Annotated in this window: 106 protein-coding genes, 2 pseudogenes and 1 riboswitch (1 of these 109 only partly in view); of the genes and pseudogenes, 59 read left to right on the top strand and 49 right to left on the bottom strand. The window is 67.1% G+C overall.

The genetic code is table 11. The features are described 5' to 3' along the window. Window positions 1-950, top strand: partial view of a hypothetical protein gene (locus FPP74_RS00525; RefSeq protein ID WP_144716785.1) — the 3' portion only. It extends 46 nt beyond the left edge of the window; the window shows 950 of its 996 coding nt (coding positions 47-996); the start codon falls outside the window, past its left edge; it ends in the stop codon at window positions 948-950. An 18-nt stretch (window positions 951-968) separates the two neighbouring features. Here FPP74_RS00525 and FPP74_RS00520 read toward each other — a convergent pair whose 3' ends face one another. Next, window positions 969-1340, bottom strand: a complete 372-nt coding sequence (locus tag FPP74_RS00520) for a DUF5319 domain-containing protein (protein WP_186439349.1) — start codon at window positions 1338-1340, stop codon at window positions 969-971. A gap of 124 nt (window positions 1341-1464) precedes the next feature. Between FPP74_RS00520 and guaB the strand changes: the two genes are divergently transcribed. From guaB to guaA, 5 genes are all read left to right on the top strand, one after another. After that, window positions 1465-2988, top strand: coding sequence for an IMP dehydrogenase (guaB, locus tag FPP74_RS00515; RefSeq protein ID WP_095277789.1), 1524 nt, complete (start codon window positions 1465-1467; stop codon window positions 2986-2988). Between the two features lie 20 nt (window positions 2989-3008). After that, a complete protein-coding gene (locus tag FPP74_RS00510; RefSeq protein WP_144716784.1) occupies window positions 3009-4154 on the top strand; it encodes a GuaB3 family IMP dehydrogenase-related protein in 1146 nt (381 codons plus the stop codon). Between the two features lie 41 nt (window positions 4155-4195). Then, entirely contained in the window at window positions 4196-5488 is a 1293-nt protein-coding gene (locus FPP74_RS00505; protein WP_144716783.1) for a PAS domain-containing protein, read from the top strand. A gap of 134 nt (window positions 5489-5622) precedes the next feature. Then, window positions 5623-9300, top strand: a complete 3678-nt coding sequence (locus tag FPP74_RS00500) for a Rib/alpha-like domain-containing protein (protein WP_144716782.1) — start codon at window positions 5623-5625, stop codon at window positions 9298-9300. 68 nt (window positions 9301-9368) lie between these two features. After that, the gene (gene guaA, locus FPP74_RS00495; protein ID WP_370511779.1) at window positions 9369-10934 is read left to right on the top strand and encodes a glutamine-hydrolyzing GMP synthase; all 1566 of its coding nucleotides are present in this window, start codon (window positions 9369-9371) and stop codon (window positions 10932-10934) included. A 77-nt stretch (window positions 10935-11011) separates the two neighbouring features. On the opposite strand, the gene FPP74_RS00490 is transcribed toward guaA, so the two are convergent. Continuing rightward, window positions 11012-12178, bottom strand: a complete 1167-nt coding sequence (locus FPP74_RS00490) for a PspC domain-containing protein (RefSeq protein ID WP_186439348.1) — start codon at window positions 12176-12178, stop codon at window positions 11012-11014. A gap of 132 nt (window positions 12179-12310) precedes the next feature. Here FPP74_RS00490 and FPP74_RS00485 point away from each other — a divergent pair, with 132 nt between their 5' ends. Beyond that, window positions 12311-13507, top strand: a complete 1197-nt coding sequence (locus FPP74_RS00485) for an ATP-binding protein (RefSeq protein WP_144716780.1) — start codon at window positions 12311-12313, stop codon at window positions 13505-13507. Between the two features lie 20 nt (window positions 13508-13527). Then, window positions 13528-14196, top strand: a complete 669-nt coding sequence (locus tag FPP74_RS00480; RefSeq protein WP_144716779.1) for a response regulator transcription factor — start codon at window positions 13528-13530, stop codon at window positions 14194-14196. Here FPP74_RS00480 and FPP74_RS00475 read toward each other — a convergent pair whose 3' ends face one another. Next, entirely contained in the window at window positions 14197-14604 is a 408-nt protein-coding gene (locus FPP74_RS00475; protein WP_144716778.1) for a hypothetical protein, read from the bottom strand. It abuts the gene before it with no gap. A 130-nt stretch (window positions 14605-14734) separates the two neighbouring features. On the opposite strand from FPP74_RS00475, the gene FPP74_RS00470 reads away from it, so the two are divergent. Genes FPP74_RS00470 through FPP74_RS00460 form a run of 3 tightly spaced genes read left to right on the top strand, consistent with a single transcriptional unit; the run spans window position 14735 to window position 18025 of the window. Continuing rightward, the gene (locus FPP74_RS00470; protein WP_186439347.1) at window positions 14735-15502 is read left to right on the top strand and encodes a hypothetical protein; all 768 of its coding nucleotides are present in this window, start codon (window positions 14735-14737) and stop codon (window positions 15500-15502) included. Continuing rightward, a complete protein-coding gene (locus FPP74_RS00465) occupies window positions 15503-17050 on the top strand; it encodes a DNA polymerase Y family protein (RefSeq protein WP_144716777.1) in 1548 nt (515 codons plus the stop codon). A 42-nt stretch (window positions 17051-17092) separates the two neighbouring features. Then, window positions 17093-18025 carry a sucrase ferredoxin gene (locus FPP74_RS00460; RefSeq protein ID WP_144716776.1) on the top strand — a complete coding sequence of 311 codons (933 nt, stop codon included), beginning with the start codon at window positions 17093-17095 and terminating at the stop codon, window positions 18023-18025. On the opposite strand, the gene FPP74_RS00455 is transcribed toward FPP74_RS00460, so the two are convergent. Beyond that, complete coding sequence (locus tag FPP74_RS00455; RefSeq protein ID WP_144716775.1) at window positions 17991-18767, bottom strand: HAD family hydrolase; 777 nt, start codon at window positions 18765-18767, stop codon at window positions 17991-17993. The genes FPP74_RS00460 and FPP74_RS00455 overlap by 35 nt on opposite strands. 79 nt (window positions 18768-18846) lie before the next feature. Between FPP74_RS00455 and FPP74_RS00450 the strand changes: the two genes are divergently transcribed. Beyond that, window positions 18847-20007 carry a hypothetical protein gene (locus tag FPP74_RS00450; RefSeq protein ID WP_144716774.1) on the top strand — a complete coding sequence of 387 codons (1161 nt, stop codon included), beginning with the start codon at window positions 18847-18849 and terminating at the stop codon, window positions 20005-20007. A gap of 157 nt (window positions 20008-20164) precedes the next feature. On the opposite strand, the gene FPP74_RS00445 is transcribed toward FPP74_RS00450, so the two are convergent. The 4 genes from FPP74_RS00445 to FPP74_RS00430 are packed head-to-tail and all read right to left on the bottom strand — an operon-like array spanning window position 20165 to window position 23669. Continuing rightward, window positions 20165-20845, bottom strand: coding sequence for a methionine ABC transporter permease (locus tag FPP74_RS00445; protein WP_144716773.1), 681 nt, complete (start codon window positions 20843-20845; stop codon window positions 20165-20167). Further along, on the bottom strand, window positions 20842-21873 hold the full coding sequence (locus FPP74_RS00440) for a methionine ABC transporter ATP-binding protein (RefSeq protein ID WP_144716772.1): 1032 nt from the start codon (window positions 21871-21873) through the stop codon (window positions 20842-20844). The genes FPP74_RS00445 and FPP74_RS00440 overlap by 4 nt, the downstream gene beginning before the upstream one ends. Further along, window positions 21873-22757, bottom strand: coding sequence for a MetQ/NlpA family ABC transporter substrate-binding protein (locus FPP74_RS00435; protein WP_095277744.1), 885 nt, complete (start codon window positions 22755-22757; stop codon window positions 21873-21875). Before FPP74_RS00435 ends, FPP74_RS00440 begins: the two co-directional genes overlap by 1 nt. A gap of 21 nt (window positions 22758-22778) precedes the next feature. Beyond that, the gene (locus tag FPP74_RS00430; protein WP_095536507.1) at window positions 22779-23669 is read right to left on the bottom strand and encodes a MetQ/NlpA family ABC transporter substrate-binding protein; all 891 of its coding nucleotides are present in this window, start codon (window positions 23667-23669) and stop codon (window positions 22779-22781) included. A 495-nt stretch (window positions 23670-24164) separates the two neighbouring features. Between FPP74_RS00430 and FPP74_RS00425 the strand changes: the two genes are divergently transcribed. Beyond that, window positions 24165-24395: a hypothetical protein gene (locus FPP74_RS00425; RefSeq protein ID WP_133064907.1), complete on the top strand. Its 231-nt coding sequence runs from the start codon at window positions 24165-24167 to the stop codon at window positions 24393-24395. A gap of 21 nt (window positions 24396-24416) precedes the next feature. Here the strand turns inward: FPP74_RS00425 and FPP74_RS00420 are convergent, their stop codons facing one another. Next, window positions 24417-24764: a helix-turn-helix transcriptional regulator gene (locus FPP74_RS00420; RefSeq protein WP_095553406.1), complete on the bottom strand. Its 348-nt coding sequence runs from the start codon at window positions 24762-24764 to the stop codon at window positions 24417-24419. A gap of 82 nt (window positions 24765-24846) precedes the next feature. Between FPP74_RS00420 and arsB the strand changes: the two genes are divergently transcribed. Further along, window positions 24847-25926, top strand: a complete 1080-nt coding sequence (arsB, locus tag FPP74_RS00415) for an ACR3 family arsenite efflux transporter (RefSeq protein WP_038589861.1) — start codon at window positions 24847-24849, stop codon at window positions 25924-25926. Between the two features lie 9 nt (window positions 25927-25935). Next, on the top strand, window positions 25936-26343 hold the full coding sequence (locus tag FPP74_RS00410; protein WP_038589864.1) for a low molecular weight phosphatase family protein: 408 nt from the start codon (window positions 25936-25938) through the stop codon (window positions 26341-26343). A gap of 183 nt (window positions 26344-26526) precedes the next feature. On the opposite strand, the gene FPP74_RS00405 is transcribed toward FPP74_RS00410, so the two are convergent. Next, window positions 26527-27129 (bottom strand): TetR/AcrR family transcriptional regulator, encoded by a 603-nt coding sequence (locus FPP74_RS00405; protein WP_095536510.1) that lies wholly within the window; start codon window positions 27127-27129, stop codon window positions 26527-26529. 89 nt (window positions 27130-27218) lie between these two features. Here FPP74_RS00405 and FPP74_RS00400 point away from each other — a divergent pair, with 89 nt between their 5' ends. Both FPP74_RS00400 and FPP74_RS12370 read left to right on the top strand, forming a co-directional pair. Then, complete coding sequence (locus FPP74_RS00400; RefSeq protein WP_231699057.1) at window positions 27219-28223, top strand: ABC transporter permease; 1005 nt, start codon at window positions 27219-27221, stop codon at window positions 28221-28223. Window positions 28224-28291: 68 nt separating this feature from the next. After that, window positions 28292-28642 carry a VOC family protein gene (locus tag FPP74_RS12370; RefSeq protein ID WP_233126926.1) on the top strand — a complete coding sequence of 117 codons (351 nt, stop codon included), beginning with the start codon at window positions 28292-28294 and terminating at the stop codon, window positions 28640-28642. A 54-nt stretch (window positions 28643-28696) separates the two neighbouring features. Here the strand turns inward: FPP74_RS12370 and FPP74_RS12500 are convergent. Then, window positions 28697-28927, bottom strand: a pseudogene (locus tag FPP74_RS12500) (WYL domain-containing protein); the annotation flags it as partial. A gap of 135 nt (window positions 28928-29062) precedes the next feature. Between FPP74_RS12500 and FPP74_RS12365 the strand changes: the two are divergent. Next, window positions 29063-29221, top strand: coding sequence for a hypothetical protein (locus FPP74_RS12365; protein ID WP_233126927.1), 159 nt, complete (start codon window positions 29063-29065; stop codon window positions 29219-29221). A 30-nt stretch (window positions 29222-29251) separates the two neighbouring features. On the opposite strand, the pseudogene FPP74_RS12495 reads toward FPP74_RS12365, so the two are convergent. Further along, a pseudogene (locus tag FPP74_RS12495) lies at window positions 29252-29425 on the bottom strand (HTH domain-containing protein); the annotation flags it as partial. A gap of 88 nt (window positions 29426-29513) precedes the next feature. On the opposite strand from FPP74_RS12495, the gene FPP74_RS00390 reads away from it, so the two are divergent. Genes FPP74_RS00390 through FPP74_RS00375 form a run of 4 tightly spaced genes read left to right on the top strand, consistent with a single transcriptional unit; the run spans window position 29514 to window position 35211 of the window. Next, window positions 29514-30071: a DUF664 domain-containing protein gene (locus tag FPP74_RS00390; protein WP_095277736.1), complete on the top strand. Its 558-nt coding sequence runs from the start codon at window positions 29514-29516 to the stop codon at window positions 30069-30071. Window positions 30072-30104: 33 nt separating this feature from the next. Further along, window positions 30105-33242 carry an error-prone DNA polymerase gene (locus FPP74_RS00385; protein WP_095277733.1) on the top strand — a complete coding sequence of 1046 codons (3138 nt, stop codon included), beginning with the start codon at window positions 30105-30107 and terminating at the stop codon, window positions 33240-33242. A gap of 32 nt (window positions 33243-33274) precedes the next feature. Further along, window positions 33275-33787 carry a PH domain-containing protein gene (locus FPP74_RS00380; RefSeq protein WP_233125502.1) on the top strand — a complete coding sequence of 171 codons (513 nt, stop codon included), beginning with the start codon at window positions 33275-33277 and terminating at the stop codon, window positions 33785-33787. Then, window positions 33784-35211, top strand: a complete 1428-nt coding sequence (locus tag FPP74_RS00375; protein WP_144716771.1) for a PH domain-containing protein — start codon at window positions 33784-33786, stop codon at window positions 35209-35211. The genes FPP74_RS00380 and FPP74_RS00375 overlap by 4 nt, the downstream gene beginning before the upstream one ends. Window positions 35212-35228: 17 nt before the next feature. On the opposite strand, the gene FPP74_RS00370 is transcribed toward FPP74_RS00375, so the two are convergent. Next, window positions 35229-36194, bottom strand: a complete 966-nt coding sequence (locus tag FPP74_RS00370) for a hypothetical protein (protein WP_095277728.1) — start codon at window positions 36192-36194, stop codon at window positions 35229-35231. An 80-nt stretch (window positions 36195-36274) separates the two neighbouring features. Between FPP74_RS00370 and FPP74_RS00365 the strand changes: the two genes are divergently transcribed. Next, complete coding sequence (locus tag FPP74_RS00365; RefSeq protein ID WP_095277725.1) at window positions 36275-36943, top strand: MOSC domain-containing protein; 669 nt, start codon at window positions 36275-36277, stop codon at window positions 36941-36943. A 9-nt stretch (window positions 36944-36952) separates the two neighbouring features. On the opposite strand, the gene FPP74_RS00360 is transcribed toward FPP74_RS00365, so the two are convergent. Continuing rightward, window positions 36953-37423: a tRNA (cytidine(34)-2'-O)-methyltransferase gene (locus FPP74_RS00360; protein WP_144716770.1), complete on the bottom strand. Its 471-nt coding sequence runs from the start codon at window positions 37421-37423 to the stop codon at window positions 36953-36955. Window positions 37424-37446: 23 nt separating this feature from the next. On the opposite strand from FPP74_RS00360, the gene FPP74_RS00355 reads away from it, so the two are divergent. The 7 genes from FPP74_RS00355 (at window position 37447) to FPP74_RS00325 (ending at window position 44154) form a co-directional block, all read left to right on the top strand. Continuing rightward, window positions 37447-38316, top strand: coding sequence for a bifunctional methylenetetrahydrofolate dehydrogenase/methenyltetrahydrofolate cyclohydrolase (locus FPP74_RS00355; RefSeq protein WP_186439346.1), 870 nt, complete (start codon window positions 37447-37449; stop codon window positions 38314-38316). A gap of 14 nt (window positions 38317-38330) precedes the next feature. Further along, window positions 38331-38648, top strand: coding sequence for a DUF3017 domain-containing protein (locus FPP74_RS00350; protein ID WP_095555307.1), 318 nt, complete (start codon window positions 38331-38333; stop codon window positions 38646-38648). 69 nt (window positions 38649-38717) lie between these two features. Further along, a complete protein-coding gene (locus FPP74_RS00345) occupies window positions 38718-39575 on the top strand; it encodes a hypothetical protein (protein ID WP_144716769.1) in 858 nt (285 codons plus the stop codon). After that, window positions 39563-40552: an ABC transporter ATP-binding protein gene (locus FPP74_RS00340; RefSeq protein WP_255456019.1), complete on the top strand. Its 990-nt coding sequence runs from the start codon at window positions 39563-39565 to the stop codon at window positions 40550-40552. The genes FPP74_RS00345 and FPP74_RS00340 overlap by 13 nt, the downstream gene beginning before the upstream one ends. A 71-nt stretch (window positions 40553-40623) precedes the next feature. Further along, window positions 40624-41694, top strand: a complete 1071-nt coding sequence (locus FPP74_RS00335) for an ABC transporter substrate-binding protein (protein ID WP_144716768.1) — start codon at window positions 40624-40626, stop codon at window positions 41692-41694. Window positions 41695-41745: 51 nt separating this feature from the next. Next, entirely contained in the window at window positions 41746-43491 is a 1746-nt protein-coding gene (locus FPP74_RS00330) for an iron ABC transporter permease (protein ID WP_255456018.1), read from the top strand. 9 nt (window positions 43492-43500) lie between these two features. After that, window positions 43501-44154 (top strand): metallophosphoesterase, encoded by a 654-nt coding sequence (locus tag FPP74_RS00325; RefSeq protein ID WP_144716767.1) that lies wholly within the window; start codon window positions 43501-43503, stop codon window positions 44152-44154. Window positions 44155-44162: 8 nt separating this feature from the next. Here FPP74_RS00325 and FPP74_RS00320 read toward each other — a convergent pair whose 3' ends face one another. Together FPP74_RS00320 and FPP74_RS00315 are read right to left on the bottom strand one after the other, a co-directional pair. Continuing rightward, the gene (locus FPP74_RS00320) at window positions 44163-45308 is read right to left on the bottom strand and encodes a homoserine O-acetyltransferase (RefSeq protein WP_144716766.1); all 1146 of its coding nucleotides are present in this window, start codon (window positions 45306-45308) and stop codon (window positions 44163-44165) included. Window positions 45309-45317: 9 nt separating this feature from the next. Further along, window positions 45318-46640, bottom strand: a complete 1323-nt coding sequence (locus FPP74_RS00315) for an O-acetylhomoserine/O-acetylserine sulfhydrylase (RefSeq protein ID WP_144716765.1) — start codon at window positions 46638-46640, stop codon at window positions 45318-45320. Between the two features lie 201 nt (window positions 46641-46841). Between FPP74_RS00315 and ppc the strand changes: the two genes are divergently transcribed. Then, complete coding sequence (ppc, locus tag FPP74_RS00310; RefSeq protein WP_144716764.1) at window positions 46842-49433, top strand: phosphoenolpyruvate carboxylase; 2592 nt, start codon at window positions 46842-46844, stop codon at window positions 49431-49433. A 51-nt stretch (window positions 49434-49484) separates the two neighbouring features. Next, entirely contained in the window at window positions 49485-50432 is a 948-nt protein-coding gene (locus FPP74_RS00305; RefSeq protein ID WP_144716763.1) for a hypothetical protein, read from the top strand. 250 nt (window positions 50433-50682) lie between these two features. On the opposite strand, the gene FPP74_RS00300 is transcribed toward FPP74_RS00305, so the two are convergent. Beyond that, window positions 50683-52860 (bottom strand): NADP-dependent isocitrate dehydrogenase, encoded by a 2178-nt coding sequence (locus tag FPP74_RS00300; RefSeq protein WP_144716762.1) that lies wholly within the window; start codon window positions 52858-52860, stop codon window positions 50683-50685. 91 nt (window positions 52861-52951) lie between these two features. Between FPP74_RS00300 and FPP74_RS00295 the strand changes: the two genes are divergently transcribed. From FPP74_RS00295 to FPP74_RS00280, 4 genes are all read left to right on the top strand, one after another. Further along, complete coding sequence (locus FPP74_RS00295) at window positions 52952-53878, top strand: exodeoxyribonuclease III (protein ID WP_144716761.1); 927 nt, start codon at window positions 52952-52954, stop codon at window positions 53876-53878. Then, the gene (locus FPP74_RS00290; protein ID WP_144716760.1) at window positions 53875-54669 is read left to right on the top strand and encodes a trimeric intracellular cation channel family protein; all 795 of its coding nucleotides are present in this window, start codon (window positions 53875-53877) and stop codon (window positions 54667-54669) included. Before FPP74_RS00295 ends, FPP74_RS00290 begins: the two co-directional genes overlap by 4 nt. Before the next feature lie 127 nt (window positions 54670-54796). After that, a complete protein-coding gene (gene bioB / locus FPP74_RS00285; protein ID WP_095553414.1) occupies window positions 54797-55843 on the top strand; it encodes a biotin synthase BioB in 1047 nt (348 codons plus the stop codon). Further along, a complete protein-coding gene (locus FPP74_RS00280; RefSeq protein ID WP_095555317.1) occupies window positions 55843-56046 on the top strand; it encodes a hypothetical protein in 204 nt (67 codons plus the stop codon). The genes bioB and FPP74_RS00280 overlap by 1 nt, the downstream gene beginning before the upstream one ends. 16 nt (window positions 56047-56062) lie before the next feature. On the opposite strand, the gene FPP74_RS00275 is transcribed toward FPP74_RS00280, so the two are convergent. The 4 genes from FPP74_RS00275 to FPP74_RS00260 all read right to left on the bottom strand — a co-directional run bounded on the left by FPP74_RS00275 (window position 56063) and on the right by FPP74_RS00260 (window position 58431). After that, entirely contained in the window at window positions 56063-56746 is a 684-nt protein-coding gene (locus FPP74_RS00275; protein WP_144716759.1) for a hypothetical protein, read from the bottom strand. Further along, complete coding sequence (locus FPP74_RS00270) at window positions 56743-57426, bottom strand: hypothetical protein (RefSeq protein ID WP_144716758.1); 684 nt, start codon at window positions 57424-57426, stop codon at window positions 56743-56745. Before FPP74_RS00270 ends, FPP74_RS00275 begins: the two co-directional genes overlap by 4 nt. After that, window positions 57423-57776: a GntR family transcriptional regulator gene (locus FPP74_RS00265; RefSeq protein WP_095536466.1), complete on the bottom strand. Its 354-nt coding sequence runs from the start codon at window positions 57774-57776 to the stop codon at window positions 57423-57425. The genes FPP74_RS00270 and FPP74_RS00265 overlap by 4 nt, the downstream gene beginning before the upstream one ends. A gap of 178 nt (window positions 57777-57954) precedes the next feature. Then, the gene (locus FPP74_RS00260; RefSeq protein WP_144716757.1) at window positions 57955-58431 is read right to left on the bottom strand and encodes a hypothetical protein; all 477 of its coding nucleotides are present in this window, start codon (window positions 58429-58431) and stop codon (window positions 57955-57957) included. Window positions 58432-58666: 235 nt separating this feature from the next. Between FPP74_RS00260 and trpS the strand changes: the two genes are divergently transcribed. Both trpS and FPP74_RS00250 read left to right on the top strand, forming a co-directional pair. Beyond that, a complete protein-coding gene (trpS, locus tag FPP74_RS00255) occupies window positions 58667-59674 on the top strand; it encodes a tryptophan--tRNA ligase (protein WP_095547581.1) in 1008 nt (335 codons plus the stop codon). A 91-nt stretch (window positions 59675-59765) separates the two neighbouring features. Continuing rightward, a complete protein-coding gene (locus FPP74_RS00250; protein WP_095547580.1) occupies window positions 59766-60851 on the top strand; it encodes a YhjD/YihY/BrkB family envelope integrity protein in 1086 nt (361 codons plus the stop codon). Here FPP74_RS00250 and FPP74_RS00245 read toward each other — a convergent pair. The 5 genes from FPP74_RS00245 to FPP74_RS00225 form a co-directional block, all read right to left on the bottom strand. Continuing rightward, window positions 60802-62097, bottom strand: coding sequence for a D-alanyl-D-alanine carboxypeptidase family protein (locus tag FPP74_RS00245; RefSeq protein ID WP_255456017.1), 1296 nt, complete (start codon window positions 62095-62097; stop codon window positions 60802-60804). The two genes, FPP74_RS00250 and FPP74_RS00245, sit on opposite strands and share 50 nt — an antisense overlap. Before the next feature lie 63 nt (window positions 62098-62160). Continuing rightward, entirely contained in the window at window positions 62161-63300 is a 1140-nt protein-coding gene (locus tag FPP74_RS00240; RefSeq protein WP_095277673.1) for a trimeric intracellular cation channel family protein, read from the bottom strand. Between the two features lie 22 nt (window positions 63301-63322). Next, a complete protein-coding gene (locus tag FPP74_RS00235; protein ID WP_144716756.1) occupies window positions 63323-64561 on the bottom strand; it encodes a hypothetical protein in 1239 nt (412 codons plus the stop codon). Window positions 64562-64621: 60 nt separating this feature from the next. After that, a complete protein-coding gene (locus FPP74_RS00230) occupies window positions 64622-65719 on the bottom strand; it encodes a C40 family peptidase (protein WP_255456016.1) in 1098 nt (365 codons plus the stop codon). Then, window positions 65716-65997, bottom strand: a complete 282-nt coding sequence (locus FPP74_RS00225) for a hypothetical protein (RefSeq protein WP_095546116.1) — start codon at window positions 65995-65997, stop codon at window positions 65716-65718. Before FPP74_RS00225 ends, FPP74_RS00230 begins: the two co-directional genes overlap by 4 nt. Window positions 65998-66126: 129 nt before the next feature. Between FPP74_RS00225 and upp the strand changes: the two genes are divergently transcribed. From upp to FPP74_RS00210, 3 genes are all read left to right on the top strand, one after another. Further along, window positions 66127-66762: a uracil phosphoribosyltransferase gene (gene upp / locus FPP74_RS00220; RefSeq protein WP_144716755.1), complete on the top strand. Its 636-nt coding sequence runs from the start codon at window positions 66127-66129 to the stop codon at window positions 66760-66762. A gap of 70 nt (window positions 66763-66832) precedes the next feature. Beyond that, window positions 66833-68017: an amidohydrolase gene (locus FPP74_RS00215; protein ID WP_144716754.1), complete on the top strand. Its 1185-nt coding sequence runs from the start codon at window positions 66833-66835 to the stop codon at window positions 68015-68017. A 61-nt stretch (window positions 68018-68078) separates the two neighbouring features. Continuing rightward, window positions 68079-69485 carry an NAD(P)H-quinone dehydrogenase gene (locus tag FPP74_RS00210; RefSeq protein WP_095546114.1) on the top strand — a complete coding sequence of 469 codons (1407 nt, stop codon included), beginning with the start codon at window positions 68079-68081 and terminating at the stop codon, window positions 69483-69485. 3 nt (window positions 69486-69488) lie between these two features. Here the strand turns inward: FPP74_RS00210 and FPP74_RS00205 are convergent, their stop codons facing one another. Next, window positions 69489-70751 (bottom strand): short-chain fatty acyl-CoA regulator family protein, encoded by a 1263-nt coding sequence (locus tag FPP74_RS00205; protein WP_144716753.1) that lies wholly within the window; start codon window positions 70749-70751, stop codon window positions 69489-69491. A gap of 190 nt (window positions 70752-70941) precedes the next feature. On the opposite strand from FPP74_RS00205, the gene prpD reads away from it, so the two are divergent. From prpD to FPP74_RS00180, 5 genes are all read left to right on the top strand, one after another. Beyond that, a complete protein-coding gene (gene prpD, locus FPP74_RS00200; protein ID WP_144716752.1) occupies window positions 70942-72453 on the top strand; it encodes a 2-methylcitrate dehydratase PrpD in 1512 nt (503 codons plus the stop codon). Then, a complete protein-coding gene (prpB, locus tag FPP74_RS00195; protein WP_095547572.1) occupies window positions 72454-73374 on the top strand; it encodes a methylisocitrate lyase in 921 nt (306 codons plus the stop codon). A gap of 32 nt (window positions 73375-73406) precedes the next feature. Then, window positions 73407-74546 (top strand): bifunctional 2-methylcitrate synthase/citrate synthase, encoded by a 1140-nt coding sequence (locus FPP74_RS00190; RefSeq protein WP_144716751.1) that lies wholly within the window; start codon window positions 73407-73409, stop codon window positions 74544-74546. Between the two features lie 184 nt (window positions 74547-74730). Continuing rightward, complete coding sequence (locus FPP74_RS00185; RefSeq protein ID WP_255456015.1) at window positions 74731-78159, top strand: pyruvate carboxylase; 3429 nt, start codon at window positions 74731-74733, stop codon at window positions 78157-78159. Between the two features lie 37 nt (window positions 78160-78196). Beyond that, window positions 78197-78994 carry a S1 family peptidase gene (locus FPP74_RS00180; RefSeq protein WP_144716749.1) on the top strand — a complete coding sequence of 266 codons (798 nt, stop codon included), beginning with the start codon at window positions 78197-78199 and terminating at the stop codon, window positions 78992-78994. On the opposite strand, the gene FPP74_RS00175 is transcribed toward FPP74_RS00180, so the two are convergent. Next, complete coding sequence (locus FPP74_RS00175) at window positions 78991-80091, bottom strand: HNH endonuclease signature motif containing protein (protein WP_144716748.1); 1101 nt, start codon at window positions 80089-80091, stop codon at window positions 78991-78993. The genes FPP74_RS00180 and FPP74_RS00175 overlap by 4 nt on opposite strands. 44 nt (window positions 80092-80135) lie before the next feature. Beyond that, window positions 80136-80624 carry a GNAT family N-acetyltransferase gene (locus FPP74_RS00170; RefSeq protein ID WP_144716747.1) on the bottom strand — a complete coding sequence of 163 codons (489 nt, stop codon included), beginning with the start codon at window positions 80622-80624 and terminating at the stop codon, window positions 80136-80138. A 55-nt stretch (window positions 80625-80679) separates the two neighbouring features. Here FPP74_RS00170 and FPP74_RS00165 point away from each other — a divergent pair, with 55 nt between their 5' ends. After that, the gene (locus tag FPP74_RS00165) at window positions 80680-81573 is read left to right on the top strand and encodes a S1 family peptidase (protein WP_144716746.1); all 894 of its coding nucleotides are present in this window, start codon (window positions 80680-80682) and stop codon (window positions 81571-81573) included. Window positions 81574-81577: 4 nt separating this feature from the next. Here the strand turns inward: FPP74_RS00165 and FPP74_RS00160 are convergent, their stop codons facing one another. Next, window positions 81578-83347: an acetyl/propionyl/methylcrotonyl-CoA carboxylase subunit alpha gene (locus tag FPP74_RS00160; RefSeq protein ID WP_144716745.1), complete on the bottom strand. Its 1770-nt coding sequence runs from the start codon at window positions 83345-83347 to the stop codon at window positions 81578-81580. A 115-nt stretch (window positions 83348-83462) separates the two neighbouring features. After that, window positions 83463-84350, bottom strand: coding sequence for a sulfurtransferase (locus FPP74_RS00155; protein WP_095537167.1), 888 nt, complete (start codon window positions 84348-84350; stop codon window positions 83463-83465). A gap of 280 nt (window positions 84351-84630) precedes the next feature. On the opposite strand from FPP74_RS00155, the gene FPP74_RS00150 reads away from it, so the two are divergent. Further along, window positions 84631-85692, top strand: a complete 1062-nt coding sequence (locus FPP74_RS00150) for a Cj0069 family protein (protein WP_144716744.1) — start codon at window positions 84631-84633, stop codon at window positions 85690-85692. A 90-nt stretch (window positions 85693-85782) separates the two neighbouring features. Further along, window positions 85783-86934: a nuclease-related domain-containing protein gene (locus FPP74_RS00145; protein WP_095277627.1), complete on the top strand. Its 1152-nt coding sequence runs from the start codon at window positions 85783-85785 to the stop codon at window positions 86932-86934. Between the two features lie 16 nt (window positions 86935-86950). On the opposite strand, the gene FPP74_RS00140 is transcribed toward FPP74_RS00145, so the two are convergent. Beyond that, window positions 86951-87589, bottom strand: coding sequence for a hypothetical protein (locus FPP74_RS00140; RefSeq protein ID WP_144716743.1), 639 nt, complete (start codon window positions 87587-87589; stop codon window positions 86951-86953). Window positions 87590-87607: 18 nt separating this feature from the next. Then, window positions 87608-88003, bottom strand: coding sequence for a DUF3151 domain-containing protein (locus tag FPP74_RS00135; RefSeq protein WP_095553433.1), 396 nt, complete (start codon window positions 88001-88003; stop codon window positions 87608-87610). A 90-nt stretch (window positions 88004-88093) separates the two neighbouring features. Between FPP74_RS00135 and FPP74_RS00130 the strand changes: the two genes are divergently transcribed. After that, window positions 88094-88621 carry a hypothetical protein gene (locus tag FPP74_RS00130; RefSeq protein ID WP_144716742.1) on the top strand — a complete coding sequence of 176 codons (528 nt, stop codon included), beginning with the start codon at window positions 88094-88096 and terminating at the stop codon, window positions 88619-88621. A gap of 15 nt (window positions 88622-88636) precedes the next feature. Next, on the top strand, window positions 88637-89158 hold the full coding sequence (locus FPP74_RS00125; protein ID WP_144716741.1) for a hypothetical protein: 522 nt from the start codon (window positions 88637-88639) through the stop codon (window positions 89156-89158). Here FPP74_RS00125 and FPP74_RS00120 read toward each other — a convergent pair. From FPP74_RS00120 to FPP74_RS00110, 3 genes are read right to left on the bottom strand one after another with little or no spacing between them, the layout of a single operon-like run. After that, the gene (locus FPP74_RS00120; protein WP_144716740.1) at window positions 89155-89745 is read right to left on the bottom strand and encodes a nucleoside triphosphate pyrophosphatase; all 591 of its coding nucleotides are present in this window, start codon (window positions 89743-89745) and stop codon (window positions 89155-89157) included. The genes FPP74_RS00125 and FPP74_RS00120 overlap by 4 nt on opposite strands. A gap of 4 nt (window positions 89746-89749) precedes the next feature. Next, window positions 89750-89959, bottom strand: coding sequence for an acyl-CoA carboxylase subunit epsilon (locus FPP74_RS00115; RefSeq protein ID WP_144716739.1), 210 nt, complete (start codon window positions 89957-89959; stop codon window positions 89750-89752). A 29-nt stretch (window positions 89960-89988) separates the two neighbouring features. After that, window positions 89989-91509, bottom strand: coding sequence for an acyl-CoA carboxylase subunit beta (locus FPP74_RS00110; RefSeq protein WP_144716738.1), 1521 nt, complete (start codon window positions 91507-91509; stop codon window positions 89989-89991). 137 nt (window positions 91510-91646) lie between these two features. Between FPP74_RS00110 and FPP74_RS00105 the strand changes: the two genes are divergently transcribed. Continuing rightward, window positions 91647-92141 carry a hypothetical protein gene (locus FPP74_RS00105; protein WP_144716737.1) on the top strand — a complete coding sequence of 165 codons (495 nt, stop codon included), beginning with the start codon at window positions 91647-91649 and terminating at the stop codon, window positions 92139-92141. A gap of 10 nt (window positions 92142-92151) precedes the next feature. Here the strand turns inward: FPP74_RS00105 and FPP74_RS00100 are convergent, their stop codons facing one another. Both FPP74_RS00100 and FPP74_RS00095 read right to left on the bottom strand, forming a co-directional pair. After that, complete coding sequence (locus FPP74_RS00100) at window positions 92152-95667, bottom strand: exodeoxyribonuclease V subunit beta (protein ID WP_144716736.1); 3516 nt, start codon at window positions 95665-95667, stop codon at window positions 92152-92154. A gap of 19 nt (window positions 95668-95686) precedes the next feature. After that, complete coding sequence (locus FPP74_RS00095; RefSeq protein ID WP_186439345.1) at window positions 95687-98548, bottom strand: PD-(D/E)XK nuclease family protein; 2862 nt, start codon at window positions 98546-98548, stop codon at window positions 95687-95689. Between the two features lie 90 nt (window positions 98549-98638). On the opposite strand from FPP74_RS00095, the gene FPP74_RS00090 reads away from it, so the two are divergent. Continuing rightward, complete coding sequence (locus FPP74_RS00090; protein WP_144716734.1) at window positions 98639-99304, top strand: Fic family protein; 666 nt, start codon at window positions 98639-98641, stop codon at window positions 99302-99304. Window positions 99305-99321: 17 nt separating this feature from the next. On the opposite strand, the gene FPP74_RS00085 is transcribed toward FPP74_RS00090, so the two are convergent. Then, complete coding sequence (locus FPP74_RS00085) at window positions 99322-99687, bottom strand: hypothetical protein (protein ID WP_095547554.1); 366 nt, start codon at window positions 99685-99687, stop codon at window positions 99322-99324. A gap of 40 nt (window positions 99688-99727) precedes the next feature. After that, window positions 99728-99898, bottom strand: a complete 171-nt coding sequence (locus FPP74_RS00080) for an RNA helicase (protein WP_095547553.1) — start codon at window positions 99896-99898, stop codon at window positions 99728-99730. Between the two features lie 127 nt (window positions 99899-100025). Here FPP74_RS00080 and FPP74_RS00075 point away from each other — a divergent pair, with 127 nt between their 5' ends. Both FPP74_RS00075 and FPP74_RS00070 read left to right on the top strand, forming a co-directional pair. Then, window positions 100026-100748, top strand: a complete 723-nt coding sequence (locus FPP74_RS00075) for a biotin--[acetyl-CoA-carboxylase] ligase (protein ID WP_144716733.1) — start codon at window positions 100026-100028, stop codon at window positions 100746-100748. Window positions 100749-100757: 9 nt separating this feature from the next. Next, complete coding sequence (locus tag FPP74_RS00070) at window positions 100758-101222, top strand: hypothetical protein (protein ID WP_144716732.1); 465 nt, start codon at window positions 100758-100760, stop codon at window positions 101220-101222. Here the strand turns inward: FPP74_RS00070 and FPP74_RS00065 are convergent. Both FPP74_RS00065 and budA read right to left on the bottom strand, forming a co-directional pair. Further along, window positions 101219-101428 carry a PLDc N-terminal domain-containing protein gene (locus FPP74_RS00065; protein ID WP_144716731.1) on the bottom strand — a complete coding sequence of 70 codons (210 nt, stop codon included), beginning with the start codon at window positions 101426-101428 and terminating at the stop codon, window positions 101219-101221. The two genes, FPP74_RS00070 and FPP74_RS00065, sit on opposite strands and share 4 nt — an antisense overlap. Further along, a complete protein-coding gene (gene budA, locus FPP74_RS00060) occupies window positions 101421-102173 on the bottom strand; it encodes an acetolactate decarboxylase (protein ID WP_144716730.1) in 753 nt (250 codons plus the stop codon). Before budA ends, FPP74_RS00065 begins: the two co-directional genes overlap by 8 nt. 41 nt (window positions 102174-102214) lie before the next feature. On the opposite strand from budA, the gene FPP74_RS00055 reads away from it, so the two are divergent. From FPP74_RS00055 to FPP74_RS00040, 4 genes are all read left to right on the top strand, one after another. Beyond that, entirely contained in the window at window positions 102215-103375 is a 1161-nt protein-coding gene (locus tag FPP74_RS00055; RefSeq protein WP_144716858.1) for a 5-(carboxyamino)imidazole ribonucleotide synthase, read from the top strand. Window positions 103376-103415: 40 nt separating this feature from the next. After that, on the top strand, window positions 103416-103925 hold the full coding sequence (purE, locus tag FPP74_RS00050; protein ID WP_144716729.1) for a 5-(carboxyamino)imidazole ribonucleotide mutase: 510 nt from the start codon (window positions 103416-103418) through the stop codon (window positions 103923-103925). Then, a complete protein-coding gene (locus tag FPP74_RS00045) occupies window positions 103918-104409 on the top strand; it encodes a YdcF family protein (protein WP_144716728.1) in 492 nt (163 codons plus the stop codon). Before purE ends, FPP74_RS00045 begins: the two co-directional genes overlap by 8 nt. 108 nt (window positions 104410-104517) lie before the next feature. Next, the gene (locus tag FPP74_RS00040) at window positions 104518-105144 is read left to right on the top strand and encodes a DUF305 domain-containing protein (protein ID WP_186439344.1); all 627 of its coding nucleotides are present in this window, start codon (window positions 104518-104520) and stop codon (window positions 105142-105144) included. Window positions 105145-105161: 17 nt separating this feature from the next. On the opposite strand, the gene FPP74_RS00035 is transcribed toward FPP74_RS00040, so the two are convergent. The 7 genes from FPP74_RS00035 to FPP74_RS00005 all read right to left on the bottom strand — a co-directional run bounded on the left by FPP74_RS00035 (window position 105162) and on the right by FPP74_RS00005 (window position 111048). Next, entirely contained in the window at window positions 105162-106268 is a 1107-nt protein-coding gene (locus tag FPP74_RS00035) for a ThiF family adenylyltransferase (protein ID WP_144716726.1), read from the bottom strand. Beyond that, entirely contained in the window at window positions 106265-107059 is a 795-nt protein-coding gene (locus tag FPP74_RS00030) for a thiazole synthase (protein WP_144716725.1), read from the bottom strand. The genes FPP74_RS00035 and FPP74_RS00030 overlap by 4 nt, the downstream gene beginning before the upstream one ends. 2 nt (window positions 107060-107061) lie before the next feature. After that, the gene (thiS, locus tag FPP74_RS00025; RefSeq protein WP_144716724.1) at window positions 107062-107259 is read right to left on the bottom strand and encodes a sulfur carrier protein ThiS; all 198 of its coding nucleotides are present in this window, start codon (window positions 107257-107259) and stop codon (window positions 107062-107064) included. A gap of 9 nt (window positions 107260-107268) precedes the next feature. Next, complete coding sequence (thiO, locus tag FPP74_RS00020; protein WP_144716723.1) at window positions 107269-108384, bottom strand: glycine oxidase ThiO; 1116 nt, start codon at window positions 108382-108384, stop codon at window positions 107269-107271. Then, window positions 108381-109046, bottom strand: a complete 666-nt coding sequence (locus FPP74_RS00015; protein WP_144716722.1) for a thiamine phosphate synthase — start codon at window positions 109044-109046, stop codon at window positions 108381-108383. Before FPP74_RS00015 ends, thiO begins: the two co-directional genes overlap by 4 nt. Then, a complete protein-coding gene (locus tag FPP74_RS00010; protein WP_144716721.1) occupies window positions 109039-110550 on the bottom strand; it encodes a bifunctional hydroxymethylpyrimidine kinase/phosphomethylpyrimidine kinase in 1512 nt (503 codons plus the stop codon). The genes FPP74_RS00015 and FPP74_RS00010 overlap by 8 nt, the downstream gene beginning before the upstream one ends. After that, window positions 110541-110638, bottom strand: a riboswitch (TPP riboswitch). It overlaps the preceding gene by 10 nt. Window positions 110639-110664: 26 nt before the next feature. Further along, a complete protein-coding gene (locus FPP74_RS00005) occupies window positions 110665-111048 on the bottom strand; it encodes a hypothetical protein (RefSeq protein WP_095547541.1) in 384 nt (127 codons plus the stop codon). Window positions 111049-111252: the final 204 nt, after the last annotated feature.

Below are 111252 nucleotides of genomic sequence, written 5' to 3'. Positions count from 1 at the left end.
CCGACGTAGACGCTTGGCTTGATGCGATCGCCGCAGGCGAGGACCCCTCCGGCGGCGAGGATGAGCTCGCGGCACTCTTCCTGGACTTGAAGGGCGAGGTGGATCGTCCCGCGTCGGAGCCGCTGCTTATCGACGCCACGTCGACCCCCTCCGATGACCCCGACGCCTCCGACGCCTCCGACGAGACCGGTACAGCAGGTTCCGTCATCCCGTTCCGCAGCGCGTCCCGGAAGCCGCGCCGGTCGCGCCGTGGTGTGAGCCCGTGGGTCTCCGGCCTGGTCGGCGCTGCCGCGGCGACCGCCGTTGTCACCGGCAGCGGGGCGGCGCTCTACAACGCAACCCCTGGTTCGCCCCTCTGGGGCCCGGCGACCGCAGTCTTTGGTGACCGCACCGCGGCCGTCGAGCTGGCCGCCACGCTCGACGAGCTCGAGGCGGCCAACGACTCCGGCGACAAGGACGCGGCGTCCGCGCTGTTCGAGCAGGCCAGGGCGCTGCTTGCATCCATGGAGCCGCGGGCAAATCAGGGCCGGGACGGCGAAGAGGGCCGGGCCCCGATCACCACGATGCGTACCAAGGTCTCCACGGTGACGGTCACCCCGCCGCCTGCTGAGCCGCCGGCTTCCGCTCCGGAGCCGCAGACCGTGACGGAAACGGTGGTGCCCTCAGCCAGCCCGCAGCCGACCCTGGAGCAGCCGGCGTCCAGCGCTGCCGCCCGGCCGAGCGCTCAGCCGTCCAGCCAGGCCGGCCAGTCCAGTGCCGTTCGCCCGAACCCACTACCTCAACCGAGCGCGGCTGCGCCAAGCCAGGGCGCAGAGTCCGGGAACAAGGAAAGCGCTGCGGACGGGGCGGTCGCGCCGTCGCAGGTGGATCAGGGTGCAGCCGGGGAAAGCGAGGGTGCCGGGGCGGTGGAGGACCACAGCGACGCGCTTGGTCAGGCGCAGAACTACTAGGAAGCGCCGGGCCCGAAGTTAGCGGGCCTCCAGGCCGTCGAGGAACCCCATGGCGTAGTCCCAGGTAACGTAGGCGTCGTAATCAATCTCCGCGCTCGGCTCGTGCACCGGCGGGAGCTGGTTGCGCAGGGTAGCCAGCATGTTGTGTTCCATGATGGCCCAGTCGTAGTAGTGCCATTGCTCGCAGTCGTCGCACATGAAGTAGATGCCGCGGATGCCGCGGGGCTGCAGGCGGCGGATGCAGTCGCGAACGCACTGCAGGTCGCGCAGCACGTCGGCACGCTCCTGCGGGGAGAGGGGTTCCGGGAGCGCGTCATCCTCAATAAACGACGCCGGATCGTTCGGGTCATCCGCGAACGGGTCCTTGGGCATCATGTCATCAAAGTTCACACCACCAACCCTATGTGCTTTGCGGGCCCGTGCCAATTCCCCCGCCTTACGTGAAACGGCGCTGACGATATATCATGACGGAAAGTAAACGGTGTGACCCGCGCGGGAGAGGAGACGCAGCAATATGGCAAATGAACGAGTTCTCACAGGTGGCGACGACCCGAACAAGGTGGCGCTGCGGGGCCTGACTTTCGACGATGTGCTGCTCCTGCCGGCCGAGTCCCACATCGTGCCCGCCGAGGTGTCCACGACGTCCAAGTTCAGCCGCAACATTACCCTCGGCATGCCGATTGCGTCGGCAGCGATGGACACCGTCACCGAGTCGCGCATGGCCATCGCCATGGCCCGCCAGGGGGGCATTGGCGTGCTGCACCGCAACTTGAGTGCGCAGGACCAGGCGGAAAATGTCGACGTGGTCAAGCGCTCTGAGTCTGGCATGGTGACCAACCCGGTCACCGCGCGCCCGGACATGACCGTGAACGACGTGGACGCGCTGTGCGCCCGGTTCCGGATCTCCGGGCTGCCGGTCGTGGACGAGGACGAGCGCCTCGTGGGCATCATTACCAACCGCGACATGCGGTTCGAGCGCGACTACGAGCGCAAGGTCGCCGAAATTATGACGCCGATGCCGCTGGTCGTTGCAGAAGAGGGCGTGACCAAGGAGAAGGCGCTCGAGCTGCTTTCCGCAAACAAGGTGGAGAAGCTGCCGATCGTGTCCAAGGACGGCAAGCTGGTCGGCCTGATCACCGTGAAGGACTTTGTGAAGACGGAGCAGTACCCGAACGCGTCCAAGGACGCCAACGGTCGCCTGCTCGTCGCCGCCGGCATCGGCACCGGTGAGGACTCCTACGACCGCGCCGGTCTGCTGGCCGAGGCCGGCGTCGACGCCCTCGTGGTCGACTCTGCCCATGCGCACAACAACCGCGTGCTGGAGATGGTCGCGCGCGTGCAGAAGGACTTCGGCGACCGCCTCGACGTCATCGGCGGCAACCTGGCCACCCGCTCCGCGGCGCAGGCGATGATCGACGCCGGTGCGGACGCCATCAAGGTGGGCATCGGCCCGGGCTCGATCTGCACCACCCGCGTTGTCGCCGGCGTCGGCGCGCCGCAGATTACTGCGATCATGGAGGCCTCCGTGCCGGCGCACAAGGCGGGCGTGCCGATCATTGCAGACGGCGGCATGCAGTTCTCCGGCGATGTGGCCAAGGCCCTGGCCGCCGGCGCATCGACCGTCATGCTCGGCTCCATGCTCGCCGGTACCGCCGAGGCCCCGGGCGAGATCGTCGTGGTGGGCGGCAAGCAGTACAAGCGCTACCGCGGCATGGGTTCCATGGGCGCCATGCAGGGCCGCGGTCTGACGGGGGAGAAGCGTTCCTTCTCCAAGGACCGCTACTTCCAGGCCGATGTGACCAGCGAGGACAAGCTGGTGCCGGAGGGCGTTGAGGGGCGCGTGCCGTTCCGCGGCGAGCTAGACTCCATCACCCACCAGATCGTCGGCGGCCTGCGCGCAGCGATGGGGTACACCGGCTCCGCCTCGATCGAGGAGCTGCAGACCAAGCAGTTCGTCCAGATCACCACGGCTGGCCTGCGCGAATCCCACCCGCACGACATCACCCAGACCGTCGAGGCACCGAACTACCGCCACTAGGATCGAGTTGTAACAACACCATGCACGAATACGTGGAAATTGGCAGCGGCCGCGAGGCGCGCAAGGCCTACGACCTCCGCGATCTGTCCCTGGTCCCGGCGCGCCGCACGCGCTCGTCCAAGGACGTCGACACCACCTGGCATATCGACGCTTACACGTTCGACCTGCCACTGTGCTCGCACCCGACGGACGCGCTGGCCAGCCCAGAGTTTGTCATTGAGATGGGCAAGCAGGGCGGCCTGGGCATCCTCAACGCGGAGGGCCTGCTGGGCCGTCACGCGTCGTTCGCGGACTCCGTGGCCAAGGTCGTCGGCGCGGCGAGCACCGACTGGAACGAAATGGAGACCATGCTGCAGTCCCAGTCGCGCGGCACCGCCGTGCTGCAGGAGCTGCACCAGGCGAAGTTGGACATGGACCTGTTTGCGGAGCACATGGCGCGCGTGCGCGACTCGGGCGCGACCGTCGCGGTGCGCGTGAGCCCGCAGAACGCGCGCGAGCTGGCGCCGCACCTGATCAAGGCGGGCGCAGAGATCCTGTTTATCCAGGGCACCATCATCTCCGCCGAGCACGTGCAGCAGGGCGGCGAGCCGCTCAACCTGAAGGAGTTCATCGGCTCCCTCGACGTCCCGGTGATCGCCGGCGGCGTCTTTGATTACAGCACCGCGATGCACCTCATGCGCTCGGGCGCGGCCGGCGTGATCGTCGGCTCCGGCCAGTCGAACCAGAACATGGCGCTGGACGTCCCGCTGGCCACCGCGATCGCCGACGTGGCCGCGGCGCGCCGCGACTACCTGGATGAGACTGGTGGCCGCTACGTCCACGTCCTCGCTGACGCGGACGTGCGCACCTCTGGCCAGATTGCCGTTGCGCTCGCGCTGGGCGCGGACGCGGTCATGGTGGGCGAGCCGCTCGCTCGCGCCGCGGAGGCCTCCGGCGAGGGCATGTACTGGGAGTCTGTGCTGGGGCACCCGCGCTTCCCGCGTGGTGAGATGCGTCGGGTGGTTGCTGCCGAGGAGCGCCAGCCGCTGGAGATTGTGCTGCACGGACCGTCGCACGACCCGTACGGCACCATGAACCTGGTGGGTGGCCTGCGCAGGATCATGGCGAAGTGCGGTTACACGGACACCAAGTCGTTCCAGAAGGTGAATCTGACCGTCCGAAATTAATCGGATATTGCGCAGAAATACCTGATAGATTGAGACCCACTATGGCCTACGACGTGATTCTGGACCGGGATGTGACGGACGGCCCGCAGCACCTGGTCGAGGTGGATGACATCTTCTTCTCGGTCACGGATGCCAAGGGCATCATGACCGACGTGAACGAGGTGTTCATCTACTACGCCCAGTACCCGCTGGAAGAGATGATCGGCAAGCCGCACAACCTCATCCGCCAGGACGAGATGCCGGGCGGCGCGTTCAAGGCCATGTGGGACTGGATCCAGGTCGGCAAGCCGTTCGCCGCCTACGTGCGTAACTTGGCCAAGAGCGGTTCGGCGTACGACGTCTTGGCCACAGTCACCCCGCTGCCGGGGGACCGTTACCTGTCGGTGCGCACCCGGCCGATGACGCACTACTTCCAGGACGCCGCGAAGGTGTACCAGGAGGCGAACGTCGTTGAGCACAAGGCGAAGGCCGAGGGGGTCGGACGACGGAAGCGGGCCGAGCTCGGGTGGGAGCGGATCTGCGAGCTCATCCCGGACTACGACGCGTTCATGGCGGAGATCCTGCCCGCCGAGGTCGCCGCGCGCGAGGAGGCCGGCTTTGTCCTCCCCGAGGGCGAAGGTGAGGTGTACGAGGCCACCGCGGCGCTGTACGCGGAGCTGGAGAGTTTCATGGGCATCCAGACTTCCATCAAGCAGTCGGCCGAGGAGCTCTCGCGCGCCTGCCAGACCCTGTTGGAGGAAAACGCCGTGACCAACCGGGTCAAAGGCGAGATGGAAAACGTGGTGGCGGAGGGCGCCACCCGCACGCTGTTGCTCGCACCGCTGCAGGTGTGGGCCACCATGCGTGGGATTATTGATGAAAACGCGCAATCGCTCGCCGAGGTCGCCGAGGAACTCCAGGACCGCGCGGCGAAGGCCCGCACTGCGATCGCCCTGGCCCGCCTGCACGCCGCGCAGACGGCGACGTTCTCCGCGGAGGAGGACCGGATTGAGTCGATGCAGATGCTCTATGACGCCATGGAGGTCGCCCTCCGCGACATGGACAACGCGGTGTTCCTGCACTCCTCGCTGGCCAACCGCGTAGAGCTGAAGGTGAACTCCATCTCCGAGCTGACCAAGATGCCGCTGGAGATGATCCGCCGCTGGTCCCAGTCCACCGCGCAGCAGCCAGTGGGCCAGAACATCGACCCGCTGGTCGCGCAGGTGGAGCAGGCCATTCAGGCTGCCGACGCCTCCATCGCCCAGCTGCAGCTCTCCTCCAAGGACCTCGGCGAGGACCCCTCGGTCGACGGGGTGCACGACGCGCTTGAGCGCCTTCGCCGGGCCGTCTACTAGGCGTGCGCACGCACGGGCGCGCCGCTTCCTATGGAATTTTGCGCCAACGCCTACTAGTTTTTATGGAAGGCTCATGCGCCCTTACTTTGGCGCGTGTCGTGCTCTAGTCCGGCGGAAAGTTTGGGAGAACTGAAATGCGTGGACGGATTGTTCGTTCTGCAGTAGCACTTGTCACCACCACCGTGACTGCCGTCGCGTTGTGCGCGCCGCCAGCGTCATCAGCCCCTGCGGCCTCCAACGTGTCCAACTCGGCTGAGGCACCGCTTGGCGACGCCGGCGCGAGCGATTACCCCCTGTTCACCTTCTACCGGCCCGAGTTTGGCAACTGGCTGTACGTCCTGCGCGACCAGGTCGAGCGCGGCGACGCGTTCAACCCGCCGGTGTACGCGCACTTCATCCCCGAATACGAGCGGGTGACGCCGCCGCAGCCGCTGACCTACACCAAGCTCGACGGCCCGGAGTGGTTGGAGGTGGACTCCAACACCGGGCAAATCCGCATCACCAACGACATCTCCGCGTACCTCCGCATGACCAACAAGCTGACCACGCCGGAGCAGGTGGCGTCGCTGAGCGTGAAGGTGACCTACCCGGACGGTCACGACTGGACGCAGCACCTGACCGTGGTGTTGTTTAACAACGAGGAGAGCTACGAGGCGTACAACAACCCGGCCACGGTGGAGGAGCCGCGGTTTGCGCGCCGCCCGATCCCGCTGACCCCGGGAGAGACGCTCACGCTGACCCGGAAGGACATTTCGTGGAAGGACCCGCAAGTACAGTGCGGGGAGAAGCCGGGCGAGGAGCTGGTGCGGTGCAAGGAGCGCGAGACGCCGGGGTTCTGGCCGGACGGGATCTGGGACGCCGACCTGGTGGTGGAGCCGCAGCCGCAGGAAGAAAACCCTGGCAATCCGCTCCTTGATCCCCAGTACGTCAACGTCGAGGTGGTCAACGACGCGAACGGCCAGTTCCAGGAGCTGCGCATCCACGCGGAGAAGAAGCTGGAGGAGCTGACCAACCAGGGCTACGCGGGTGGGGCATTGCCGGTCCGCTTCCGCTGGAAGGCCCGCGACGGCGAGTCCTTCACCACGTTCAACGACAGCACGATGGAAGAGGCGTGGGACACCGTCCCGCTCTACGTCTTCTTTGGCAACCTGTCCGACAAGGACAACTACGTCCCCCGGGCGGTCGCACCGATCACCACCGTGACGGGGCAGGAGGGAAGCGCCGCGCTCCCGGAGTTTGATTCCGCCGGCATCGCGGGCGACCCGGAGCAGCCGGTGAACCCCACGTTCACCGTGGTTGGCAAGGACGCCGAGTGGGTATCCGTGGAGGATGGCCGCATCGTGGCGCGCCCGACCGCGCCCGAGCATGTGGGTAAGCACAAGGTCCAGATGCGGGTGGACTTCCAGGACGGGTCGCACTCCCGCTTCGGTGTCGACGTGACCGTGACCCCGCTGGCCGCCCAGTACGAGCCGCGCTGGGAGGACGCCACGCTGGAGCGCGGAACGACCACGGTGCGCGTCCCGCTCGCCGGCACGCTGCCGGGCGAGGACGCCACGACTTCGGTCGCGGCCGACACCGACGGGTTCGCCGCCACCGCCAACGCGGACGGCTCCATCGACGTCACCGCGCCCGCCGACGCCAAGGTCGGCACGACCGCGACGCTCACGGCGACAACGAAGTACTCCGACACTACGGAGGGCAAGCCCGACACGGTTGACACCGACACCTTCACCGTCACCGTCGTCGCACCCCCGGGGGATAACGTCGCTGACCTGGGCGATGCCCCTTACCCGCCGCAGCGGATCGCCCGCGACGAGGAGCGTAAGGTCGCCGCCCCCGCGGGCGAAAACATCGCGTTCGCGCCGGTCACGGAGGCTGACTCGGGCGCGCCGGGCTACACCGGGCCGACGCCGACGTGGGCGCAGGTAGACGCCGACGGCACGATCACGCTGCGCCCGGACGCGAAGGTCCCGTCGGGCCTGGTGCGGGTGCCGGTGCGCGCGGAGGATGGCAGCGGCAACGTCCGCATCATCGAGGTCCCCGTCACGGTCGGCGCGAACCGCTCCGAGGTTGCCTACCCCACGCGGACCGAGGCGCAGGTGGGCGAGCCGGTGACCATCGCGCCGCTCGAGGGCGTGCGCGAGGGGTTGGAGTTTGCGGTTGTTGGGGGTGAGGGGAGCGTCGATAAGCAAGGCACCATTTCGTACACCCCGAAGCTTTCGCAGGCCGGCGAGCGGACGCTGCGCGTGCGCGTGACCGACCACAGCGGCGCGACTCGCGACATCGAGGTCCCGGTGACGGTGCGCACGGTCAGCGACCGCACCGCGCCGACCTGGGCCGATGCCAGCGCGCCGCAGGGCGAGCCGATCGCGGTCGCCAATTCGGGCGACTCGGTGGAAGGTGCGGTGGTCGAGGCATCGCTTATCGACGCCACATCTTGGTCCGCCTCCGCCAACGGCGACTCCGTCACCGTGCACCCCGGCGCGGGCGCGAAGGCGGGGGACCGCGCGACGCTGCGCATCACCGCCACCTACGGCGACGGCAGCAGCGACACGCAGGACGTGACCGTGCGGGTGACCGACGCGCGCGCCTACCCCGAGGGGACGGTCGTGGCGCCCGCGGGGGAGACAACCCGGTCTGAGGCCCCGGGCGGGTTCGGCGATTCGGCCACGTTCGCCCTGGCAGAAGGCTCGCCGCACGGCAACTGGGTGGCGATCGACCCAGCCACCGGCGCCGCGACGCTCACGCCCGCCGCGCGGAAGCGCGACGCCGAGTTCGTCGTGGCCGGGTCCTACGACATCCCTGTGTTGGCCACGCTGCCCGGGGGCGAGCGCGTTGAGCTGACCCTACCGGTAGCGGTGACCTCGCTGGCCGCGAACCTGCACCCGAAGTGGCGCGACGTCGCCGGCGACGCCGGGGCGCAGTTGTCGTCCGCGAACGTCGGCGACGCGCTGCCGGAGGGCACCGTCGTCGCCGCGACCGGCCCAGGCGGCTGGGACGTCGCGCTCACGGACGGCGAGGGCACCGTGACGCTGCGCCCGCCCGCCGGTGCGAAGGTCGGGGACGCCACCCCGGTGCGCGTTGCGCTGACCTACCCGGACGGCAGCACGCAGGACGCGGCGTTTACCGCGAAGGTGGCGCGCGGCGGCCAGTCGACCACGGCGACCCCTCAGACGACGCGGGCGACTGCGACGACGCAGGCGGCTGCGACAACGCAGGCGAGCGCGACGACGCAGGCGAGCGCGACGACCTTGACCGCAGAGCCAACAGCGACTGCGCAGCCTTCCGGGCCGGCGCAGACTGCAAAGCCGGTTCGGCCGACGGTCACGACGCCCGCTGTGCCGACAACCGCGACAACTGAGGCGTCGTCAACGACAACGACCTCTGTCACGTCTCACACGACAACCTCTGTGCCCACCACGGCGCCAACCACCACCCCGCCGCGGGACGGGGTGCAGGGCAAGCCGGGCTCGTCGAGTAGTGGGTCTACGGGGAGTGGGGTCGGCGGGTCGTCGACAAGCATGCTCCTCGCGCTGGCGGCCAGCCCGCTGCTGCTGCTCGTCCCGATTGCGCTGGCACAGCAGGTACAGGTGCCGGGGCTGACACCGGCGCTTGATGAGCTCGACGCGCAGCTGCGCGCGCTGCCACCCGAGGTCACCGGTGCGCTGGATGCTGCGCTGGAGGGTTCAGGCTTCCATCTCGGCGGAGCCGCTGCCGCTGGCGGAGTGGTGCTGACCAGCATCGTTGCGCTTGGCGTTGCGGTTGCGGCGGGTCAGGCGCAGGGGCAGGGAGGATCGTCGGCCCCGCAGTAGGCCGCGGTAGACAGGGCCAATTGGGCGCGCGTGGTGCCGTGGCGGGGCCGTGGGCTAGACTCTGTGCCGTGACTACTCCGCAAAATCGCCCCGTCCTTGTCGTCGACTTCGGCGCCCAGTACGCGCAGCTCATCGCCCGCCGCGTGCGCGAGGCTCGCATTTACTCCGAGGTCGTCCCGTCCACCATCTCCGCCGCTGAGGTGCGCGAGAAGAACCCGGCCGCGCTGGTGCTCTCCGGCGGCCCGTCGTCGGTGTACGCCGAGGGTGCCCCGCAGCTGGACCCGGAGATCTTCGAGCTGGACCTGCCCATCTTTGGCATCTGCTACGGCTTCCAGATCATGACCCAGACGCTCGGCGGCAAGGTCGCCGAAACCGGTGCGCGTGAGTACGGCCGCACCAATATGCTTGTCGACGGCGGCGTGCTCCACGCCGACACCCCGAACGAGCACCCGGTGTGGATGTCGCACGGCGACTCCGTCACCGAGGCGCCGGAGGGCTTCACCGTCACCGCGTCCACCCCGGGTGCACCGGTGGCCGCCTTCGAGTGCGTGGACAAGAAGCTCGCCGGCGTGCAGTACCACCCCGAGGTCATGCACTCCCCGCACGGCCAGGAGGTGCTCACCCGCTTCCTCACCGAGGTCGCCGGCCTGGAGCAGAACTGGACTGCCTCCAACATTGCGGAGCAGCTGATCGAGCAGGTGCGCGAGCAGGTCGGCGACGGCCGCGCCATCTGCGCACTGTCCGGTGGCGTGGACTCCGCCGTGGCCGCCGCGCTGGTGCAGCGCGCCATCGGCGACCGCCTCACCTGCGTGTTCGTGGACCACGGCCTGCTGCGCCAGGGCGAGCGCGAGCAGGTGGAAAACGACTTCGTCGCCGCCACCGGCGCGAAGCTGGTCACCGTGGACGAGCGCGAGGCCTTCCTGGGCAAGCTCGCCGGCGTGACTGAGCCGGAGGCGAAGCGCAAGGCGATCGGCGCGGAGTTCATCCGCTCCTTCGAGCGCGCCGTCGCCGGAATCCTGGCGGATTCCGGCGAGGATGAAAGCGTTGACTTCCTCGTCCAGGGCACCCTGTACCCGGACGTGGTGGAGTCCGGCGGCGGCACCGGCACCGCCAACATCAAGAGCCACCACAACGTCGGCGGCCTGCCGGACGACGTGGAGTTCACCCTCGTCGAGCCGCTGCGACTCCTGTTCAAAGATGAGGTCCGCGCCGTCGGCCGCGAGCTTGGCCTGCCCGAGGAAATCGTGAACCGCCAGCCGTTCCCCGGCCCCGGCCTGGGCATCCGCATCATCGGCGAGGTCACCCAGGACCGCCTGGAAACCCTGCGCGCCGCCGACGCCATCGCGCGCGAGGAGCTGACCAAGGCTGGACTGGACGAGCAGATCTGGCAGTGCCCGGTCGTGCTGCTTGCAGAGGTCCGCTCGGTCGGCGTCCAGGGCGATCACCGCACTTACGGCCACCCGATCGTGCTGCGTCCGGTCGCCTCCGAAGACGCGATGACCGCGGACTGGGTCCGCGTGCCGTACGAGACGCTCGAGGCGATTTCCACCCGCATCACCAACGAGGTCGCAGAGGTCAACCGCGTTGTGCTGGACGTGACGTCCAAGCCGCCGGGGACCATCGAGTGGGAGTAGGCTTCCACACAGACGAACACGCCGCCTGCCTTGCATGTATTGCAGGGAGGCGGCGTGTTTGCATGGGGCCGGGCGCGTTACTGCTCGCGGACGGTGACGTTGCCGATGTTGGTGGTGGCGTTGATACGCAGCGTTTTGCCCGGTGCATCGGGGTTGACGGTATCGGTGGGGCAGTCGGTCGAGCCGAGGTTGGTCGAGCAGTGCACCTCGACCGGCACGTCCTTCGGCAGCACGACATCCACGTTGCCGATGTTGGTGTGCAGCGTGGCGGTGCGCTCCTGATCGAGGGACGGGAGGTCGCGATAGTCCACGTTCACGTCGCCCATGGTCTCGGAGACGTCGTTGACCTCGTTTTCCGTCGTGGTGGTGATATTGGAACCGCCGAACATGTTGCCCGCGTTACCGCTCTCGACGACGGCGGAGATCACTCCCAGGACGAGCACACCGACCACGACGGCGATGGCGATCCACCAGCTGCGCTTGGAGCCCTTCGGGGGCGTGTTGTCGTCGGAGGCTTCGGCCTCGCTGTTCGGATCCGGCAGGTGCCACAGCTCCGGTGCAGCACCGAGCGGGTCCCACGACGGCGGGGTGGCGGGGTGCGGGAAGTCCGGCGGGGTGGTCAGGTTCGCCGTGGCGGATTGCGCGTAGGGGTTCTCGGGGGATTCGGCCGCGTCCGCGCGCCACGCGGTGGATCCGGACGCGTCCGCGTGACCGGGGGTGGTGTAGGGACCGGACGGGTGGGCGTCGTGAAGCGTGCGCCCCTGCTGCGGCACGAGGAGCCCAGCGGGTGGCTCTGGGGCGCGCTGGTAGAGCAGGTACCAGCCCAGGCCGAAGAGTGCGAACGTGATGGCGGCGCTGTAGATGGTGGTGCCGTCGCTGGCGTAGGACAGGGACGGGAAGAAGATGACCATGCCGAGGATGAGCCAGATCGCCAGGGTGCGTTCCTTTTTGCCCGTCTTCGACTCGCGCGCGATGTTGCCTCGGCCGGTGGCGAGCGCGGACCAGGGGCTGAACGGGACGCCGAAGCGGCCCATATTGATCCAGCACAGAAAGTAGAGGAACAGGCCGCCGCCGAAGCAGAGGGTGAGGACGACGAAGGCGATGCGGATGATCACGGGGTCGATGTTGTAGCGTGCGCCGAAGCCTTCGGCCACACCGGCGAGGACCGCGTTGCCGCCCTGGTCCTTCGGGATGCGGGGCGGGCGGGTCTCCCACATCTTGGTGAAGGTCTGTGTCGTTTCCATACCTTCATTATCGCCGTTCAGAGGTGGTGCGACCATCCGGAATTCCCCTGAACTTTGCGCGCGGCGGGGTGCGCGGAAAAGTCAGGGTTGTCCCCGATCCGCGCTGCAGGTGCGGGTGGAAGAATTGAGAGCATGGCCAAATCTCCCCCGTACGCAGCGCAGCCCCCCGCACTGTATTCGCGCTTCACCCGGAGCCGCCGCAACCTCATGGTGGCAGGCATCGCCTCGGGCCTGGCGCGGTATCTCGGGGTGGACGAGCGCTGGGTGCGCCTGTTCTTCATCGTCGGCGCATTCGTCGGCGGCGCTGGCGCGTTGGCCTACGCCGCGCTGTGGATGACCACGCCGCTGGAGCCGAAGACCACCGACGCTGAGCCGGCGGTGACGCCGGAGATCGTGGGACATCAAAGCTGGACGCGGGTGGTCAACCTCGTGCTGGTGGCGGTGGCGGTCGCGGGCGCGCTCGTCTCGCTGAAGGTGTCGAGCGGCTTCGGCAGCTCGGTGGTGCTCGTCCTCGGCCTGTTTACCGTGGGCGCGGTGCTGGCGCTGCAGGCCTACGACAGGGAGATGGGGACGACGGCGAACGTGATCGCCTTGTCGGTGGGTGCGCTGCTGGTGATGGGCGGGGTGTTTGCAATCGCGATGCTGGGCGAGCGCGCAGGCATCACCGGGGTGGTGGTGTCGGTCCTGGTCACGGTGTGCGGCGTGGCGGTGCTGGTCATCCCGCTGCTGATGCGCCTGACCGCTTCGCTGCTCGCGGAGCGCGAGGCGAAGGCAGTAGCGGATCAGCGCGCGGAGATCGCCGCCCGGCTGCACGATTCGGTGCTGCAGACCCTCGCCCTGATTCAAAAGCAGGCCGAGCACCCCGAGGAGGTCGCCCGCCTTGCGCGCGGCCAGGAGCGCGAGCTTCGCGCCTGGCTTTTCGACGCCCCCGAGCACCCCTCGACGACGCCCGCCTCACTCTTCCAGGCGCTCAACCTGGCGGCCGGGGAGGTCGAGGACGCCTTCGGCGTGGTGATCCGACCCGTCACGGTGGGCGAGGACCCGGCGCTCACGGAGGGCAACGAGCCGGTGGCGCTGGCCGCGCGCGAGGCGATGGTGAACGCCGCGAAGCACAGCGGCGCCGAAGCGATCGACGTCTACGCCGAAAACCTCGCCGGCCAGCTCGCCGTGTTCGTGCGCGACCGCGGCGCGGGCTTCGACCAGGGCTCGATCCCGGAGGACCGCCACGGGGTGCGCGACTCCATCGTTGGACGCATGGAGCGCGCCGGCGGGACGGCCCGGATCACGTCGACGCCGGGGGAGGGGACGGAAGTGGAGCTGACGCTGTAGGCACCGTTAGCCTTATGGGTATGGTTCGCGTCTTTCTAGTTGATGATCACTCCGTGTTCCGCGCCGGCGTTCGCGCCGAGCTGGCGGAAAAGGTCGAGATTGTCGGCGAAGCCGGCACCGTCGCCGAGGCGATCGAGCGCATCCGCGCGAGCAACCCGGACGTCGTGCTCCTCGACGTGCACATGCCGGACGGCGGCGGGCTGGCGGTGTTGCGCGCGGTGCAAAAGACGCAGCAGGGGGAGCAGGCCGCGAAGTTCCTCTGTCTGAGCGTGTCCGACGCCGCCGAGGACGTCATCGCGCTCATCCGCGCAGGTGCGCGCGGCTACGTGACGAAGAACATCGACGGCGCGGAGCTCGCCGAGGCGATCGCCCGAGTTGACGGCGGCGATGCGTACTTCTCGCCGCGCCTGGCCGGCTTCGTCCTCGACGCCTTCGCTTCGGGCGGGGTGGTCGAGGATCCGGCAGGCGAGCCGGTCAAGGTGGAGGACCCTGCGGTGGACGCGCTGACCCGCCGCGAGCTGGAGGTGCTGCGCCTGCTCGCCCGCGGCTACACCTACAAGGAGATTGGCAAGCAGCTGTTCATCTCGGTGAAGACGGTGGAGACGCATGCGTCGAATATCTTGCGCAAGACGCAGACCTCCAACCGCCACCAGCTCACCCGCTGGGCTGCGGACCGGGACTTGGACTAGCTAGGCGTAGGCGAGCCGCCGCGACCCGTCAACGTGCGGGTAGAGCAGCCACGCGAGCGCGAAGAGTCCCACGAACACGAGCAGCGCACCCCATGCCGGCCACTGCACGAGAGGGGCCAGCATGAGCAGCAACCACCACAGCATCAACGGCACGAGCATGCTTATCGACGCCACCGTGCCCACCTGCTGCTGCGCCGCAAATTCGCGCATTGCGCGCCGGTAGGGGTGCGCAAGCGTCACGCCGAGCGCCACCGCGATGCAGGCAAGCGCGACGCCTGCCCGGACCGCGATTGGCGCCGACGACGCCATGATGGCCACCGACCCGGCCACCCCCGCGGACCCCGCGGCGCGCACGGCGAGCGGGGTGGGGATCGGGGTGACGTGGGAGCGGATGTCGCTGGGGAACATGGGCAGTACTGTAGCAGGGGTAGGTGGGGTGGCGGAGGGTGTGGCGTCGAGAAGCGTGGCTCGCTATATTCGCAAACCCGTGCGACCTCGACGGTTGCTCATGTTCGGGGTGGGATGCATACTATGTGGCGTGAACAGAACGTCCATTCGAGCGCTCAGTGGGGTGCGAAACGGCGCAGGTCAGGGTGCGGAAAGCGTCCCTGACGTGGATCGGCATGCCCAGATTGCGCAGCTCCGCGCCCGGATGGCGGAGATGGGCGGGCAGGCCGCGCCGAACGTTGCGGTGGGCGAGGATGTGCTGCCTGTGGGCGGCGGTTTTTCGCAGGTGTTGCCGAATGGCGGGCTGCCGCGCCACGCTGTCACGCAGGTGAGTGAGACGCCCGCGCTGGTAGTCGAGCTGCTCGACCGTGTTGCCGGGGCGGGAGGCAGCGCGGGTGTGATCGGGTGGCCGGAGCTCTCGTACGCGGGCGTGGCGGCCAGTGCGCTCGAGCGGGTGATCGCGGTGCCGGAGCCGGGGATCGAGGACCTCGCGGTGGCGGGCGTGCTCGCGGAGGGGCTCGACCTGGTGGTGCTGCGCACCCGGACGGCGCTCCAGCTGAGCCCGGTGCGCGCGAGGCCGCTGCTCGCGCGACTGCGCAAGGGCAACGCGGCGCTGGTGGCGGTGAACGTGTCGGTGCCTTCGCCCGCGCTGCGGGTCACCGGGCAGATCGCGCAGTTCCACGGCATCGGTCGGGGTACGGGGCGCATCCGGGGGATCGACGTGCGCGTGCGCGCCGAGGCGAAGGGGTGGCCGGGCGCGACGGTAACGCTCACGCTCGGCGCAGGTGCTGCGAGCGCTGCGGGCGCTGCGGGTGCCGGGAATGCTGCCTCCGGCCGCCGCCTGAAGGCGGTGCCTTAAATGCGGGTGGCGGCGCTGTGGTTCCCCGACTGGCCCGTGCAGGCCGCCACCCTAGACGCGGCCGATACGCTGCAAGAACCGATTGCCATTGCCGCGCAGCACCGGATCAAGGTGTGCTCGCAGGCCGCGCGCCGGGCGGGCGTGCGCCGCGGCATGCGGGTGCGCAACGCCCAGGCGCTCGCGCCGGAGCTCACGGTGGTAGACGACAACCCGGACCGCGACGGGCGCATGTTCGCCTCGCTCGCCGGCGGGCTCGACGACGTCGCCGCCTCCGTCGAGGTCCTGCGCCCCGGCCTGATTGTGGCGGACCTGCAGGCGGCGGCCCGCTTCCACGGAAGCGAGGACACGGCCCTGGAAATGATGCTGGACGCCGCCCAACGCAGCGGCATTGAAGCCTTCGTGGGCGCCGCCGACGAGCTGGCCACCGCGGTGATTGCCACGCGCACCTCCCAACTCGTCGCCCCGGGCGCGTCCGCGCAATTCCTCGCGCAGCAGCCACTGAACACCCTGGTCGCGGAGGTGGCGCTCGGCGCGGACATCCCGACCGTCAACGCGCTCGGCCAGCTGGGCATCACCACGCTGGGCCAGCTCGCGCAACTGCCGCCGCAGGCAGTAACCACCCGCTTCGGGGCCGGCGGGATGCGCATCCACCGCATCGCGAGCGCCGCACCGGACCGCCGCGTCGCCCCCGAACTCCCGGCCGCGGACCTGGCGGTCGGGCTGACCCCGGAGGACCCGATCGAGCGCGTCGACGCCGCCGCGTTCGCCGCCCGCGCGCTGGCCGCCACGCTGCACGAGCGGCTCGCCGAGCGCGGCGCGAGCTGCCTGCGCCTGAAAGTGATTGCGGAGCTGGCCACCGGCGAGCGCGTCGAGCGCGTCTGGCGCACCCGCGAAGCACTCACCGAGTCCGCCACCGCGGACCGGGTGCGCTGGCAGCTCGACGGTTGGCTCACCGGCGGCGGCGCCGGCGCGATCACCTCCCTCATCCTGGAGCCACTCGAGCTGGCCGCGCCCGAGGCGCGCGAGCTCTTCGGCGGCGGGGCGGCACAGACGCGCGGCGAGGCGCGCCGCGTGATCGAGCGCGTGCAGTCCCAGCTGGGCATCGACGCAGTGGTCCAGCCGCGCGCCGTCGGCGGCCGCGGCGTGGCCGAGCGCATCGCCTTTTCCCCCTTCGGCGAGCAGCCTCCCGCCACGGCCGCGCGTCCCTGGCCGGGCGCGATCCCCGCGCCGCTGCCTGCGCGCCTCGGCGGCGGCATCGACCACCCGGCCTCGCGCATCATGCTTATCGACGCCCACGCGCACCCCATCACCGTCACCGCCGAAGCCCTCCTGTCCTCGGACCCCTACGCGCTGGCCTGGGGCGAGCACAAGTACCTGGTCACGGGGTGGGCCGGCCCCTGGCCCGTGGACGAAGGCTGGTGGGGTGCGGCCGGGCAGCGCGTGGCGCGACTCCAGGTCGTCGGTGAGAAGCCGGAGGCGGGCAGCGTCGAGGAAGCGTGGCTGCTGGTGTGGACCCGGCGCAGCTGGCGCGTCGAAGCGGTGTATTGAGGCCGTGTATTAGGGCACCCTAAAGGTTGTAGGGTAGAGGGCATGAGTGAGGAAACGTTGACCAGTACCCCGGCCGCGTCCTGTTCCGACGTCCAGGTCGAGTCGCTTCCCGGCACGGCGAAGCCGGGTTCGACGTACGTGCTCTTCGAGTGGCCGCACGCCTGGACCCACGACGTGCTCGACGGCGGCACGCTCGGGGCAGAGTTCACCGAGAAGCTCAAAGCGCACCTCGCCGAGTACGACGCCTCCCTGCTCCTCATCCGCCACCCCACGCGCGAGGGCCGCCAGATCGACGACCACCACGTCTACCTCGTCTTCGCCGAAGAGGAGGTCACCGAGGTCATGCACGTCGACGGCCCCGAGGCGCTTCTGGAGCTGGACCTTTCCGGCCCGGGCAAGAACGCGGGTGCCGTCAGCCGCACGAAACCGCTACTACTGGTGTGCACGCACGCCAAGCGCGACCGCTGCTGCGCGGTGAAGGGCCGCAGCATGATCAACAAGCTGGTGCAGAAGTATCCGTTCGGTAAGGGCAACGACGTGGTGTGGGAGACCTCGCACATCAAGGGCCACCGCTTCGCGCCGACGATGCTGCTCATGCCTTGGGCCTACAGCTTCGGCCGGATGACGCTCGAGGCCACCGACGCCATGCTGGAGGCCGCGCTGCGCGGCGAGTACTTCGTCCCCGGCAATCGGGGGCGCGGCACGCTGAGCGCCCCGGCGCAGGCCGCCGAAGTTGCGGTCGCGGCCGAACTGGCGCGTGCCGGCGAGCAGGTGCGCTACGGCGACCTGGAAGTCACCGACGTTGCGGTGACGGATGATGGGGGATACGTGCGCGTCGATAAGCACGGGGCGTCCTACACCGTGGAGCTGACGCGCAAGGAGATTTCGGGGGTCGTGCCGTCGTGCGGCAAGCCCGCGAAGGACGGCGAGAGCTGGGTGCCTACCGCGGTGACAGCGCGTCCGCCACGCGCGTAATCACGTGGTCGGTGGCCGCGCGGACATCGGCCGGGGAGTGGGCGAAGCTGTAGGAATGGTCCGCGATGGCGTGCATGGACATGTCGTTCCATGAGTCGCCGAAGGTGAAAAGCTCCACGTCAGAGCGGTCAATGTGCAGGCGGTCAAGGAGCTCGAGGATACCCGCGCCCTTCGTGCGGCCCGGCGCCATGATGTCCACGTACTGCTGGTTTTGCGCGACGGTGTAGTCCCCGGCAAGCGACTCGCCCCAGGCCACGACCTCGCGGCGCAGCGCCTCATCCGTGGGCACCCAGATCGGCACCACCGCGAACTGATGCTCCGGGATGTCCGCGCGGGTCATGGGGGTGAAGTGCTCGGTGAAGTGGCTCACCCCGCCGGTGTTGTCAGCGAAGACGCCGTCGACGGGGCCGATCGTCGTGCCGTAGATGGCCAGGCCGGCGCGATCGCCGAAGGCGTCCAGCGCGGCGAGGAGCACGTCCGGGTCGATGGTGTAGCCGAAGATGAGCTCGCGGTTATCGCCGGTGGCGGCGGACGCGCCGTTCGACAACACCTGGTAGTCGAAGGCGAGCGTGCTGCCGCGCATGCCGTAGGCGAGGGCGGAGCGGGAGCGGCCAGTGGCGGAAATGGCCAGGTGGCCGGCGTCGCGCCACGCCCTGATCGCGGCGAGGTCGGCGGGGCTGAACCCGTTGGGCTCGGCGGGGTGGTGGAGGGTGCCGTCGAAGTCAAAGGCCGCGATCTTCATACGACTAAGTCTACGGCGGGCACCAAGAGGTCATGTGCTTGCGACGGCAGCTTCGCGTCCGCGCCCATATACTTCCCGTATGGCTATCGCACAATGGGAAACAAATGCTGGCGGCGCACCCCTGCAGATCCAGGCCGAGGTCGCGCCGCGTTTCTTCCGCCCCGAGGACGAGGAGCAGGCGGAATTCGCGCAGGCTCTCGTCGACGCGGTGCGGGAGGCCGCGGACGAATACACCGGCTCCGAGGAGCTGCCGACCGAATACCCGAACGAGGCGGTCGAGTCGCTGGCACACACGCTCAACGGCATCGGGGAGCTGCGCGAGGCGCTCGACGAGGGGATCTCACCCGCAGAGGCAATGTTGCGCCTGAACCGGATCGACCAGGAACTGGCGCGGCTGTCGGAACTGGACCCGCGCTTTGTCCCGGCTCGGTACTTCGCCCGCCGCGGGTGGATTGCGGCCGGCGACTTCGACCTGGGCGCGGTCGAGCAGGTCTGCGCGGAGCTGCCGGGCCTCCTGCCCGCGCCGGAGCAGACCGATGAGGGGCTGGCGTTCCACGCCTCGCTCTGGACCGAGGACCCGGCGCCCGAGCTGGAGGTGTACGCCGAGGTTGCGGACATCATGGCGGCCGTGACGCTGCGCACCGACGGCCCAGCGTTCGGCGTTCTCCGCGCGCTCGCCGCGGTGCCCGAGCGCATGCTCGACGCCCTCCCGGGCCTGCCTCCCGCGTCTTTCTACGCCGAGGCGGCCTATGCCAAGCAGGTCAGCGACCTGCGCTTCACCGACGCCTTCCAGGAGGACAACGCCTATCGACGCCTTGTCATCGACGCCCTGGCGCAGTCCCTGAGATTCCTCGCGGCCCACTCGCCCCGCTACGAGTTCCCTCTGGACATGGCGGACGTTGTGGCCAGGATGGCCGAGCGGACCGAGCCGGAGGCGCTCGGGCTGGGGGCGCTGATGGGGCTCCTCGAGCACATTCAGTCCTGGCTGCCGCGCGCCGTCAACGACCTGGTGCCGCCGTGGTGGTTCGGCGAGGACAACGAGGACAGCATTGAGGGCCTTGTTGCCAGCCTGACCGCCGACCAGTACGTCCGGATGGTCGCTGTCATGGACGCCAGCGCCGGGCAGCTTACCGACGAGGGCCTGCCCGACCGCGCGGCGTTCCAGGCCATCCCCGTCGACGACCTGACCATGGAGATGCTGGCCGCAGAGAACGTCACGCTCTTCGCCGAGGAGCTCTAGGCTGGCCGTCGGGCTGCGGGGGCCGCGGGGTTGCGCGGCGGACGGGACGTGCGCGGCCCCGACAAGACACATGACGAGAACCCCTTGACGAGGTCGCTGATGATTCCCAGCACCTTCGTCAAGGGGTTCTCGTCACACAGACCAGAGCAGCCTACACCTACCGGCGCATGACCTTCTTCGACAGCACGTTGCCCAGCAGCTGCGCGAGCTGGACCACGACCACGATGACGATCACGGCCGCCCAGGTGACCTGCGGCTCGAACTGGCGGTAGCCGTAGACGATGGCGAAGTCACCGATGCCGCCGCCGCCGATGTAGCCGGCCATCGCGGACATATCGATCACGGCGATGAAGATGAAGGTGTAGCCCAGGATCAGGGGCCCGAGCGCCTCGGGGAGGATCACGGACTGGATGATCTTCCACGGTCCGGCGCCCATGGAGCGGGCCGCCTCGATCACGCCCGGGTCGATGGCCACCAGGTTCTGCTCCACGATGCGGGCCACGGTGAACGTGGCGGAGAAGCACATGACGAACGTGGCGGCGCCGCGGCCGATGGTCGTGCCTACCACACCGAGCGTGATGGGGTAGAGCATGGCGATCATGATGATGAACGGGATCGGCCGGAAGAAGTTCACGGCGATGTTGATGATCCAGTACACCACCGCGTTCTGCAGGATGCCGCCGCGGCGGGTGGTGTAGAGGAAAATACCCAGAAGCAGGCCGAAGAAGCCGCCGACGACCATGGTGATGCCCACCATCCACATGGTGTCGCCGATGGATTCGATGAAGGTGGGGCCGAGGCGGTCCCAGTCGGGTTCGGCGAGGATCATTTCGTTCATCGGGTGATCTCCTCAATGTCGGTGGTGGACTGCAGGGTGTGGAGGAACTCGTTGATGGCGGCGTCGTCGCCGTTGAGACGCACCGTCATCTTGCCGAAGGAGTGCGACTGCAGGGTGGCAATGCCCGCGTGCACGGGCTGGACGCTCACGCCGCGTTCGCGGGCCTTGGAGGCGGCGCCGAAGAAGCCGGAGTCCTCGGAGAGGTCGACGGTGAAGAGGCGGCCGGGCGCGGCGTCGAGAAGCTCTTGTGCCTCGACCTCGTTGGGGGTGTTGCGCAGGCTGGTGGAGACGAAGCGCTTGGCCACCGCGGTTTGCGGGTCGGAGAAGACGTCGTAGACGCTGCCGTACTCGACGACCTTGCCGGCCTCCATGACGGCGACCTTGTCGGCGATGGATCGGATCACGTCCATCTCGTGGGTGATGACCACGATGGTGATGCCGAGCTCTTCGTTCACGCGGCGCAGCACCTCGAGGACCTCGTGCGTGGTCTCGGGGTCGAGCGCGGAGGTCGCCTCGTCGGCGAGCAGCAGCGAGGGGTTGGTGGCCAGGGCGCGCGCGATGCCGACGCGCTGCTTCTGTCCGCCCGAGAGCTGCTCGGGGTAGTTCTTGCCGCGCTCGGCCAGGCCCACAAAGTCGAGCAGTTCGTTCACGCGGCGTGTGCGCTCTTGCTTATCGACGCCCGCGAGCTTCAAGGGGTACTCAATGTTGCCAGCGGCGGTACGGGAATTGAAGAGGTTGAACTGCTGGAAGATCATGCCGACATTGCGGCGAATGTTGCGGAGCTGGCGCTCGGACTTGCCGACGACGTCGGTGCCGTCGAGAAGCAACTGCCCGCCCGTGGGGGCATCGAGGCCGTTGATGAGGCGAACCAGCGTGGACTTACCGGCACCCGAGTAGCCGATGACGCCGAGGATTTCACCCGGCTCGACGGTGAGCGTGACGCCGTCGACGGCGGTGACTTCGCGGTTGCCGGTTTTGAAGACCTTGGAAACGTCCCGGAACTCGATCCGGGTGCCGGTGGTGGACATTACTTGTACTCCTCCACAAGCTCATCGAGGATCTTGTTCAGGTCCTCCTTGGAGCGCTGGACCTGCACGGCGGTGCCGTTAGAGTCCTCGTTGAGCGCCTCGGTGACCTCGGCGGACTGCCAGATCTCCACGAGCTTCTCGTAGGTCGGGTTGTCCACCTCGTCCGCCTTCACGGTGAAGACGTTGATGTACGGCTCGGCCAGCTCGGAGTTCGGGTCGTCCGCTGCGACGGAGGAAGCCGGGTCGATGCTGGCGCGCTGCAGCCAGTTGTTGTTGATGATCGCCGGGCGGCCCTCGTGGTACGCGTTCGGCGTCTGGGAGGCGTCGACGGCGACGACCTTCACCTTGGAGGCGGCCTCGTCGATGTCTGCCGGGGTCGGCGTGAGCTTCGGCGCGCCCTCCTTCAGCTTCAGCAGGTCGGCCTGGACGAGCACGTTGATCGCGCGGCCCTGGTTGGACGGGTCGTTCGGGATCGCGACCTCCTGGCCCTCGATGCCGTCGACGGAATCGTGATCCTTCCAGAACAGGCCCAGCACGTTGATCTCGCCGGAGCCGACGATGCGGAGATCCTCGTCGGAGGTGGCGTTGTACTGCGCCTGGTAGTTGATGGTCTGGAACTTCGACACATCCATCTGGCCCTCGGTGTGCGCCGGGTTGACCTGCGGGTACTCGGAGAAGCGGACGATGTCCAGCTTGATGCCCTGCTCCTTGGCCTGCTCCTCAAACACGGACCACGCTTTCAGATCGGCGTCGGTGGTGCCGATCTTTACCGTGGTGGTATCGCCGGAGCTATTCGACGAATCCGACTCGGAGCCGCACGCCACAAGGCTCGTCGCGGCGATAACGGAGGCCGCTGCTGCGGCGAGGAAACGGTTGGTACGCATGACGGTAAATTCCTTTGCTAACTACTTGCTCTGCAGGCGGTCGAGGATGTCGTTGAGCTCGTTGGCCGGGCGGCTGACCTCAACGGCGGTGCCGCGGGAGTCCTCCTGGACCGCCTCGGTCACGGCCGGGTCGTGCCACAGCTCGGCGAGCTTGACGTAGGTCGGGTTTTCCACGTCCTCGGCGCGGGAGGCGAACACGTTGATGTACGGCTCGCCCTGCTCGGAGCCCGGGTCGTCCTGGAAGATGGCCTGATCCGGCTCGATGCCGGCGCGGTCCAGCCAGGAGTTGTTGATAATTGCCGGGCGGCCCTCGCCGTACGCAGACGGGGTCTGGGATGCGTCCACCGGGACCACGGAGACCTTGGACGCCTCGGTGTCTACATCGACCGGAGCCGGCGCGTACTCGTCAGCGCCGTCCTTCAACTCCAGCAGGCCTGCCTGGACCAGCACGTTGATGGCGCGGCCCTGGTTGGTGTCGTCGTTGGGGATGGCCACCTCTTCGCCCTCAATGCCGTCGAGGGAGTCGTGATCCTTCCAGAACAGGGCGAGCGGGTAAATCTCGGAGGAGCCAACGACCTTGAGGTCGTTGCCGGAGTCCTTGTTATAGGAGGACAGGTAGAGGATGTGCTGGAACTTGTTCAGGTCCAGCTCGCCCTGCGCGAGCGCCTCGTTGACCGGGGCGTAGTCGGAGAACTGGACGATGTCCAGGTCGATGCCCTCGTCGGCGGCTAGGTCCGAGAAGACGGACCACGCCTTCTGGTCCGCATCCGTGGTGCCGATCTTGACGGTGACGTTGCCGTCGCCGTCGGTGTTCTGGCCGGCCGTGTCGTCGGACTCGTTCGAGCAGGCGACGAGGCTGGTGGCAAGAAGGGTGGAGGCCGCGATCGTGGCGAGAGTGCGCGAGATACGCATGTTGGCTCCTTTGTTGAGTTCGGGAATTGTTGACGGATAGAAATCTAGCACCCAATGTACCGCTTAGTCTATTTTTGCGGGATATTGCTTACTAAGCTGTCTATCTTGTCTTTGGAATTGGCCCATGCGTATCTCTGCGAGCTGTGTTTGCTTCGGCATTTTGCGCGTCCGTTGCGATGCGGCGCAGCGCGTCGCGCAGATGGTCGGTTTCGGGGCTGGAATCCATGAGTAGTTGAGTGTCTAAATCGCGACATACCCAGAGCAAATGCCATGCAAGATCGTCCCAGTCCGGCGCACCGGTGATGAAACTAGAGCCGTGATCAGTAGCCTCAATCTCTGAGCGATACGTGGAGGGGATTCGGGCGGCGACCTCTTCCGGTGTCGCTGTGGGGTGGACGCGAGCCGCGCAACTGAAACGTTGCGCGATATTGGTGCTTAATGCTGGGAATGGGGCTGCGCGAGGGTTAAACCTGCCGCAAGTTCCCCGGCCACAGCGTGATCACCGGCGTCGATGGCGTGCTCTGCCCGCCTGGCATGGCCATTCGTCTCGTCGAGCGGCACCGATTTTCTGGTCGTTGCACCGCGCGCAGACGACGTCTGGCTCAACCACTGCGCGCTGCGCGCCGGGTACGTCTGTCGCAAGTGAACCTCTCCGGCGGCAATGACACCCAGATTGCGGCGACGTATTCAGCTGAGGACGTGGCCAAGCTACGCGCCACGGAGTAACGGGGTTTGCGCCCGTTAGTCTCAGTCCATCTGTAGCACGGTGCGAAGTTCCTCGAACAGCTCCGGGCGCAGCCGGTGTATGACTGTCCTGCCCTGGCGGCTCTTTTCTAGGAGGCCGGCCTCGGTAAGCATTTTGAGGTGGTGGGAAACTGTCGGTTGGCTTAGCCCGGAGCGTTGCGTGAGTTCGCCCACGCTCATCGGCTCGCAGCCCTCTTCGGCGATTCTGGAGAGAAGTTGTAGTCGGCCGGGGTCCGCTAAAACTTTGAACAGGTCCGCGTAACGCGTCGCGTCGTCTTCGGAGAGCAAGCCGGAGCCCAGCGAGCAGCAGTCGAGGCCGGTGTTTTCTGTGGTGGCGACGTAATCGTTCATTCTTCCTACCTCGTCATATTGACAGTGATAAATATGCTGTTTAGTGTTCGTTTTGAATGCTGTCAATAGATAAGGATTCCAGATGGAAGACACAACCTCTCAGCCGGTAGAGCGTATGTCGTTTCTTGACCGCTTCCTGCCGGTGTGGATCATGCTCGCCATGGCGGCGGGCCTCGCCCTCGGCCGAGCGGTGCCGGGGCTTTCGGGCGCACTTGAGAGTCTCGAAGTCGGAAGCATCTCGCTTCCGATCGCGCTCGGCCTCCTGGTCATGATGTACCCGCCTTTGGCCAAGGTGCGCTACGACAAGACCCGCGAGATTGCCACCGACAAACGTCTCATGACCGTGTCCATCATCTTGAACTGGATTGTCGGCCCCGCGTTCATGTTCGCGCTCGCCTGGATCTTCCTGCCAGATGCCCCGGAGCTGCGCACCGGTTTGATCATCGTCGGTCTCGCCCGCTGCATCGCCATGGTGTTGGTGTGGTCCGACCTCGCCTGCGCTGACCGGGAAGCCACCGCAGTGCTGGTAGCTATCAACTCGGTGTTCCAGGTGGTCATGTTCGGCGTACTCGGCTGGTTCTACCTGCAAATCCTGCCTGCCTGGCTGGGGCTGGAAACCACCTCGGTGAAGTTCTCGTTCTGGGCGATCGTGTCCTCCGTGCTGGTCTTTTTGGGTATCCCGCTGTTGGCCGGGCTGCTGTCTCGCATTATCGGCGAGCGCACCAAGGGCCGCGACTGGTACGAAAACACCTTCCTGCCCCGGATCTCCCCACTCGCGCTGATCGGCCTGCTGTACACAATCGTCCTGCTTTTCTCGTTGCAAGGCGACCAGATCCTCTCCCAGCCGTGGACGGTGGCACGGGTGGCGATCCCGCTGCTGTGCTACTTCGTCGGCATGTTCGCTATTGCACTCTTGGTAGCCAAACTGTCCGGCATGGACTACGCCCAGTCGGCCTCGGTGGCGTTCACGGCTGCCGGCAACAACTTCGAGTTGGCCATCGCAGTGGCGATCGGCACGTTCGGCGCCACCTCCGCCCAGGCGCTGGCGGGCACCATCGGGCCGCTTATCGAGATCCCTATCCTCGTCGGCCTCGTCTACCTCATGCGTGGGATCGGCCCGAAACTGTTCCCGGGTGACCCAACCCTGCCCAAATTGTCCTAAGGAGACGTTATGAAGCCCTCAGTCTTGTTTGTGTGCGTCGGCAACGGCGGAAAGTCCCAGATGGCGGCGGCGCTCGCCGAGAAGCACGCGGGTAGCCAGCTCGGCATCCACTCCGCGGGCACCAAACCTGGCACGTCGCTGAACCAGGAATCGGTCGAGGCGATCGCAGAGGCCGGCGCCGACATGTCGCGCGGCACGCCCAAACCCATCGATCCGGAACTGCTGCGCAGCGTTGATCGCGTTGTGGTGCTCGGCGAAGACGCGCAGGTGGACATGCCCGACGACGCACGCGGCACGCTGGAGCGCTGGCGTACCGACGAACCCTCGCTCCGCGGCATCGAAGGCATGCAGCGCATGCGCCTCGTACGCGACGACATTGACGCCCGTGTGCGCTCGCTTATCGACGAACTCCTGTAACGGCCTTTAATACGCCGGAGTCATCGGGATGCGCTGCTTATTGCGGAACCGTGACGCCTGCATGCGTGCCGGCGACGTGCCGCGGTAGTGGGTGGTGGAGGGGGAGGTTGCGTACTTCGGATTGCTGGACGGTTTTCGGGAGCGTTGCTTCTCGATCCTCACACCGCCGCATTGTGGCACGAATTACACGATTGTGCTTTGTGAGTGGTTGCTTTGTGACCCTTCGGCCTGCGCCCGCAGCCCGTCGATAAACACGTCTACGAGCCACCCCCTGCTACGGGCGAACACCTCTTCTGCGATGGTTGGCAGCGGCCGCGACAGTGTGATGATGCCGAAATGGAAGTCTAGGACGTCGAGGTCGCCGGGGCACAGCCCGTACTTTTTCGCCTCCGTGAGGAGGGGACGGTAGAGGGCTTTTACCTTTTCTATCAGTATGTTTCGTTCCTCTTGGCCCATGTGGGGTGCGAACACGGGCAGGAATTCTTGGCCGACGGCAGGGAAGCCGTTGTCCACCATCTCAGTGATGGCGCAGCGCCACGTCGCCTCGGGGGCGCCGGGGAGGCGGGGAACGTGCTTGTCTACGATCGCGCGCATCTTGTCGATGATGTTTTCCAGCACCGCGCGGTAGAGGTCATCCTTGGTAGGGAAGTGGCGGCTCGCGGTGGCAACACCCACCTCTGCTTCCTTCGCAATGGTGCGCAGCGAGACCTTCGGCCCCATCTGGGCAATGAGCGTCGTGGCCGCCTCTACAAGCGCTTTGTGGTTTTCAGCAGCATCTTTTCGCATATCCGGCACTTTACCCTTGACAACCGAAAAATGAAACAATATGATCCACTTCGTAAAAGCGAAACAGTCTGTTCCACTTGGAGGAAACGATGAGCACAACCGTGGTGCAACAGGAAACCGCCACCACCGATGGCAGCCGCATCAACAACACCAACAGCACCGTGAAAAAGACCATCGCCCTGATTTTGGGCCTGCCGATAATCCTCGGCCTCATGCTGTGGGCGTTTCTTGCGCCCACCTTCGCCTCCGGCCCGGACGGGGTGCCGGTGGCAGTGGCGGGGCCGGAGCCGGTCGTTGAGAAGCTGCGTGCTCAGGCGGAGCAGCAGGAGGAGCACCCGGACTTCGTCGTGGTGAGCTCACAGGACGAGGCTGAAGATATGGTGCGAAACCGCGACGCGGTCGGCGCGATCGCAATCGGGCAGGGCAGCGCCACGGTCTACACCGCTTCCGGTAACGGTGCACCGTACGTGCAGATGCTCAATGGCCTTGCCCAGAACATGCAGTCCTCCGGCATGCCGGTGGAGACCGAGGATCTCGCCCCCACGACCGAGGATGACCCGCAGGCCCAGGGCCTCGCGTTGCTCGGCCTGCCGCTCGCGTTCGGTGGCGTGATCTCCGGAATGCTTGCAACCGTGCTGCTTCGTGGCCGCAAGTGGTCGAAGGTCGCAGTCATCACGGGTGTGTCCATCCTCGGCGCGGGTGTTGCGGTTTGGATGCTGCACGGCATCTACGGCTCGCTCAGCGGCAGCGTGGGCATGGAGTGGCTGGCTATCGCTGCCGGCATCGCCGCAACCTCGTCGGTCACCGCCGGTCTTGGCGCACTTCTTGGCGTGCCGGGTGCTGGCCTCGGCGCGGTGCTGACCATCTTTGTGGCTAACCCGCTGGCCGGCCTGGCCACAGGCCCATGGCTGCTGCCGGCCGGCTGGTCCGCACTGGGCCAGCTCATGCCGATTGGTGCGACCGGCTACCTCGTGCGCTCGCTGAGCTTCTTCGACGGCGCGGACGCGCAGGGTTCCTGGATCGTCCTGTGCAGCTGGATCGTCGTTGGCCTGATTCTGCTGGCCTTCGACCGTTCGAAGGAGAAGACCGCGTAGGTTGTCTCCACCCAAACACCCGTCGAGCGTCGGCGGGTGTTTCTCATGTCCTGTTAGATTCGGCGCACATGGCAACGACGACACAGCTCTATGTTTCTTTCCCCGGCAACGCACGCGAGGTGCTGGAGTTCTACCAATCCGTCTTCGGCGGCGATCTTGAGCTGCTCACCTACGGCGAACAGCTGGATCAAGGGGTGAAGTTCCCCTTCGACCCGCCGTGCGAGGCTATCGCCCACGCCACGCTTACCGGTCCGTTTTCCATTTCGGGCGGAGACGACCTCGAGCGCAATGAAACCAGCCTCAACCGGGGCGACTTCGGCTTCACCGCGTACGTGGAGACGCCGGAGGAAGGTGAGGCGCTCTACGCAACGCTTGCCGACGACGGCGGCAACGCCGTGATCAGTAGCTTCGATCTCTGAGCGGTACGAGGAGGGGATTCGGGCGGCGACCTCTTCCGGTGCCGCTGTGAGTTGGACGCGAGCCACGCAGCTGAAACGTTGCGCGATATTGGTGCTTAAAGCTGGAGGTGGGGCTGCGTGAGGGCTAAACGTCCATGTAGTGACGTGGGGCTCTGCTATCCGGTCGAGTCGGAACGTTCGCCAGTCGTTGCGGCCTCTGTCGAAGGCTTGGAGGTACCAGTACTCTCCTTGGGTTAAGAGCTTGGCTGGCTCAACCTCGCGCTCCGTAGGGGTGGCGGACGGTTTGTGGTACGTAAAGCGCACCAGTACGTGATCTCGGAGAGCGTTGGTGAGCTGCTGGAGCAGCTTTAGATTGCTTTTTTGTTGTTGCTGGGTAGCGGAACCCTCGTGATTGAGTGTGGTCGAGGCGCCTGTGAGCGTATGCGTGATGGCTCGCAGGCGTGGCGGCATGACGTGGTCGAGTTTGGTAAGGGCTCGGAATGCGGCCTCGCCGAATTCGTCGGTGCCGGAAAGGGCGTTCATACGCAGACTGGCCACGAGTGCGATGGCTTCGGAATCGTCGAGCAGGAGTGGCGGTAGATGTCGGCCTGCGCCGAGCTGATAGCCGCCGTCAAGACCGCGGCTCGAATGGACTGGATAACCGAGGTCTCTCAAGCGAGTGATGTCTCTGCGAACCGTGCGTTCCGTGACGCCGAGTTTCGCTGCGAGCTCGTGTGCCTGCCAAGTGGCGCGCGCTTGCAAGAGTCCGAGGAGTTGGAGGACTCGCTGTGTTGTATCCGCCATTGCTCTATTGTGCTTCACACTGCGGACAAGAGCTGTCCGGAAGGCATTTTAGGGTATCGGTGTCATCGTTCGACAGAAAGGAAACCTGATGTACTTCCCACGCAAGGACAATGAGCTGGATACTCTGTGCAACTACCTCGATGCGCAACTCGATGCGGTCCGTGCCAGCGCCTACGGGCTTGATGATGCCGCTGCGCGCCGCACACCACTGCGTAGTGATCTGAGTGTCAGTGGCATTCTCAAGCACGTCACGTTTGTGATGGCACAGTCGCTCTCCCGAGCCGGAAACGAAGGTTACAAGGATGCGGCTGTGGACTTTGCCTCGAGCTTTGTGCCGACCGAGGAAGAAGTGCTGGAGGTTTTGTTGGAGCGCTTCGATGTGGTTCGTGCTGACTTTATGCAGATGAGTCGTGGCGGCGACTTGGAGGCGGAGCTGCCTGTCGGCCCCTTCCCCTGGTATGGCATGGATGAGGCGCGTCCGGCGAAGCTGCGTTACCTCTATGTGCACTATGTGGAAGAGTTCGCGCGGCATGCGGGACATGCGGACATCATGCGCGAGGAACTTGATGGCGCGCAGGCGGCTGAGCTTCTTGCCGCAACCGAGGGGTGGGAGCCTAACGAGTACGTCACCCCCTGGGCGAGGTAGCACGGAGGTTCGAAACCTGTTAGCGTTTCGAACATGCGATTCAATGGAGGCGCGCCACTTTCGTGGTCCAAGCTGGAGCGGATCCTCTCCGGCGCGGAGACGGCTGCACCCGTGCCGGTGCAGCACACCGCGCCTGCTCAGAGCCCGCAGCGCGTGTCGAGCACCTCGCGCGTCCCGTTCGCCGAGCTCCACGCCGTGAGCGCCTACAACTTCCTCTCGGGTGCGAGCGAGCCGGAGGAGATGGTCGCGCGAGCCGCGGCACTGGGCGTCGAGACGCTCGCGCTGCTGGACAGGGACGGTTTTTACGGGGCGGTAAAGTTCGCGGAGGCCGCCGCGGCTGCAGGAGTGGGTACCGTCTTCGGTGCGGAGCTGACCCTGGACGGGCGCGTCCTCCCCGTCATCGCACGCGGGCCCGAGGGCTACAAGCGCCTGTCGCACCTCATGGCGGAGGCGCACATGGCAACGCGCGAGAAGGATAAGGTGGCCTACCCGCCGTTGGAGCTGATCGGCGAGGAACTCGGCGGGACCTGCGTGGTGCTGGCGGGCTGGCAGTGGGCAGAGGAAAAGGGTGCCATCGATCGTCTGGTCGATGCGTTCGGGCCCGGAAACGTCGTGCGCGAGTATGAGGCGTCCATGACCCCGCAAGACGCGGAGCACCACGAGCTTTTGGACCGTCACGACACACTGCCCGCCATTGTTACTGCCGCTCCCGGCGCAGCCACGCGGGAACACGCGCGCCTCGCGCAGGCGAAGCGCGCGCTGGCCAGGCGCGACTCGCTCGCCCAGGCCAACGGCCACCTGCATCCGATGGGTGCGAATTGGCTGCGTTCCGGCGAACAGCTCGCCCGCATGCTCCCGGGCTGCGAGGACAAACTGGCTTACACGGTGGAGCTGGCGAAGCAGTGCGCGTTTACGCTCAACCTGGTCGCCCCGGAACTGCCGCGCTTTGATACCCCGGACGGGCGCAGCGAGATGGAGCACCTGCGCGCGCTCACCCTCGCCAGCGCGAAGCTGCGCTACGCCTCCTGGTCGGAGGAGGTCCGCGCCAAGGCGCTGGCGCAGATCTGCTACGAGCTGGACGTGATCCAGGAGCTGAACTTCCCCGGCTACTTCCTCATCGTCCACGACTTCGTGGAGTTCTGCCGCCGCGAGAATATCCTCTGCCAGGGCAGGGGGTCGGCGGCCAACTCGGCGGTGTGCTTCGCCCTTGGCATCACGAATGCGGAGCCGATCTCTGCCGGGCTGCTTTTCGAGCGTTTCTTGTCCCCGGACCGGGAGGGCCCGCCCGACATTGACATCGACATCGAGTCCGGCCGCCGCGAGGAGGTCATCCAGTACGTTTATGCCAAGTACGGGCGCGACAACGCCGCGCAGGTGGCCAATGTGATTACGTACCGCCGCAAGGGCGCGGTGCGGGACGCGGCTCGCGCGCTGGGGTACGCGCAGGGGGCCGCGGATGGGTGGGCCAAGGGCGTTGAGGAGGTGCCTGGTAGCGTCGATAAGCTTGCTGCTCAGTTTGAAGGGCAACCCCGCCACCTGGGCATTCACTCGGGCGGCATGGTGATCTGTGACCGCCCGATCGCCGATGTGGTGCCCGTGGAGTGGGCGCGTATGGAAGGGCGCTCGGTGGTGCAGTGGGACAAGGACGACTGCGCGTCGGCAGGCTTGGTCAAGTTCGACATGCTGGGCCTGGGCATGCTCGAGGCGCTGCACCACATGATCGACCTGGTGCGCGACACCACCGGTCGCGAGGTGCACCTGTGGGAGCTTTCGCTTGACGACGCCCACGTCTACGACATGCTCTGCCGCGCCGATGCCGTCGGCGTGTTCCAGGTGGAGTCGCGCGCGCAGCTGGGCACCCTGCCCAGGCTCAAACCGCGCGTGTTCTTCGACCTGGTCGTGGAGGTCGCGCTCATCCGCCCCGGACCGATCCAGGGCGGCTCCGTCCACCCCTACCTGCGCAGGCGCGATGGCCTCGAGCCGGTGGTGTACGACCACCCGGTGCTGGAGAAGTCGCTGGGCAAGACGCTCGGCATCCCGCTGTTCCAGGAGCAGCTCATGCAGATCGCCGTCGACGCCGCGGGCTTTTCCGGCCGCGAGGCGGACGCGTTGCGGCGCGCCATGGGCTCCAAGCGCTCACCCGCCAAAATGGCCGCGCTGAAAGCCCGCTTCTTCCGCGGCTGCTGGGAGACCAACCAGATCGGGGAGGAGGTGGCGGAGAAGCTGTGGACCAAGATCGTTGCCTTCGCTGCCTACGGGTTCCCGGAGTCGCACTCGCAGTCGTTCGCGTCCCTGGTGTACTTCTCCGCCTGGTTCAAGCGCTACTACCCGGCGCAGTTCTGCGTGGGCCTGCTGCGCGCGCAGCCGATGGGGTTCTACTCGCCGCAGTCGCTCATCCAGGACGCGCGGCGCCACGGCGTGACCGTGCTGCCGGTGAGCGTGAACGAGTCGGGCCGCGAGGCGCGCTGCCTGGACAACGAGACGATCCGGGTAGGGCTGAACCTGGTGCGCGGGCTTGGCGACGCGGCCGCCGACCGCGTCGAGGCTGCCCAGCCGTTTAGCGGGATCCCGGACCTGTCGCGCCGGGCGGAACTGAAGGTGGAGCAGGTCGAGGCGCTCGCGCGCGCCGGGGCGCTCGACTGCTTCGACGTGGACCGCAGGCAGGCACTGTGGCAGGCGGGCGTGGCCGCCACCGAGCGCGAAGGCATGCTGCCCGGGCTCTCCGCCATCGACGCGCCCGCGCTGCCGGGGATGAACGCGTTCGAACTGCTCGCCGCCGATGTCGCCGCCACCGGGGTAACGCCGGATGCGCAACCGATGGAGGTACTGCGCGACCAGCTCCAGGCTGCGGGGATCCTGCGCGCGGTGGACCTGAAGCGCGTGGAGGACGGCACCCGTGTGCGCATCGCCGGGGTGGTGACGCACCGGCAGCGCCCGCACACTGCCCAGGGCCTGACGTTTTTGGGGATGGAGGATGAGACGGGCTTGCTTAACGTGATGGTCTCGCCTGGCCTGTGGGGCAGGCAGCGGGTGCTCGCGCGCACGTCGCGGGCGTTGATTGTGCGCGGCATCGTGCAAAACGCCACCGGCGCGGTCAGCGTGGTGGCGGACAAGTTCGAGCCGCTCGAGGTAGGGGAGTGGCTCTCGCGTGGCTCGCGCGACTTCCGGTAGGCATGCGCTGAGTCTTTGGTAGGTTGACCACCATGTCAACCACCCCGATTCCGCAAGAACCCGCGGTTCCGCAGCTGCCGACGTCCGTGGAGCAGATGCACCGCGTCTCGCCGAAGCTGATGGTGCCGAAACTGGTCTCCAACACGATCTGGGCGCTGATCGTCCTGGGCTTTCTCGGCTTCGCCTGGTGGAAGTGGGGCTGGGGCTGGGCCATCCCGCTCGGGGTGTGCGCGGTCTACTTCGTCTGGCAGTACTTCCTCATCCCGTTCCAGGTGCGCAACATGGGGTGGCTGGAAACCGAGGATGACCTGGTGCTGAGCAAGGGCAAGATGTGGCACACCATGACGGTCATCCCGTACGGCCGCGTGCAGTTTGTCGACGTCACCTCCGGCCCCGTCGCCCGCGCCCTCGGATTGAAAAAGCTGGTGGTCAACACCGCGTCCACCACCTCGGATGCCAGCCTGCCCGGCCTGCCGGAGGCGGACGCGGATGCGCTGCGTGATCGCCTGGCCGCCAAGGCTCGCGAACGGATGAGTGGCCTGTGACTCAGCCTGCGCAAGACCAGAAACAGCACCAGCCCCAGTACCGCAGGGTCCACCGCCTCACCCCGCTGCTGCGCGTGTGGACGACGCTGCTTGCCCTGCTCGCCATCGCCGTTTTCAACTTCACCATGCCGATCTATCACTGGCTGGAAGAGGAAGACGTCGGGCTCACCGACGCCGCGTGGGCGCTCGGTGCCGCGGTGCTCGCCCTGATCGTCATCTTCGGGGTGTCGCAGCTGTGGTGGGCGCGCACGGGTTTTCGCGTCGACGACGAGGAGATTGAGATGCGCCGCGGCGTGCTCACCACGCAGATCCGCACGGCGCGCTATGACCGAGTCCAGGCCGTAGACATTGTCGAGCCGTTCGCCCCGCGCCTGTTCGGCCTGGCCGGTGTGCGCATCGAGGCCGCCGGCGGCGCGCAGGCCAACATCGAAATCGCCTTCCTCCCGCGCGGCGAGGCCGAGTCGCTGCGCAAAGAGATCCTCGCGCGCATGCACGGGCAGGCCCCGCTTGACGACGCCACATTTACCGTCCCCACCGCATCCCCCGACCTCGTCGCGCCGATCCCCATCAAGCGCTCGCTCGCCGCGGCGGCGCTGCAGTTTTCCACGCTGTTCACGCTTGCGTGGGCAAGTATTCCGATCTGGTCCGGCCTGACCATCGCCGCGGTCGTGCCGGTGGTGGTGAGCTTCCTGCCGCAGATCTGGCGCACGATCGACCAGTCGTGGCGCTTCAACTCCTCCCTCGACGGCGACGTGGTCAACCTGACCTTCGGGCTGGCCAACCGCCGCCGCCAGGCGGTGCCCCTGGACCGGATCCACGCGGTGCAGCTGAAACAGTCCATGCTGTGGCGCCCGTTCGGGTGGTGGCAGGTCACGGTGACGGTGGCGGGGTACGGCTCTGAAATGAACAAGGCCTCGGGCACCTCGAAGCTGCTCCCGGTGGGCACCTACGAGCAGGCCGCCCGCGTGGTCAACGCGATCGGCCCGCTCACCGCCGCCGAACTCACAGGGCCGACCGTGCCCACTGTGCCTACTGTGCCTACTGTTACCGTCTCAGCGCGCAGCCCGCGCCAGGCACGCTGGGTCTCCCCGGTGGATTGGCGGCAGCAGAGCGTCGCGGTGGATAGCGGCCGAGGCGTTGCGCGTGTGACCTTCGGGCGGCTGACCCGCCGCTTCCAGGCAGTCAAGATCCCGCACATCCAGGAGCTCACCTACAGGCAGGGCCCGTGGCAGCGCCGGCTCGGCCTGGCGCACGTGCGCTTCGACCTCGTCCCAGGCGCGGTGAAGGTCACCGCCCGCGACCTAGACGACGCGCAGGCGCGCACGCTTGTCGACGCCCTCCGCGCCCGCACCCTGCCCGCCCTGGAGCCCACGGACGTGATAGGTGAGGATGCGGTTGATGGGGTGGCAGAGGGGCGTCGATAAGCGGTGAGCACGGCGAGCTAGGTGTGGAGGGTGAGGCCCCAGTGCTCGATGGCCCCGGCGATCTCCATCCCACCCAGCATGGTCTTGTTGGTGTCCGAGCCGTTGGAGGTCACGCCGAGCGCCCACGCGCCCTGGTTGTTGACAGCGAAGATCGCGCCGCCCGAATCGCCGCGGTCCGAGATGTTGCGGAAGTAGAACTGCCCGTCGTGGCCGATCTCGGTGAACTCGCCGCAGGAGTAGCCGGTGGTCGCGCCGAGGCGGCAAATCGCCATGCCCTGGCGCTGCGCCTCCTGCGGGGTGATCCAGCCTTGCAGCGGGCGGTCCAACGGCAGCGAGGACGAGTACTGGGATTCGCCAGAAAGCTCGATGAGCCCGATGTCCGCGCCGAATTCGGTGGTCCGCTGGTCCTGCTGCCACAGCGACTCCACCATCGTGCCCGCGCGCGTCCAATTGCCGTTGGAATCCTTGACGTAGAAGTCGTCGCCAACCAGGCCACAGTGGCCCGCGGTGATGATAAAGAGGCGGTCGCCCTTGGATGCGAGGAAGCCCGTTGAGCACTCAGTGTCCGTCGTGGCGTTGTGGATCATGCCGCCTGGAACGACCCCGCCCGGCGCCTGGAGCCATTGCCAGTCCGTGGAGTTGTGGTAGTAAATGCCCAGGTTATCGTCGCGTCCGCGCTGGCCGGACGCGTCGTTGTCCGGGTCGATCGCGCGCCGATCGATGGGTGGCTCGGCCGAGCGCTGCGCGGAGGACGCGGTCGATCTGGACGTGGTCGGCTTGGATGAGGTCGAGGTATCCGCCTCGACGGGCGCATTGAGCATCTCCGAGATCTCGGCGGCGGCGGAATTCTGGGAGGAGGTCGTGGGCTCTGAATCGCCCGGGTCGCCCGAGTCGCCGCAGCCGGCCAACAGCGCCGCGGTGCTGAGCGCGGCCGCGACTGCGGCGAGGCTGCGACGACGCTGTGCCGTCAGAGTGGGAAACATGTGCGCCTCTTTTCAAAGCGTTGTGTGTAAACGGGGGAACAGGGGCAAATCCTAACAGTCGGGGTGTACGCTACATCACTATGAGCGGATCTGAGTCGCACGAACGTGCGACAGTGCTGAGTGCAAACGTCGCCCGCCCGCAGCGCGACCCGGGCGGGGCGGCGCGGCAGAGTGGCATTCATAAGCAGCCTGCCGAGCGGCTCGACGTGATCATTCCGGGGCCGCACTACGGCGACGGCAGCGGCGTGGTCGGCGACACGGTGGGGGACACCGCTCACCACGGCGGGCTGCAGAAGGCGGTCTACGTGTTTAGCCGCGAGCGCCTCGACTGGTGGGGCAACCAGCTGGGGTACCCACTGGACAACGGCATGTTTGGTGAGAACCTTACGACCCTGGGCATCGACTGGACCGCAGTGCTGATCAACCAGCGCTTCCGCATCGGCGAGGTGGAGCTGGAGGTGAGCGTGCCGCGCTCGCCGTGCCGTACGTTCGCGGCGTGGATGGGCGAGCCACAGTGGGTGAAGGCGTTTACCTTAAGCGGGGACTGTGGCTGCTACTTCCGCGTGAACAAGGAGGGCGCGATCACGCCGGGCGATGCCATCGAGGTGCTGGACGAGCCTTCGCACGGGTTTACCATGGGCGAGGCGTTCCGTGCGAAGATGGGCGACGCGGAGTTGTCGCGGCGCTTGTGGGAGCTACGCATCATGCCACCGATGTATCAGCAGCGGTTGGACGCCAGATTTGGGTGATGCCTTGGCCTACACCCCACCGGGGAACCCCAGCTGCCGCCACGCCTCAAATACTGCGACGGCCGCCGAATTAGACAGGTTCATTGACCGCCGGCTGGGCAGCATGGGAATCCGCACCTGGTCAGTGACCTTTGGGTGGTGGCTGTGTGCCTCGGACAGCCCGGTGGGTTCGGTGCCAAACAGGAGCGCGTCGCCGTCCCGGTAGGCCACATCCTGGTAGTAAGTAGTGGCCTTGGTGGTGAACGCGAAGATGCGCGCTCCGTCCAGCGCGGCAAAGCAGGCCTCTATATCTGGGTGGATCTGCACGTCCGCGAGGTCGTGGTAGTCCAGGCCCGCGCGCTTGAGGTGCTTGTCGTCGAAGTTGAAGCCGAGGGGCTCGACCAAGTGCAGGACGGCACCAGTATTGGCGCACAGTCGGATCGCGTTGCCGGTGTTGCCGGGGATGACTGGGTTATCAAAGATGACGTGAAGTGCGCACACACCGACAGTCTAGGATGGGGTGCGTGACTGCGATCAAATTGGACGGAAAACTCTACCGCGAGGAGATTTTCGCGGACCTTGAGGCTCGCGTTGCTCGTCTCAAGGAGGAACACGGCGTGACCCCGGGCCTGGCCACCGTGCTGGTGGGGGAGGACCCGGCGAGCCAGAACTACGTGCGTATGAAGCACCGCGACTGCGAGGAACTCGGCATCGCCTCCATTATGAAGGAGCTGCCAGGCGACACTACGCAGGAGCAGCTCGAGCAGGTGATCACGGAGCTGAACGAGGACGATGCCGTCACCGGCTACATCGTCCAGCTCCCGCTGCCCAAGCACCTGGACGAGAATCGCATCCTCGGGCTCATTGATCCGGCCAAGGACGCCGACGGCCTGCACCCGGTAAACCTGGGCAAGCTCGTCCTCAACGAGCCCGCCCCGCTGCCGTGTACCCCGAACGGCTCGATCAAGCTGCTCGAGCGCTTCGGCGTCGACCTGGACGGCGCGATCGTCTGCGTCATCGGGCGCGGGGTGACCGTCGGCCGGCCGATCTCGCTGATGCTCACCTCCCGCGACGTCAACGCCACCGCCGTCCTGTGCCACACCGGCACGAAGGACCTCGCCGCAGAAACGCGCCGCGCCGACGTTATCATCGCCGCCGCAGGCAAGCCGCACATGATTACGGCCGACATGATTAAGGAGGGGGCAGCGCTTCTCGACGTCGGCGTGTCCCGCGTCGACGGCAAGACCGTCGGCGACCTGCACCCGGATGTGTGGGACAAGGCCGGCTGGGTCTCCCCGAACCCGGGCGGCGTCGGCCCGATGACGCGCACCTTCCTGGTGCGCAACATCGTGGAAAGCGCTGAGCGCGCCGCCGGCATCGCGTCCGACGCGTAAAGGCTGGGGCATTCGTGCTCTCACTCGATAACCCCCACGACATCGGCAACCCTCCCTCGCGCCTCCCAGAGTGGGCGCAGTGGGCGATGGTTGCCCTCTTTGTCGTGGGGTTTGTCGCCTCCGCACTGTTCGCGGCCACGGAGCACTGGCGCCGCGCGACGTTTGTGCTGGGGGCGTCGATGATGTGGCTCGCGGTGATGCGCTACGCCTGCGACTCGCGCATCGTCGGCTTGCTCGCCGTGCGCTCGCGCCGGGCGGACGCCGTCTTCTGTGTGTGCTGCGGGCTGGCCATGGTGCTACTCGCGGGTACCGTCGACTCGCTGGGGTCATAATTTGTGGCGGCCACCGGCGGACCGTGTTCACACAAACTTCATACGGGATTTTCCCGGAAGTAACATTGAATGCCTACCGTCTACCGGGTGTTTGTAAAGAAACGGTCACTTCCCGCGCTTGCGCTTTGCGTTGCCGCAGCGCTCGCGCCCTTTCCGCACGCGGGTGCCGCGGCGGTTGCGGACCCCGACTACCAGGTAAAACTCCGCCTGAGTGATACCGCCGTCGGTGCGGACGGCGCACCGTCCGCGCAATTCCGCTCCTTCTTCGACGTCCGTGAATCCTCTGGGGCGGAGCAGTCGGTGTACTTCGACACCGCCGACAGACTCCTGGCCAACCACGGGTGGACGGCGCGCCTGCGATACAAGGACGGCGCGCAGGGATACGACGTGACGTATAAATATCGCCTGCCGCTCGAGGGGAACGCGGTGTCCCCGGAAAGCGTCAGCGCCGGGCTGGAGGAGGCCCGCAAGCAGAACTTTGACGCGTCGGACACCAACTACGCCGCGCAGGTGAACGCGAGCTACGCGACGTCGACGCTGGACTTCAGCACCAAGAAGAGCGCGGCGTGCGTGACTGCGCAGTGTGAGATTCCGTCTGCCGATAAGGCCGTGGCAATTGTGAAGGACCTGGAACCCGGGAAGTTTGCAAAGGCGACCGGCACCACGCTGGCGGCGTCGGACCTCAAGATGACGCAGACCGTCGAGCAGCGCACGTGGCGCGTTGAGATCGGCGGCGTGAAGACGGACCTGGAGATCGCCACATTCGGCGGCCAGGTGTGGGCCGAGATCTCCGAGGAGGAGACCTCCCGCAAGGACGCGGTGCGCAAACGCGACACACTAGTTGCGGAGCTGGACCGGGCAGGCCTGCTCGTGCACGAGGACGCATTTAAGACCGGCAACGTGATTGAAAGCGGGTGGCAGCAGTGACGACGGCGCAGGTCGAATTGGACAGCGTGCGGCGGGAGTTTCCTGACGGGACGGGGTTGCACGCGACGTCGATAAGCATTGCGAAGGGCGAGTTCGTCTCCATCCTCGGGCCCTCTGGCTGCGGAAAGTCCACGATGCTGCGCTGCATCGCGGGGCTGGAGACGCCGGATGCCGGCACGATCACGTTTGCCGGGCGCGAGGTGTTCGGGCCGAAGACGAACACCCCGGTGAACAAGCGCAACCTGTCGATGGTGTTCCAGGACCTGGCGCTGTGGCCGCACATGACCGTGGCGAAGAACGTGGAGTTCCCGCTGACTACTGGGGCCGGGAAGGTGGACGCGAAGGAGCGCGAGCGCCGCGTGTCGGAGGCCATGGACATGGTCAATATTGCCTCGAAGGCGGACCAGCGGCCGAACGAGCTCTCTGGCGGGCAGCAGCAGCGCGTGGCGATCGCGCGTGCGCTGGTGTCGCAACCCGACCTGCTGCTCATGGACGAGCCGCTGTCCGCGCTGGACGCGGCGCTGCGCACTCAGATCCGTAGCGAGCTCACCCGGCTGGCGTACGACCTGGACCTCACCGTCATCTACGTCACGCACGACCAGTCGGAGGCGCTGGCCATGTCAGATCGCGTCGCCGTGATGAACGAGGGCGAGGTCCGCCAGTTCGCCGCGCCGGTGGAACTCTACGACCACCCGGCGGACTCGTTCGTCGCCGGGTTCGTTGGCGTGACCAACACGCACGACACGCTGCCAGACAACCGCCCCGAAAACGTGCAGGTCACGGTGCTGGACGATGGAAAGCGCCCGGAATTGCTTCCGGAGAACTCCGTCATTGGCAAGGTCGTCGAACGGCAGTACACCGGCGGGCGGTACGAAATCCGCTGCCAGGTGGACGGCGCCCCCGAGCCGTGGCTCGCCTACACCCGCGCGCCGATCGGGCGCGGGGACACCGTCCTGCTGACGGTGACCACACCATAACCACCCGTCATCACGTCCTCCTCCTGGGCCGACCGGCCTGCGAGCACTGAACAGAAAAATAGGAGACAACAATGAAGAAGATTGCTGCCGCCATCGTCGGCCTGACCGCAGCGCTCACCATGACCGCCTGCGGCTCCGTCGAGTCTGCGGACGACGCGGAATCCACCGGCTCCGAAGGCGCCTCCGAGAGCCAGGCCGTATCCGCCGAGAAGTGGGAGGCCCCGGAAGGCCTCTCCGGTGAGCTGGACTACTACTCCGCGAACCCGCAGGGGCTTACCGACGCCCTCGTCGAAGCCTTCGAGGAACGCACCGATGTGAAGGTCAACGTCTTCGCCGACACCACCGGCAAGATCACCGCCAAGCTCAAGGCGGAGGAAGCGAACCCGCAGGCCGACGTGGTCTACCTGGCGTCCTGGAAGGCGGCCGCGAAGCAGGCAGAGGCCGGCGCGCTCGAGGCGTACAAGCCCGCCAACATTGAGAACTCCAACCCGAAGTGGAACGCGCAGGACGACACCTTCCACGGCCGCGACGGCTCCGCGCTGACCCTGGTGGCCAACACCGACGTCATCGACGAGGCCCCGACCGACTGGGAGGACCTGGCCGACCCGAAGTACAAGGACATGGTCATCATGCCTGACCCGCGTGAGTCCGGCACCGCCGCCGATCTGCTCGCCGCCATGGTTGCGGAGTGGGGCGAGGACAAGACCTGGGAGCTCTTTGACAAGCTGTTTGATAACGGCATGATCGTCGAGGGTGCGAACGGACCTGCGCTGGACAAGGTCACCTCCGGCTCCAAGGGCATCGTGCTCGGCGGCGTGGACTACTCCGCGTACTCCAAGAAGGACAAGGGCGAGGCCCTGGAGATCAGCCTGCCGCTCTCCGGCACCACGGTCTCCCCGCGCCCGGTGATGATCATGAAGACCTCCGACAACAAGGAGGCAGCACAGGCCTTCGTCGACTTCATGTTCTCCGAGGAAGCGCAGCAGATCTCCGCGTCCAAGTACATGATCCCGGCGAACCCGGAGGTCGAGCCGAAGGAAAGCCCGAAGCTGGACGACATCACGCAGATCTCGGACGACTGGGAGGCCATCTCCGCTGAGTCCAAGAACGTTCGCGAACAGTTCGCCGAGCGTTACCTGTAACACCCACCCGCGGCGCGACTGGCGCCGCCTGCGCGAGGAGCGAGGAAGTACGTGACGACCTTGAACACGGGAACGCCGCTGGCCGAGCCGGGAACGCTGTCGGCCGAGCCAGGAAGCAACAACGCGCGGGCGGGGCGGCGTCCGGGGCGTAACACCAGGCAGGGCAACGCCCCCGGCATCTACGTGGTGCTGCTCCTCCTCCTCGTCCTCGTCGCCGCCCCGCTGCTCTCCGTGCTGGTCACCGCGGTGACTGGCTACCGCGATGAGCCGTCCGCGCTCGGCGAGCTGGCCGAGCCCGGCATGCTTAAGGTCCTGGGCAACACGATTGTGCTCTCGCTCATCGTCGTCCTCTTCGCCACGCTCTTCGCCGCCCCACTCGCCCTGTTCCGCGCCTGGACCCCCATGCGCAAGGCGGGCTGGGTGGAAGTGCTCATCATGGTGCCGTTCATGACCCCGCCGTTCGCCGCGGCGATGGCGTGGATGGACTTCACCCGCGTGCGCGGCGTGGCCGACATGCTGCTCGGCGAGACGCTCGGCGGGTTCGCCCACGACGCCATCTACTCCGTCTGGGGCATGGGCTTCATCATGGCGGCGGAGCTCTTCCCGTTCCTCTACCTCATCCTGCGCAACTGCTTCGAGGGTATCCCCGCCTCGCAGCTGGAGATGGCGCAGGTGGCGGGCGCGTCCCGCTGGCAGCAGTTCACCCGCATCATCGCGCCGATGGTGGTCGGCCCGTACTCGTTGGGCGCGCTCATCGTCTTTATTAAGGCTGCCGGCGAGTTCGGCACGCCGGTGACGCTGGGCAACGCAATCGGATACAAGGTGCTCGTGTCCTCGATCTACGAGGACGTGACCATCGACCCGCTGAGCTTCAGCAGCGCGGCCGCGACCTCGTCCGTGCTGTTCGCCCTCGGCGTCACGGCGTGGGCCATCCAGCAGTGGGCGAGCCGGAAAGACCTGACCGGAGGGGGAAGGGCGTCGCGGCCGGTGCGGTTGCGGGCGTCGAAAAGCGCAATGTCCCTCGCGTGGGTCTACAGCGTAGTGGTGTTTGCCCTGTCCGTGTTCATCCCGTACATCTCCATCGTCCTGGCGGCGATGACCATCCTGCGGTCCAAGGCGCCGACGCCGAACAACCTCACCTTCGACTACTTCGCCATCGTGCTGTCCATGCCGTCTGCGCAGGAGGCGCTCACCCGCTCGATTCTGCTCGGCGCGATCGGCGCGACGACCGCGGTGCTGGTCGCCCTCGCGATCACGCTGCTGACCATGCGGCGCTCCACTATCGTGGCAAAGCTCACCGACTTCCTCGCCGTCGCCCCCGACACCGTGCCCGGCATCGTCCTGGCCATCGGCTTTATCCTCCTGTGGAACTCCCCCAACCTGCCGTGGACACCCTACGGCACCCAGATCATCCTGGTCATGGCGTTTACCGTACTGTTTACGCCGATGGCGGTGCAGAACGTGAAGACGTCCGCGGCATCCATGTCGCCGACGATGTTGGAGGCCGCCGCGATCTGCGGCGCCACCCCGGCGCAAACCTTCACCCGCGTCACCGTGCCGCTGCTGGCGCCAGGCCTGTTCGCCGGCTGGCTGCTCGCCTTTTTCGTGGGCATCCGCGAGCTGGTCATGTCCTCACTGATTCGACCGAGCAACATCAACCTGCTCGCGCCGTGGATCATGAACCAGTACGACCAGGGCCACCGCGCCGAAGCGATGGCGATGACGCTCATCGGCGTCGGCACCTCGACACTCGTGCTCGTGCTCGTGCGCTGGTGGCAGTCCCGCCACGCGCGTTAACCTGGTCCAATGACCGCTCCGATCCTCGTCCTGGCAGACATCCACCTTGGCCGCCCGCAATCCGGCGCGAAGAAAACTGGTCCCGGCATCGAGTGGGCGCTCGAAGCGCTGCAGCGCGGGGCGCAGGCAGGGGCTGCGCACTTTGTGATGCTCGGCGACGTCATCGACCGCTCCCGCTTCACCAGCGCCACCTTCGGCGAGGTCACGCGCTTCTTCGCCCGCGCCCTCGAGCTGTTCGACACCACCGTCTTCATCGCCGGCAACCACGACGTCCACCACGACCTCTCCGCAGTGATCCCGCCAGGTGTCGCTGTGGCGGGCACGCGGCCGCAGACGATCCGCGCGGGCGGGTGGGCGCTGCACACCGCCGCCGTTGAGGTGGACCGCGACCCGCGCCGATTGGTGCCGTCGTTTCCTTCGCGTATCAGCGGCGCGCCCAACCTCGGCCTCCTCCACACCTCCGTCACCGGCGAATACTCCAACAACGCCTGCCTGCCGTGCGACGTCGCGGAGCTCGAGGCGTGCGACTACGACGCCTGGGCGCTCGGACATGTGCACCAGCGGATCGCGCTGGACGCGTCCGTGCCCGTCGGCTGGGTGGGTATGGGGCGCGGGCTCATCGCCTCGCTTGACGACGCCCACGTGACCCTCCGTGACCTCTGAGCCCGGACCTAGATGTCGTAGTCGCCGCGGGCGGCCGCGATGTCGTGCGCGGACGGCGCCTCGCGGGTCAGCGCGATGAAGTTGCGCAGGACGCGGTCCATCTGGCGCGCCTCGACGAGGAACGCGTCGTGGCCGACGGGCGAGGACAGCTTCGACATCGCGAGCAGGTTGCCCAGGTTGCGGGAGAGGTGTTCCTGCTGGTGGTAGGGGTAGAGAATGTCGGTATCCACGCCCACGATCATGGTGGGCACGGTTGATGAGGCCAGCGCCTTGTTGAGACCGCCGCGCCCGCGGCCCACGTCGTGGCGGTTGAGGGCCTCGGTGAGGGTGACGTAGGACGCGGCGTCGAAACGCTCGGTGAGCTTGCGCCCCTGGTGCTCCAGGTACGACTGGACGGCGAAGCGCTCGCCGTCCTCGCGGTAGGCGCCGAGCGGGTTTTCGCCGGGCTGGGCGGAGGTGCCGAAGCGTTCGTCGATCTCCAGCTCGCCCCGGTAGGTGAGGTGGGCCAGACGCCGGGCGGCGGCCAGGCCCGCGTCGGGCGCGCTGCCGGTGCCGTGGTAGTTGCCGCCCTGCCAGTTCGGGTCTTGCGTGATCGAGGTGATCTGCGCCGTTTGGATCCCGATCTGCCACGCGCTCGCGCGCGCGGAGACGGCGATGACCAGCGCGTAGTCCACCTGCTCCGGGTAAAGCAGCGTCCACTCCAGCGCGCGGGCTCCGCCCATCGATCCGCCCAGGATCGCGTGCACGCGCGAGATGCCCAGGGCTTCGAGGAAGCGGTGCTCGGCCAGCACCATGTCGCGGATGGAGACGGCGGGGAAGCGGGAGCCCCACACTCCGGTGCCGCCCGGGTAGGGGGACGCCGGACCCGTCGACCCGTAACAGGAGCCGACGGCGTTGGTGCAGATCACGCACCACTCGTTGGTGTCCAGCGCCTTGCCGGGGCCGATCGCTTCGCACCACCAGTCGGAGGCGTCCGGGTCTCCGGTCAGCGCGTGCTCGACAAGCAGGATGTTGTTGGTGCCGTGGGGGTCACCGGCCGGCTCGCCCCATCGTCGGTAAGCAATTTGCGCCTCGTCGATCTGGGCGCCTGCCTCGGTGCGGAGGGTGCTGATGTCGACGGTGGCGAGCTGGCCCTCGGGGGCGAGTGTGAGCATGGGGTCCGCCTAGATCGCCGCGAATCCGCGCTTGAGGTCGTCGATGATGTCGTTGATGTCCTCGATACCTACGGACAGGCGGACCGTGGCCTGACTAATACCCGCGCGCTTGAGCCCCTCCGCATTGGACTGCGAGTGGGTGGTGGAGGCCGGGTGGACCACCAGGGAGCGGACGTCGCCGATGTTGGCCAGGTTGGAGTGCAGCTTCAGGGCGTCGATAAATGCCCAGGCCTTGGTGCGATCGTCCGGATCGCCCGCGACCTCAAACGAGAGCACGGAGCCGGTGTGGGCAAGGCCGAGCTTGTCCTTGACCGCCTTGTACGGCGAATCCGGCAGGCCGGCGTAATTCACCTTGGCCACCTTGTCGTGGTTGGCCAGGAACTCGGCGACCGCAGCAGCGTTCTCGTTGTGCTTGTCCACGCGCAACTGGAGGGTGTCCAGGCCCTGCAGCGCAACCCAGGCGTTGAACGGGGAAATCGCGGCGCCCGTGTCGCGCAGCAGACCAGCGCGGGCCTTGAGTGCGAACGCGGGCGCGCCTAGGTCTGCGTACTTCAGGCCGTGGTAAGCCGGGTCCGGGGTGGTGAAGTAGGGGAAGACGTCCTTGCCGTCGCGTTGGACGGTCCAGTCGAAGGAGCCGCCGTCGATGATCGCGCCGCCGATGGCCGCGCCGTTGCCCGTGTAGAACTTGGTGGTGGAGACCACGACCACGTCCGCGCCGTGCTCCAGCGGGCGCACCAGGGCGGCGGTGGCCATGGTGTTGTCCACGATCAGCGGGACCTGGTTGGCGTGGGCGACCTCGGCGACGGCCGGGATGTCCAGCACGTCCGCGATCGGGTTGCCGAAGGTTTCCGCGTAAAGCGCCTTCGTGTTCGGCTGGATAGCGGATTGCCAGCTCTCCGGGTCGTCCGGGTTGTCCACGAAGGTGAAGTCGATGCCCAGGCGCGGCAGCGTGACCTGGAAAAGCGTCTCGGTGCCGCCGTAGAGGCGCGGGGAGGTAACGATGTGGTCGCCGGCCGAGGCGAGGTTGAGGATCGCGGCGGTCTCCGCGGCCATGCCGGAGGCGAAGGTGACAGCGGCGACGCCGCCCTCCAGGGAAGCGAGGCGGTCCTCCAGCGCCTGCTGCGTTGGGTTAGTCAGGCGGGTGTAAATCGGGCCCGCGTCCGAGAGGTTGAAGCGGTTCTCCGCGTGCTGCGCGTCGTCGAAGACGTAGCTGGTGGTCATGTAAATCGGCTGGTTGCGCGCGCCGGTATCGGAGTCGACGGGCTGGCCTGCGTGGATGGAGCGGGTGGCGAAGGCCCACTCGTTGGCGTTGGAGTTGTCGTAGTTGCTCATGGCTTTCGAACGTAACGTGCGGTCGGCCCGTTGTGTACCAAGCTGTCTATTTTGCGTGTTAAATGGCTGAATAAAATTGAGGCAGTTTGCCCAGCTCGTGGAAGTGTGATGTGCGTTGCGGTGAGCGAGTATGTGATCTGGTTTACATTAGGTAGTGTGCCGGACACCGCTTAAGAATTCGATGCTGTAAGGAGACACCACGTGCCAACCCAACCCGCAGACCACGTCCGTGAAGACATCCGACTGCTCGGGAGGGTGCTTGGCCGGGTGATCGCCGAACAGGAAGGGCAGGAAGTCTTCGACCTGGTTGAATCCACCCGCCGCACCGCCTTCGACATCGCGCACGGCGACGCCACCCCGGATGACCTGCTCACCGTGTTCCGCGGGCTGGACACCGCGAAGATGAACCTTGTCGCCCGCGCGTTTAGCCACTTCGCGCTGCTGACCAACCTTGTCGAGGACCTGGACGACGAGAAGGTCCCCGCCCCGGTATCGCTGCGCAACACGTTCGCGCACCTGCACGACCGCGAGGTTGGCGCAGATCGGGTCGCCGAACTGGTCGCCGGCGCGCAGGTCTCGCCGGTGCTCACCGCGCACCCCACCGAGACGCGCCGCCGCACCGTTTTTGACACCCAGACACGCATCAAACGCCTGCTCAGCGAGCTTCACGCCGGCGCCGATCCCGAGGCGATCGAGCGCGAGATGGAGCTGCGCATGACCCTGCTGTGGCAGACCGCCCTCATCCGCATCGCGCGCCCGCGCCTCGAAGACGAGATCGACGTCGGTCTGCGCTACTACAAACTCTCGCTGCTCGAGCAGATCCCGGTCCTTCGCCCCGGATCCTGGATCGGTGGCGACCACGACGGCAACCCGTACGTCAACGCCGAAACGCTGAACTACGCCACTCGCCAGGCCGCCGACACAGCGCTGGCGCGCTACCTGGACGAGCTGGCCGACCTGGAGCGCGAACTTTCGCTGTCGGACCGCTATTCCACCTGCTCGGCAGAGCTTTCCCAGCTCGCGGACGCCGCCGACAACACCGCCGAGTCCCGCGTGGACGAACCCTACCGCCGCGCCGTGTACGGGATCCGGCACCGCGTTGCGGCGACGCGCGCGGCGTTGGCGGGGGAGGAGGTGGGCGTCGATAAGCATGTGCCCTACGCTGACCCGGCTGAGCTGCTCGCCGACCTGGACTGCATCGACGACTCGCTGCGCGCGCACGGCGGCGCGATTATCGCCGACGACCGGCTCGCGCGCCTGCGCTCGGCCGTGCTCACCTTCGGCTTCCACCTGTACGCGCTAGATCTGCGGCAGAATTCCGAGTCCTTCGAAGCGGTCGTGGCGGAGGTGCTCGCGACAGCCGGTGTCTGCGAAAACTACGCGGAGCTCGTGGAGGAGGACCGAGTGGAGGTGCTCGTTCAGGAGCTGCGCACCCCGCGGCCATTGCTGCGCGCCGAGGCGCAGCTTTGCGACGCCACGCGCAAGGAAATGGGCATCCTCACCGCAGCAGCACGCGCCGTCCGCGACCTGGGCCACGGCGCGGTCACGCAATGCATCATCGCTATGACCGGGGCCGTCTCCGACATCCTCGAACCCATGGTGCTGCTCAAAGAGGTCGGGCTCGACGCGGTCAACGTCGTGCCGCTGTTTGAAACGATCGACGACCTCGCGCACGGCGCGCGCATCCTCGAAGACCTCTGGTCGCTGCCTTTCTACCGCGACTACCTGCGCGAACGCGGCGACGTGCAGGAGGTCATGCTCGGCTACTCCGACTCCAACAAGGACGGCGGCTACCTGCAGGCCAACTGGGCGCTTTACGACGCCGAACTCGCCCTCGTCGAACTCTGCAACCGCCACGGCATCCGCCTCCGGCTCGCGCACGGCCGCGGCGGGGCAGTCGGACGCGGCGGCGGGCCCACCTACGACGCCATCCTCGCCCAACCCAAGGGCGCGGTTGACGGCTCGATCCGCATCACCGAGCAGGGCGAAATCATCTCGGCCAAGTACGGCTCGCCCGAGACCGCGCGCCGCCACCTGGAGGCCTTTGTGGCCGGGGCGTTCGAGGCGTCGCTGCTGGACACCGAGCCGATTGCCAATCCCACGCGTGCCTACGACATCATGCGCACGCTTGCCGCCTACTCCGGCGAAAAGTACAACGAACTCATCGGCGACCCCGGCTTCATCGACTACTTCACCCAATCCACCCCGCTCCACGAGATCGGCGAGCTCAACCTCGGTTCCCGGCCCGCTTCCCGCAAGCAGACCACCGCGATCTCCGATCTTCGCGCCATCCCCTGGGTCCTGTCCTGGGCGCAATCGCGCACCAACGTGCCCGGTTGGTTCGGCGTCGGCACCGCCGTCGAGCGCTGGGCAGGCGAAAGCGAAGAGCGCTGGGACGAGCTTGGCGAGCTCTACCGCGACTGGCCGTTCTTCCGCTCCGTGCTGGCAAACATGGCGCAGGTGATGGCGAAAGCGGAGATGTCGCTGGCCCGCCTCTACGCCGACCTGGTCGAAGACGCTGATGTCGCCGAGCGGATTTTCGGGCTCATCTCCGACGAATTCGAGCGCACTCGCCAGGTGTACTTCCGCATCACCGGCCACGCTGACCTCGTCGCCGAGAACCAGCGCCAGGCTCGTTCCCTGAAACGCCGCTACCCCTACCTGCTGCCGCTCAACGCCGTCCAGCTCGAGCTGCTGCGCCGCTACCGCGCTGGCGACGAAACCTTCCTGGTCTCCAAGACCATCCAGGTCACCATGAACGGGCTCGCCACAGCGCTGCGCAACGCGGGGTAGATTTCTGCGGAGTGAGGGAACCTGGACCTGGTTTTCATCGTCAAACTAGGTATGGGGATTGACAGAGAAAACCAGGTCGAACTGCAGCGGTGGGAAGCACGGAAGGGGGAGCTGCGGCGGGGGATCGTCGATAAGCGCGCGCTGTCGCGGGAGGCACTCGTGTATCTCGCTGAGCACTATTTGGCGCTGAGCTCAGTGATCTACTACCCGCGTAGCGCGTGGGAGGAGTTGCGATACCATGAGCGGCAATGGCTGCGCGTCGAAGCCGCTGGCAGGACAAGTAACAGCGCGATCCTAGTTGGACGTTCGGCTGCGCGGATGCACGGTATGTGGGTCATTAGCACGTCAGCGGAACACATTGAGCTCGCCTTGCCATCCGGGGGTGTCTCTACCAACAGAGATCGTAGTCAGGGCCTGGTGTTTCGTCGATCGAAACTGCTCCCGATGGACATTGGCGACGTTGACGGGCACCGACTGACAACTGGTTTCCGCACTTTCGCTGACATCGCCCGCTACCACGGATTCGTCGAGGGACTCGTGACGGCCGACTACCTACTCCGGAGAGGGTTCGATCTGGAGATGCTGCATACACATGCTGCCTTGCTCGGAAGAGCCAAGGGAATCGGTACGGTAAGAAAATGTTTGGACCACGCGGTAGCCAACTCCGATTCACCGTACGAATCCCTCGCGCGTGGGCTGCTCATCCAAGCAGGAATTGGTCCGGTGACAACGCAGTATGAGGTGGCTGGGCGGTATGCCGATCTGTGCATCGATGGCTGGCTGCTCATCGAGATCGATGGTGAGGTGAAATACCAAGGCCCAGACGCAGAACAGGTGAGGCAGAAGGAATTTCGCCGGCAAAAGCGGATAGCGAACCAGGGGTATGTGTTCCTGCGGTACTCGCCGGGCTTCCTGCGCAGAAATCCGGAGACGTTTGTGCAAGAAGTGCGCGACACTCTGGTGGGGCAGCAGAAAGCGGTGCGGCGGAGGCTACGTTGATGCGGCTGACACGAAAGCTAAAACGTAGCGGGAGAAGCGTAGCCCCTAAAACGTAGCTTTTCGAGTAAACGGAAAAACTTTGGCCAACTCAAACATGATTTACTCGAAAGGCTACGTTCTAGAGGCTACGCATTAGGGGCTACGCTTCTGAGGCTACGTAGTGCGACATCGACAGGCCAGGTCAAGAGCCGTAAACCAAAGCCCCGGCCGCCACGAAAACGCAGCAACCGGGGCCGGAATGGCCGAGCGCCTACTTCTTCAGCGCGTCGATGACCTTGTTGAAGGTCGCGGACGGACGCATGACTGCGGTGGTCTTTGCCTCGTCCGGCCAGTAGTAGCCACCCAGGTCAGCGGCGGAACCCTGTGCGGCGAGCAGCTCGGAGTCGATCTGCTCGGCGTTGGCGCGCAGCTCCTCGGCAACCGGGGCGAAGGCAGAGGCCAGCTCGGCGTCGTCGGTCTGGGCGGCGAGTGCCTCGGCCCAGAACAGGGACAGCCAGAAGTGGGAGCCGCGGTCGTCGATCTCGTTCACCTTGCGGGAGGGGGACTTGCCTTCGTCGAGAAGCTGCTCGGTGGCCTTGTCCAGCGCAGCGGCGAGGACGCCGGCGCGCTCGTTGCCGTTGGTGTTCTTCTCGTGGCGGAAGGACTCGGCCAGTGCGAGGTACTCGCCAAGCGAGTCCCAGCGCAGGTGGTTTTCTTCCTGGACCTGCTGGACGTGCTTCGGGGCGGAGCCGCCGGCACCGGTCTCGAACAGGCCGCCGCCTGCCATCAGCGGGACCACGGAGAGCATCTTCGCGGAGGTGCCCAGCTCGAGGATGGGGAAGAGGTCCGTGTTGTAGTCACGCAGCACGTTGCCGGTGACGGAGATGGTGTCCTCGCCGCGACGGATGCGCTCGATGGAGGTCTTGGTGGCCTCGACCGGGGACTGAATGGAGATGTCCAGGCCCTCGGTGTCGTGGTCGGCCAGGTACTTGTTCACCAGCTCAATGAGGTTGCGGTCGTGTGCGCGCTCCTCGTCGAGCCAGAAGATGGTCTTCATGCCGGAGAGGCGTGCGCGGTTGACGGCCAGCTTAACCCAGTCCTGGATCGGGGCGTCCTTGGTCTGGGTGGCGCGCCAGATGTCGCCCGCCTGGACGTCGTGCTCGATGAGCACGTCGCCTGCGGAGTTGACCACCTGTACGGTGCCGTCTGCCGGGATCTTGAAGGTCTTGTCGTGGGAGCCGTACTCCTCGGCCTTCTGTGCCATGAGGCCGACGTTCGGGACGGTACCCATGGTGGTCGGGTCGTAGGCGCCGTTGGCGCGGCAGTCGTCGATCACGGCCTGGTACACACCGGCGTAGGAGGAGTCCGGGATCACGGCCAGGGTGTCCTGCTCCTGGTCGTCGGCGTTCCACATGTGGCCGGAGGTGCGGATCATGGCCGGCATGGAGGCGTCGATGATCACGTCCGACGGCACGTGCAGGTTGGTGATGCCCTTGTGGGAGTTCACCATGGCCAGCGACGGGCCGTCGACAAGCTGCTGCTCGAAGGCCTTGCGGATCTCCTCGCCGTTCTCCAGCTCGGACAGGCCGTCGAGGATGGCGCCGAGGCCGTTCTCGCCGTTGAGGCCAGCCTCGAGCAGCTCGGCGCCGTACTTGTCAAAGACGGGCTTGAAGTATGCGCGCACGACGTGGCCGAAGATGATCGGGTCGGAGACCTTCATCATGGTGGCCTTCAGGTGCGCGGAGAAGAGCACGCCCTCCTCCTTGGCCTTCTTCACGGCGTCCAGTAGGAATGCGTCGAGGGCGGCGGCGGACATGTAGGTCGCGTCGATGACTTCGCCGGCCTGGACCTTCAGGCCCTCCTTGAGCACGGTGCCGTCGGCCATCTTGATGGTGAGGGTGTCCTCGGCCGGGATAATGACGGACTTCTCGTTGTGGCGGAAGTCGCCGGCATCCATGGTGGCAACGTTGGTCTTGGAGTCCTTCGACCACTCGCCCATGGAGTGCGGGTGCTTCTTGGTGTAGTTCTTCACGGCCTCCGGCGCGCGGCGATCCGAGTTGCCTTCGCGCAGCACCGGGTTCACGGCGGAGCCCTTGACGGCGTCGTACTTCTCCTGCGCCTCCTCGTACTCCGGCAGGTCAAAGCCGGCGGCCTGCAGCTCGGCGATGGCCTTCTTCAGCTGCACCAGAGATGCGGAGATGTTCGGCAACTTAATAATGTTCGCCTCGGGCGTCTTGGCGAGCTGGCCGAGCTGCGCCAATGCGTCGTCAAGCTTCTGCTCATCGGTGAGGCGCTCCGGGAACTGCGAGATAATGCGGCCGGCGAGCGAGATGTCGGCGGTATCCACATCGATCCCTGCCTGGGAAGCGAACGCCTCCACGATCGGCTTGAGCGAGTAGGTCGCCAGCAGGGGCGCCTCGTCGGTGCGGGTCCAGATGATCTTAGCCATTGTGCTCCTCATATTTCTGGTTGGCAGTGTTCAACCTCTCAGCGTACAGCGTTTACATACCGCTTGTCCTGTAAAAGGTAGTCTCGGGGGCATGAGTCTCACTATCGCTTCTGTGAATGTCAACGGGATTCGGGCCGCGACGAAGGTCCGCAACGAGGACAACCTGGGCATGCTTGAGTGGCTGCAGCGCACCAGCGCCGACGTGGTACTGATGCAGGAAGTCCGCGCGACGGAGGAGCAGGCGCACGCGGCGCTTGCCCCCGCCCTCGATGAGGGTTGGCAGCTGGTAGTTGCGCCCGCTGAGGCGAAGGGGAGGGCCGGGGTTGGCATTTTGTCGAAGCACTCGCTTATCGACGTCCACACGGGCATCCCCGGATTCGAAACCGCCGGCAGGTTCCTGGCGGGGACTCTGCCGTGCGGGACGCGCGTGGCCTCCCTCTACCTGCCGTCGGGCGCGGCGGAGACCGCAAAGCAAGATGAGAAGTACGAGTTCCTCGACCAGTTCGAGCCCCTGCTTGCCGAGTGGGCCGCGCAGTACCCGCAGATGGTGATCGGCGGCGACTGGAACATCTGCCACCGCCGCGAGGACCTGAAAAACTGGAAGACGAATCGCAAAAAGTCTGGCTTCCTGCCACCGGAGCGCGCGTTTATGGACTCGGTGTTCGGCGCATTCCCCGACGATGAGGCGCAGGATATAGAGGACAAGGCGAACGCGGGCTGGGCCGGCGCGGTCGACTACGGCCCCGAGGGTGCGGCGCCTCGCATGGCCGCGGCGGAGCCGGCGTGGTTCGACGTGGCCCGTCGCCTGTCGCCGGAGGCTGCGCCGTACACGTGGTGGACCTACCGCGGACAGGCGTTTAACAACGACGCAGGGTGGCGCATCGACTACCAGGCGGCGACCGCCGACATGCTCGCGCGGGCGCGGCGCAGCTGGGTGGAGAAGGCGGGCGCGGTGGAGCTGCGCTGGTCGGACCACTCGCCGCTGCTGGTGGAGTACGCCGACGGGGGTGGCGCATGATCGCTTCCTATGTTGCCAACTTCAGTACCGCGAACCTGGTCTCCATCCTCTACGTCATCGGCATCGTGGCCGAGGCGATGACGGCGGCGGTGGCGGCGGGCCGGATGCGCATGGACCTGTTCGGCGTGATCACGCTCGGCGCGCTGACCGCGCTGGGCGGCGGCACGGTGCGCGACGTGCTGCTCGGCACGTACCCGCTGACGTGGGTGGAGCAGCCGCTGTACCTGGTCACCGTGATCGTCGCGGCTGCGGTGACGGTGCGGGTGAGCTGGTTGCTCGTGCGGCTGCGGCGCAGCTTCCTCGTCGCCGATGCGATCGGCCTGGCGGCGTTCGCCGTGCTGGGTATCCAAACTGCTGTGGAGAACGGGCACGGCTTCATCATCGCGTGCGTTGCGGCGGTGACCACGGGCGTGTCGGGCGGTGTGCTTCGCGACGTCCTCTCCGACCGCGTCCCACTCGTCTTCCACAAGGAGATGTACGCCTCCGCCGCCGTCATCGGTGTTGTGGTGTGGTGGGCCCTGTCCTGGCTGGGCGTCCACGAGTGGGCGGTCATCCTAGTAACGCTCGTCGCGGTGCTCGGGGTGCGCCTGTTCTCGCTCAAGCGGGGCTGGAGCCTGCCGGTCTACGAGTACGACGAGGAGGCCGCCGCGGCGTACGACCCGCGATACGCCCTGACCACCTTCATGTATCACCGCGCTCGCCACATTCCGGGCGCGCGCACTGCGTACCGGGGCTTGAAGAAGATGAAGCTGCCGCCCAGGAGCGAGCGGAAGCGCTCCGACGGCGAGTGATCCTGACATCGCGCACCCCCGCCCCCAGATTCGGGGACGCGGGGGATTTTTGGGGCAACAACTGAACACTGTTCAGCGGATGCGGTAGCCTTTTGTCAGTCATTACATTGAGAACGGAGTTTAACCAATGTCACACGCACCTATTCTTGATATTGCACGCGAAAAGGCCCTGGAGAAGGGCGAGGGCCTGAACCAGGAGGAGATCCTGCAGGTCCTCCAGGTTCCTGACGAGGACCTCCAGGAGCTGCTGGAGATCGCGCACGAGACCCGCATTAAGCACTGCGGCGTTGACGTGTCGCTGGAAGGCATCATCTCCCTGAAAACCGGCGGCTGCCCGGAGGACTGCCACTTCTGCTCCCAGTCCGGCCTGTTCGAGTCCCCGGTCCGCGCCGTGACCCTGGACATCAACGAGCTCGTCGAGGCTGCCAAGCAGTCCGAGAAGATGGGTGCGGGCGAGTTCTGCATCGTCGCCGCAGTGAAGGGCCCGACCCAGCAGCTGCTCGACCAGGTTGCCGCCGCGGTCAAGGCCATCCAGGACGAGGTGGACATCTCCATCTCCGCATCCCTGGGCATCCTCACCCAGGACCAGGCGCGCCAGCTCAAGGAGATGGGCGTGTCGCGCTACAACCACAACTTTGAGACCGCGAAGTCTTACTTCCCCAACGTGGTGACCACCCACACCTGGGAGGAGCGCAAAAACACGCTCGAGTACGTGCTGGCCGAGGGCATGGAAACCTGCTGCGGCGGCATCATCGGCCTGGGCGAGTCCCTGGAGCAGCGCGCTGAGTTCGCGACCCAGCTCGCTGAAATCCAGCCGCACGAGGTCCCGATGAACTTCCTCGACCCGCGCCCGGGCACCCCGTTCGAGGACCGTCCGCTGGTTCCGCAGGGCGAGGCGTTGCGTGCTGTTGCCGCGTTCCGTCTGGCCATGCCGACCGCACAGCTGCGTTTCGCTGGCGGCACCGAGCTCGCGCTTGGCGATGACGGTACGGAGGCCGGCCTCCTCGGCGGCGCCAACGCGATTATCGGTGGCAACTACCTGACCACCCTGGGGCGCCCGATCGAGCAGGACCGCGAGGCTGTTGACCGCGTCCTCGACCTGGGGATTACCCCGGTCGGCCAGAAGATGAAGTCCGGCCACGGCGCGGTCTACGACACCATCAAGGCCCTCTAATGCGCGTGCCCGACAGCACTGAGCTCGCCGACGCTGTCCTGTCCGGCGAGATTCAGCTGCCCGTGAACCCGAACCGCCCCTATGACGCGCCGCGCATCTGCCCGGTGTGCGAGCGTCGCATGGTGGTGAAAATCAGCCCGTTTGGGTGGGAGGCCTGCTGCTCCCGCCACGGGCTGCTGCGCTCGGAGTGGTTGGAGCGGTAGGGGGCGCGAGTGGTTGCTAGGGCACGAAGCGCTTCGTGCTACGAAACGCCACCGCGCTGACGGCGAGTGTGACTAGGCATGCGGCGTATATGCCACTGGCAGCGGCGGTGTCCCAATCGCGTACAGGGAACTCTATTGCCCAGTACAGCGCCACCGCCATGAGGAACGTGGAAAATGCGGTGATGAGGCCGCGTCCGGCACCGTAGGAGGCGTAGACCAAACCGAGCGCAACCCCCACGATGGCAGCCACGAAGAAGAACGCAATGTGGAGCAGCATCGTCAGGGTCATAGACGTGGTGTCTTGTCCGACGTTCGCCATGATGTAGGCATCACCGTTAGTGTCCACCCAGGGCACGTCTGCGCCGTTGGTGAAGAGGAACAGGTCATAGGCCTGGTAGTACGGGCTCTTGAACTGGTTGTAGATCGAGGATGCCGCGGTGGACACTCCAAGTACCACCGCAGCAATGACAGCTGTGATTGTTGCCGAGTTCATCCACGCGGAAAAACTCGCGCCGAGCTGGTTTAACGCGCTCCACCGCGTGCTAGCGAGGATAAATAGGGCGGTCAGGGCGAAGCCTCCGAAGATGGTCCAGAGGGAACCATCTCCCCCGTAGAAACGGCCCAGAGGGACCAGGATCAGTAATACGGCCAACGCCACCAGGTAGGACAGCGGCTTGAAGGGGCTGAGGAAGAGTTTCATCGTGCGGGCCTTTCTGTCGCAAGGAGGTCGATGAGTTCGGCATCGTCCGGGTATTCGATGGGCAGGTGGACATTGTTCTCACTGATGGGTTCGGTGAAAGTGGCGCGTGTCGTCGGCCCGAGGCTCGCTGACTCCGCAACAGGGAAGCGGGCGATAAGTTCTTTGATCTCGGCGGTGGGGCCGGTGACCGTCGGAAAACGCAGGCGGGCGTCGTCGAGTGGGACAGGGCGCGAGACCTCGTGATCGAATGTCTGCATGACATGGGTGGCCAAACCGGCGAAGTCCTCGGCGCGATGCGACGCCATCACCACGCTGCGCTGCGGGTTCTCCGCGATGTAGTCAATCAGCCGCTGGCGGACCTGTTTACGGGTGGTGGTGTCGATGCCGTCAAACGGCTCGTCGAGGAGTAGCAGGTCCTTGCCGATGGCTAGGGCCACCTCGATGGTGAGGAGGCGGCGCTGCCCAACGGAGAGGTCCCTGATACGGGTGTTGGGGAAGTCGAGCTCTGCATGTGGGTGGATGGCCGCGACCGCGCGCAGGTGGTCGTCTACGGTCGTGCCCGCAAACTTCGCGTCCGCACCAGCCGGGACAAACGCGGCGTGCGGGCCCATGAGTGTGTGTAGGAAATGGGTTTTGCCGGCGGCGTTTGGGCCGACCAGCGCGTAGAAGCCGGGGTTCATTGGGGGCGCTCCTTTTTAATCATTGCGGCCAGCTCCTCGGTGGTGATGCCGAGCTGGTTGGCCTCATGGACAAGCGGTTGGACAAAGTTGCGGGCAAATGCCTCGCGACGCGTACCTAATACCTGGTCACGCGCACTCTCTAGAACAAACATGCCGAGCCCGCGACGCTTTTCCAGCAGGCCCTCGTCGAATAGTTCGGTGAGCGCCTTGGCGGAGGTTGTTGGGTTGACGGAGTGATAGGCGGACAACTCGTTGGTGGACGGCACCCGGTCGCCGGGGGCGAGGGTGCCAGCGCCGATGAGGTCACGTAACTCATCGGCAATCTGTTGGTAGATGGGTTTACCACTCATGTGGGTAACCATAGAACCAGCAAGGCTGGCGTGTCAACCCCCAAATTTTCCAACGCGCCGGTAGGGCCGGTTAGGTCGCGAAAGCTGCTTGTCAGCGCTGATTTCTAGCAGTGCTGCATCCCTGTACTACTGGTCGGGTCGAGCAAGTGGTAGGCGAAATCTGAAATACCTACCGCAACTACCGCCACACCTGGGGGGCATGGAAGGAGCCGGTGGCGAGGGTGTCGCCGGTATGGGTGAGGCGGTCGACGTGACGCGAGAGATCGTGGGCGACGGTGGTGGCGTCGTAATTGCTGCGTGCGGCCCATTGACCTGCGACATCAGGGGCGCATTCGGGGGAGAACTGCACCGAAACGATGGGGTCGAGCCACATTGCCTGGATAGGGCAGTGAGCACTCGAACCGAGTAGTTGCGCGCCGGGCGGGAGTGACACTACTGCGTCGTGGTGGGATTCGACGACAACCGGCTCGAGGATGAGGGGGCGAGGAGAAGGTCTGTGCGACCGGCTTCGGTCAGCGACAGCCGTACGGTGCCCTTTTTTGTTCTGGCTGGCCAGGCCAACGGAGACGTCGCCGCCGAAGCAGTCGGCGATGATCTGGTGGCCGAGGCGCTGGAGCGGGCGGATCGGGTCGAGCTGGAGGACAGTGATACGCACGTTGAGGAATCAAACGAGACGATGTGACGCATTTCATCAGTGACGCGGATCTGCCGTTGCCCTCGCGTTCTCTTGAGGGCCAGCTTCTCGAATGAAGTCTAGCCGCGGTGCGGATGTTCTCCCTTGGCATCCTGAACTGTCTCAGGGCGGTTACTTACAGTCATCGCTGCTCTTTTCGTGGGCTTCATCGTAGCGATAAAGAACCCCGGTTCCCTCGATTACGTATCGGGTTAATATGTGGTGTATGAAACGCGTCCTTTCCGGAATCCAGCCCACCGCCGACTCCTATCACCTGGGGAACTACCTCGGTGCGCTGAAGCAGTGGATTGACCTGCAGGACGACTACGAGGCGTTCTACTTCATCCCTGACCTGCATGCGATCACGGTGGAGCAGGACCCGGAGGAGCTGCGCCAGCGCACGATCGCCGGCTGCGCGCAGCTGATCGCGCTGGGCATCGACCCGGAGAAGTCGACGCTGTTCGTGCAGTCGCACGTGCCGGAGCACGCGGAGCTGACCTGGGTGCTGCAGTGTCTGACCGGCTTTGGCGAGGCCAGCCGCATGACCCAGTTCAAGGACAAGAGCCAGAAGCAGGGGCAGGACCGCACCTCGGTCGGTCTGTTTACCTACCCGGTGCTCATGGCCGCGGACATCCTGCTGTACTCCCCGCAGCTCGTGCCGGTGGGTGAGGACCAGCGCCAGCACCTTGAGCTGACCCGCAACTTGGCGGAGCGCTTCAACGCCAAGCGCGGCGAGACGTTCGTGGTGCCGGAGGGTTTCATTCCGGAGGGCGCGGCGAAGATCTATGACCTGCAGGATCCGACCTCCAAGATGAGCAAGTCGGGCCAGAACCCGAAGGGCCTGATTAACCTGCTGGACGCGCCGAAGACGTCGGCAAAGCGCATCCGCTCGGCCGTGACCGACGCGGACGGCGTGATCGCCTACGACAAGGAGAACAAGCCGGGCGTGTCCAACCTGCTGGTCATCCAGTCGGCGCTGACGGGCAAGTCCATCGATGACCTGGTCGCCGGCTACGAGGGCCAGGGGTACGGCGCGCTCAAGGTGGACACGGCGGATGCGCTCGAGGCGTTCACCACCCCGCTGCGTGCCCGCTACGACGAGCTCATGTCGGACCAGGCGGAGCTCGAGGCCATCCTCGCGCGCGGTGCGGAGCGCGCCCGCGAGGTCGCCGCGCCGCTGCTCGCCGATGTCTACGAGAAGACCGGTTTTCTCAAGCGCGCCTAGCACCACACGGGGCATCAAGTATCGACGCCCCAACGCTTCCTCTACGATTGTGGTGCTGACAACAGTCCACTGAGTGAGGAAGGATTGCCGCATGGCAACATCGACGTCGCCGTCCAAGGCGTACACCGACGAGCACGGCATTGAGCGTGCCACGAAGCAGCAGCAGGACGGCGCCATGGACGAGGTGCAGAAGAAGGCGCCCGCCGTTGGCCACCTGTTGCGCATGAACGACCGCTTCGGCGCCCAGGGCGGCAACCACTACGCCGCGGGCATCACATACTTTTCCGTGCTCTCGCTCTTCCCGCTTTTGATGCTGGTTTTCGCCGGCCTCGGTTTCTTCCTCAACGCCCGCCCGGACCTCATGCAGGACATCCAGAACCAGGTCAGCGAGAGCCTGGAGGGCGACATGGGCAGCATGGTCAATGACCTCATCCAGTCCGCGATTGATCAGCGCGGCGCGGTCGCCGGCATCGGCCTGCTCACCACCCTGTGGTCCGGGCTGGGCTGGATGAATAACCTGCGCGTCGGTGTGTCCGCGATGTGGAACCTGGACGCCAACGAGGGCGGTGGCTTCGTGTCCAAGAAGTTGTGGGACCTCGTTGGCCTGATCGGCCTCATCGTGCTGTTCGTCGTCGCGTTCGCCGTCACCGCGCTCGGTGTGTCGGGCTGGACGGACCAACTGCTCGAGTACATCGGCCTGGACCAGGTCCCGGGCGCGCGCGTGCTGGTGTGGGTCGTCGGGCTGCTCGTGGGCATCCTGGCGAACTTCCTCGTCATGCTGTGGGTCGTGATGTTCCTGCCGCGCACGAAGGTGCCGGTGAAGTCCGGCATGCAGGGCGCGCTGCTCGGCGCGATCGTCTTCGAGGTGATCAAGCAGTTCGCCGGCCTCATCATCGGCTCGATGACCGGCAACCCGGCGGGCGCCATCTTCGGCCCGCTGATCTCCCTGATGGTTGTGCTCTATCTGATCTGGCGCGTCGTCCTGTACATGTCCGCGTGGACCGCGACAACCCAGGAGAGCCTGAAGCGTGCGCCCGCGGAGGTGCCGGAGCCCGCCGTGATCAACGTCCGCTCCGGCGCCGCCCGCCAGAATTCCAACACCGGCAAGGCGCTCGGTGTCGGCGCGGCTATTGGCGCCGTCGGTGTCGGGGTGGTGTCCCTCTTGACTCGAGGCTAAGCGCCAGCGCCACCAGCGCCAGCACGGCCACGCCGGCGACGATCCCGATGGACTTCCACGGGGTGGTCGCCGGCGCTTTTTGCGCATCAGTGCTTGTCGACGCCCCCTCGTCCGGACCCGGAGCGAGGGGAGTGGTGGAGGGCGAGGTGGAGGGAGCGGTGTCGTCGTCAAGCGATGCGACGCCCTGGCCCGCGGCGACGGGGTAGGCGGCGGCGAGGAGCTCCTGGGCCTGGCCCCACGCGCGGTGCTCGCCGACGGTGGTGTCCAGGAGCACCGCGACGAGGCGGCGGCCGTCATGGTGCACGCCGCCGACGAAGGTGTGGTTGGCGTCGTCGGTGTAGCCGGTCTTGCCGCCGATGCCTTCGGGGTCGTTGAGGTAGAGCTGGTTGTCGTTCCAGAGCTGGAAGCCGGGCAGGTCGTCGAAGCCGGGGAACTCGTAGGAATCCGTGTCCACGATGCCGGCAAAGGTCTGGTTCTGGAACGCGGCGCGGTAGGCCAGCGACAGGTCCCAGGCGGAGGTAGACATGCCGGGGGCGTCGAGGCCGGAGTAGGACGCGACGTAGGTATCGCGCATGCCGAGGTCCTGGGCGAGCGCGTTGACCTTGCGCAGCGCCGCGTCGTCGCCGCCGATCGCCTGGGCGAGGGCGTGGGCGGTATCGTTGCCCGACGCCATGAGCAGGCCGTGCAGGAGGTCGTTGACGGTGTAGGTGCCGCCCGCCCCAATGCCGGCGCGCGAGCCCTCCTGGTTCGCAGACGCTTCCGAGACCGGGACCTGTTGGTCCAGCGGGAGCTCGTTGATCACCACGAGCGCGAGCAGGACCTTGATAATCGAGGCCGGCCGGTACCGCCCGTGCGGGTCCTTCATCGCGAGGACCTCGCCGGAGTCGGCGTCGAACACGGCCCAGGCGGAGGCGTACACGTCGCTCGGCACCGCATAACCGGGCGGGACGATCACGCCGCAGGGGCCGTCGTAGACCTGCGGCGGCGGCGTCGGCGTGGGCTGGCCCGGCGCGAGCCGCTCGGAGGTGGACATTGCTTCCGACGGCCGCTGCGCGTTCGGGCAGCTGTCGGTGTCCGGGGCGCGGTCGCGCACCGGTGGGACCCAGTTGCCAAACTCGTCAAAGTGGCCGGGGCCTGGGGTGAGCGCAGTCGTGGACGTCTCCTGCGCGACCGCCAGGTTCGGGGCGGCAGGCACCGCGATGGCTATCGACGCCACCGCCACGGCAGCGACACTTCTCCGTTGCACAAACACATCGCATGATCGTACGCGCTGCCTGCCACGGGCCCGCGGACGGACGCGCGGGCGGCGCTACTCGTCGTTCTGGGCGTAGCGGGCGGCGAGGCGCTCGATGAGCTCGTCGGTGAGCTTGTCGTCAGCGAGGATCGTATCGAGCATGTCGTTGTGCATTGCAATTGTGTCGGCGTCGGCGGGGCGGCGGTCCTCGGGGGCTGGGTCGTCGTCGTACGAGTCGCCGGCGAGGTCCACGCCCAGGCCGTCGAGGAGGCTCTCGGGTTCGGCGGGCTCAGTGGCGTCGCGAGGCGATTGCTCGGCCTTGTCCAGCATCGTCGGGTCGATGGCGGAGAACTCGTGGGTGAACTCCTGCAGGAAATCGTCCGCCTCCGTCTGTGCGGTGGCGCGGCGCTTCCCCTTGCGCACCTCGCTTTCGATGCGGCGCTGCAGCGCCTTCTCCATCTGGCGGTGGCGCCACGAGCGCACGCGGGTCGGCTCCAGCTCGCGGGCGACGGCGCGCGAGCGGTGCTCCGCCTTCTTGGCCAGGTGCGCCACCTGTACCGCGGTCTCATTCACCGGTGCGTACTCCGGGTTGGTGGACACGCGCCAGTTCCCCCAGTAGCCGGCGAGGAACAGCGCGAAGCTGACGATCGGCCCCAGCACCATGCCCACGGCGAGGAACCCGGTCGCGTTGCCCAGCAGCATGATCAGCGCGCAGGCGACCGCCGGGATGACCGTCGGCTGGTTGTCGCCGAAAATGGACGGCTCGCGCCCGGTGACCACGTCGCGGATCATGCCGCCGCCCGTCGCCGTGAACACACCCATCATGATCGTGGGCAGGATGGGCAGGCCGTACGTGATCGCCTTTCCCGCGCCCGTGGCGGCCCACAGCGCCGAGACGAACGCGTCGCCGTGGCTTTGTAAGAGCTCCCAGGCCTTGCCCTTGAAGTAGGTGAAGCGGGCGATGAGCGCGCCCGTGAACGCCAAGATGAGGTACTCGGGTTGGTTCATGGCGGCGACGGTGCCCTGGTTGATCAGGACGTCGCGAAGCATGCCCCCGCCGAGGGCGGACAGCATGGCGATGAAGAAGAAACCGATGATGTCGTAGCCGCGGTGGCGGGCAAGCGTGCCACCGATGATGCCCATGAGCAGCACACCGGAGACGTCGAACCAACGGTAGATAGTGGTGATAAGGGGATCGACCTGATCGGGGGTCATGGCGTGGGATGCCTGAAGCTTTCTAGAACTTGGAGAAGCGCTTGATCAGCTGGTTTTCCATCTCGGTCCACGATTCCGCCTTATCCGTGAATGGGGCGGACGGGACGTAGCCTGCGGCCTCGGTGGAACCGAGCATGTAGGCCAGGTAGTCCTGGAAGCGCGGGTTGGCCAGCAGGAAGGAGTTGAGGGAGTCGTCCTTGGCCCAGTCGGCGGCGTCGGCAAGCAGCTCGTATGCCTTTGCCATCTGCTGGGTGTCCACGGTGTCGACCCCCTTCGCGATGTCCTGCGCAAGCCCGTTGAACGAGTAGGAGTTGTCCGGGTGGACCTCCACCTTCAGGTCGCCAGCGTTGGCGGCGTTGACCAAGTCCGGCCAGGTGGACAGGGAGGCCAGGTCGTGCTCGTCGTTCTGCAGGATCCAGCGGCCGAGGTGCTTCGTGGACGGGAACGTCATGATCTCGCCGTACTTGCCCATGAACACCGGGGCGGAGCCGAGGTAGGTGCGCAGGGTGTACACGCTCTTGCCCTGGATGGAGATCTTGACCGGGTCGATGCCGGCGTTGGCCCACACCGTGGCGTCGTAAGGGTCCGCCGCGGCGGCCTGCTCCTTCTCCGCCGCCTCCTCGCGCTCCTTGTTCGCGGCGCGCGTCGCCTGGGCGGACTCGATCGATGCAGTCGCATTATCGACGGCCGCAGCATCCAGCTCATCCGCCGACACCAAGCGCACAGCGCCATCGAGCGACTCCACGACCTCCTTCCAGTTGGCCAGGATGACGTGGCCGAGCCCGGTCCACTCGTCCATGCCGTTCTCGCCCGCGTAGTGGTCGGCGCCGCGCGCCACGTTGCCCAGCACCGAGTGCGAGGCGAAGAAGATCTGCGCGTGCTCCGCGCTGGCCACGTCGGCCAGCGAGCGCGCAATCTGCAGCACGCCGCCCAGCGACGAGACGTTGACGTGGCTCGGGCGCCCCGCCAAGTACTCGGGCGCGCCGATGATGTCGAACGTGTGCTTCTCGTCCGGCACGACGCGGTCGTCGCCCTGGCCGCTAAAGTGCGCCCACTTCGGGTGGTCCGTCAGGTCGTGCTCGGCGTGGGTATTGATGTACGCCAGCAGCTCGGCAGGTGAATTAAACACCAGGATGGACTGGTCGTCTCCGAGGAACGCCTGCCACTCGGAGCCGTGCTCCTTCCAGGTCGGGGCCCACAGGGTGTAGAAATCGCCCAGGGTCAGTGAAATCTTGACGGGGAGGATCGCGCGCGTGCTCATGAACGCAAACTTTACTAAAGGTCGCCGCGCGCGACGCACCCAACCCGCTACCCCTCCCGGCTACGCCGTCGGACGCCAGAAGCCGCGGAACGGCATGCCGATGTTCTCGGTGCGCACCGGATTGAGCTGGACGGGGTCGCCCGCCTCGATCATCATCCCGTCGCCGGCGTACATGGCGACGTGGCCGTCCCACACCACCAGGTCGCCCTCCTGCAGGTTCTCGTACGCCACTTGCTGGCCGACGGCCTGCTCCGCTGCGGTGCGCGGGATGTCCACGCCGGCCTGCCCGTACGCCCAGGAGGTGAGACCGGAGCAGTCGAAGCCGCCGGGCTGGCTGCCGCCCCAGGTGTACGGGGTGCCGATCTGCGACTTCGCCGCCTGCACCGCAGCGGACCCGGCCGTACTCGCAGGGCTTGCAGGGCTCACCGGCTTGCCGAGCTCCGGCGGGGTCGCCTCGCCCGCGGGGCCGGGTTCGCCGCCGCCCACGCTCGCCGCCACCGGCTGCGCCGCCGGGCGGGTTTCCGGCACCGGGGTGGCGGTGGGACGGATCGCGGCCAGGGGAGAGCGATCGACCAGCTCGCCGAGCGTGCGCTGCGCTTCCTGCGCGACCGGCGACGCCACCAGCGCCTCCCGGGCGTGCATCGCCAGCGTTGTCTGGTTCAGCCGGTCGGCGAGGCCGTCGAGGTCATTGCCCAGGGTTTCCAGGATCGCGCCAGCCTTGAGCAGGCCGGTGATCACCACGGGCGCGGCGGCGGAGAGCTGCGCGAGCGGACCGCCGACGGCAGCTGCGGCGGCAGCGGCGGACGCGTTGCGGACCATCGAGATGGCGGTGTCCACGAGCTCGCCCACCGCGGTGGCGACGAGCGTGGTGCCGGTGACGACCATGTCGCTGATCTCGTCGCGCTGCTCGGTCAGCGCGGTGACCGCGTCGCGGTAGCGCCCGGCATCCGCCCCGACGACGCTGGCGAGCGGGTCGAAGGCGGCGAACTGCGGGGTGGAAAACGGCGGGAGCGTCGGGAAGATCTCCGGGCAGGACGCGAAGATCTTCGTGGCCGCGTAAAGCGGGTCGATGCACGAGCCCCGCGCGGTATCGCGCACCGCGGTGAAGGTGGGATGTTGGGCGAACGCGGTCAGGGGCGATGGCGTTGCTGTGCTCATAGCGCGCCCTCCAGGGTGAGCCCCGTGGTCTCGTCCACGCAGTGGGCTGCCTGCAGCGTGAGGTCCATGTTGCCCGCGATCCGGCGGGCGGCCTCCTGCAGCTCTTCGGCCTTGCCGTTGGAGCAGCGGATGGCGCCAGCGGTGGCGCGGGCGAAGTTTGCGAGCGGGCCGGTGGCGGGGATGGGCAGTTCGGACAGGGGCGCAAGCGATGCTGCGTCGTTGCGCAGCGCATCGGTGTGGGAGCGGACATATGTGGTGTCGAGTTCAAATACGTTCATGCAGTATTAGACGCAGCGAAGGCGCCCCCGGTTCCATCGAGAGCCAAAAAACTTGCAAAATTTTTCCCGCGCCCGCTGGACCTCGTTGTTTCGCGGTCGTTTCGCGCCAGTGGGTTAGCATGGAGAGTCATGGACATCACCGTTGTGAATCATCCCCTTGCCGCCTCCCGCCTGACCATCATGCGCGACGAGCGCAGCAACAACGCAGCCTTCCGCGCGGCACTCGCGGACCTCGGCGCCATGCTGATCTACGAGGCCTCCCGTGACCTCGAGGTGGAAACCTTCGACACCGTCACCCCGGTGGATACCGCCCAGGGGTCCCGGTTGAAGACGCCGCCGATCATCGTCCCCATCATCCGCGCCGGCCTCGGCATGATCGATCCCGCGCTGTCCATGATCCCGGATGCGCAAGTCGGCTTCATCGGCATGGCCCGCAATGAGGAGACGCACGAGCCGGTGCCGTACCTGGAGGCGCTGCCGAACGACCTGTCCGGCCAGCCCGTCTTCCTCGTCGACCCGATGCTGGCCACGGGCGGCTCGCTCATCCACGCGATCGACCTGTTGGTTGACCGCGGGGCGGACGATATTACCTGTGTGTGCATGGTGAGTGCGCAGCCGGGCGTCGATAAGCTGCAAGCTCACGGCGGTCCCATCCGGCTCATCACCGCGGCGATCGACCCGAGCTTGAACGAGCAGGCGTACATCGTGCCCGGGCTTGGCGACGCCGGCGATCGCCTCTACGGGCCGCGCAATATTGACTTTTAGCTCTGCGCTGGGCGTGCGCGCGTAGACTGTCAGGCTAAACACACGCCACATCGAGAGAGCCGGAGGGACAATGGCAGACACGGCATCAATCGCGGCAGCCGTGGACACATGGGTCACGCAGCACCACGACGAGATCATCGAGTGGCGCCGACATCTGCACTCTCACCCCGAGCTTTCCAACGAAGAGGTCCAGACGACCAGGTTCATCCACGATGTCCTCGTCGCGCACGGGCTGCAGCCCGTCCCCTTCCCGGGCACCGGGCTGTACGTGGACATCGGACCGGAGGGCGGGGAGCGCCTTGCATTCCGCGCAGACATTGATGCCCTGAAGGTCACCGAGCAGACCGGCCTGTCGTTCGCCTCGACCGAGCCGGGGGTCTCCCACGCGTGTGGCCACGACGTCCACACCACCGTTGCGCTGGCGCTCGCATGTGCGCTTGCCAAAGCCCCCTTGCCCAACGGCGTACGCGTCATCTTCCAACCGGCCGAAGAGGTCATGGGCGGCGGCGCGCTCGACGTGATCAAATGGGGCGCGCTCGAAGGCGTGAGCACGATTTACGCGCTGCACACCGAGCCGAAGCTGCGGGTGGGGCAGGTCGGCGTGCGCGCCGGGGCGATCACGTCTGCCTCAGACGTGCTGAGCGTGCGGGTGGAGGGGCCGGGCGGCCACACCTCGCGCCCGCAGCTGACCACGGACGTGGTCTACGCCCTTGGCGCGCTGGTGACGCAGCTGCCGGCGCTGCTGTCGCGCCGCGTGGACCCGCGCACCGGCACCGTGCTGGTGTTCGGCCACGTGGAGGCCGGCGACGCCCCGAACGCGATCCCGAAGGTCGGGCTGTTGGACGGGACGATCCGCACCGCGGACATCACCACCTGGCGCGGGCTAGAGGACCTGCTCACGGACCTGATCGACCTGGTCGTCGCGCCGACCGGCTGCACCTACCACCTGGACTACGTGCGCGGCGTGCCGCCGGTGCTGAACGACGACGCCGCCACCGCCCTCGCGGCCGCCGCCGGCCGCGCCGTGGACCCGCACGGGATCGTCACCGCCCCGCAGTCCTCGGGCGGGGAGGACTTCTCCTGGTACCTCGAGCACGTCCCCGGCGCGATGGTCCGCCTCGGCGCGTGGAGCGGGAGCGGGGAACAGTACGACCTGCACCAGGGCAACCTGAACATTGACGAGCGCTCCATCGCTGTCGGCGTGCGCTTCTTCGGCTCCGTGGTGGAGCAGTACTTCAACGCATCGAAGCCTTAGGCGGGCCTGTACACTGGCGCACGAAAAATTCCGCTCGCATAAAAAAGGGGAGAGAAACTCGGTGTCGAAGAAGATCGTCATTGTTGGTGGAGGTCCGGCAGGGTACGAGGCCGCGCTGGTCGCGTCGAACTACGGCGCGGAGATCATCGTGGTGGAGGACCAGGGGGCTGGCGGATCGGCGATCCGGAAGGACGTGGTGCCGTCGAAAAGCTTCATTGCGGGCGCCAACATTAAGACGGACTTGCGCCGCGCCGACGACATGGGGCTCAACCACGGCCTGGGCGAGGCGCACCTGGCGCTGAGCGCGCTGAACAACCGCGTGGTGGCGCTGGCGGCCGAGCAGTCGCGCGACATCCGCGCCCAGCTGGACCGCGTGGGCGTGCGCTTTATCGACGGCCGCGCGCGCTTTACCGACGAGCAGAAGGGCCACACCACGCACAGCCTCGAAGTCGAGTGCGCCGACGGCACCACCGAGCACATCGACTGCGACATGGTGCTCGTCTGCACCGGCGCGAGCCCGCGCGTGCTCAAGGGCGCCGAGCCGGACGGGGAGCGCATCCTCAACTGGCGCCAGATGTACGACCTGATCGAGATGCCCACCCACCTCATCGTCGTCGGCTCCGGCGTCACCGGCGCGGAGTTCGTCTCCGCCTTCGCCGAGCTGGGCGTGAAGGTGACCATGGTGGCGTCGCGCAACCGCATCCTGCCGCACGACGACGCGGACGCCGCCGACGTGCTCGAGACCGTCCTGGGCAACCTCGGCGTGCAGCTGGAGAAGGACGCGCGCGTCGAGCGCGTGGAAAACACCGGCGACGGCGTGGTCGTCCACACCACCGACGGGCGCGCCATCGAAGGCTCGCACGTGATGATGTCCATCGGCTCCATCCCCAACACCGCCGACCTGAACCTGGAGGCCGCCGGCGTAGAGACCACCCCGTCGGGCCACATCCACGTCGACCGCGTCTCCCGCACCAACGTCTCCGGCATCTACGCTGCAGGCGACTGCTCCGACCTCATGCCGCTGGCATCCGTGGCTGCGCAGCAGGGCCGCATCGCCGTGGACCACGCGCTCGGCGAGGGCGTGACCCCCCTGCGCATCAAGACCGTGGGCAACGCTGTGTTCACCCGCCCCGAGATCGCCGCGGTGGGCGTGACCGAGCAGCAGATCAAGGACGGGGAGGTGGCCGCCGAGGTGTACAAGCTGCCCCTGGCCACCAACGCGCGCGCCAAGATGCGCTCCCTGCAGCACGGCTTTGTCAAGATCTTTGCCCGCAAGGGCTCCGGCCAGGTCATCGGCGGCGTGATCGTCGCCCCGACCGCCTCCGAGCTCATCCACTCGCTGACCATCGCGGTGGCCAACAACCTCACCGTCGCGCAGCTGGCCAACTCCATGGCGGTCTACCCGTCGCTGTCCGGCTCCGTGACGGAGGCGGCGCGCCGCCTGGTGAAGAAGTCCGACCTGGACTAAACGTCACAGCGCCGGGAACGCCCGCTGCGGGCAGGCGCGCCGCGGGCACGTCTCGCACCCCGGCCCGATCGGGGTGGCGGAGTCCGGCGACAGGTCGAGCCCGTCCGCGTAGACCATCCGGTCCGCGTGGGCGGCGTCGCACCCCAGCGCCACGGCGTTTTCCTTGCGCGGTTTCCCAAACTCCACCGCCGGGCCCTGCACCATCCGCGCCACCCACATGTACGTCCGCCCGTCGGGCATGACGGAGACCTGCCGGGTGACGCGGTTGGAGGTCTCAAACGCCCGGTGTACCACCCACAGCGGGCAGGTCCCACCGCGCTGGGAGAAGTGGAACGAGGTGGTGGACTGCCGCTTCGAGATGTTGCCAGCCCGGTCGGTGCGGATGAACACGAAGGGGATGGCGGTCGCGCCGGGCCGCTGCAGGGTGCCCAGCCGCTGGCAGGTGGACTCGAAGCCGGTGCCGAAGCGCGCGGAGATCACGTCCACGTCGTAGCGGGTTTCCTCCGCCGCCTCCAGGATGAGCGAATACGGCATGGTGGCGGCCGCGGCGAAGTACTGCGCCAGGCCGTGGCGCGCGAGTTGGCGGGCGCGGGGGTTGGCGATGGGGGAGGCGTGGGCGTCGAGAAGCTGCCCGTGCGCGATGCGTGCGTAGTGGTACGACAGCTCGAAGCACTGCTGGGCCTCGGAAAGGCCGGTGCGCAGGCGGATCTCGCGGGCGTCGGCGCTGGCGGCCGAGCGCTCGCCGCCGGTGTGCTGGTTGAAGCGGACGGTGTAGCCGAAGTCGCGGTCCAGCACGGCGGCGATGCGGGTGAGCCGCAGCTGGCGCGCGTGCAGCGGGGTGGCGAAGTCCTCGGCGGCCGTGTCCAGGTCGTGGAAGTAATTGTTGTGCTGCTGGAAGAAGTCGCGCACGACGATGTGCGGGTTGCTGGCGGCGCCGGCGAGCATCCCGGGAAGGTCTTTGATGCCCTGCGCAACGGCGGGGTAGCGTAGCGCGATTTCCGCGAGCTCCGACTCCGGCGCGCCGGGCAGCAGCTCCGCGAGTTCGCCGGCGACGCGCTGCTCGGCGTCGGGGGAGAAGAACGTCGCGTCCAGCCCAAAGACCTGCGTGAGCTGCAGGAGCACGGTGACGGTGAGGGGCCGCTGGTCGTTTTCCAGCTGGTTGAGGTAGCTGGTGGAGATGCCGAGCTTGCGCGCCATGTCCACCTGCGTGAGCCCCTCGTTGGCGCGCAGCGTGTGGATTCTTGCCCCCGCGTAGTGCTTGGTCATTGGGCCTCCCCGCCGCTTCGGTGCGTTGAACTGTGGTTTTACAAAGTTTACAAAAACCGCGCACCCGTGACACTCCTTTTCACACAGCAAAATATGTCGTGCGACACAATTGACCGCTTACTATGAGGTGCACTAAGTCGCTTATCGACGCCCACTCGCCCCCCACACCAGCCGAGGAGTTGCACACCGAATGATCAACCACGAAGTCCGCACCCGGAAGTCCGCCGAGGATTTCCCCATCGAGGAACACCTTGCCTACAAGGTGGCCAAGGTCGCCGCCGACCCGGTTGAGGTGCCGGAAGATACGCGCGAGATGATTATCAACCGCATCATCGACAACGCCTCCGTCGCCGTCGCCTCCTACGGCCGCCGCCCCGTCGCCACGGCGCGCGAGATGGCCCTGGCACACCCGGTCGCCGAGGGCGGCGCGCAGGTCTTCGGCGCGGACGGCGCCTACTCCGCCGAGTGGGCCGCCTTTGCCAACGGCACGGCCGTGCGCGAGCTGGACTTCCACGACACCTTCCTCGCCGCCGAGTATTCGCACCCGGGCGATAACATCCCACCGATCCTGGCCGTCGCCCAGCACAAGGGGCTCGACGGCAAGGCGCTTATCCGCGGCATCGCCACCGGCTACGAGATCCAGGTCAACCTGGTCAAGGGCATCTGCCTGCACGAGTGGAAGATCGACCACGTCGCGCACCTCGGGCCGTCGGTGGCGGCCGGCATCGGCACCATGCTGGACCTGGACGTGGACACCATCTACCAGGCCGTCGGCCAGGCGCTGCACACCACTACCGCCACCCGCCAGTCCCGCAAGGGCCTGATCTCCTCGTGGAAGGCGTCCGCCCCGGCATTCGCCGGCAAGATGGGCATCGAGGCAGTCGACCGCACCATGCGTGGCGAGGGCGCGCCGGCCCCGATCTGGGAGGGCGAGGACGGCTTTATCGCCTGGATGCTGCACTCCCCGGAGCGCACCTACACCGTCCCGCTGCCGGCCGACGGCGAGGCCAAGCGCGCCATCCTGGAGACCTACACCAAGGAGCACTCCGCCGAGTACCAGGCGCAGGCGCCGATCGACCTGGCGCGCCGCATGAAGCAGACCATCGCGGACGCCGGCAAGTCCACCGCCGACATCGAGTCCATCGTCCTGCACACCTCGCACCACACCCACTACGTCATCGGCACCGGCGCGAACGACCCGCAGAAGATGGACCCCACCGCATCCCGCGAAACCCTTGACCACTCGATCATGTACATGTTCGCCGTCGCGCTCGAGGACGGCACCTGGCACCACGTCAACTCCTACACCCCGGAGCGCGCCGGCCGCCCCGAGACCGTCGCACTGTGGCACAAAATCTCCACGGTGGAGGACAAGGAGTGGACCCGCCGCTACCACTCGCAGGACCCGAACGAGAAGGCCTTCGGCTCGCGCGCCGTGATCACCTTCGCCGACGGCACCGTCATCGAGGACGAGATGGCCGTCGCCGACGCCCACCCGTTCGGCGCCCGCCCCTTCGAGCGCGACAACTACATCCAGAAATTCCGCACCCTCGCCGAGGGCATCGTCGCCCCGGAGGAGCAGGACCGCTTCCTCGCCGCGGTGCAGGACCTGGAACACCTCACCGACCTGTCCGCGCTCAACATCGCGGTCAACGACGACGCGAAGGCGAGCGCCCCCGAGATCCCAGGAGGCATCTTCTAAATGTTTGCACCAGAGAAGACACCGCGTGAGCGTCGGCAAGCACTGCGCGACTCACTCACCTCGGAGACCATCACCAAGCTGCCGGGCGCGTTCAACCCGCTCACGGCGCGGCTGATCGAGGACATCGGCGCCTTCGAAGGCGTTTACGTCTCCGGCGCCGTGGTGGCCAACGACCTCGGCCTGCCCGACATCGGCCTGACCACCCTGTCCGAGGTAGCCAACCGCGGCGGCCAGATCGCCCGCGCCACCAACCTGCCAGTGCTTATCGACGCCGACACCGGCTTCGGCGAACCCATGTCCGCAGCCCGCACCGTCGCTGAATTCGAAGCCGCAGGACTCGCGGCGCTCCACCTGGAAGACCAGGTGAACCCGAAGCGCTGCGGCCACCTCGACGGCAAGGAGGTCGTGCCCCGCGACCTCATGGTGCGCCGCATCACCGCGGCGGTGCGCGAGCGGCAGGACGACAATTTTGTCATCTGCGCGCGCACCGACGCCGCCGGCATCGAAGGCATCGACGAGGCCATCGAGCGCGCGAAGGCGTACGCCGACGCGGGCGCGGACCTCATCTTCACCGAGGCGCTGTACTCGGAGGCAGACTTTGCCAAGTTCCGCGCCGCCGTGGACACCCCGCTGCTGGCCAACATGACGGAGTTTGGCAAGACCGAGCTGCTGTCCGCCGGCACGCTGGAAAACCTCGGCTACAACGCGGTGATCTGGCCGGTGACCACGTTCCGCATCGCCATGGGTCAGACCGAGGCGATGCTGCGCGACATCGCCGACACCGGCATCCAAACGCCGTGGCTGGACAAGATGCAGCACCGCTCGCGCCTCTACGAGCTCGTCCGCTACGACGAATACAACCAGTTCGACCAGTCCGTCTTCACCTACTCCAAGGACAGCTACTCGTCCACGTTCGAGTAGACCCCATCCCCATCCCCCCAAAGGAGCACATCATGTCTGATCAGGAAATTCGCAAGGGCCTCGCCGGCGTCGTCGCCGACTACACGGCCATCTCCAAAGTCAACCCGGAGACCAACTCGCTGCTGTACCAGGGCTACCCCGTGCAGGAGCTCGCCGAGAACTGCAGCTTCGAGGAAGTCGCGTACCTGCTGTGGCACGGCGAGCTGCCGGACGAGCAGGGCCGCGAGGAGTTCCGCAACGGCTGCATGGCCAACCGCGACATCGACGAGGACCTCATCCAGGTCATCAACTTCCTGCCCAAGGACTGCCACCCGATGGACGTGCTGCGCACTGCCGTGTCCTTCCTGGGCACCCGCGACGAGCACAAGTTCACGCCGGACGCGGACCACATCCGCAAGATCGGCACCCAGCTGCTGGCCAAGCTGCCCACCGTCGTGGCCACCGACATCCGCCGCCGCCAGGGCAAGGACTACCTCGCGCCGTCGCACGACAAGAGCTTTGCCGAGAACTTCCTCTGGATGGTCTTCGGCGACGAGGAGGGCTCGCCGGCCACGATTCCGTCCGACATCGAGGCCTTTGAGAAGTCGCTCATCCTGTACGCGGAGCACTCCTTCAACGCCTCCACCTTCACCGCCCGCACGGTGACCTCCACGCAGTCCGACGCGTGGTCCGCCATCACCGCGGCGATCGGCGCGCTCAAGGGGCCGCTGCACGGCGGCGCGAACGAGTTTGTCATGCACAACATGGTCGAGGTCGGCTCGCCGGACAACGCGGAGGCTTGGACGCTGAACAAGCTGAAAAACAAGGAGCTCGTCATGGGCTTCGGCCACCGCGTGTACAAGAAGGGCGACTCGCGCGTGCCCACGATGGAGGCCGCGTTTAAGAAGCTCGCCTCCGAGCACCCGGAGAAGGACTCCCAGAAGTGGGTGGACATCTACGACATCATGGAAAAGACGATGTACGAGAACACCTCCATCCACATCAAGCCCAACCTGGACTTCCCGTCGGGCCCGGCCTACTACATCCTGGGCTTTGACATCGAGTTTTTCACCCCGCTGTTCGTCATGGCCCGCATCACCGGCTGGATCGCCCACATCATCGAGCAGTACGCGAACAACTCGCTCATTCGCCCGCTGTCCGCCTACAACGGCCCGGAGGAGCGCCATCTCTAACAATTTGCTTATCGACGCCAGCCCGCCCCGTCGCACACAACGCGCTCGGCGGGCTGTTGCGCGCGCTGCCCGCCCCAAATGAGTTCATAAAATGTACATCTGGCGTCGTCGGACGCGGTAGAGTCGAGGTGCTCCGTTCGATATGCGAACCGTGCCTTGCACACAGCGAAAGGACAAAGTTCTCGTGGAACAACTCCCACTTAATGACCTCCCCGCCTTCAAGAAGATCCTCGTTGCCAACCGCGGCGAGATCGCGGTGCGCGCGTTCCGCGCAGCGTTTGAGACCGGTGCGAAAACCGTGGCGGTCTACCCGCGGGAGGACCGCAACTCCTTCCACCGCCCCTTTGCAAACGAGGCCGTGCAGATCGGCACCGAGGGCCAGCCCGTCAAGGCGTACCTGGACATAGACGAGATCATCCGCGCCGCCAAGGAAACCGGCGCGGACGCGATCTACCCGGGCTACGGCTTCCTCTCCGAGCGCGCCGACCTGGCCCGCGCCTGCGACGCCAACGGCATTAAGTTCATCGGCCCGTCCGCGGACACCCTGGACCTGACCGGCGACAAGTCCGCCGCCGTCCAGGCTGCCGAGCGCGCCGGGCTGCCCACGCTGAAGGACTCTGAGCCGTCCTCGGACGTCGCACAGCTTGCCGAGTACGCGAAGGAATTCCAGTTCCCCGTCTTCATCAAGGCCGTCGCGGGCGGCGGTGGGCGCGGCATGCGCTTCGTGGAAAAGCCAGAAGACCTGGAGGCGCTCGCCGCCGAGGCGTCGCGCGAGGCGGAGGCCGCCTTCGGTGACCCGAACGTCTACGTCGAGCGCGCCGTGATCAACCCGCAGCACATCGAGGTCCAGGTCATGGCGGACTCCTACGGCAACGTGGTCCACCTCTACGAGCGCGACTGCTCCCTGCAGCGCCGCCACCAGAAGGTCGTAGAAATCGCGCCTGCGCAGCACATCACCGAGGAGCAGCGCCAGCGCATCTGCGAGGACGCGGTGAAGTTCTGCAAGGAGATCAACTACGAGGGCGCCGGCACGGTCGAGTTCCTCGTGGACGAAAAGGGCAACCACGTCTTCATCGAGATGAACCCGCGCGTGCAGGTCGAACACACCGTGACCGAGGAGGTCACGGGCGTGGACATTGTGAAGAACCAGATGTACATCGCCGCCGGCGCCAAGCTGGAGGACGTCCACCTGGAGCAGGACCTCATCGAGGTCAATGGTGCCGCCCTGCAGTGCCGCATCACCACCGAGGACCCGAACAACGGCTTCCGCCCCGACTCCGGCACCGTCACCGGCTACCGCTCGCCGGGCGGCGCCGGCGTCCGCCTGGACGGCAGCGTGTCCGTCGGCACGGAGATCACCCCGAACTTCGACTCCCTGCTGGTGAAGATGACCTGCCGCGGCCGCAACTTCCAGGTCGCCGTGGACCGCGCTCTGCGCGCGCTCAACGAGTTCACCGTCAACGGCGTCTCCACCAACATTGGCTTCCTGCGCGTGCTGCTCTCCCAGGACGACTTCCAGCACGAGCGCATCAACACCGGCTACATCGCCGCGCACCCGTTCCTGCTCGAGGCCCCGCCGGCAGCTGACGACGCCGGCCGCATCCTCGACTACCTGGCCAACGTCACGGTGAACAAGCCGAACGGTCCGCGACCGACCACGATCCGGCCGTCGAAAAAGCTGCCCACCACCGAGTACTCCGACACGCCGCGCGGCTCCCGCGACGAGCTGCTCGAGCTCGGCCCGAAGAAGTGGGCAGAGAAGCTGCGCAACCAGACCGCGCTCGGCGTCACTGAGACGACGTTCCGCGACGCGCACCAGTCCCTGCTGGCCACCCGCATCCGTACGAACACGCTCGTCGCTGCGGCGAAGCACGTCGGCCACCTCACCCCGGAGCTGACCTCTGTGGAGGCGTGGGGCGGCGCGACCTACGACGTGGGCATGCGCTTCCTGCACGAATCCCCGTGGATGCGCCTGGACGAGCTGCGTGAGGCGATGCCGAACGTGAACATCCAGATGCTGCTGCGCGGCCGCAATACGGTCGGCTACACCCCGTACCCGGACTCGGTGACCAAGGCGTTCGTGCAGGAGGCGGCCACCTCCGGCATCGACATCTTCCGCATCTTTGACGCGCTCAACGACGTCTCCCAGATGCGCCCGGCGATCGAGGCGGTCCTGGAGACCAACACCACCGTCGCCGAGGTCGCGATGGCGTACTCGGGCAACCTCATGGACCCGAACGAGGACCTCTACACGCTGGACTACTACCTCAAGCTGGCAGAGCAGATTGTCGACGCCGGCGCCCACGTCCTGGCCATCAAGGACATGGCGGGCCTCATGCGCCCGGCCGCCGCCGCGAAGCTGGTATCCGCGCTGCGCGAGCGCTTCGACCTGCCGGTCCACGTGCACACCCACGACACCGCGGGCGGCCAACTGGCCACCTACCTCGCCGCCGCCAACGCCGGCGCCGACGTCGTCGACGTGGCGTCTGCGCCGCTGGCCGGCACGACCTCGCAGCCGTCGATGTCCGCGCTCGTCGCCGCGTTTGCCAACACGGAGCGCGACACCGGCATCTCCCTGCAGGCCGTCTCCGACATGGAGCCGTACTGGGAGGCCGTGCGCCAGGTCTACGCCCCGTTCGAGTCCGGCATCCCCGGCCCGACCGGCCGCGTGTACAAGCACGAGATCCCGGGCGGCCAGCTGTCCAACCTGCGCACGCAGGCGAACGCGCTGGGCCTGGGCGACCGCTTCGAGCTCATCGAGGACTACTACGCCGCGGTCAACGAGATCCTGGGCCGCCCGACCAAGGTCACCCCGTCCTCCAAGGTCGTCGGCGACCTCGCGCTGCACCTCGTGGGCGCGGGCGTGGACCCGAAGGACTTCGCGGAGAACCCGCGCAAGTACGACATCCCGGAGTCCGTCATCGGCTTCCTGCAGGGCGAGCTCGGTACGCCCCCGGGCGGCTGGCCGCTGCTTCGCGACGCCGCCCTGGCCGACCGCAGCCCCGTCGACCACACCGTCGAGGTCCCTGCTGAGCTCGAGGGCGACTTGGCGTCCGACGACCACGACGTCCGCCGCGTGGCCCTGGACAAGCTGCTGTTCCCGAAGCAGTACGCCGAGTTCCAGGAGCACCGCCGCACCTACGGCGTGACCGACCAGCTGTCGGACCGCACCTTCTTCTACGGCCTCGTCGAGGGCGAGGAGACCATGATCTGGTACGGCGAGATCGACGAGCAGCGCCCGCCGCTGTCCGTGCGCCTGGACGCCATCGGCGAGCCGGACGAGAAGGGCATGCGCCAGGTCATCCTCACCGTCAACGGCCAGGTCCGCCCGATGCTGGTGCGCGACGAGCACGCCGAGTCCACGGTCGCGGAGGCCGAGAAGGCGGACGCCTCGAACCCGGGCCACGTCGCCGCGCCGTTCGCGGGCGTGGTCAACATCACCGCCAAGGTCGGCGACGAGGTCAAGGCCGGCGACCAGGTCGCCACCATCGAGGCCATGAAGATGGAGGCCGGCATCTCCGCCACCCAGGACGGCACGATCGAGCGCCTCGCGTTCTCGCAGCCGACCAAGGTTGAGGGCGGCGACCTGGTTGTCGTCATCTCCTCAAAGTAAGTTTTGCCCACCTGAGCAGTTGGGTACAATTGCTCGGGTGAGAATGCTTCCCGTGCCGATGGGCCGCAGCGTCGCGACAGCGGCTGCGGCCCTTTTCCTGGCTGCGCCCGTGGCGGGGGCGGTGACGGTGGGGCAGGGGGACGCTGTCGTCGTGAATGGCTCCGAGTGCACCGTCGGCTTCAACGGCGAGCGCGAAAGCTTCACCGCCGCGCACTGCGGCACCAGCGGCAACAGGGTGCGCAAAGTGCTTGACGACGGCACGTGGTCCCCCGCAATCGGCACCCTCGATACCTCGCCGCGCAGCGAGGAGACGACCAACGACTGGGCCCGCATCCGGTGGGACGCGGGCGTCGAGCTCGGGCCGAACGAGTACACCGGCGACGCGCAGGTCCCGCTGGACGACATTCGGCGCGGCGAAACCGTCTGCTACTACGGCTGGGCCACCGGCGCCGCGACCTGCGGTACCTACTACGCGCGGGTGGGCAACTCGTTCCTCGTGGACGTCGAGCCCGGTGCCCCGGGCGACTCCGGCGGGCCGATGTGGATTCCGGGGCGCGGCTTCGTCGGCGTGCACTCGGCGTCGCTCGAAGGGCGCGACAACCTGACGGGGCGCACGAAAGCGTTCACGCTCGGCGCGACGACGGCCGACGGCGGGCCGATCCGCGACGCGATCATCGACGTGTTCGTCAGCTACTTCAGCGACGACGCGCAGGCGGGCGCGCCGAAACCGCCGCCGCCCGAGCCGGCGGGCAGCAGTGATTCCTGGTTGCGCGCGGTGTTCAGCGGCGCGTTGCAGCTGCTCCTCGCCGTCCTATCCCTGATCTTCAACGGCTAGTCGGGCGGTCGGCCCTGGGCGGGGCCGCCGACGGGGACGCGGTGCGGGGTGTAGCTCCGGCCGGTGAACCTGGGCGAGCTGTTGTTCGGCCCGACCCAGGCGATGCGGCCGTCGATGCGGGTCATGCGGCCGCGGCCCGGCTGGCCGTTGACGGCGTTGTGGTGCGGGCAAAGCCAGCACATGTTCGCCGGGGTGGTCTCGCCGCCCTGGATGTATTCGGTGAGGTGGTGGGCCTGGCACCCGCTGATTGGCGTGTTGCAGTCGGGCCAGCAGCAGGTCGGGGAATCCGCCTCGAGCGCGAGCCGCTGCACTGGCGAGGCCAGGCGCATGCGGTGCGTGTTAATGGGGCCGAGGTGCCCGGAGGCGAGGGTGATGTAGCCGTCGGGGAGGATGTGCCGGTCGAGCACCTGGCTGGTGGTCATGCGGATCCCGGTGTTGGTCACCACGACCGGCTCGGTGTCCGGCTGGTCGTCGGTGCCAGCGAGGATGTGGTCGATCTGGTTGTCGGTGACAATGAGGTGGACGGCCGCCGGGGCCTGGGACAGCGAGCGGTTGTTCACCAGCCAATCGATCGCGTCGATCGTCGCGCCGTGCTCGTCGCGCGTCTCCAGGGTGGTGATGACGTCCTGCATCGCGTTTGATGACGCCGTGAACGTCACGCTGATCTTGTCGTGCGCCGTGCTGCGCCGGATGGTGGCGCCGTCCTTGGGAACGCGGGGCGCGAGGAACTTCTTGCGCAGCGTGGCGGCGCGCTTGGTCAGCGTCGCGGTGTCGCCGCGGGTGGCGCAGAGCTGCTCGGTGTAGTCCCAGCGGTCGGTGGGGTCCGCGATGGCGCGGCCCGTGCGCACGATCATGTCGAGCGTTTCGACGCAGTGGCTGTTGCGCCGCGCGGCGTCGCGGGCGCGCTGCTGATAGCGGGAGTGCGTGGTGGGCGCGAAAAATTTCGACGCCAGCTGGCACAGCGTCTCGGCGTAGTCGTCGGCCGCGCCGAGGCCGGTCAGCGCTTCGGCGGAGTAGCCGGCGTCGTAGACGTGCTCGAGCGCCGCGATACCCCCGGATTTGAAGGCGAAAAAGGCCTTCAGTTGTGCTTCCCCCATGCGCACGACGCTAACCCACGCGCACGGACCCCGCAACCGGAACTCTAGAGGTCGAGGGCCATGACGTTGTCGAGGCCCTTGACGTTGTCAAAGCCGAACTGCTCGTAGCGGTGGCGCGCCCGCGGATTGTCCGGGTCGACCCAGAGGGCGAGGCGCTCGGCGCCCTGCTCGCGCCCCAGCTGCACGGCCTGCTCGAGGAGGAGCGCGCCGAGGCGCTGCCCGGCGAAGCGGCCCTCGATCGCGATGGCCAGCTCGGGGATGTCGGGGCCGAGGTTGGCGTGGCCCTTGGACGGGTCGTCCCAGTAGCGGAACCAGAGGCCGCCGGCGGGGGTGTGGAACTCGTCGGTGGCGATGATGCCGCCGTCGGAATCCGGGTCCCAGCCGTAGACGTAGTCGTCGACGCCGGAGACGATGCTGTCGCGGTGCTGCTCGTGCATCGGCGCGTCCTCGTCGCCGAACACCTCGGTGAGGTAGTTCAAGCGCTGGAGGTAGGTGCGATCGGCTTCGACGGCGCGTCGGAATTCAAATGTCATGCGCCCCACGATAGCAACTCGGAGCAGGGACGCTGCTGGTTGTAGGATCTGCCGTATGCGTAACCGAGTCGCCGTCGCCCTCACCGCCACGATCGCCGCCACCGCCGCCGTGGCCCCGCCCGCGCACGCGGCGACCGCGGTGGCGCAGGGCGCGCAGATCGTCGTCGCCGACAGTTCCAGCTGCGCCGTCGCGTTCAACGACCACGCCGAGCACATCAGCTACACTTCCGCGCACTGCGGCCTTTCGGGGGACAGGGTGAGGGTCAAGCTTGTCGACGGCACGCTCACCCCAGAAATCGGCACCCTGTACCCCTCCTCGCGCTGGGGCGACAGCGTCACGGGCAACGACTGGGCGGCGATCCGCTGGGACGACGGGGTGCGCCTTGCGGGGAATGGGAGGAGTGGGGACGAGGTGGCGTCGATAAGCGAGATGCGTCCGGGGCAGCAAGTGTGCACCTATGGCGCGGCCTCGCGGCGCGTGATCTGCGGGAAGTACGCGGGGAGCGTGAACAATAACGTGTACTTCGACGGCGAGACGGGGCAGCACGGCGATTCGGGCGGGCCGGTGTGGGTGCCCGGGCGCGGGTTCCTCGGCGTGTATTCGGGGGTGAGCGTGATTGAGTCGAAGAGCGAGGGGGAGCACCAGCTGTCGCGCGCGTCGGCGGCGAAGAACGGCGGGCCGGTCGAGTCGGCCGACGAGATCGCGCTGATCTCGAAGTACTACAGCGTGCAGCAGCCGACGGCGCACAAGGCGGAGCTGCCCGACGACGCGCTCAGCGGCGCCGCCGCGGGCTCCGCCAAGCGCATCGAGGGCAGCACCGGTTTGGAAGAGGGCACGCTGCCGGTGATCGCGATCATCGTCGTCGGCGTGCTCGCGGCATCCGCGCCGGTCATCGGGCAGATCCTGCAGACCGTGGTGGAGTGGAAGGGCGAGGGGATCCTCGGGTAGGCCGCTACTTCAGCTCCATCAGCACGGCGGCCTTGTTCACCTGGGCGCCTTCCTCGGCGGCGAGGCCGGTGACGGTCCCGGCCTTGTGGGCCTTGACCGGGTTCTCCATCTTCATGGCCTCGAGGACCAGGAGGACGTCGCCCTCCTCCACGGCGTCTCCCTCGGTGACGTTGAGCTTGATCACGGTGCCCTGCATCGGGGAGGCCACGGCGTCGCCGGAGACGGCCGCCTTGGACCCGCCGGAGCGGCGTTTCTTCGGCTTCTTGCGCTGGGCGCCGCCGAAGACGAGGGAGGCGGGGAGCGCGACTTCGATGCGGCGGCCGTTGACCTCGACGGCGAACGTGCGCGTCTCGGCGCTCTCGGCGTCGTCGGTGGTGTCGTCGCTGGTGAGCTCGTTGACCCACTCCTCCTCGATCCAGCGCGTGTACACGTCGAAGGAGTCCTCGGCGCCCACGAACGCTGGGTCGTTCACAATCGCCTTGTGGAAGGGGATGACGGTGGGGAAGCCGGTGACCACGTACTCGTCGAGGGCGCGGCGGGCGCGCTGCAGCGCCTCGGTGCGGTCCTCGCCGTAGACGATGAGTTTGGCCAGCATGGAGTCGAACTGCCCGCCGATGACGGAGCCCGCGCGCACGCCGGAGTCGACGCGCACGCCCGGGCCGGCCGGCTCGGAGTACTCGGCGACCGTGCCCGGGGCGGGCATGAAGTTGGCCGTGGCGTCCTCGCCGTTGATGCGGAACTCGAAGGCATGGCCGCGCGGGGTCGGGTCCTCGGTGAAGCGCAGCTGCTCGCCACGCGCGATGCGGAACTGCTCGCGCACCAGGTCCACGCCGGTGGTGGCCTCGGTGACCGGGTGCTCCACCTGCAGGCGCGTGTTGACCTCCAGGAACGAGATCAGCCCGTCGGAGCCGACGAGGTACTCCACGGTGCCGGCGCCGTAGTAGCCCGCCTCCCGGCAGATGGCCTTGGCCGAGGAGTGGATGCGCTCGCGCTGCTCTTCGGTGAGGAACGGCGCGGGCGCCTCCTCCACGAGCTTCTGAAAGCGGCGCTGCAGGGAGCAGTCGCGCGTGCCCATCACGACGACGTTGCCGTGCATATCCGCCAGCACCTGGGCCTCGACGTGGCGGGCCTTGTCCAGGTAGCGCTCGACGAAGCACTCGCCGCGGCCGAACGCGGCCGTCGCCTCGCGGGTGGCGGACTCGAACAGCTCCGGGATCTCCTCGCGGGTGTACGCCACCTTCATGCCGCGGCCGCCGCCGCCGAACGCTGCCTTGATGGCCACCGGCAGCCCGTGCTGGTCCGCGAACGCTACGACTTCGTCCGCGTCCGCGACCGGGTCCGTGGTGCCCGGCGCCATGGGGGCGTTGGCCGCCTCGGCGATGTGGCGGGCAGTGACTTTGTCACCCAGCGCGGCGATGGACTCCGGCGACGGGCCGATCCAGGTCAGCCCCGCGTCGATCACGCGGCGGGCAAACTCGGCGTTCTCGGACAGGAAGCCGTAGCCGGGGTGGATGGCGTCCGCGCCGGCCTTCGCGGCGGCGTCGAGGATCTTGTCCATGTCCAGGTAGGACTCTGCGGCGGTGGCGCCGCCGAGGGAGAAGGCTTCGTCGGCAAGCGCTGCGAACGGCGCGTCCCGGTCCGGGTCAGCGTACACGGCGACGGAGGCGATGCCCGCGTCTTTCGCGGCGCGGATCACGCGCACGGCGATTTCGCCGCGGTTGGCCACCAGGACTTTGGTGACTGGGTTCTGGCTGGTGCTCGGTTCAGTACGCACGAAAATCCCGTCTTTCTCGCAATCGATTAGTGTTGCCAAACTATATCGGTTTTCGGTGCCCAATGTTACAACCCGGAGGTCGCGGGGCGGAAGTTCCGCGCCCGAGCGCAAGATTCTAGGAGGCGCCGGAGCCCTGCTCCACCGGCACGCGCACCATGTTGCCCCACTCGGCCCAGGAGCCGTCGTACAGCGAGATGTTTTCAAAGCCGAGGATGTGGTTGAGCACGTACCAGGTGTGCGCGCTGCTCTCGCCGAGCTGGCAGTAGACCACGGTGCGGGCCTTCGGGTCGAAGTCCTCGTAGATCGCGGCGATGTTCGGTAGGTCCTTGAACAGGGCGTTCGGGAACAGGGAGCGGCCCCACGTCACGTTGACCGCGCCCGGGATGTGGCCGTGGCGTAGCGTGCTCGGGGACTTGCCAGGGGCGCGGTCCGCGGTCGGGTCCTCGGCGGTGCCGTCGTATTGGTCGGCCGGGCGGGCGTCGATAAGCTGCGCGGGCGTCTCCGCGAGCAAATCGGCGGCGAAGGTGCGGTACGGCGCGTCGTTGCGCTCGACCACGGGGTAGTCGGAGGCCGGGAACTCCGGCACGGCGAAGGAGGTGTCGCGCTCCTCGCCCATCCAGGCGTCGCGGCCGCCGTCGAGCAGGCGCACGTCCGGGTGGCCGAACAGCTCGAAGACCCAGGCGGTGTAGGCAGCCCACCAGTTGGACTTGTCGCCGTAGACCACGATTGTGTCGTCGCGGGTAATGCCGCGCTCGCTCATCAGCTTGGCAAATGCCTCGCCGTCAATGAAATCGCGCGTGACCGGGTCGTTGAGGTCGCGGTGCCAGTCAATGCGCACCGCGCCCGGGATGTGCCCGATGTCGTAGAGGTAAGCGTCCTCGTCGCTCTCCACGACGCGCAGCCCCGGCTTGCCCAGTCGCGCGGAAAGCCACGCGGCGGAGACGAACTTCTCGGGGTGCGCGAAGTCCTTGAATTTCGGGTTGTCGTCGAGCTCAATGCTCATAGTGGTTCCCCTTCGGTGCATGCTTATCGACGCTTCTTCGCCTCGATTTCACCGCTCACCCTACCGCGTGCCGTGCACCGCCGGAGCAAAACGGCGGATTGGACGCCCGTTTGAACTGGTCGCTGCGCTGCGCGCACCCAGCCAGTTGTGAAGTTGCACACCTCACGCCCGCTCGCGCGGTGGAACCGCAGCGCTGGCCTTAAAATTCCATGGGTAACACCTGCTCGGCAGCGCCTGCCACCGAGACTCTTGCCAACCAGGCCTACAGAAAGGGCATCCCGTGCACAAAGCAATCGTCGTCTTCGAGGTCGAGGGCGGATCTGACAAGCAGTTCAACGGCCACCGGAAAGACACCATGCCCATCGTCGACGCGATCAAGGCGGTCGGCTGGCACGCCGAGGTCGTCTTCTACCGCCCCGAGTGGTCGGAGAAGCTGTTCGAGTACGTCACCGAGCGCTTCGACGCCTACATTTCGCGCGTCAACCCCGGCAACATCCCGGGCGGGGAGAAAGGGTACTTCGAGCTGCTGACCAAGCTTGCCGACGCCGGCCTGGTCGGCATGTCCACCCCGGCCGAAATGATGGCGTACGGGGCGAAGGACGCGCTAGTCAAGCTCAACCAGACCGACCTCGTGCCCGCCGACACGGCCGCCTACTACGACGTCGCTTCTTTCCACGACACGTTCCCGACCTCCCTGTCCTACGGCGAGCGCGTGCTCAAGCAGAACCGCGGCTCCACCGGCTCCGGCATCTGGCGCGTCCGCCTGGCTGACAGGGCGCAGGCCGAGGCGCTGGAGCCGGGCACCGCCCTGCCGCTGGACACCAAGCTCAAGTGCACCGAGGCGGTGGACAACCACACCGAGGAGCGCGAGCTGGGCGAGTTTATGGACTTCTGCGACCAGTACATCATCGGCGACAACGGCATGCTCGTGGACATGCGCTTCATGCCGCGCATCACCGAGGGCGAGATCCGCATCCTGCTCGTCGGCCCGCATCCCGTCTTCGTGGTGCACAAAAAGCCGGCAGCCGGCGGCGATGCGTTCTCCGCGACCCTGTTCTCGGGCGCGACGTACACCTACCAGAAGCCGGAGGAGTGGCAGGAGCTGGTGGACATGTTCGCCGCGGCCCGCCCGGTGATAGCGGAGAAGCTCGGCGGCGACAACATTCCGCTGATCTGGACCGCGGACTTCATGCTTGCCGACGACGACGAGACCGGCCAGGACACCTACGTCCTCGGCGAGATCAACTGCTCCTGCGTCGGCTTCACCTCCGAGCTGGATATGGGCATCCAGGAGCTGGTGGCCAAGGAAGCCATCGGCCGCGTGGAGGCGAAGTTCGCCTGACGCGTTTCCGGTACATTGCAGAAAAGGTAATGCTTTAATGCAATTGGCCTTATTAATCAGTGAGGCTCAACCGGAAGGAAGACGTAGCGAATGGCAACTGTGTACGGGAAGACCCGCCCCGGCCAAGGCGGATGGGCCGACTTTGCGTCCGAGGTGGACAAGTACTTGGAAAGCGAGGTCGACGGCTACGCCGTGACCTTCGCGATGCGCGAGCACGCCGAAAAGTACGGGCTGGGCGAAAACGACGACCGTGCGAAGAAGGCGCGGAAGCGCACCCAGAGACGGCTTATCGCCATCGTCCTCTTCCCGGTCCTGTTTGTCCTGGGCATCATCGTCTCCCTCTTCAACAAGGGCCTCGGCGGCATCATGATGTTCGCGGGCGTGCTCGCACTGGTCTACCTGGGCCTGAGCGGTTTCCGCTCCATGGACCGCCGCATCAACAAGGATAAGGAAAACAAGGCGTATGTGAACAAGGGCCTGGAGAAGCAGGTCAATGAGAAACGCCGTGCCGAGGTCGAGCGCCTCGTCGGGCTGGCGCGCCAGGGCCGCCCGGAGGAAACCGGGCTGCCGGAGCCGCTGCAGCGCGTCTCCCGCGGTTACCTGGCGGAGGAACGGATCGGTGAGATGCTCGAGCAACAGCTGCCGGACTCCATCGAGGTTGCCCACGACGTGACGATCCGCACCGACTCCCGCTCCGGGCTGGCCAAGGCCGTCGACGGCTTCGACGACGCAACGTCCGAGATGTTCTACGGCACGACGCCGGAGACCCGTAAGTTCGGCCTCGCGATGGGCGTGATCGGCATGCTCGGCGAGCTGTCCCGCAAGAGCGCGGTGACCGCCAACGCGGACCACGTCCTGTCCACCGCGGCGGGCGTGATCATGGTGGACACGAAGCACTGGACCGGCGAGCTCAGCCTGGATGAGAACGGCCAGTTCACCGCAGGCCCGAACCACGCGGGCAGCCAGTACCGCGAGAAGGCGGCCAGGACGACGCGCTTCGAGGCATCGCGCCTCAACCGCGGCGACGTCGCCATGATCATCCTTGCCGTGGTCGGCGGCACCGTGCGGGGCGGCAGGATTGAGCAGCACGAGGATGGCCAGATCCCCATCATCGCCGTTCCTGCGGAGGACGTGCCGCGCGTCGTCACGGAGCTCCACAACGCCGGCCGCCTGCGCGAGCCGATCCCGATGAGCTCGGTGGCGGCGAACTCCCCGGGCACCGAGTGGTACCCGCAGAGCTAGGCGCCGCTAGGCGCCACTAGTCGTAGGTGCCGAGCAGATAGTGGACCGGGTAGTTCCACCACCTGTCGAACTCGTCGATGTTGCCAGAGACGGGGACGACCGCGCCGCCGTCGTTGCGCAAATGCACCGTGTAGTGCGCGGTGATGCCCTCGGCGGTGGCGCCGGTGCGCTCGCCCCAGGCCAGGTCCACGCCGCCGTCGGGGGTGGGGGTGACGGACTCGATCTTGTCCACCGCCGCCATGTCCTGGGCGGGCGCGCCGTTGACGTACAAGGCGAGACCGTCGGCGATGGAGGCGCCGGTGCCGGCAGGGCGGTGCTCGTCGCCAAGCGAGCCGCGGAAGACGATCCAGCTCAGCGGCGCGCACGGGTCGTAGGCGTTGTCGATGTCCTCGATCCAGTAGTTGAAGTCGCTGCCGTCGTCTGCCGGCATGCGGCCAGGGGCGGAGCCGGCGGGGTAGGCCTCGCGGGGGTCGTTGGGAGGGGTGTCGCACAACGGCGCGGGGGCGTCGGATTGCGCGACGGGTTGTTCGGCGGGGCTGTCAGACACGGTCTGCGTTTCGGTGACGGTGCTGGGGGCGGGGGCTGGCTCGTCGGCGTCGCACGCTGCGAGCGCGAGCAGCGCGGCGAGTGCGACTATTGGCGCGGGGCGTGTCATCGTGGCTCCTCGCGCGGATTAGAGCAGGGTATCGACGCTTGCCGGGTCGGCGTCGGAAAGCATCTGGCGGCAGCGGTCGTACTCGGCGTCGTCGCCAATCGCCTTGGAGACGAGCGCGAGCATGGCGATAGCCTTCAGCACCGGCACGTTCGCCTCGTGCGAGGCCGGGACCGGGCCCCAGCCCTTCCACCCGTTGGCGCGCAGGCGGTCGAGCGAGCGGTGGTAGCCGGTGCGCGCGTACGCGTAGGCGATCAGCTCGTCGCCGCCGTCGAGCTCCTTTTCGGCGCGGGCGGCCCACACGGCGGGGGAGTCGGGGTGCGCGAGCGCGGTCTCGCGGGCCAGGGGGTCCTCGCCCCTCGCGGGATCATCGGGCAGGTGGAGCGGCGGGGGTGCGAGCATGTCGTTGATTTCCATGCGCGCCAGGCTAGCAGTTTGGGCTTTTCAACGTGCCAGCGCGCACCAGTTGCCTTACAGTAGTACGCAACTGACGCGAAGGAGACCACCATGGCAAGCCCGCTCTACGTTGCGAAGAAGGGATCGTACGAGGAGTTCTGCGAGGTCTTCGATCCCGCGAAAAACGATGTGACTGACATGTTGTTCGGGGCGCTGACCAACGGTGACCCGGAGGCGCGCGCGAAGATCTGTAACGACATGTTGGATCGTGGCGCGGATGCGTCGCGCGAGGAATACGGGCAGAACGCGCTGACGATCCTGCTCGGTCGGCATCGCGACCTCGGGGACGGCGACGCTGCGCTGGTGCAAAGGCTCATCGACGGAGGTGCGGACGTCAACTTCCGCAACCGTAGCGGGGACCTGCCGATACGGTTGGCGATCACGGTGCGTGTAGCTGATGACGAGCAGCGCCGCGAAGTCTACGAGGCGCTGTTTGGGACGGGCGAGCTCGACCTGAGTCTGCCGTCGAGTGTGCGCAATCCGGTCAATACCATCGGCGGGTGGCTGCGTATGAACGTGGATGGGCGTCCCGGCAAGCTGGATGTGCTCGACGAGTTCCTCCAGGCCCGTGGCGAGTGAGTGAAGGAGGCCCCCATGGCAAGCCCGCTCTATGTTGCCGGGAATGGCACCTACGAGGAGTTCTGCGAGGTCTTCGACGCAGAAGAAAACGACGTGACCGACATGCTATTCGCGGCACTGACCAACGGTGACCCGGAGGCGCGCGCGAAGATCAGCAACGACATGTTGGGCCGTGGCGCTGACGCTGCGCGGGTCGACACTGGCCAGAACGCACTGACCCTGGTGTGCTCGCACGAAGCGCTGGGCGCAGGCGACGCCGCGCTGGTGCAAAGGCTTATCGACGGCGGCGCGGACGTGAATTTCCGTAGCCGTAGCGGGGACGTGCCCATCAAGCTGGCCATTGACATGGGGATGGATGATGCACAGCGCCGCCCCGTCTACGAGGCGCTGTTCGGCGCCGAGGAGCTCGACCTGAGCCTGCCGTCGAGCGTGCGCAACCCGAAAAACACGATCGGTGGTTGGCTACGCATGTGCGTGGACGCGAACCCCGAAGGCCTCGCCGTGCTCGACGAGTTCCTTTCTGCCCGCGGGTACTAGTCCCAGAAGTCGGAGGCGTTGAGCCCGAAGCGGTAGAGGCAGCGGCGCAAAAGCGGCATGGACAGGCCGATGACGCTGGTGGGGTCGCCGTCGATGGAGTCGATGAACCAGCTGCCAAGCGACTCGAGTGTGAACGCGCCGGCGCATTTGAGTGGCTGGCCGGAGGCGGCGTAGGCCTCGATGTCGGCGTCGGAGACGTCGCCGAAGCGGATTGCGGTGGCGATCGTGTCCACGACCCACTCGCCCTTATGCGCGACGGCGTGGCCGGTCAGCAGGTGGGCTTCCTTGCCGCGTTGGGCTTTCCACCGCGCGATGGTGCGCTCTGGGGTGTGGGGTTTGCCCAGCAGTTGGCCGTCGAGAAGCAGCATTGAGTCGCAGCCGACGACTACGTCGTTGGGGAAGTCGCCCGCCACGGTCGCGGCCTTCGCGTGCGCAAGCTTTTCGACGATCACACGCGGCTCCGCCTCACCGAGCTCGGCGATGATCGCGTCTTCGTCGACGTGGGCGGGCCGCAACACTGGGGTGACGCCGCCCTGCTCGAGGAGCATGCGGCGCGAAGGGGACTGAGAGGCGAGAACGAGGCGCATGGGGCTAGAAGTAGGTGATGTTGGCGAAGGCGTGCGGGTTGAACACCTGCTCTGCGTGGTTGGCCAGCGCGGGGTTGCCCCAGGTGTTGCGGTCCGCGGGCTGCTGCTTCGCCTTCGCGGCGGCCTGCAGGTCCGTGAGGACGGCGGTGAGCGCGGCGAGCTCGTCCTCGGTGGGGTTGCCCTTGGTCACCGTGAACAGGGGTGTTGCGGTCATGGGGTGCTCCTTTTTCGTGGCGGAGATGGTTACAGCGGGATGTTGCCGTGCTTCTTCTGCGCCGGGTAGGCCACCTTGCGCTCCAGCAGGCGCAGGCCCTCCAGGACGTGGTGGCGCGTTGCCGACGGTGGGATGACCGCGTCGACGAGTCCGCGCTCGGTGGCCACGTACGGGTTGAGGTTCTCCTCGGCGTACTGCTCGGCGTCGACGCCGAGGTGGGAGGCGGCGGTGGGGGCGTCGGCAAGCGCGATCTGTGCGGTGGGCCACGCAAAGACCAAGTCAGCGCCCAGACCCTTGGAGCCGAGCACCGTGTAGGCGGTGCCGAGCGCCTTGCGGGTCACCACGGTAATCGTGCCGACCTGGGCCTCGGCGAAGGCGTAGGCGAGCGCGGCGGCACCAGCGGGTGCGCCGGCGTGCTCCTCGTCGGTGGAGGGGACAAAGCCGGGGGAGTCCACGAACTGCACAAGCGGCAGGTTGAACGCGTCGCAGGTGCGGATGAAGCGGGCGGCCTTGCGCGCGCCGGCTCCGGTGAGGCAGCCGGCGAGCACGCTCGGCTGGGTGGCCACGACGCCGACGGCGCGGCCGTGGACGTGGGCGAACCCGGTGAGGACGTTGCCGGCGAAGTCGGCGCCGAGCTCGAAGAAGTCGCCGTCGGTCACCGCGGCGATGATGTCGGTGACCTCGTACGGCTGCGCGTCGTCGTCCGGGATGATGGTGTCCAGGTCGACCTCTGCGGCAGCGTGCTCCGCGTCCTCGCCAAGCGGGGAGGCAGCCTGGTTGTTCAGCGGCAGGTAGCCCACGATGCGCTGCACCGCATCGAGCGCGCCCGCCATGTCCGCGGCGGTGACGTGCGCAAGGCCGGTGGTCGCGGCGTGCACGGCTGCACCGCCGAGCGCGTTGGCGGTCGTCGCGGTGCCGGAGACCTGGCTGACAATGTCGGTGTCGGGCAGGTGGAGGCTCGCGCCGTCGACCATCACGGTGACGTCGGCAAGCGGCACTGTGGTCGCCGCGAGGGTGGCGACCTCGCCGGCCACCAGCGCGATCTGCGGCACGAGGCCGGAGGCGTGGGTGGCGGCGCGCAGCAGTTTGGCCTGCATGTGGGCGGTGACAATGCCTTCTTGCCAGCGCGGACCGACCGAGTCGTAGATGCCAATGACCGGGACACCGGTCTTGGTTGCCAGATCAAAGAGTTTGAGCATTTTCTCGGCGTAGACCTCGCCGATGGCCCCGTCGAAGATGTCGGGATCCTGGCTGAAGATGCAGACCCGGCGACCGTCGATAAGCCCATAGCCCGTGATGACGCCATCGGTGGCGGGCTTCGTACGATCCATCTTGTACGCCTCGACGCGGTGGCGCGCGAGCGCGTCGGTTTCCACGAACGAACCGTCGTCGAGCAGCGCCTCCACGCGCGCGCGAGCCGTCATCGCGCCCTCGGTCGGCGCCTCCGCGCGATCAGCGACCGGCGTGCGCGCCTCGTCCAGGCGGTTGCGCAGGTCCTGGATGCGGCCCGCGGTGGTCTTCAAATCGGGTTTTGCAGTCTTGTCGCCCATAAGCCCTCAGTCTATGCCCCTATCTGTTATGCACCAAAGATAAAACCACACGTTGTATCGTCCGGTCGGGCATGAGCGTTTCTCTGCGAATGCTGTGTCAGCCTATACATGTTTTGCAAAAGCTTTACCCAGGCGTTGTGAAGCCGAAATCTGGGGGTGTTCCTATCTATGGCACGGGGGTCAACCCCACCTGGGAGGAGACCCTGCTGATCGTCACCGCCGACCACGAGACCGGCTACCTCACCGGCGCCAACGATGTCCCGGGCTTCTCCCCGCTGGCCGGCGAAAGTCAGGCTGCACCGGAGCATAAGTACAACTCCGGCGACCACACCAACCAGCTCGTGCCGTTCTTCTTCAAGGGCGCTGGTTCCGAGGACCTCATCGCTGCAGCCGAGGGCGAGGACCCGGTGCGTGGCAAGTACATCGACAACACCACCGTTGCCAAGCTGACCAAGGAAGTTTGGTGGGCTGAGGCCAAGGCTGGCGACCAGGGCGATGCAGCCGAGGGTTCCTCCAAGGAACAGAAGATCGCTGCCGGTGTCGCTGGTGGTCTGGCACTGGTTCTCGCGCTGATTGCTGGCGCGTACCAGGCTGGCCTGCTGCCGAACATCCCGGGCCTGCCGAAGTTCTAATCGTCGGGGCTTATCGCTTCTCGACGCCCCGTTCATGCACCACAACCTGTGGTCGCTCAACCCCGGCGAAGACGAGCTCGAGGCGAGTCACAGGCTCGCCAAGCGCTTGCTCAAGGAACGTAGCGTAAATGTCCAGCTGCAGGAAATAGCTGGTCACGGTCTCTGGTTTCGCGGTGACATCGGTCTTCCAGTCGGCGATGACCCATCCGGCATTGTCGCTGCTGGTGTCACGGTAGAGCAGGTCGATGTAGCCATTGACTGCGGTGCCGTCGACTGTGCCGATAACCGGCAGCTCCCGCTGCGCTCGTGCGTCCGGCTCGAGGCTGCGCGCGTACGGTGCAGACTCGGCGAAGCTCGCGGCGACGCGCACCACGTCTTTCACGGCCGAGGCCGGCAGCTCGTAGAGCGAGGCCACTGTGGCGGCGACCTGCTCAAGCTCGTCGCCCTGGGGTAGGTGCTCCATCACGTCGTGGACCGCGGTGCCGAAGTCGGTGCCGGCGTTGTCCCGGTAGAGGCCGCTGTTGATCTGGCGGGCCGGGAAGCCGGACGCTGCCACCCGCTCGTCGAGGGAGCGGCGCAGGCGTACGCCGGTGACCTGCGTGTGGCGCGGCACTTCGTCGCCCGCCGGGCGGGATTCTGCCCGCTGCACACCGGTTGGGTCGGCGGTGGGCTCGGGGTTGGCCTGGTCCTCGGCGTGGGCGATGGCGGTGACGCCCATGCGTTGGGTGGTGGCGGTCGCCTTGGCGAGTGCCTCGGCCCTCGTAGTGAAGCGCTCTGCGTTCGGCGCACTGCGGTCGGCGTCCTGTGCCTTGGGTGCCGCGATGGCATCGAAACCTGGCAGTTCCTCACGGGCGATGGGGGCGTATTGGGTGGAGTCGTCGATGATCTCGGCGAGCTTCGCGCCGCGCTGCGCTTTGGTGTACTCGCGTGGTCCACCCTTCTTCTTGGGTCTGTTTTTCTTGAGTTGCAGCGGGATAGCCAGGATGGACTTGGCGCGCGTCATGGCGACGTAGAGCAGGCGGATCAGCTCGTTGGCGTCGGCTTCGTCGTCGAAGGCCTTGGCAACGAGGTAATTGGGGGTTGGCGCGTCCTTGAGCTTGAACTGCGCGGTGCTATCTGCCCGGGAGAAGGTGCGTACCGCGCGACTGCTCGAGGTGTGGCCGGACATGCCAGCGGCGATGACCATGGGGAACTCGCGACCTTTGGACTTGTGGATCGTCATGAAGCGAACTGCGTCGGTGCCGGTATCAAGCAGAGGCTCGGAGACGCCCTGGTTGGTTTCAGCTTGGGTGTCAGACCAGCGAACAAATTCGCGGAGGCCGAGCCCGGTTGTGGCAGAGAAGCGGTCAGCGAGCGTGAGCAACGTCTCCACGCGCGGGAGGTGGTCGGGGTGGCCACTTGCGGCGTAGGCCTCCGCGAGTCCGAACTCCGCGACGATGCGGCGCACCATGGTCGCCGCATCGGTGCGCTGTGCTTCCGCAGAAAGTCGGCGAAGCTGCTCGACGCAAGTGTCGACGCTCGCAGCAACCTCATCCTGCGTAATCGCGGCGTCGAGCGACTCCGGGGCTTCATCGAGGTGCTCGCGGCGTACCTGCGCCCACCGAGCGATGTCCGCATCCGAGCAGCCGAGAAGTGCGGTGCGCAGGGCAGCGATGCGGGTGAAGTCGTCAGCGGGGTCGGCCACCGCGCGCAGTACAGTGAACAGGTCGTTCAGCTCCGGGGTGGCAAAAAGCGCGCCGGAGCCCTCGGAAACCCAGGGGATGTCTGCGTCGCCGAGGACCTGCATCAGGCGCAGCGCATCGTTGTGGGTGGGCACGACGATGGCGATGTCGGAGTAGCGCAGGGGCGCTCCGGCTTGCGCACCGCTGTGGTGGACGAAGCGGGGGTCCGCACCGGCAACCGCCGCACGAATGAGCGCGACAACGTCGGCGGCTTCGCGTTCGCGCAGTTCGGCGGGCGGCAGGTCTTCCGCGTCTGCGTCCTGCAGCACGATGAACGCGCCCTCGCGGCCTTCCGCGGCGTCCTGGGGGAGCATGGGCACGTAGTGGGCTTGGGCGGGGCCGTCTTTGGAGCTCGCGTGGGCGTCGAAAAGCTGCCCGTAGAGCTCGTTGACAGCGGCGACGACCGCTTCTGAGGAACGGAAGTTTCGCGAGAGCTGCTTCACACCATGGTCGGCATCGCGGGTGGCGGCGCTGGTGCGTGCGGCGACGTAGGTGTCGATGTCGGCGTTGCGGAACTTGTAGATCGACTGCTTCGGGTCGCCGACCATGAACAGGCGGCCGGGCTGCGGGGTGTCGTGCGGCCCGCGGGCGATCGCGGTGACGATGTCGAGCTGCGCGGGGTCGGTGTCCTGGAATTCGTCGACGAAGATGACGCGGTATTGCTCATGCAGCTTTGCGCGCACCTCGTCGTCGACCACGAGCTGTTGCGTCAGGTAGATCATGTCGTGGAACTCGAGGACGCCGGTGCGGTGGCGCGCGTCGGCCGCTCTGAGCACAAGAGCCGCGAGCACGGGAGCGATTGTCGACGTCGCCGTGTACCCCGCGTAGCACCCAAGCTCATCGAGCCGCTCGAGGAAGTCTTTGTACTCCTCCTTGACCTGCTTAGCTTCCGGCTTGCTGCCGCCGGTGTTGCCAGGTTTAGGCAACTTGAGCTCGGCGAGGGAGTCCGCCGCGTCGAGCTCGGCCAGGCGGTCATCGAAGAAGGCGAGGAGTTTGTCGGAGACACCCGAGGCGTAGGCGCGATCGCGGATCAGGCGCAGCTGCTTGCGAAGACTGGCTCGTAGCTCGTCTTCGGGTGGGGCCTCGAAGGCGGACGCTTTGATCGTGGCGCCGAGCTCGCCCCAGTGCGCGTCCATCCACTCGACCAGCTCCTGCAGGTGCTTGAAGGTCACGCCCTCGCCCAGGAGATACTGCAGTTGGGTGATGAATTCGGCTGCGGAGATGTTCGTCGGCAGGGCGTCGATAGTTGCTGTGGCTTCTTCGCTGCCCTCGAAAAGCGCGGTAATGGTCTCGATAATTGCCTCGCTGTGCTGGGTAGAGGAGAAATAAGCGGCGAGGTCATCGACAGCGTCGACCTTGGGCGGCAGGCCGGCCTCCAGCGGGTACTGCTTGAGCACGCGCAGGCAGAAGGAATGAAGCGTGCCGAGCGCGGCGCCGGGCAGTCCTTCGAGCGCTTCTTGGGCGCGCTGCTTGGCCCGCTCCGGGTCGTGGAATGCGCGAGGCTGCCCATTGCCGAGCGTGTATGCCCCGGTGTCGCGGACCTGGATGAGCGCGCGGCGCAGACGGGCGGTGAGCTCCGCGGCTGCGGCTTCGTTGAAGGTGATGGCGGCGATCTGATCGATGCGGGTGCCGTGCTCGATAATCAGCGTGAGCAGGCGCTGGATGAGCATGACGGTCTTGCCGGAGCCGGCACCCGCCTCGACGAAGCAGGAGAGCTCGACTTGGTTTTGGATGAATTCACGGTTGGCTTCGTCCTCGGTAAGCCGCGCGTGGAGAGTCGGGTCGGTGGGGTGTGCGGTAGTCACTGGTGGTTCTCCTTGAGGCTTAGACGTCGGCGTCTGCGGTATCGGTCTCGAGTGGGGTGTCGAAATCCAGCGGGGCGAGGATGTCGGTCAACGCGTTGTAGTTAGCGGTACCGAGGCGCAGGCGCGCGCTGTTGGACCACCACTCGGGGAGCGGGTGGGGCGGGAAGTGGCCGCGCTCGATGTGGCGGTACATGTTGCTCAGGTTGGTTTGGAGCGTGGCCACGGCCGCGTCGTCGACAGTGATGCCTACGTAGGGGGTTTTGGGGTCGCGGAAGTACCAGTAGCGGGCCTCGACCGCGTCCACCTCGCCGGGCCACACGGCAGGGCCGCCGGGGAAGAGCGTGGCCGGGTCGCCGATGTTGGCGAGCGTGCCGATGACGTGGCCGTAGAGCGCGAGCTGGAAGTAGTACTTCGGCCCGTCCTTCGGATCAAGCTTGCCGGTCGGTGTTTTCTGCGTGACCGCCTTTTTGGGGCGGTCGCCTTTGCCCGATTTGAAGTCAGTGACGCGCAGGACGAACCGTTCGGTGCCGTCCTCCTCGTTGCGCTCCAGGCGGTAGTCCACCCGGTCGGCGTAGCCCTTCACGGGCAGCTCCACGCCGAGCGCCGGCAGCAGCAGGGATGCTGCCGGTTCCTCGGTGGTGTTGCCGAAGGCGAACTCGGTGGCAAGTGGCGTCCAGCCCTCTTCTGCCTCGTTGCGCTCCTGGGCGAGCCAGCCGTGTACGTCCTTGCGCGCCTGCTCGGCGAACGTGTCCCACACCAGCGCGTTGATCTGGTCACTGCGGTGCTGCGCCAGCTCCCGGTCTAGGGTGTGATCCATCACCTCGACGGCCTCGCCCTCCCAATCCAGGTCGGCGTAGTGCTCGGGGCGGTTGGGATTGTCCAGCCACATTTCGTTGGTCCAGTGCTCCAGCACTGCGTGCAGGATCGTGCCGGTGTCGGCGGAGGCGACGTGCATATCCTCCGCGTCGTCCTCAAGCACCCAGTTGCCGGTCACGCGCTGGATAAAGTACTCCAGCGGCGACTTGGTAAAGCCCTCCAGCGCGGAGCTGGAAATCGGTTTCTGCAGCGTGTGCAGGCCAAAGTCGGTGCCGGTGTAGCCGGTAAATTCGCCGGCGACGCCCGCATGCCGCGCCTGCATGATCTCCGCGTAGCGCGCCGCCCGCTCGCTCGGGGTGCCGACCAGCGCGTTCGCCAGTGCCAATTCAGTCTGGCTCGTGGGCGTGCGCTCGCCGCTTACTAGCCCCGGGTAGAGCGCATCGACGCGGGTTTCTTCCTGCTCAAGCCAGGTGGAGGGCTCGGTCAGGCCTCCGCCGGCGATGCCGGATCGGGAACGTGTGAGCACAATGCTTTTCGACGCCCGCAGCGCCGCCGAAAGCGTCCGCTCCCTCCTCGCCAAAAACTGCTCCGGGGTGGTGTGCTGCTGCGCCTGCGTCATCGTCGCGCTGGGGGTGAGTGAGCCGGGCAGGGCGGCGTCGGTGGCACCGGTGATGAACGCGAGCTGGAGGTTGCGCCCGTCCAGGCTCTCCAGCGGCCCGACGGTGAGCACACCGGTGGCGGTGGCGCGCGCCGGGCGGGCGGCGAGCTCGCGAGCGATCTCAAGCGCGCGCTCGCGCTGGGGTGCGCCCTGCTGCGCGGCGAGCTGGTCCACCAGCGGGTCCAGGTAGATCGCCTGCTGCGGCTTCCCGATGTTCAGGACCTCCAGCGCGATCTTCCGGAACGCGGAGGCGAAGCCCTCCCAGCTCTCCGCCTGCTCAAGCGGGGCGAGCGTGGCGCGCAGGTCGACGACCCAGCGGGCGGCGGTCACGCTGCGTTCGGGCACGCGCTCGCGCTCCGGGGTGCCGTCCTCGGCCTGGCGCGTGGCGGTGTCGAGCACCGCGTCCCAGTCGCTACCGGTGAGCGCGGTGCCGAGGCGGTCTCGCGAGCCGGCGTCGAAGGCGCGCAGGCCCAGTCCGTCCGCCACCTTGCCAGTGGAGAGCAGCTCCACGAGCTGGTGGCGGTGCATCTCGGCAGGGCGCAGCGTGAGCAGGGCGGTCAGGGCGCGGAACACGTTGTGCTGAGCCCACACGTCGCGCGCGGGCGCGTGGTAGGGGATGCCCGCCTCGTCGAGGGCATGGGTGAGGAACGGAAGCTCCGCGTCGTCGCAGTAGGCCACGGCGATTGCGTGCAGCGGGGTGCCTTGGACGACGGCGTCGAGGATTCGGCCGGTGACGTAGGTGGCCTCGTCCGGCTCGGCGATCAGCGAGACGCGTTCGGTGCGCTCACGCAGGTCTGGCAGATCGACGGGCGTGGCCTGCTGGAACTGGGCCAGCGCCCATTCGGTGCGCGCGTCGTGGGCCAGCGCGCCGACGGTGATGAGCGCCCCGCGGTGGGAGTCGGCGGCGGCACGGACCGCGTCCGGGAAGGTGAAGCGAGTATCGCGGAACTCTTCGGCGGCGCGCTGGGCGATCTCGGCCACGATGCTGGGTAGCTGTGCGCCGCCGTGGTCCGCGCGCCATTCGGCGGGGGAGTTGAGGAGGGTATACAGGGCGTCGATAAGCGCTGCATGCGTGGCCGCGGAAGTATGCAGCTTGGCCTCATGGAAGGGGGTCGGTTCGGCGCCATCGGCGAGGATGCGAGCGACGAAGGCGGCGACATCGGCGCGCTGCAGCAGCGTGCGGGACTCCTGATCACGCGCGGCGCGCTGCAGCAGCATGTCGAGCGTGACCACGTCCACCCCGAGGCGCGGGCCGCCGGTGGCAATGGCGGCGACCACATCGTCGAAGGCGGGGGTGGGGCACAGCACAGTGACCGGGGCGAGGGGGTCGCCGGCTTGCGCAGTATCGACGGCCGCGAGCAGAGCGGTGGCGTAGGGGGATGAGGGCGGGTGGGGCGTAGCTGTCATGTGGCCCACAGTAATTGGGCAGCCGAACATCGGCAGAGGGATCGTCGAACGTATGGTCGAAAGTGGCTGCGAGGCGCTATCCTATGAGGCATGTTGCGTACGGACAAGCTTGTCGCAGTCATTTACTCTGCTGGCAAGGTATTTGAAAATTTGCGGTCAGGGCGGCTCGCGACCGCGGCTTTTTTGGAAAACGGCACAACCGACGGGATTTCCTCGCGTGCCGACCTGCAGCTGTTACAAGATTTGCAGGCTGCTGCGCGAGTGGCGTTGCGGATAAAACGTGGCCGCGAGACAATCGCCGCGGCGCATGTCTGTGAGATTAATGCCGCAATGACGCGCTCGGCGGCCTTGCATCCGGGTGAGCTGCGCCGCGAGGAGCAGCGCATTGGTGTGCGCACGGTCCACGGCGACCATATGCCCCCGGCTTTGGATATGGACGCGCTGCAATTGCTTATCGACGACACCGTGACCGGACTAAGCCCGACGCCCGCTGACGCAGCACGGCTTTTCGTCGTATTGGCCAGGGCTCAGCCGTTCGAGGACGGTAACAAGCGGACCGCGATTTTGGCTGCGAACGCGCTCCTGCCTGACGGCATCGTGTTGGTGGTCCCGCACGATCGGGAGGGGAGCGGGGCCGTAGAGGCGCAATTCCACGACCTCCTGGCTCGTGCCTACGTCTGTGGAGGCGAGGACGGCCGCGCGATCGATGCCGTCGTCGAATTTATGCTGGCCCACCAAGCAGCCGAGGGAAAGTAGCAGCGAACTGGCACGTGTTATTTCGCGCCCTGCTTATAGAGGTCCCACCCAGCACGGATCATCGGGATCTGCAGCGGGAGACGTGCGATGGCGCCCGCCTGCAGGTACCAGGGCTTGTTGCGCCACTGCCACGCCATATTGAAGTTGGCCGGCCACACGGCGAGCAAAAGCGCCGCCGCGACGGCGCCACCGGTCGCGCGCGTCTTCGCGTTGGCAAGCAGGGCTGCGGTAGCGAGTTCGGCCACGCCGGAGACGTAGGTGTAGGTCCGCGCGCTGCCGGGCAGCTGCTCGGGAACGATGCCGTCGAATGGCTCAGGCTTGACAAAGTGGAGTACTCCCGCGCCACCGAAGACGGGGATGAGTGCTTTTTGCAATGTATTCATGCCTGCCACGCTACGCCGGGGTGATACGGCAAAGGAAACCCTAGGAATCGTAGTTGGCGAGGTAGCGGATCTTCGGGGTGATTTCCAAGCGACTCTTGCCCTCGCGGTGGCGTTTCATGATGAGCTTGGCCGCTGCGATGTGGCCGGCGTGAGGCGGCACGTCGGTCTTGGGGACGTAGACCTCGTCCTCTGAGATGTGACGCCTTTCCACGTGGGTCACCTACCTTCCGGATCCCAACTCCAAAAATTATAGCTACACGCCCGCGTCGTTACTTGCGTCCCCGTCACCCCACACACACCACGCCACACCACACCCCACACCGCATAGAATCGTGGGCATGACAGTAAAGGACCTCGCCCGCATCCAAACCGCCGTCGCCGACTACTGGCCGAAGGTGCGCTACACGGAGACCACCGGCTCCACCAACGCAGACATGGTCAAGGACGGCGAGGCCGGCATGGTGCTCATCGCCGACGAGCAGACCGCCTCCAAGGGCCGCTTGAACCGCACGTGGGTCACGCCGAAGGGCGCGCAGCTGGCCATGAGCATGGTCATCGACGCAGGCACGGACCCCAACCACTTCGGCCTGCTCTCCATCGCGCCGGGCGTGGCGGTCACCGACGTCGTGCCGCAGGCGCGCCTGAAGTGGCCGAACGACGTACAGATCGGCGGCAAGAAGATCGCGGGCATCCTGTCCAACCTGGCGCTGCCGAACGTGGTCGTGGGCATTGGCATCAACGTGAACTTCCGCCCGGAGCAGCTGCCCGTCGATACTGCGACGGCGCTCAACCTCGAAGGCATCGACGTCGACTTCGACGACTTCACCATCGAGGTCCTGCGCGCTATGGGCCACCGCCTCGGCCAGTGGCAGGACCGCGACCCGCAGCTGCTCGCCGACTACCGCAGGGTCTGCTCCACGATCGGCCAGACGGTGCGTATGGAGCTGCACGACCGCGACGTCCACGGCGTGGTCGACGGCATCAACGACAATGGTGAAGTGATCATCGACGGCACCGCGTACTCCGTCGGCGATGTGCATCACCTGCGCCCGAAACAGTAGCCTGGTCGCATGTCAAGAAAGGTGCGGTTTCAGACGAGCAAAGACGAGCAGGTGCTTGCCGACGTCTGCGCCCCCCTTTCCACCCTCACCTTCCCCCTCATGGAACTCATCGTGATCACGGGCGTGGCCTGGATCGCCATCGGCTGGATGGATGTGACCCCGGGCGTGGACCCGGCGCTGCGCAACGTCGTCGTGCTGGTGTGGGCGTTTTTGGCGCTGTGGCGCTTCGTGGCCCCGCTGGTCAGCTCCCGTCGCCGCCGCTTCATCCTCACGGACCGCCGCATCCTCGCCCGCGGGCGCCGGGGCGCGGTCGACTCGATCCCCCTGGAGCAGATCCACTCCGCCCGCCGCGTCAAGGGCGGGATCTCGGTGGCGGTCTATGGCTACGACCGTCCGCTCGTCTTCGAGCAGGTGGGCAAGGCGCGCGCCGTCGACAAGGCGCTGCAGAAGGCGCTCGCGGGCGAGCTGCGCTAGCGCCTCCGGTACACGAAATACATGATCGGTCCCAACAGCGGGACCAGCAGCACAACGAGAAGCGAAACGACGCCTGATTTCGTCGTGTGCTCGTCGCGCGCAATGCACACGAGCGCCGCGACTGCCAGCACAAACGCCAGCGCCGTCAGCCCCCACAATGCGTAGTCGATCGGTTCCGGTTCCAGTGGTGAGGACGCACTACCCATTAATCTGCGCGCCCTTGATCTCCGTGTCGTGCAGCTGGCTGTCCAGGTCCTCCGGCGTGAGGTCGCTCTGCTGGAACTCGGCGGTGACCGGCAGGTGGAGGTCCATGTCGGTGCCGGGGCACAGTTCGATGCGGGCTTCGCGCACGGTGTAGTCGAGGACGTGGCCGCCGGAGGTGCGCTCGTCGTCGATGAAGTGGACGTGGCAGCCCGGCACGCTGATGCCCTTGGCGTAGGCGGGGGTGCGGAAGCCGCCGATGACGCCGGTGACGTTTTCGAAGTGGTGCTCGGCGTCGTCGTTAATTGCTTCGGTCATGGGGCGGTAGGGCTTTTCCTGCTTGCTCACGGTGCGGGTGACCACCTTGTCGAAGGTGCCGGTGATGCGCACGGCGTAGAAGAAGTTGCGGCTGGGCTCCAGGCTGTCCACGAAGGCGGACAGTTCGCCGCGGCGCATGCCCTGCGGTGCGTCGACGGTGATGCGCGGCACGAAGTTCGTCACCACCGTAAACGGCGTGCGCTGGTCCAGGTCCGCGACGCGCGCCTTGCCGTCGCTGGTGAGCTGGTAGCAGACTCCGTCGAGGATAATCATCTCGCCGTCGAGCGCATCGAAGGTGCCGAGGCCGAAGTTGCCTTTAGACAGGATGTCGCTGATGGTCAGCTCGCCGTCGTAAATGCCGTCGAGGAGAGCGGTCATAAGCGAGTTCTGGAAGATGGTGTGGCGGGAAAGCGCCTGATAATTCGAAGCCATAGCACCAGGGTAAGGTGAAGTGCGTGAAAGACGCACAACAAATGCCAACTGTCGTGGTCGTCGGTGACGGCCAACTCGCCCGCATGATGCACACCGAGGCCATCGAACTCGGCCTGCACACTCGCCTGCTTGCGGGGAGTGAAGACTCGTCGGCCGCGCAGGTGTTCGGCGATGTGCGCATCGGCGATTACACCAACCTGGAGGATCTTCAGGAGGTCGCGCACGGTGCGGCCGCGGTCACCTTCGACCATGAGCATGTGCCCAACGAGCATTTGGAGCAGCTTATCGACGCCAACGTGACCGTCGAACCGCGCCCCGAAGCCCTCATCTACGCCCAGGACAAACTGGAGCAGCGCCGCAAGCTGGAATCGCTCGGCGTGCCGGTGCCTGACTACGCGCCGATCGACTCGGTGGATGCGGCGAAGTCATTCTGGGAGCGCCACGAGCACCGCGTATGCCTGAAGACCACCCGCGGCGGATACGACGGCAAGGGCGTCTGGTTCCCGGACTCGCTCGACGAATTCGTGGAGCTGGTGGGCGACATGCTGGGCCAAGACATCGTGCTCTACGCCGAGGAGAAGGTCGACTTTGTCCGCGAGCTGTCCGCCATGGTGGCGCGCACCCGCTCCGGCGAGATGCGCGTGTGGCCGGTCGTGGAGTCGCGCCAGACCGACGGCATCTGCCACGTCGCGATCGCCCCGGCCCCGGACCTGTCGACGCAGCTGGCGCGCGAGTGCCAGAACCTGGCCAAGCTCATCGCCCGCAAGCTCGATGTCACCGGTGTGATGGCGGTGGAGCTGTTCGAGTACAAGACGGAGACCGGCACCGCCGTGTCCGTCAACGAGCTGGCCATGCGCCCCCACAACACGGGGCACTGGACGCAGGATGGCTGCCTGACCTCCCAGTTTGAGCAACACATGCGCGCCGTGCTCGACTTCCCGCTCGGCGAGACCGAAATGGTCGCCCCCGTCACCGTCATGGTCAACGTCCTCGGCGGCGAGGAAGATCCGGAAATGCCGATGGAGCGCCGCGTTAGGGAAGTCATGCTGCGCTACCCGGAGGCGAAGGTCCACCTCTACGGCAAGGACTGGCGCCCGGGACGCAAGATCGGGCACGTCAACGTCACCGGCTACGACGTGGTGTCCACGCGCAAGCTCGCCGAGCACGCCGCGCAGTTCCTGGTGACGGCGAGTTGGACGTAGGCTGGCGTCGAAAAGCGCTGCAACAAGAAAGGTTGAACCGATGACCGCACAGCAACCCCTCGTTGGCCTGATCATGGGCTCCGATTCCGACTGGGGCACCGTCCAACCCGCCGCCGAGGTGCTCGCCGAGTTCGGCGTGCCCTTCGAAGTCGGCGTGGTGTCCGCGCACCGCACGCCCGACAAGATGCTCGCGTACGCGAAGAGCGCCCACGAGCGGGGCCTGCGCGCGATCATCGCGTGCGCTGGTGGCGCCGCCCACCTGCCCGGCATGGTCGCGGCTGCAACGCCGCTGCCGGTCATTGGTATCCCGCGCGCGCTGGACACGCTCGACGGCATGGATTCGCTGCTGTCCATCGTGCAGATGCCGGCGGGCGTGCCGGTGGCCACCGTCTCCATCGGCGGGGCGAAGAACGCTGGCCTGCTCGCCGCGCGCATCCTCGGCGCGGCCGACGCCGAGCTGCAGGCGAAGATGGTGCGCTACCAGGAGGACATGGCCGCCGCCGTGGAGAAGAAGGACGAGGCGCTGCGCAGCCGGTTGCTGGGTGAGTAGCAGCCCCATCGTGGTGCTCGGGGCGCGCATTGTCGACGGTCGCCCCTCCCGCATGCTCAACGCCCGGCTTGTCGCCGCGCTCGTGCGCTGGCGTATCGACGCCCGCGCCGGGGCAGAGCGGACCATCGTGGTCACCGGATGCGGCGAATCGGGCGTGATGGCGCGCTGGCTCGCCGAGCGCGGCGTGCCCCGCGAGCTGATCGTCGAGGAGCCTCACGCGACATCGACGAACGAGAACCTGGAGAACTCTCGCGCGCTCTTCCCGCACTCGCCGCGCCTGATCGTGGTGACCAGCAATTTCCACGTCCGTCGCACGCGCGTGTGGGCCTGGCACCTGGGCATTCCGGTGGAGATGGTGCCGGCGCGCACCCCGCGGCGCTCGCGTGCGAAGAACTATGCCCGGGAGGTCGTCGCGCTGCCGCACTCCGCCGCGCGCGTTGCTTGGCGACGCCTCGCGCACACCCTGGGAATCCCGCCTAAATAGGGCGATCGCTGGCCCCCTTCGGCGTGGTGTGAGCGCTCTGCGATACCCTTAGGGGGTATACCCATCCTGGGTATGGCGCAGATACTTCGGTCTGAGGAGGGCCCTTCCATGACACACACACCACTTCGTCGACGCATCACCGGCCTGGCTGCCGTTGCACTACTGGGGGTCAGTGCAGTCTCATGCGCCGGAGAAAACGCCACCCAGACCGACAAGGACGGTGTCGAGGTGACATCCGGGGCCAACCAACCCGCAGAAGTCAACGGGGTGGACCTGCACTTTCTCGGGATGATGACACCGCACCACCAGCAAGCCGTGGACATGAGCGACATCATCCTGGCCGCGGACGGCACGAGCGAAGCCACAGCGGACCTCGCCGAACGAATTAAAGTCGGGCAAGAGGAAGAGATCGACACCATGGTCGACTGGGCCGAGCAATGGGACCAGGGCGACCTGATGGCACAGCATGCCCCGCACGTCGCCAACGGCATGCTGATGCCAGAGCAGATGGAGCAGCTGGAAAAACTTGATGGCGAGGACGCAGACACCCTGTTCCTCCAGCTGATGCACTCCCACCACGAGGGTGCCGTTGCCATGACCCAAGACCAGATCGATAACGGCGGCTACCAGCCCCTCGTGGACCTGGCCCAGCAAATGCTCGACGTCCAAACCGCCGAGATGGACGAGATGGAACAGCTCCTCGAAGCCAGGGGCGAAAGCACTCTGACTGAGTAACCCGCACGGCGCAGCGGCTAGAGCCCGCCCGGCAGGCTGCGCAGCGTGACTCCGCGCTCCGCGGCGGCCTCGCCGAAGCGCTCCACAAAGTCCGCGGACCGCTTCCCGGAGGCGCAGTACACCACGACGTCGCCCGCACCGCGCAGCTCGTCGAGCAGCGCGATCGCCGCGTCCGGGTCCTCGCGCCACGCGGACGTGGGCAGGTGCGCGGATTCCTGCGGCAGGTCCTTGATCGCCTTCTCTCCGAGTTCGCGCACGTCGAGCGCGGTCGCTTCGCCGTCCGCGATCTGCGCGAGTAGCCGCGCTTTCTCGCCGTCGCCGTGCTGTGGCACCGCGCACGAGGCGGCCGGCGCGGCGTGGGCGTCCAGGCTCGTCACCAGCTCGCGCTCCGGGTCGGCCGCGACCTGGAAGCGCTTGAGCGTGCCGGCGAGCGCCTCGTAGACGGTGAGCACGCCGATCTCCGCCTCGTCCATCCCGGCGAGGAGCTTTACCGCCTCGGTGGCCATGAGCCCGCCGACGACGGAGGTGGTCACGCCGAGCACGCCCGCGGTGGCGCAGTCCGGGGTGTCCTCGGGCGCGGGGTGGGTGGGGTAGAGGTCGCGCAGGCCCACGCCGCGCATGTTCGGGCCGGAGTGCCAGACCGCGACCTCGCCGTGGAAGCGCAGCACCGAACCCCACACCAGCGGGGTGCCGGTGAGTTCGGCGGCGTCGGCGGCGAGGAACTTCGTGGTGAACGTGTCGGAGCCGTCGATGACCAGGTCCGCGTCGCGGAAGTACTCGGCGGCGTTGGACGCGTCGAGTCGTTCGTTCAGGGCGTTGATGCGCACGTCGTCGCGGTGCCGTCGCAGCTGCTCGGCCGCCACCTCGACTTTGGGCCGGCCGACATCGGCGGCGCTGAACAGGATTTGGCGGTGGATGTTGGTGTCGTCCACGACGTCGTCGTCGATGACCGTGATCGTGCCGACGCCCGTCGCCACCAGCGACTGCATCACCGGACACCCGAGCCCGCCCGCGCCGATGACCAGCACGTGCGCGCGATTGAGCGCCTCCTGGCCCGCCAGCCCGAAGCCCGGGAGCAGCGTCTGGCGCGCGGTGCGCCGCAGCTCAGCGTGGGGGAGGCTCATAGCACCTGGTCCTCCCAGCTCGCCAGGCCTTCAAAGCTTGACGACGCCAACGCGCCCTCCGCATGCGTCCGCCGCGGAATCCGCCCCGCGCCCCGCGCCAAGCGCCCCGCTTCCACCGCGTGGCGCATCGCCTGCGCCATGGCGACCGGGTCCTGGCAGCGGTTCACGGCACTGGCCAGCAGCACCCCGTCGCAGCCGAGTTCCATGGCAAGGGCGGCGTCGGAGGCGGTGCCCACGCCGGCGTCGAGAAGCACTGGCACCTCGGCGCGCGAGCAGATCAGCTCGATGTTGTGCGGGTTGAGGATGCCGAGCCCGGTGCCGATCGGGGAGCCCAGCGGCATGACCGCGTGGACGCCGACCTGCTCGAGGCGCGCCGCGACCACCGGGTCGTCAGAGGTGTACGCGAGCACGGTGAAGCCGTCGGCGACGAGCAGTTCGCAGGCGTCGACGAGCTCGACCACGTCCGGAAGCAGCGTGTGGTCGTCGGCGATGACCTCCACCTTCACCCAGTTCGTGCCGAGCGCCTCGCGCGCCAGCTGCGCGGTGAGCACCGCGTCGCGCGCCGTGCGGCAGCCCGCGGTGTTCGGCAGCGGGTCGATCCCCAGGCGGGTGAGCATGTCGAAGACGCTCTCGCCGCCACCGTCCGCGCGCGCCGCGTGCCGACGCATCGCCACCGTAGTCAACTGCGTCCCACTGGCAACGAGCGCGTCTTCCAGCAGCTGCTGGCTCGTCGCCCCACCCGTGCCCATGATCAGGTGCGAGTCGAATGCCTTATCCGCGATCTGCAGCACGGTTAGCCTCCTTGGACGGCGGTGAGGATGTCGGCGACGTCGGCGTCGTTAAGCACCCGGCCCCACTGGCTCGCGGGCACCACCTTGCCGTTGACGGCCACGGCGACACCCTCGGAACGGCCCACCACCTCGTCGACGAGCTGCGCGACGGTGGGCGCGGCGTCGAAGGTGCGGGGTTGATCGTTGACAGTAATGCGCATGATGCTCCTTTACTTGTGGCGGGCGGGGTCGCACGCGGCGATGTCCACCGCCGTGGTGCGCCGAAGCCCAAGGTCAGCGCCGACGCGCGCGCCGAGCGCCGCCAGCAAGATGCCGTGCCGGAAATAGCCGGTGGACACGACGAGGTTCTCGCCGCCAAGCCCCAGGTACGGCAGGTCGTCGGGCGTGCCGGGGCGGTTGCCCACGAGCGCCTCGATGAGTTCGCAGTCCTCGAGCCCCGGCACGATGCGGATGGCGTCGCGCAGCAGCGTGTACACCCCGTCGACGGCTGGTCGCTCGCGCGCGTCCTCGCGACTGGTCGCGCCCACGGCGATCGTGCCGTCGGTGCGCGGAATGATGTAGACCGGCCGATCCTCCACAAACGCGCGGATCACGCGGCCCACCGGCGCGTTGGCGGCCCCGAGCCGCAGCATGTCGCCGCGCACCGGCCGCAGGTTCAGCGGCAGGCCCAGCGCGCGCGCCCCAAGCCCGTTGCACACATAGGTCGTCGCGCCGAGCACTTTTCGCTTCTCGACGCCCACCTCAACCCCCACACACGCCGCCCCCTCCCACAGCAGCGCGCCCGCCTTCTCGCGGACAAGCCGAACGCCCTTGTGGTCCAGCACGCGCAGCAGGGCAGCGGCGAACATCCGCGGGTTGACCTGGTGGTCGCCGGGGATCTCTATCACGCCCGCGAGCTGCGGACTGAGTCCCGACTCCTGCGAGCGGGCCTGGCGCAGCGTCAGCCTGTCGACGTCCATCCCGTGCGTGTGCTGGTGCTCGGTGAGCTCGCGCAGGTGGGTGGCGTCGGCGCGGTCGGCGGCGACGACGAACGTCGACTCGGTGCGGTACCCCACGTCGGTGCCGGGGATGGCCGCGACGAGGTCCTTCACCAGCGACGGGTACAACTCCGCCGACTGCAGCATGAGCGGGTACAGCGGCTCCTGGCGGTACTGCACCTCCGCGGCGGGGGCGAGCATGCCGCCAGCCACGTTGGTCGCCCCGCTGGCGGGCGCCGGGTCCACGAGCGCGATGCGTTGCGGGTCCACCCCGCGTCGCACGAGCTCGAAGGCGGTGGTCAGGCCGATGATGCCGGCGCCGACAATGACGTGCTCGTAGGTGCTCACAGCGCGCCGCCCGCAGCCACGCGGTCGAAGTCGGCCGCGATACCCGCCGCCATCGCCCGCGGGTCCTCGGCGCGCATGAAACCGCGCACGATCGCCACGCCGGCCACACCGGTGGCGGCGAGGGCGGCGGCGTCGGAGGCGTGGACGTCGCCGATCGCCACCACCGGCAGCCGCGACGCCTCGACGAGCGCCGGGTACCCGTCAAGCCCGATCGGGGCGCGGCCCGAGTCCTTCGTGGGCGTGGGGCGGAACGGGCCCGCGCCGATGTAGTCGATCACGCCGGCGTACTCGTTGGCCTCCTGCACCAGGTCGAGGGTCCCGGTGGTCAGCCCGATGATGGCGTCGGGGCCGAGCAGCGCGCGGGCGTCGCGTGGGTCCATGTCGTCCTGGCCGATGTGTACGCCGTGGACGTGGTGGGTGGGGATGAGGCGGGCGGCGAGGTGGACGTTGTCGTCGATAAGCACGCGCGTGGCGGGGTTGGCTTGAGCGACGGCGTCGGCGACCGCGCAGGCCAGCGACTCGAGCGCGGACTCTTCGATCGGCTTGCTGCGCACCTGGATCACGCCCGCGCCGCCCGCGGCCGCCAGCGCAGCGATGCGCGGGACCTCCTCGGCGGGCTGCCCGGTGACGAAGTAGCAGCGCAGGTCGAGCGGCCTAGACATCGCGGATCACCCACGCGCGGTCCGCCTGGTCGAAGAAGTCGAGCTCGTAGCGCGAGGCGACGGCGCAGGCGCGCACCGCGGCGTCGAGCGCGTCCGGGGCGTCTGCAAGCGTGCGCTCGCAGCGGTCGATCGCGCCGCGCACCGACGCGAGGAACTCGTCGCCGGCGTAGGTTGCCAACCAGTCGCGGTAGGGGTGCGCGTCGTGGTTGCGCTTGGCCAGGCGCGCGCCGACCTCGTAGTACAGCCAGTAGCAGGGCAGCACCGCGGCCTGCCCGATCGCCGCGGGCTCGCCGAGCGTGGAGGCCAGCAGGAAGTCAGTGTAGGCGCGCGTGACCGGCGACGGCAGCGTCTCGCGGTCCAGGTCAGCGAGCCAGGTGCGCTGCATCTCCTGCTCGTCGGCGATCGCCTCGTCGGCATCCGAAGCCCACGCGCCGCCGAGCGCGTGCAGGGAGCGCGCGTACCTCACCAGGTAGTACGCGTCCTGCTCGAGGTAGAAGAGGAAGTCCTCGCGGCGCAGGGTGCCGTCGCCGAGCGCGCGGATGAACGGCAGCTCCATGATGGCGGTGAGGTACGGCGCCGAGGCGTCCCACAGTGCCTGGGTGTAGGGGCCTGACGGTGTGGCGAGGGGAGGGGTTGGTGGGGCGTCGATAAGCAAAAAGTGCTCGGGGCGCGTATCGGCCGCGCGCTGCATGCGACGGTTCATGTGCCCATGGTCGACGGGGCCGTGCCCGCGCCCAACGGCGAGCGCATCAGCGTGCGCGATCGCCTCGTGCAGCCAGCGCGACGCCCACTCGGTCGCCGCGGGCGTGTCAAAGCCGGCGCCCAGCCGCGTGGCCAGCGCCGAAGAGAACGAACAGCCGGTGCCGTGCGTATTCTTCGTGTCCACGCGCTGCACGGGCACGCGGTGCACGCTCTCGGCGGTGACCACGGCGTTATCCGCGTGCGCGCCGCCCAGGTGGCCGCCCTTGACAATGACGGTCGTGCCCAGCTCGCGCGCCAGCCCCCGCGCCTGCGCGATCGCGGCGTCGAATTCGGTGGCGGTCTCCGCGCCGGCGAGCACGGCCAGCTCAGGCAGGTTCGGGGTGATCACGTCGGCGAGCCGCGCCAGCTCGCGCAGAGCCGCTTCAGCCTCGCGCGTAAGGAGCCGATCGCTTGACGACGCCACCATCACCGGATCCAACACCACCCTGCACGTTCGCGCGTGTGCGGTGAGGAAGTCCCGGACCACGTCGATGATTTCGGTGGTGCCCAGCATGCCGATCTTGATGGCGTCGATCTCCACGTCGTCCGCGACGGAGCGCAGCTGTGAGCGCAGGAACTCGACCGGCGGGGCGAAAATCTCCTGCACGCCGGTCGTGTTCTGCGCGACCAGCGAGGTCACGACGCTATACGAGTACCCGCCGGCGGCCTGGATCGACTTGATGTCGGCCTGGACTCCGGCGCCGCCGGTCGGATCGGTGCCGGCGATAGTGAGGATGCGGGGCAGTGCGGGCGCAGCGTGCATGGGGACAATCCCTTCGCTAGTTCGAGCTAGTGCAGGTTCGACGGGTCTGATCTCAGCCCCTCGCTCGGGGGCACCCCGTGTCACACTGGCGACGCTAGCACAGCCCCCGCGCCGCTAGAACGGCAGGTTGAGCGTGGGCAGTTCGATGCCCAGGACCGGCGCGGCGAAGTACAGCCAGCCGGCGGCCATCGCGGCGACGAGCGCGACCAGACCGAGCAGCATCGCGGCGACGTCGAGCTCCTTGCCCACGGTGACGTCGGTGTCCTGGGTTTCCTCCGCGGCCGGCTGCTCTTGCTCGCCGGAATCGGCGGTGCCGTCGGCGGCGACGTCGACGTTGACGACGACCTCGTCGCCCTCGCCCTGCTCCACGCTCACCGGCTCGCCGTTGACGGTCACGCCCATCTCGCCGGCGCCCTCCTGTGCGAGGGCCGGCTGCGCGGCGGCGATCATGGCGGTGGCAGTTGCTGCGGCGATAAACGCCCTGGTTGCTCGTTTCATAGCATCAGTTGTAGCACTTTCCTGTGCGCGCGCTGCCTTGAAACCCCGAAACCTTATTAGACGTTGAAAACACCCCTCCGGTTCCCTGCTCGGCCGAAAGTGGAATCCTTCTCACAAACCATTGAACCCGCAGGTCAAGCAGGTTTATGCTGTGTGGCATGACGCTTCTCGACGACCTGATCACCCTCGACAGCCGCGGCATCG

Origin of the sequence: Corynebacterium sp. NML180780, from assembly GCF_007786415.1 — a bacterium.
Lineage (GTDB): Bacteria > Actinomycetota > Actinomycetes > Mycobacteriales > Mycobacteriaceae > Corynebacterium > Corynebacterium gottingense.
The sequence above is the reverse complement of the archived record's forward strand: the minus strand, read 5'-3'. Positions and strand labels throughout refer to the sequence as shown.

Coding starts and splice junctions, on each gene's coding strand:
- FPP74_RS12365 (WP_233126927.1), top strand. CDS start 29,063: ATGCGTGATGGCTCGCAGGCGTGGCGGCATGACGTGGTCGAGTTTGGT.
- FPP74_RS00380 (WP_233125502.1), top strand. CDS start 33,275: ATGTCAACCACCCCGATTCCGCAAGAACCCGCGGTTCCGCAGCTGCCG.
- FPP74_RS00225 (WP_095546116.1), bottom strand. CDS start 65,997: ATGAACGTATTTGAACTCGACACCACATATGTCCGCTCCCACACCGAT.
- bioB (WP_095553414.1), top strand. CDS start 54,797: ATGTCACACGCACCTATTCTTGATATTGCACGCGAAAAGGCCCTGGAG.
- guaB (WP_095277789.1), top strand. CDS start 1,465: ATGGCAAATGAACGAGTTCTCACAGGTGGCGACGACCCGAACAAGGTG.
- FPP74_RS00125 (WP_144716741.1), top strand. CDS start 88,637: ATGGCAAGCCCGCTCTATGTTGCCGGGAATGGCACCTACGAGGAGTTC.
- FPP74_RS00130 (WP_144716742.1), top strand. CDS start 88,094: ATGGCAAGCCCGCTCTACGTTGCGAAGAAGGGATCGTACGAGGAGTTC.
- purE (WP_144716729.1), top strand. CDS start 103,416: ATGACCGCACAGCAACCCCTCGTTGGCCTGATCATGGGCTCCGATTCC.
- FPP74_RS00345 (WP_144716769.1), top strand. CDS start 38,718: ATGCCTACCGTCTACCGGGTGTTTGTAAAGAAACGGTCACTTCCCGCG.
- FPP74_RS00465 (WP_144716777.1), top strand. CDS start 15,503: ATGCGGGTGGCGGCGCTGTGGTTCCCCGACTGGCCCGTGCAGGCCGCC.
- FPP74_RS00435 (WP_095277744.1), bottom strand. CDS start 22,757: ATGCGTACCAACCGTTTCCTCGCCGCAGCAGCGGCCTCCGTTATCGCC.
- FPP74_RS00400 (WP_231699057.1), top strand. CDS start 27,219: ATGAGCACAACCGTGGTGCAACAGGAAACCGCCACCACCGATGGCAGC.
- FPP74_RS00405 (WP_095536510.1), bottom strand. CDS start 27,129: ATGCGAAAAGATGCTGCTGAAAACCACAAAGCGCTTGTAGAGGCGGCC.
- FPP74_RS00440 (WP_144716772.1), bottom strand. CDS start 21,873: ATGTCCACCACCGGCACCCGGATCGAGTTCCGGGACGTTTCCAAGGTC.
- FPP74_RS00110 (WP_144716738.1), bottom strand. CDS start 91,509: ATGGGCGACAAGACTGCAAAACCCGATTTGAAGACCACCGCGGGCCGC.
- FPP74_RS00455 (WP_144716775.1), bottom strand. CDS start 18,767: ATGAAGATCGCGGCCTTTGACTTCGACGGCACCCTCCACCACCCCGCC.
- FPP74_RS00215 (WP_144716754.1), top strand. CDS start 66,833: ATGGCAGACACGGCATCAATCGCGGCAGCCGTGGACACATGGGTCACG.
- FPP74_RS00250 (WP_095547580.1), top strand. CDS start 59,766: ATGGCAACATCGACGTCGCCGTCCAAGGCGTACACCGACGAGCACGGC.
- FPP74_RS00300 (WP_144716762.1), bottom strand. CDS start 52,860: ATGGCTAAGATCATCTGGACCCGCACCGACGAGGCGCCCCTGCTGGCG.
- FPP74_RS00485 (WP_144716780.1), top strand. CDS start 12,311: ATGGCCAAATCTCCCCCGTACGCAGCGCAGCCCCCCGCACTGTATTCG.
- FPP74_RS00510 (WP_144716784.1), top strand. CDS start 3,009: ATGCACGAATACGTGGAAATTGGCAGCGGCCGCGAGGCGCGCAAGGCC.
- FPP74_RS00460 (WP_144716776.1), top strand. CDS start 17,093: ATGAGTGAGGAAACGTTGACCAGTACCCCGGCCGCGTCCTGTTCCGAC.
- FPP74_RS00385 (WP_095277733.1), top strand. CDS start 30,105: ATGCGATTCAATGGAGGCGCGCCACTTTCGTGGTCCAAGCTGGAGCGG.
- FPP74_RS00490 (WP_186439348.1), bottom strand. CDS start 12,178: ATGGAAACGACACAGACCTTCACCAAGATGTGGGAGACCCGCCCGCCC.
- arsB (WP_038589861.1), top strand. CDS start 24,847: ATGGAAGACACAACCTCTCAGCCGGTAGAGCGTATGTCGTTTCTTGAC.
- FPP74_RS00230 (WP_255456016.1), bottom strand. CDS start 65,719: ATGAGCACAGCAACGCCATCGCCCCTGACCGCGTTCGCCCAACATCCC.
- FPP74_RS00135 (WP_095553433.1), bottom strand. CDS start 88,003: ATGGAAATCAACGACATGCTCGCACCCCCGCCGCTCCACCTGCCCGAT.
- FPP74_RS00295 (WP_144716761.1), top strand. CDS start 52,952: ATGAGTCTCACTATCGCTTCTGTGAATGTCAACGGGATTCGGGCCGCG.
- FPP74_RS00365 (WP_095277725.1), top strand. CDS start 36,275: ATGAGCGGATCTGAGTCGCACGAACGTGCGACAGTGCTGAGTGCAAAC.
- FPP74_RS00115 (WP_144716739.1), bottom strand. CDS start 89,959: ATGACCGCAACACCCCTGTTCACGGTGACCAAGGGCAACCCCACCGAG.
- thiS (WP_144716724.1), bottom strand. CDS start 107,259: ATGCGCATTACTGTCAACGATCAACCCCGCACCTTCGACGCCGCGCCC.
- FPP74_RS00240 (WP_095277673.1), bottom strand. CDS start 63,300: ATGACCCCCGATCAGGTCGATCCCCTTATCACCACTATCTACCGTTGG.
- FPP74_RS00035 (WP_144716726.1), bottom strand. CDS start 106,268: ATGAGCCTCCCCCACGCTGAGCTGCGGCGCACCGCGCGCCAGACGCTG.
- prpB (WP_095547572.1), top strand. CDS start 72,454: ATGTTTGCACCAGAGAAGACACCGCGTGAGCGTCGGCAAGCACTGCGC.
- FPP74_RS00155 (WP_095537167.1), bottom strand. CDS start 84,350: ATGAGCATTGAGCTCGACGACAACCCGAAATTCAAGGACTTCGCGCAC.
- FPP74_RS00070 (WP_144716732.1), top strand. CDS start 100,758: ATGTCAAGAAAGGTGCGGTTTCAGACGAGCAAAGACGAGCAGGTGCTT.
- FPP74_RS00500 (WP_144716782.1), top strand. CDS start 5,623: ATGCGTGGACGGATTGTTCGTTCTGCAGTAGCACTTGTCACCACCACC.
- FPP74_RS00145 (WP_095277627.1), top strand. CDS start 85,783: ATGGCAACTGTGTACGGGAAGACCCGCCCCGGCCAAGGCGGATGGGCC.
- FPP74_RS00410 (WP_038589864.1), top strand. CDS start 25,936: ATGAAGCCCTCAGTCTTGTTTGTGTGCGTCGGCAACGGCGGAAAGTCC.
- FPP74_RS00170 (WP_144716747.1), bottom strand. CDS start 80,624: ATGACATTTGAATTCCGACGCGCCGTCGAAGCCGATCGCACCTACCTC.
- FPP74_RS12370 (WP_233126926.1), top strand. CDS start 28,292: ATGGCAACGACGACACAGCTCTATGTTTCTTTCCCCGGCAACGCACGC.
- FPP74_RS00475 (WP_144716778.1), bottom strand. CDS start 14,604: ATGTTCCCCAGCGACATCCGCTCCCACGTCACCCCGATCCCCACCCCG.
- FPP74_RS00085 (WP_095547554.1), bottom strand. CDS start 99,687: ATGAATACATTGCAAAAAGCACTCATCCCCGTCTTCGGTGGCGCGGGA.
- FPP74_RS00370 (WP_095277728.1), bottom strand. CDS start 36,194: ATGTTTCCCACTCTGACGGCACAGCGTCGTCGCAGCCTCGCCGCAGTC.
- FPP74_RS00165 (WP_144716746.1), top strand. CDS start 80,680: ATGCGTAACCGAGTCGCCGTCGCCCTCACCGCCACGATCGCCGCCACC.
- FPP74_RS00450 (WP_144716774.1), top strand. CDS start 18,847: ATGGCTATCGCACAATGGGAAACAAATGCTGGCGGCGCACCCCTGCAG.
- budA (WP_144716730.1), bottom strand. CDS start 102,173: ATGGCTTCGAATTATCAGGCGCTTTCCCGCCACACCATCTTCCAGAAC.
- FPP74_RS00480 (WP_144716779.1), top strand. CDS start 13,528: ATGGTTCGCGTCTTTCTAGTTGATGATCACTCCGTGTTCCGCGCCGGC.
- FPP74_RS00010 (WP_144716721.1), bottom strand. CDS start 110,550: ATGCACGCTGCGCCCGCACTGCCCCGCATCCTCACTATCGCCGGCACC.
- FPP74_RS00090 (WP_144716734.1), top strand. CDS start 98,639: ATGTTGCGTACGGACAAGCTTGTCGCAGTCATTTACTCTGCTGGCAAG.
- FPP74_RS00320 (WP_144716766.1), bottom strand. CDS start 45,308: ATGCTCACACTCGCCCCCGAGGGCCAGCTCGCCACCGTCGACATCAGC.
- FPP74_RS00280 (WP_095555317.1), top strand. CDS start 55,843: ATGCGCGTGCCCGACAGCACTGAGCTCGCCGACGCTGTCCTGTCCGGC.
- FPP74_RS00430 (WP_095536507.1), bottom strand. CDS start 23,669: ATGCGTATCTCGCGCACTCTCGCCACGATCGCGGCCTCCACCCTTCTT.
- FPP74_RS00075 (WP_144716733.1), top strand. CDS start 100,026: ATGACAGTAAAGGACCTCGCCCGCATCCAAACCGCCGTCGCCGACTAC.
- FPP74_RS00325 (WP_144716767.1), top strand. CDS start 43,501: ATGACCGCTCCGATCCTCGTCCTGGCAGACATCCACCTTGGCCGCCCG.
- FPP74_RS00095 (WP_186439345.1), bottom strand. CDS start 98,548: ATGACAGCTACGCCCCACCCGCCCTCATCCCCCTACGCCACCGCTCTG.
- FPP74_RS00040 (WP_186439344.1), top strand. CDS start 104,518: ATGACACACACACCACTTCGTCGACGCATCACCGGCCTGGCTGCCGTT.
- trpS (WP_095547581.1), top strand. CDS start 58,667: ATGTGGTGTATGAAACGCGTCCTTTCCGGAATCCAGCCCACCGCCGAC.
- FPP74_RS00235 (WP_144716756.1), bottom strand. CDS start 64,561: ATGAGCACGCGCGCGATCCTCCCCGTCAAGATTTCACTGACCCTGGGC.
- upp (WP_144716755.1), top strand. CDS start 66,127: ATGGACATCACCGTTGTGAATCATCCCCTTGCCGCCTCCCGCCTGACC.
- FPP74_RS00305 (WP_144716763.1), top strand. CDS start 49,485: ATGGGGATTGACAGAGAAAACCAGGTCGAACTGCAGCGGTGGGAAGCA.
- FPP74_RS00015 (WP_144716722.1), bottom strand. CDS start 109,046: ATGTCTAGGCCGCTCGACCTGCGCTGCTACTTCGTCACCGGGCAGCCC.
- FPP74_RS00065 (WP_144716731.1), bottom strand. CDS start 101,428: ATGGGTAGTGCGTCCTCACCACTGGAACCGGAACCGATCGACTACGCA.
- FPP74_RS00290 (WP_144716760.1), top strand. CDS start 53,875: ATGATCGCTTCCTATGTTGCCAACTTCAGTACCGCGAACCTGGTCTCC.
- FPP74_RS00120 (WP_144716740.1), bottom strand. CDS start 89,745: ATGCGCCTCGTTCTCGCCTCTCAGTCCCCTTCGCGCCGCATGCTCCTC.
- FPP74_RS00445 (WP_144716773.1), bottom strand. CDS start 20,845: ATGAACGAAATGATCCTCGCCGAACCCGACTGGGACCGCCTCGGCCCC.
- FPP74_RS00175 (WP_144716748.1), bottom strand. CDS start 80,091: ATGGGGGAAGCACAACTGAAGGCCTTTTTCGCCTTCAAATCCGGGGGT.
- FPP74_RS00505 (WP_144716783.1), top strand. CDS start 4,196: ATGGCCTACGACGTGATTCTGGACCGGGATGTGACGGACGGCCCGCAG.
- FPP74_RS00275 (WP_144716759.1), bottom strand. CDS start 56,746: ATGAAACTCTTCCTCAGCCCCTTCAAGCCGCTGTCCTACCTGGTGGCG.
- FPP74_RS00335 (WP_144716768.1), top strand. CDS start 40,624: ATGAAGAAGATTGCTGCCGCCATCGTCGGCCTGACCGCAGCGCTCACC.
- FPP74_RS00265 (WP_095536466.1), bottom strand. CDS start 57,776: ATGAGTGGTAAACCCATCTACCAACAGATTGCCGATGAGTTACGTGAC.
- FPP74_RS00315 (WP_144716765.1), bottom strand. CDS start 46,640: ATGAGCAACTACGACAACTCCAACGCCAACGAGTGGGCCTTCGCCACC.
- FPP74_RS00190 (WP_144716751.1), top strand. CDS start 73,407: ATGTCTGATCAGGAAATTCGCAAGGGCCTCGCCGGCGTCGTCGCCGAC.
- FPP74_RS00140 (WP_144716743.1), bottom strand. CDS start 87,589: ATGACACGCCCCGCGCCAATAGTCGCACTCGCCGCGCTGCTCGCGCTC.
- FPP74_RS00270 (WP_144716758.1), bottom strand. CDS start 57,426: ATGAACCCCGGCTTCTACGCGCTGGTCGGCCCAAACGCCGCCGGCAAA.
- FPP74_RS00205 (WP_144716753.1), bottom strand. CDS start 70,751: ATGACCAAGCACTACGCGGGGGCAAGAATCCACACGCTGCGCGCCAAC.
- FPP74_RS00005 (WP_095547541.1), bottom strand. CDS start 111,048: ATGAAACGAGCAACCAGGGCGTTTATCGCCGCAGCAACTGCCACCGCC.
- FPP74_RS00055 (WP_144716858.1), top strand. CDS start 102,215: ATGCCAACTGTCGTGGTCGTCGGTGACGGCCAACTCGCCCGCATGATG.
- prpD (WP_144716752.1), top strand. CDS start 70,942: ATGATCAACCACGAAGTCCGCACCCGGAAGTCCGCCGAGGATTTCCCC.
- FPP74_RS00390 (WP_095277736.1), top strand. CDS start 29,514: ATGTACTTCCCACGCAAGGACAATGAGCTGGATACTCTGTGCAACTAC.
- FPP74_RS00420 (WP_095553406.1), bottom strand. CDS start 24,764: ATGAACGATTACGTCGCCACCACAGAAAACACCGGCCTCGACTGCTGC.